Origin of the sequence: Luteimonas kalidii, assembly GCF_029887935.1 — a bacterium.
GTDB lineage: Bacteria > Pseudomonadota > Gammaproteobacteria > Xanthomonadales > Xanthomonadaceae > Luteimonas > Luteimonas kalidii.
The window spans coordinates 43,588-156,347 of the sequence record NZ_JARXRO010000020.1 but is presented as its reverse complement, the minus strand read 5'-3'; the positions used below and the strand labels follow the sequence as shown (position 1 = coordinate 156,347).

Annotated in this window: 100 protein-coding genes (1 of these 100 running past the window's edge); 58 read left to right on the top strand and 42 right to left on the bottom strand. The window is 71.9% G+C overall.

Annotation, left to right across the window (positions count from 1 at the left end; translation table 11 throughout):
* Together ppc and QFW81_RS14160 are read right to left on the bottom strand one after the other, a co-directional pair.
* Window positions 1–2,650: the 5' portion of a phosphoenolpyruvate carboxylase gene (gene ppc / locus QFW81_RS14165; RefSeq protein WP_280579668.1), read on the bottom strand. It extends 68 nt beyond the left edge of the window; the window shows 2,650 of its 2,718 coding nt (coding positions 1–2,650); its start codon is at window positions 2,648–2,650; its stop codon lies off the left edge, out of view.
* Window positions 2,651–2,839: 189 nt separating this feature from the next.
* A complete protein-coding gene (locus QFW81_RS14160; protein ID WP_280579667.1) occupies window positions 2,840–4,204 on the bottom strand; it encodes a glutamate--cysteine ligase in 1,365 nt (454 codons plus the stop codon).
* Between the two features lie 275 nt (window positions 4,205–4,479).
* On the opposite strand from QFW81_RS14160, the gene QFW81_RS14155 reads away from it, so the two are divergent.
* The gene (locus QFW81_RS14155) at window positions 4,480–5,175 is read left to right on the top strand and encodes a VIT1/CCC1 transporter family protein (protein WP_280579666.1); all 696 of its coding nucleotides are present in this window, start codon (window positions 4,480–4,482) and stop codon (window positions 5,173–5,175) included.
* A 171-nt stretch (window positions 5,176–5,346) separates the two neighbouring features.
* On the opposite strand, the gene yihA is transcribed toward QFW81_RS14155, so the two are convergent.
* Window positions 5,347–5,952: a ribosome biogenesis GTP-binding protein YihA/YsxC gene (yihA, locus tag QFW81_RS14150; protein ID WP_280579665.1), complete on the bottom strand. Its 606-nt coding sequence runs from the start codon at window positions 5,950–5,952 to the stop codon at window positions 5,347–5,349.
* A 147-nt stretch (window positions 5,953–6,099) separates the two neighbouring features.
* Here yihA and QFW81_RS14145 point away from each other — a divergent pair, with 147 nt between their 5' ends.
* The 4 genes from QFW81_RS14145 to QFW81_RS14130 all read left to right on the top strand — a co-directional run bounded on the left by QFW81_RS14145 (window position 6,100) and on the right by QFW81_RS14130 (window position 9,359).
* On the top strand, window positions 6,100–7,002 hold the full coding sequence (locus tag QFW81_RS14145) for a c-type cytochrome (RefSeq protein ID WP_280579664.1): 903 nt from the start codon (window positions 6,100–6,102) through the stop codon (window positions 7,000–7,002).
* 34 nt (window positions 7,003–7,036) lie between these two features.
* On the top strand, window positions 7,037–7,666 hold the full coding sequence (locus QFW81_RS14140; RefSeq protein ID WP_280579663.1) for a thiol:disulfide interchange protein DsbA/DsbL: 630 nt from the start codon (window positions 7,037–7,039) through the stop codon (window positions 7,664–7,666).
* A gap of 61 nt (window positions 7,667–7,727) precedes the next feature.
* The gene (locus QFW81_RS14135; RefSeq protein ID WP_280579662.1) at window positions 7,728–8,585 is read left to right on the top strand and encodes a thiol:disulfide interchange protein DsbA/DsbL; all 858 of its coding nucleotides are present in this window, start codon (window positions 7,728–7,730) and stop codon (window positions 8,583–8,585) included.
* Window positions 8,586–8,597: 12 nt separating this feature from the next.
* Window positions 8,598–9,359 carry an endonuclease/exonuclease/phosphatase family protein gene (locus tag QFW81_RS14130; protein ID WP_280579661.1) on the top strand — a complete coding sequence of 254 codons (762 nt, stop codon included), beginning with the start codon at window positions 8,598–8,600 and terminating at the stop codon, window positions 9,357–9,359.
* A gap of 197 nt (window positions 9,360–9,556) precedes the next feature.
* Here the strand turns inward: QFW81_RS14130 and QFW81_RS14125 are convergent, their stop codons facing one another.
* Window positions 9,557–12,484 carry a TonB-dependent receptor plug domain-containing protein gene (locus tag QFW81_RS14125; protein WP_280579660.1) on the bottom strand — a complete coding sequence of 976 codons (2,928 nt, stop codon included), beginning with the start codon at window positions 12,482–12,484 and terminating at the stop codon, window positions 9,557–9,559.
* A gap of 228 nt (window positions 12,485–12,712) precedes the next feature.
* Between QFW81_RS14125 and plsB the strand changes: the two genes are divergently transcribed.
* Both plsB and QFW81_RS14115 read left to right on the top strand, forming a co-directional pair.
* Window positions 12,713–15,334: a glycerol-3-phosphate 1-O-acyltransferase PlsB gene (plsB, locus tag QFW81_RS14120; protein WP_425604050.1), complete on the top strand. Its 2,622-nt coding sequence runs from the start codon at window positions 12,713–12,715 to the stop codon at window positions 15,332–15,334.
* A 55-nt stretch (window positions 15,335–15,389) separates the two neighbouring features.
* On the top strand, window positions 15,390–16,664 hold the full coding sequence (locus QFW81_RS14115) for a hypothetical protein (protein ID WP_280579659.1): 1,275 nt from the start codon (window positions 15,390–15,392) through the stop codon (window positions 16,662–16,664).
* On the opposite strand, the gene QFW81_RS14110 is transcribed toward QFW81_RS14115, so the two are convergent.
* The 4 genes from QFW81_RS14110 to QFW81_RS14095 are packed head-to-tail and all read right to left on the bottom strand — an operon-like array spanning window position 16,661 to window position 18,808.
* Complete coding sequence (locus QFW81_RS14110; protein ID WP_280579658.1) at window positions 16,661–17,317, bottom strand: hypothetical protein; 657 nt, start codon at window positions 17,315–17,317, stop codon at window positions 16,661–16,663. The two genes, QFW81_RS14115 and QFW81_RS14110, sit on opposite strands and share 4 nt — an antisense overlap.
* Window positions 17,318–17,320: 3 nt before the next feature.
* Complete coding sequence (locus QFW81_RS14105; RefSeq protein ID WP_280579657.1) at window positions 17,321–17,944, bottom strand: hypothetical protein; 624 nt, start codon at window positions 17,942–17,944, stop codon at window positions 17,321–17,323.
* Entirely contained in the window at window positions 17,945–18,601 is a 657-nt protein-coding gene (locus QFW81_RS14100) for a hypothetical protein (RefSeq protein ID WP_280579656.1), read from the bottom strand.
* On the bottom strand, window positions 18,602–18,808 hold the full coding sequence (locus QFW81_RS14095) for a YdcH family protein (protein ID WP_280579655.1): 207 nt from the start codon (window positions 18,806–18,808) through the stop codon (window positions 18,602–18,604).
* Window positions 18,809–18,956: 148 nt separating this feature from the next.
* Here QFW81_RS14095 and QFW81_RS14090 point away from each other — a divergent pair, with 148 nt between their 5' ends.
* Window positions 18,957–19,538: a hypothetical protein gene (locus QFW81_RS14090; protein ID WP_280579654.1), complete on the top strand. Its 582-nt coding sequence runs from the start codon at window positions 18,957–18,959 to the stop codon at window positions 19,536–19,538.
* Between the two features lie 64 nt (window positions 19,539–19,602).
* Here the strand turns inward: QFW81_RS14090 and adhP are convergent, their stop codons facing one another.
* Window positions 19,603–20,631, bottom strand: a complete 1,029-nt coding sequence (gene adhP, locus QFW81_RS14085) for an alcohol dehydrogenase AdhP (RefSeq protein WP_280579653.1) — start codon at window positions 20,629–20,631, stop codon at window positions 19,603–19,605.
* A gap of 141 nt (window positions 20,632–20,772) precedes the next feature.
* Here adhP and ttcA point away from each other — a divergent pair, with 141 nt between their 5' ends.
* From ttcA to QFW81_RS14065, 4 genes are all read left to right on the top strand, one after another.
* Window positions 20,773–21,678, top strand: coding sequence for a tRNA 2-thiocytidine(32) synthetase TtcA (gene ttcA / locus QFW81_RS14080; RefSeq protein WP_425604049.1), 906 nt, complete (start codon window positions 20,773–20,775; stop codon window positions 21,676–21,678).
* 153 nt (window positions 21,679–21,831) lie between these two features.
* A complete protein-coding gene (locus tag QFW81_RS14075; RefSeq protein ID WP_280579652.1) occupies window positions 21,832–22,737 on the top strand; it encodes a recombination-associated protein RdgC in 906 nt (301 codons plus the stop codon).
* Window positions 22,738–22,874: 137 nt separating this feature from the next.
* On the top strand, window positions 22,875–23,657 hold the full coding sequence (locus tag QFW81_RS14070) for a YgjP family zinc-dependent metalloprotease (RefSeq protein ID WP_280579651.1): 783 nt from the start codon (window positions 22,875–22,877) through the stop codon (window positions 23,655–23,657).
* Between the two features lie 122 nt (window positions 23,658–23,779).
* The gene (locus QFW81_RS14065) at window positions 23,780–24,295 is read left to right on the top strand and encodes a hypothetical protein (RefSeq protein ID WP_280579650.1); all 516 of its coding nucleotides are present in this window, start codon (window positions 23,780–23,782) and stop codon (window positions 24,293–24,295) included.
* Window positions 24,296–24,375: 80 nt separating this feature from the next.
* Here QFW81_RS14065 and QFW81_RS14060 read toward each other — a convergent pair whose 3' ends face one another.
* Window positions 24,376–25,245, bottom strand: coding sequence for an alpha/beta fold hydrolase (locus QFW81_RS14060; RefSeq protein WP_280579649.1), 870 nt, complete (start codon window positions 25,243–25,245; stop codon window positions 24,376–24,378).
* Window positions 25,245–26,294 carry a ferrochelatase gene (gene hemH / locus QFW81_RS14055; protein ID WP_280579648.1) on the bottom strand — a complete coding sequence of 350 codons (1,050 nt, stop codon included), beginning with the start codon at window positions 26,292–26,294 and terminating at the stop codon, window positions 25,245–25,247. Before hemH ends, QFW81_RS14060 begins: the two co-directional genes overlap by 1 nt.
* Before the next feature lie 152 nt (window positions 26,295–26,446).
* Between hemH and QFW81_RS14050 the strand changes: the two genes are divergently transcribed.
* The 5 genes from QFW81_RS14050 (at window position 26,447) to QFW81_RS14030 (ending at window position 29,806) form a co-directional block, all read left to right on the top strand.
* A complete protein-coding gene (locus tag QFW81_RS14050; RefSeq protein ID WP_280579646.1) occupies window positions 26,447–27,346 on the top strand; it encodes a YSC84-related protein in 900 nt (299 codons plus the stop codon).
* A gap of 114 nt (window positions 27,347–27,460) precedes the next feature.
* Window positions 27,461–27,703 (top strand): Sec-independent protein translocase subunit TatA, encoded by a 243-nt coding sequence (tatA, locus tag QFW81_RS14045; RefSeq protein ID WP_280579644.1) that lies wholly within the window; start codon window positions 27,461–27,463, stop codon window positions 27,701–27,703.
* 24 nt (window positions 27,704–27,727) lie between these two features.
* Window positions 27,728–28,333 (top strand): Sec-independent protein translocase protein TatB, encoded by a 606-nt coding sequence (tatB, locus tag QFW81_RS14040; RefSeq protein ID WP_280579643.1) that lies wholly within the window; start codon window positions 27,728–27,730, stop codon window positions 28,331–28,333.
* A complete protein-coding gene (tatC, locus tag QFW81_RS14035; protein ID WP_280579642.1) occupies window positions 28,317–29,090 on the top strand; it encodes a twin-arginine translocase subunit TatC in 774 nt (257 codons plus the stop codon). Before tatB ends, tatC begins: the two co-directional genes overlap by 17 nt.
* Window positions 29,087–29,806 (top strand): RDD family protein, encoded by a 720-nt coding sequence (locus tag QFW81_RS14030; protein WP_280579640.1) that lies wholly within the window; start codon window positions 29,087–29,089, stop codon window positions 29,804–29,806. Before tatC ends, QFW81_RS14030 begins: the two co-directional genes overlap by 4 nt.
* 331 nt (window positions 29,807–30,137) lie before the next feature.
* On the opposite strand, the gene QFW81_RS14025 is transcribed toward QFW81_RS14030, so the two are convergent.
* The 3 genes from QFW81_RS14025 to tfpB form a co-directional block, all read right to left on the bottom strand.
* The gene (locus QFW81_RS14025; protein ID WP_280579638.1) at window positions 30,138–31,055 is read right to left on the bottom strand and encodes a hypothetical protein; all 918 of its coding nucleotides are present in this window, start codon (window positions 31,053–31,055) and stop codon (window positions 30,138–30,140) included.
* 75 nt (window positions 31,056–31,130) lie between these two features.
* Window positions 31,131–31,751: a hypothetical protein gene (locus tag QFW81_RS14020; protein ID WP_280579637.1), complete on the bottom strand. Its 621-nt coding sequence runs from the start codon at window positions 31,749–31,751 to the stop codon at window positions 31,131–31,133.
* A gap of 43 nt (window positions 31,752–31,794) precedes the next feature.
* The gene (gene tfpB, locus QFW81_RS14015) at window positions 31,795–33,588 is read right to left on the bottom strand and encodes a type IV pilus assembly ATPase TfpB (protein WP_280580533.1); all 1,794 of its coding nucleotides are present in this window, start codon (window positions 33,586–33,588) and stop codon (window positions 31,795–31,797) included.
* A 109-nt stretch (window positions 33,589–33,697) separates the two neighbouring features.
* Here tfpB and glyQ point away from each other — a divergent pair, with 109 nt between their 5' ends.
* The 5 genes from glyQ to QFW81_RS13990 all read left to right on the top strand — a co-directional run bounded on the left by glyQ (window position 33,698) and on the right by QFW81_RS13990 (window position 43,374).
* Window positions 33,698–34,615, top strand: coding sequence for a glycine--tRNA ligase subunit alpha (glyQ, locus tag QFW81_RS14010; RefSeq protein WP_280579636.1), 918 nt, complete (start codon window positions 33,698–33,700; stop codon window positions 34,613–34,615).
* Entirely contained in the window at window positions 34,612–35,259 is a 648-nt protein-coding gene (locus QFW81_RS14005; protein ID WP_280579635.1) for a glutathione S-transferase family protein, read from the top strand. Before glyQ ends, QFW81_RS14005 begins: the two co-directional genes overlap by 4 nt.
* The gene (gene glyS / locus QFW81_RS14000; protein ID WP_280579634.1) at window positions 35,256–37,457 is read left to right on the top strand and encodes a glycine--tRNA ligase subunit beta; all 2,202 of its coding nucleotides are present in this window, start codon (window positions 35,256–35,258) and stop codon (window positions 37,455–37,457) included. The genes QFW81_RS14005 and glyS overlap by 4 nt, the downstream gene beginning before the upstream one ends.
* Window positions 37,458–37,655: 198 nt before the next feature.
* Window positions 37,656–39,440 carry an autotransporter assembly complex protein TamA gene (locus QFW81_RS13995; RefSeq protein ID WP_280579633.1) on the top strand — a complete coding sequence of 595 codons (1,785 nt, stop codon included), beginning with the start codon at window positions 37,656–37,658 and terminating at the stop codon, window positions 39,438–39,440.
* Between the two features lies 1 nt (window position 39,441).
* Window positions 39,442–43,374, top strand: a complete 3,933-nt coding sequence (locus QFW81_RS13990; protein WP_280579631.1) for a translocation/assembly module TamB domain-containing protein — start codon at window positions 39,442–39,444, stop codon at window positions 43,372–43,374.
* Window positions 43,375–43,478: 104 nt separating this feature from the next.
* Here the strand turns inward: QFW81_RS13990 and QFW81_RS13985 are convergent, their stop codons facing one another.
* On the bottom strand, window positions 43,479–44,048 hold the full coding sequence (locus tag QFW81_RS13985; RefSeq protein ID WP_280579630.1) for a type 1 glutamine amidotransferase domain-containing protein: 570 nt from the start codon (window positions 44,046–44,048) through the stop codon (window positions 43,479–43,481).
* A gap of 160 nt (window positions 44,049–44,208) precedes the next feature.
* Between QFW81_RS13985 and QFW81_RS13980 the strand changes: the two genes are divergently transcribed.
* On the top strand, window positions 44,209–44,637 hold the full coding sequence (locus tag QFW81_RS13980) for a hypothetical protein (protein ID WP_280579629.1): 429 nt from the start codon (window positions 44,209–44,211) through the stop codon (window positions 44,635–44,637).
* On the opposite strand, the gene QFW81_RS13975 is transcribed toward QFW81_RS13980, so the two are convergent.
* The 6 genes from QFW81_RS13975 to oleC form a co-directional block, all read right to left on the bottom strand.
* The gene (locus QFW81_RS13975) at window positions 44,634–47,246 is read right to left on the bottom strand and encodes a TonB-dependent receptor plug domain-containing protein (protein ID WP_280579628.1); all 2,613 of its coding nucleotides are present in this window, start codon (window positions 47,244–47,246) and stop codon (window positions 44,634–44,636) included. The genes QFW81_RS13980 and QFW81_RS13975 overlap by 4 nt on opposite strands.
* A 194-nt stretch (window positions 47,247–47,440) precedes the next feature.
* Complete coding sequence (ubiB, locus tag QFW81_RS13970) at window positions 47,441–49,111, bottom strand: ubiquinone biosynthesis regulatory protein kinase UbiB (protein WP_280579626.1); 1,671 nt, start codon at window positions 49,109–49,111, stop codon at window positions 47,441–47,443.
* Window positions 49,108–49,758 carry a ubiquinone biosynthesis accessory factor UbiJ gene (locus QFW81_RS13965; RefSeq protein WP_280579624.1) on the bottom strand — a complete coding sequence of 217 codons (651 nt, stop codon included), beginning with the start codon at window positions 49,756–49,758 and terminating at the stop codon, window positions 49,108–49,110. Before QFW81_RS13965 ends, ubiB begins: the two co-directional genes overlap by 4 nt.
* Window positions 49,759–49,861: 103 nt before the next feature.
* Window positions 49,862–50,020, bottom strand: coding sequence for a DUF1328 domain-containing protein (locus QFW81_RS13960; protein ID WP_149102795.1), 159 nt, complete (start codon window positions 50,018–50,020; stop codon window positions 49,862–49,864).
* Between the two features lie 137 nt (window positions 50,021–50,157).
* Window positions 50,158–51,174, bottom strand: coding sequence for a 2-alkyl-3-oxoalkanoate reductase (gene oleD, locus QFW81_RS13955; RefSeq protein WP_280579621.1), 1,017 nt, complete (start codon window positions 51,172–51,174; stop codon window positions 50,158–50,160).
* Window positions 51,171–52,808, bottom strand: a complete 1,638-nt coding sequence (gene oleC / locus QFW81_RS13950) for an olefin beta-lactone synthetase (protein WP_280579619.1) — start codon at window positions 52,806–52,808, stop codon at window positions 51,171–51,173. The genes oleD and oleC overlap by 4 nt, the downstream gene beginning before the upstream one ends.
* A 193-nt stretch (window positions 52,809–53,001) precedes the next feature.
* Here oleC and QFW81_RS13945 point away from each other — a divergent pair, with 193 nt between their 5' ends.
* The gene (locus QFW81_RS13945) at window positions 53,002–53,433 is read left to right on the top strand and encodes a YkgJ family cysteine cluster protein (RefSeq protein ID WP_280579617.1); all 432 of its coding nucleotides are present in this window, start codon (window positions 53,002–53,004) and stop codon (window positions 53,431–53,433) included.
* Window positions 53,434–53,542: 109 nt separating this feature from the next.
* On the opposite strand, the gene QFW81_RS13940 is transcribed toward QFW81_RS13945, so the two are convergent.
* On the bottom strand, window positions 53,543–54,445 hold the full coding sequence (locus tag QFW81_RS13940) for an alpha/beta fold hydrolase (RefSeq protein ID WP_425604048.1): 903 nt from the start codon (window positions 54,443–54,445) through the stop codon (window positions 53,543–53,545).
* Between the two features lie 280 nt (window positions 54,446–54,725).
* Here QFW81_RS13940 and QFW81_RS13935 point away from each other — a divergent pair, with 280 nt between their 5' ends.
* A complete protein-coding gene (locus tag QFW81_RS13935) occupies window positions 54,726–55,160 on the top strand; it encodes a biliverdin-producing heme oxygenase (protein WP_280579616.1) in 435 nt (144 codons plus the stop codon).
* 2 nt (window positions 55,161–55,162) lie between these two features.
* Window positions 55,163–56,881, top strand: a complete 1,719-nt coding sequence (locus tag QFW81_RS13930; protein WP_280579615.1) for a GAF domain-containing protein — start codon at window positions 55,163–55,165, stop codon at window positions 56,879–56,881.
* Between the two features lie 226 nt (window positions 56,882–57,107).
* Here QFW81_RS13930 and QFW81_RS13925 read toward each other — a convergent pair whose 3' ends face one another.
* Window positions 57,108–58,115, bottom strand: coding sequence for a precorrin-2 dehydrogenase/sirohydrochlorin ferrochelatase family protein (locus QFW81_RS13925; RefSeq protein WP_280579614.1), 1,008 nt, complete (start codon window positions 58,113–58,115; stop codon window positions 57,108–57,110).
* A gap of 95 nt (window positions 58,116–58,210) precedes the next feature.
* Here QFW81_RS13925 and QFW81_RS13920 point away from each other — a divergent pair, with 95 nt between their 5' ends.
* The 8 genes from QFW81_RS13920 to cobA all read left to right on the top strand — a co-directional run bounded on the left by QFW81_RS13920 (window position 58,211) and on the right by cobA (window position 68,756).
* The gene (locus tag QFW81_RS13920) at window positions 58,211–58,786 is read left to right on the top strand and encodes an ANTAR domain-containing response regulator (protein ID WP_280579613.1); all 576 of its coding nucleotides are present in this window, start codon (window positions 58,211–58,213) and stop codon (window positions 58,784–58,786) included.
* Window positions 58,783–59,859, top strand: a complete 1,077-nt coding sequence (locus QFW81_RS13915) for a CmpA/NrtA family ABC transporter substrate-binding protein (protein ID WP_280579612.1) — start codon at window positions 58,783–58,785, stop codon at window positions 59,857–59,859. Before QFW81_RS13920 ends, QFW81_RS13915 begins: the two co-directional genes overlap by 4 nt.
* Before the next feature lie 817 nt (window positions 59,860–60,676).
* On the top strand, window positions 60,677–61,846 hold the full coding sequence (locus QFW81_RS13910) for an MFS transporter (RefSeq protein WP_280580531.1): 1,170 nt from the start codon (window positions 60,677–60,679) through the stop codon (window positions 61,844–61,846).
* 2 nt (window positions 61,847–61,848) lie between these two features.
* Window positions 61,849–62,337 (top strand): GNAT family N-acetyltransferase, encoded by a 489-nt coding sequence (locus QFW81_RS13905; protein ID WP_280579611.1) that lies wholly within the window; start codon window positions 61,849–61,851, stop codon window positions 62,335–62,337.
* Window positions 62,334–64,790, top strand: coding sequence for a nitrite reductase large subunit NirB (gene nirB / locus QFW81_RS13900; RefSeq protein WP_280579610.1), 2,457 nt, complete (start codon window positions 62,334–62,336; stop codon window positions 64,788–64,790). Before QFW81_RS13905 ends, nirB begins: the two co-directional genes overlap by 4 nt.
* A gap of 2 nt (window positions 64,791–64,792) precedes the next feature.
* A complete protein-coding gene (gene nirD, locus QFW81_RS13895) occupies window positions 64,793–65,161 on the top strand; it encodes a nitrite reductase small subunit NirD (RefSeq protein WP_425604047.1) in 369 nt (122 codons plus the stop codon).
* Window positions 65,161–67,929, top strand: coding sequence for a nitrate reductase (locus QFW81_RS13890; RefSeq protein WP_280579609.1), 2,769 nt, complete (start codon window positions 65,161–65,163; stop codon window positions 67,927–67,929). Before nirD ends, QFW81_RS13890 begins: the two co-directional genes overlap by 1 nt.
* Window positions 67,930–68,009: 80 nt before the next feature.
* Complete coding sequence (gene cobA, locus QFW81_RS13885; protein ID WP_280580529.1) at window positions 68,010–68,756, top strand: uroporphyrinogen-III C-methyltransferase; 747 nt, start codon at window positions 68,010–68,012, stop codon at window positions 68,754–68,756.
* A gap of 29 nt (window positions 68,757–68,785) precedes the next feature.
* On the opposite strand, the gene QFW81_RS13880 is transcribed toward cobA, so the two are convergent.
* Window positions 68,786–69,031, bottom strand: coding sequence for a hypothetical protein (locus QFW81_RS13880; protein WP_280579608.1), 246 nt, complete (start codon window positions 69,029–69,031; stop codon window positions 68,786–68,788).
* Between the two features lie 221 nt (window positions 69,032–69,252).
* Here QFW81_RS13880 and QFW81_RS13875 point away from each other — a divergent pair, with 221 nt between their 5' ends.
* On the top strand, window positions 69,253–69,993 hold the full coding sequence (locus QFW81_RS13875) for a UPF0149 family protein (protein WP_280579607.1): 741 nt from the start codon (window positions 69,253–69,255) through the stop codon (window positions 69,991–69,993).
* Between the two features lie 281 nt (window positions 69,994–70,274).
* On the opposite strand, the gene QFW81_RS13870 is transcribed toward QFW81_RS13875, so the two are convergent.
* From QFW81_RS13870 to QFW81_RS13860, 3 genes are all read right to left on the bottom strand, one after another.
* Window positions 70,275–71,291, bottom strand: coding sequence for a 3-oxoacyl-ACP synthase III (locus QFW81_RS13870; RefSeq protein ID WP_280579605.1), 1,017 nt, complete (start codon window positions 71,289–71,291; stop codon window positions 70,275–70,277).
* A 90-nt stretch (window positions 71,292–71,381) separates the two neighbouring features.
* Window positions 71,382–71,690, bottom strand: coding sequence for a DUF4156 domain-containing protein (locus QFW81_RS13865; protein ID WP_280579604.1), 309 nt, complete (start codon window positions 71,688–71,690; stop codon window positions 71,382–71,384).
* A gap of 163 nt (window positions 71,691–71,853) precedes the next feature.
* Window positions 71,854–74,700: a M16 family metallopeptidase gene (locus tag QFW81_RS13860; protein WP_280579603.1), complete on the bottom strand. Its 2,847-nt coding sequence runs from the start codon at window positions 74,698–74,700 to the stop codon at window positions 71,854–71,856.
* A 118-nt stretch (window positions 74,701–74,818) separates the two neighbouring features.
* Between QFW81_RS13860 and QFW81_RS13855 the strand changes: the two genes are divergently transcribed.
* From QFW81_RS13855 to QFW81_RS13845, 3 genes are all read left to right on the top strand, one after another.
* Window positions 74,819–75,526: an SDR family oxidoreductase gene (locus QFW81_RS13855; RefSeq protein WP_280579602.1), complete on the top strand. Its 708-nt coding sequence runs from the start codon at window positions 74,819–74,821 to the stop codon at window positions 75,524–75,526.
* Window positions 75,527–75,539: 13 nt separating this feature from the next.
* Window positions 75,540–76,043 carry a tRNA (cytidine(34)-2'-O)-methyltransferase gene (locus QFW81_RS13850; protein WP_280579601.1) on the top strand — a complete coding sequence of 168 codons (504 nt, stop codon included), beginning with the start codon at window positions 75,540–75,542 and terminating at the stop codon, window positions 76,041–76,043.
* 225 nt (window positions 76,044–76,268) lie between these two features.
* Window positions 76,269–76,832, top strand: a complete 564-nt coding sequence (locus tag QFW81_RS13845) for an outer membrane beta-barrel protein (protein ID WP_280579598.1) — start codon at window positions 76,269–76,271, stop codon at window positions 76,830–76,832.
* Window positions 76,833–76,941: 109 nt separating this feature from the next.
* On the opposite strand, the gene QFW81_RS13840 is transcribed toward QFW81_RS13845, so the two are convergent.
* From QFW81_RS13840 to QFW81_RS13820, 5 genes are all read right to left on the bottom strand, one after another.
* Window positions 76,942–78,000 carry an NAD(P)H-dependent glycerol-3-phosphate dehydrogenase gene (locus QFW81_RS13840; RefSeq protein WP_280579595.1) on the bottom strand — a complete coding sequence of 353 codons (1,059 nt, stop codon included), beginning with the start codon at window positions 77,998–78,000 and terminating at the stop codon, window positions 76,942–76,944.
* A gap of 3 nt (window positions 78,001–78,003) precedes the next feature.
* A complete protein-coding gene (secB, locus tag QFW81_RS13835) occupies window positions 78,004–78,534 on the bottom strand; it encodes a protein-export chaperone SecB (RefSeq protein ID WP_280579593.1) in 531 nt (176 codons plus the stop codon).
* A gap of 55 nt (window positions 78,535–78,589) precedes the next feature.
* Entirely contained in the window at window positions 78,590–79,027 is a 438-nt protein-coding gene (locus QFW81_RS13830; protein ID WP_280579591.1) for a rhodanese-like domain-containing protein, read from the bottom strand.
* Window positions 79,028–79,212: 185 nt separating this feature from the next.
* A complete protein-coding gene (locus QFW81_RS13825) occupies window positions 79,213–79,629 on the bottom strand; it encodes a hypothetical protein (RefSeq protein ID WP_280579590.1) in 417 nt (138 codons plus the stop codon).
* A 63-nt stretch (window positions 79,630–79,692) separates the two neighbouring features.
* A complete protein-coding gene (locus QFW81_RS13820; RefSeq protein ID WP_280579588.1) occupies window positions 79,693–80,160 on the bottom strand; it encodes a YiiD C-terminal domain-containing protein in 468 nt (155 codons plus the stop codon).
* A gap of 62 nt (window positions 80,161–80,222) precedes the next feature.
* Here QFW81_RS13820 and QFW81_RS13815 point away from each other — a divergent pair, with 62 nt between their 5' ends.
* From QFW81_RS13815 to QFW81_RS13795, 5 genes are all read left to right on the top strand, one after another.
* Window positions 80,223–81,044 carry a uroporphyrinogen-III synthase gene (locus QFW81_RS13815; protein ID WP_280579586.1) on the top strand — a complete coding sequence of 274 codons (822 nt, stop codon included), beginning with the start codon at window positions 80,223–80,225 and terminating at the stop codon, window positions 81,042–81,044.
* Window positions 81,041–82,009: a hypothetical protein gene (locus QFW81_RS13810; RefSeq protein ID WP_280579584.1), complete on the top strand. Its 969-nt coding sequence runs from the start codon at window positions 81,041–81,043 to the stop codon at window positions 82,007–82,009. The genes QFW81_RS13815 and QFW81_RS13810 overlap by 4 nt, the downstream gene beginning before the upstream one ends.
* Before the next feature lie 91 nt (window positions 82,010–82,100).
* On the top strand, window positions 82,101–83,354 hold the full coding sequence (locus QFW81_RS13805) for a heme biosynthesis protein HemY (protein ID WP_280579582.1): 1,254 nt from the start codon (window positions 82,101–82,103) through the stop codon (window positions 83,352–83,354).
* Window positions 83,355–83,602: 248 nt separating this feature from the next.
* The gene (locus tag QFW81_RS13800; RefSeq protein WP_280579580.1) at window positions 83,603–83,947 is read left to right on the top strand and encodes an MgtC/SapB family protein; all 345 of its coding nucleotides are present in this window, start codon (window positions 83,603–83,605) and stop codon (window positions 83,945–83,947) included.
* Entirely contained in the window at window positions 83,908–84,852 is a 945-nt protein-coding gene (locus QFW81_RS13795; RefSeq protein ID WP_280579579.1) for an MgtC/SapB family protein, read from the top strand. Before QFW81_RS13800 ends, QFW81_RS13795 begins: the two co-directional genes overlap by 40 nt.
* Before the next feature lie 222 nt (window positions 84,853–85,074).
* Here the strand turns inward: QFW81_RS13795 and QFW81_RS13790 are convergent, their stop codons facing one another.
* Complete coding sequence (locus QFW81_RS13790; protein WP_280579576.1) at window positions 85,075–86,949, bottom strand: ATP-binding cassette domain-containing protein; 1,875 nt, start codon at window positions 86,947–86,949, stop codon at window positions 85,075–85,077.
* A 239-nt stretch (window positions 86,950–87,188) separates the two neighbouring features.
* Window positions 87,189–88,466, bottom strand: coding sequence for an acetyl-CoA C-acetyltransferase (locus QFW81_RS13785; protein WP_280579574.1), 1,278 nt, complete (start codon window positions 88,464–88,466; stop codon window positions 87,189–87,191).
* Between the two features lie 79 nt (window positions 88,467–88,545).
* Here QFW81_RS13785 and QFW81_RS13780 point away from each other — a divergent pair, with 79 nt between their 5' ends.
* Window positions 88,546–89,448 (top strand): hypothetical protein, encoded by a 903-nt coding sequence (locus QFW81_RS13780; protein ID WP_280579573.1) that lies wholly within the window; start codon window positions 88,546–88,548, stop codon window positions 89,446–89,448.
* A gap of 299 nt (window positions 89,449–89,747) precedes the next feature.
* Here the strand turns inward: QFW81_RS13780 and QFW81_RS13775 are convergent, their stop codons facing one another.
* From QFW81_RS13775 to QFW81_RS13760, 4 genes are all read right to left on the bottom strand, one after another.
* On the bottom strand, window positions 89,748–90,374 hold the full coding sequence (locus tag QFW81_RS13775) for a superoxide dismutase family protein (protein WP_280579572.1): 627 nt from the start codon (window positions 90,372–90,374) through the stop codon (window positions 89,748–89,750).
* Between the two features lie 48 nt (window positions 90,375–90,422).
* A complete protein-coding gene (locus tag QFW81_RS13770; protein ID WP_280579570.1) occupies window positions 90,423–91,004 on the bottom strand; it encodes a superoxide dismutase family protein in 582 nt (193 codons plus the stop codon).
* Window positions 91,005–91,552: 548 nt separating this feature from the next.
* Window positions 91,553–92,959, bottom strand: coding sequence for a nitrogen regulation protein NR(I) (ntrC, locus tag QFW81_RS13765; protein ID WP_280579569.1), 1,407 nt, complete (start codon window positions 92,957–92,959; stop codon window positions 91,553–91,555).
* Between the two features lie 9 nt (window positions 92,960–92,968).
* Window positions 92,969–94,045 (bottom strand): two-component system sensor histidine kinase NtrB, encoded by a 1,077-nt coding sequence (locus tag QFW81_RS13760; protein WP_280579567.1) that lies wholly within the window; start codon window positions 94,043–94,045, stop codon window positions 92,969–92,971.
* 156 nt (window positions 94,046–94,201) lie between these two features.
* Between QFW81_RS13760 and QFW81_RS13755 the strand changes: the two genes are divergently transcribed.
* On the top strand, window positions 94,202–95,941 hold the full coding sequence (locus QFW81_RS13755; RefSeq protein WP_280579566.1) for an EAL domain-containing protein: 1,740 nt from the start codon (window positions 94,202–94,204) through the stop codon (window positions 95,939–95,941).
* Here QFW81_RS13755 and QFW81_RS13750 read toward each other — a convergent pair.
* From QFW81_RS13750 to flgA, 4 genes are all read right to left on the bottom strand, one after another.
* The gene (locus QFW81_RS13750; RefSeq protein WP_280579565.1) at window positions 95,926–97,185 is read right to left on the bottom strand and encodes an ATP-binding protein; all 1,260 of its coding nucleotides are present in this window, start codon (window positions 97,183–97,185) and stop codon (window positions 95,926–95,928) included. The genes QFW81_RS13755 and QFW81_RS13750 overlap by 16 nt on opposite strands.
* Window positions 97,182–97,517, bottom strand: a complete 336-nt coding sequence (locus QFW81_RS13745) for a flagellar protein FlgN (RefSeq protein WP_425604068.1) — start codon at window positions 97,515–97,517, stop codon at window positions 97,182–97,184. Before QFW81_RS13745 ends, QFW81_RS13750 begins: the two co-directional genes overlap by 4 nt.
* A gap of 13 nt (window positions 97,518–97,530) precedes the next feature.
* Entirely contained in the window at window positions 97,531–97,836 is a 306-nt protein-coding gene (gene flgM, locus QFW81_RS13740) for a flagellar biosynthesis anti-sigma factor FlgM (RefSeq protein WP_280579563.1), read from the bottom strand.
* Between the two features lie 87 nt (window positions 97,837–97,923).
* On the bottom strand, window positions 97,924–98,631 hold the full coding sequence (flgA, locus tag QFW81_RS13735; RefSeq protein WP_280579562.1) for a flagellar basal body P-ring formation chaperone FlgA: 708 nt from the start codon (window positions 98,629–98,631) through the stop codon (window positions 97,924–97,926).
* Window positions 98,632–99,371: 740 nt separating this feature from the next.
* Between flgA and QFW81_RS13730 the strand changes: the two genes are divergently transcribed.
* From QFW81_RS13730 to QFW81_RS13670, 13 genes are all read left to right on the top strand, one after another.
* Window positions 99,372–100,292 (top strand): chemotaxis protein CheV, encoded by a 921-nt coding sequence (locus QFW81_RS13730; RefSeq protein ID WP_280579561.1) that lies wholly within the window; start codon window positions 99,372–99,374, stop codon window positions 100,290–100,292.
* 308 nt (window positions 100,293–100,600) lie between these two features.
* A complete protein-coding gene (gene flgB, locus QFW81_RS13725; protein ID WP_280579559.1) occupies window positions 100,601–100,963 on the top strand; it encodes a flagellar basal body rod protein FlgB in 363 nt (120 codons plus the stop codon).
* Between the two features lie 22 nt (window positions 100,964–100,985).
* Entirely contained in the window at window positions 100,986–101,393 is a 408-nt protein-coding gene (gene flgC / locus QFW81_RS13720; RefSeq protein ID WP_280579557.1) for a flagellar basal body rod protein FlgC, read from the top strand.
* A gap of 26 nt (window positions 101,394–101,419) precedes the next feature.
* Window positions 101,420–102,091 (top strand): flagellar hook assembly protein FlgD, encoded by a 672-nt coding sequence (locus QFW81_RS13715; RefSeq protein ID WP_280579555.1) that lies wholly within the window; start codon window positions 101,420–101,422, stop codon window positions 102,089–102,091.
* Window positions 102,092–102,138: 47 nt separating this feature from the next.
* Window positions 102,139–103,359 carry a flagellar hook protein FlgE gene (gene flgE, locus QFW81_RS13710; protein ID WP_280579553.1) on the top strand — a complete coding sequence of 407 codons (1,221 nt, stop codon included), beginning with the start codon at window positions 102,139–102,141 and terminating at the stop codon, window positions 103,357–103,359.
* Window positions 103,360–103,484: 125 nt separating this feature from the next.
* Window positions 103,485–104,231: a flagellar basal body rod protein FlgF gene (locus tag QFW81_RS13705; RefSeq protein WP_280579551.1), complete on the top strand. Its 747-nt coding sequence runs from the start codon at window positions 103,485–103,487 to the stop codon at window positions 104,229–104,231.
* Between the two features lie 25 nt (window positions 104,232–104,256).
* Complete coding sequence (gene flgG / locus QFW81_RS13700) at window positions 104,257–105,042, top strand: flagellar basal-body rod protein FlgG (protein WP_280579548.1); 786 nt, start codon at window positions 104,257–104,259, stop codon at window positions 105,040–105,042.
* An 8-nt stretch (window positions 105,043–105,050) separates the two neighbouring features.
* A complete protein-coding gene (locus tag QFW81_RS13695; RefSeq protein WP_280579547.1) occupies window positions 105,051–105,806 on the top strand; it encodes a flagellar basal body L-ring protein FlgH in 756 nt (251 codons plus the stop codon).
* A gap of 145 nt (window positions 105,807–105,951) precedes the next feature.
* The gene (locus tag QFW81_RS13690; protein ID WP_280580528.1) at window positions 105,952–107,013 is read left to right on the top strand and encodes a flagellar basal body P-ring protein FlgI; all 1,062 of its coding nucleotides are present in this window, start codon (window positions 105,952–105,954) and stop codon (window positions 107,011–107,013) included.
* A 205-nt stretch (window positions 107,014–107,218) separates the two neighbouring features.
* Complete coding sequence (gene flgJ / locus QFW81_RS13685; RefSeq protein WP_280579545.1) at window positions 107,219–108,319, top strand: flagellar assembly peptidoglycan hydrolase FlgJ; 1,101 nt, start codon at window positions 107,219–107,221, stop codon at window positions 108,317–108,319.
* Window positions 108,320–108,322: 3 nt separating this feature from the next.
* Window positions 108,323–110,206: a flagellar hook-associated protein FlgK gene (gene flgK / locus QFW81_RS13680; protein ID WP_280579543.1), complete on the top strand. Its 1,884-nt coding sequence runs from the start codon at window positions 108,323–108,325 to the stop codon at window positions 110,204–110,206.
* A gap of 9 nt (window positions 110,207–110,215) precedes the next feature.
* Window positions 110,216–111,418, top strand: a complete 1,203-nt coding sequence (gene flgL, locus QFW81_RS13675; protein ID WP_280579541.1) for a flagellar hook-associated protein FlgL — start codon at window positions 110,216–110,218, stop codon at window positions 111,416–111,418.
* Between the two features lie 156 nt (window positions 111,419–111,574).
* Window positions 111,575–112,741, top strand: coding sequence for a flagellin (locus QFW81_RS13670; protein ID WP_280579539.1), 1,167 nt, complete (start codon window positions 111,575–111,577; stop codon window positions 112,739–112,741).
* Window positions 112,742–112,760: the final 19 nt, after the last annotated feature.

Below are 112,760 nucleotides of genomic sequence, written 5' to 3'. Positions count from 1 at the left end.
CGTCCTCGCGGCCGCCGTCGCGCCAGCGCTGCAGCAGTTCGACCTGCAGCAGGCTGAGCGGATCGACGTAGGGATTGCGCAGGCGGATCGACAGCCGCAGGCGGTAGTCGTCGGCGAGGATGCGGTCGCGCTGCTTGAGCAGCAGGATCGCGTCGCAGGTGCGCAGGAACTCCTCGGCGATGCCGGGGTGGAAGGTCTCGTGCAGCGGTCCGGCGAGCTTCGAGTAGCGCTCGAAGATGGCGAGGTCGGACTTGGCCAGCAGCATCTCGACGTCGTCGAGCATGGCGGCGAAGAACGGCCAGTCGCGCGCCATCTCCGCCATCGCGTCCTGGCCGTAGCGCTGCACGCCCTGGCACAGCGCATGGCCGATGCCGTACCAGCCGGTCAGGCCGGAGCGGTTCTGCGACCAGGCGAACACCCACGGGATCGCGCGCAGGTTGTCGATGCCGCCGTCGCGCCGGCGCGAGGGACGCGAGCCGATCTGCAGGCGCTCGATCACGTCCACCGGGGTGGCGGCGCGGAAGTAGTCGGGGAAATCGGGATGCTCGTGCACCAGTGCGCGGTAGTGCGCGCGCGAGGCGTCGGCAAGCGTCCTGGCCATCTCGCGCCAGGCGGCCTCGCGCGGATCGCGCGGGCGCGGGCGCAGGGTGGCGCGCAGCACCGCGCCGGTGGTCTGCTCGAGGTTGCGCAGCGCCAGCGCGCGGATGCCGTACTTGCGGTGGATCACCTCGCCTTGTTCGGTGACGCGCATCGAGCCGTTCACCGAGCCGCGCGGCGCTGCGATGATCGCGCGCTCGGTCTTGCCGCCGCCGCGGCTGACCGAACCGCCGCGGCCGTGGAAGAACATGATCCGCACGCCGAATTCGTTGGCGAGCGCGGTCAGTTCCACCTGGGTGCGCTGCAGCGCCCAGCGCGAGGCGAACAGGCCGCCGTCCTTGGCGCTGTCCGAGTAGCCGAGCATCACCGTCTGCTCGTCGCCACGCGCGGACAGGTGGCGGCGGTAGGCGGGATCCTCGAACAGCGAGCGCATCACGCCCGGCGCGGCCTTGAGGTCGTCGACGGTTTCGAACAGCGGCGAGACGTCCAGCGGCGCGCCCCCGTCCTCGACGCAGCCGGCCACGCGCGCCAGCGCCAGCACCGCCAGCGCATCGGCCGCACTGCGGCTCATGCTGATGATGTACAGCCCGATCGCATCCACGCCGTGGCTGCGGCGCAGCTCCAGTACCGCGTGGAACACCGCCAGCGTGGAGGCCAGCACGTCGCCCGGCGCCGAGGGCGTGGCCGGCGGCGCGTCGAGCAGCGCCTGCAGGCGCGCGGTGCGCTCTCCGGCCTCGCGCGCGGCCCAGTCGGCGTCGCCCAGCAGGTCGGCCAGCGCGGCATCGTGCACCGCCGAATCCTGGCGCAGGTCGAGCGCGGCGAGGTGGAAACCGAACGTGCGCGCGCGCCACAGCACCCGCTGCAGGGCGAACCGGCCGGCGTGCTCGCCGCGATGGCGCGCGAGGCTGGCGTCGATCAGCTCCAGGTCGGCGATGAACTCGCGCGCGCCGGCGTAGCCCTGGGCATCGCCTTCCGCGGTCAGCGCAAGCCGCGCCTTCATCATGTCGATCAGGCGCCGGTAGGGCATGTCGGCCAGGCGCGGGCGCAGTTTGCGCGCCGCCTGCGGCAGCTGCGCGATGTAGGCGTCGGCGCGCGCGACCACCGCCGCGTCCACCTCCACCCTGCCCAGCGACTGGGTCAGCATGTTGCCCAGCGCGCGCAGGTCGGCGCGGTACTGGGCGATCGCCTGCGCCCGCTGCGCGTCGAGCGCGGCGCGGATGGTGTCGGCGTTGACGTTCGGGTTGCCGTCCATGTCGCCGCCGACCCATGTGCCGAAACGCAGCACCTGCGGCAGCGTGATGCGGCGCCCGTACACCGCCTCGACCGCCTCGGCGAAGGCCTCGTAGTACACCGGCACCACGCGGTAGAGCATGTTGGCCAGGTAGTAGCCGACGTGTTCGACCTCGTCGGCCACGGTGGGCTTCTGCGCCGGGGTGTCGCTGGTCTGCCAGCCGGCGGTGAGCGAGAGGCGGATGCGTTCCAGGTCCGCGCGGCGTTCGACCGGCGTGCGCGTGCGGTCGAGGTCGTCGACCAGCCGTTCGACGACGTCGCGCTCCTTTTCCAGCATCACCCGGCGCACGGCCTCGGTGGGGTGCGCGGTGAACACCGGCTCGACCCACAGCCGCGGCAACGTGGCCTGCAGTTCCTCGAAGCTGACGCCGTCCTCGCGCAACCCGCGCAGCACCGCCTCGAACCCGCCGGGCTGCGGCAGTTCGCTGCTGCGCTCGTAGTCGCGGCGGCGGCGGATGCGGTGCACGCGCTCGGCCAGGTTGATCGCACCGAAATAGGTGGAGAACGCGCGCACCACCACTTCGGCATCGGCCAGCGGCACGCGCGCCATCTCCTCGGCCAGCGCGTCGACCGGCAGGCCCTGCTCGCGGCGTGCGATCGCGGCGCGGCGGATGGCTTCGACCTCGTCCAGCAGCGCCGGCGAGCCCTGTTCGGCGAGCACCTCGCCGACCAGCGCGCCGAGGCGGCGCACATCGTCGCGCAGCAGGGTGTCGGTGTCGGCGAATTCGAGCTGGTCGCGCAGCGGGCCGTCGGGGATGTTCATCCGCCAGAGGCTAGCGTGTTTCGTGACGCAGCGCAGCATCCGTTGCCGGCGCAACCTTCGCGGCGGCTGTCGTCCGCGCGGGTCTCCACCCGGTCACAACGCTCCACGCACGCGGATCGGCGTGCGCATGGCGGGGTGCCGCGATGGCTCCGACACTGCGGCGGGGGCACACGGCACGCGCCCGTCGATTCAGTACGCGAACTCGCGGAACACCCGGTCGATGTCGCCGTTCCACGCGCCGTGGTACAGCGCCAGCTTGCGTTCGGCCGGCGTCTGCCCGGCGTCGACCACTTCCAGCAGCGGCGCGAGGAATTCGCGCTCGTCCTCGCCACCGGCGTTGCGGCGCGCGCGGCGCGCCAGCCCGGCTGCCGCGATCTCCAGCGCCTGGCGCGCCAGATCGCGCACCGTGCCGCCGCGGAACGGCAGCTTCAGCGCCTGCGCCGGCACGCCGTCGCGCAGCGCATGGCGCTCGGCCAGGGTGAAGTCCTTCACCAGGTCCCAGGCGGCGTCGAGCGCGGCATCGTCGTACAGCAGGCCGACCCAGAACGCCGGCAGCGCGCACAGCCGGTTCCAGGGCCCGCCGTCGGCGCCGCGCATCTCCAGGTACTTCTTCAGCCGCACTTCGGGAAACGCCGTGGTCATGTGGTCGTTCCAGTCTTGCAGCGTCGGCAGCGCGCCGGGCAGCACGTCCAGCCGCCCCGCCATGAAGTCGCGGAACGACTTGCCGGCCGCGTCGATGTAGGTGCCGTCGCGGTAGCTGAAGTACATCGGCACGTCGAGCAGGTAGTCGACGTAGCGCTCGAAGCCGAAGCCGTCCTCGAACACGAAGTCGAGCATGCCGGTGCGGTCGGGATCGGTGTCGGTCCAGATGTGCGAGCGGTAGCTCAGGTAGCCGTTGGGCCTGCCTTCGGTGAACGGCGAATCCGCGAACAGCGCCGTCGCCACCGGCTGCAGCGCGAGCGAGACGCGGAACTTCTTCACCATGTCCGCTTCGTCGGCGTAGTCGAGGTTGACCTGCACGGTGCAGGTGCGGGTCATCATGTCGAGACCCAGCCCGCCGACCTTCGGCATGTAGTCGCGCATGATCCGGTAGCGGCCCTTGGGCATCCACGGCATGTCCTGCCGCCGCCACTTGGGCTGGAAGCCCATGCCCAGGAACCCCAGGCGCAGTTCGTCGGCCACCGCCTTGACCTCGCGCAGGTGGCTGCCGACCTCGCGGCAGGTCTCGTGGATGTCGACCAGCGGCGCGCCGGACAGCTCCAGCTGGCCGGCCGGTTCGAGCGTCACCGAGGCGCCGTCCTTGAGCAGCGCGATCGTACGCCCGTGCTCCTCCACCGCCTCCCAGCCGAACCGCGTGAGCCCGGTGAGCAGGGCCTCGATCCCGCGCTCGCCGTCGAACGGCGGCGGGCGCAGGTCGTCGAGGCGGAAACCGAACTTCTCGTGCTCGGTGCCGATGCGCCAATCCGCGCGCGGCTTGTTGCCGGATGCCAGCACCGCTACCAGCTGGTCGCGGTGGGTGACGGGGGACTCGCCGGCGTGGCTGGGACTCGACATGGGACGCTCGATAGGGACGGGCGCGTCGCACGCAGGCACGGCGCTCGCGAGGCGGCACTATAGAACGTCGCCATGGCGCACGGCATTCCGGCGCTGGAACGCAGGCGCCGCACCGGTGCGGCGATCCGGCACCGGGCGATGCGTCGCCGCGCGGGCGGCGGCACCCCGCCGGCGCGCGCGGACGGCTGCGCATGCGCATGCATGCGCTTCGCATTCCGCGTCCGCGTCGCGATGCGCGCGACAATGGCGACGACCCGCGCGCAGGAGCGAGCCCGATGTCCAGTCGCCACCCCGAGCGCCACCGCAGCCATCGCGTCGGCTGGCTGCGCGCCTCGGTGCTCGGGGCCAACGACGGCATCGTCTCGGTGGCCGGCGTGGTGGTGGGCGTGGCCGCGGCGGGCGCGAGTCACGAGGCGGTCCTGGTCGCGGGCGTGGCCGCGACCGTCGCCGGCGCGATGTCGATGGCGGCCGGCGAGTACGTCTCGGTGCAGTCGCAGGCCGACACCGAGGCGGCGGATCTCGCCGTCGAGCGCCGCGAACTGCGCGACGAGCCGGACGCCGAACTCGAAGAACTCGCCGCGATCTACCGGCTGCGCGGGCTCGAACCGGCGCTGGCGCGCACCGTGGCCGAACAGCTCACCCGCCGCGATGCGCTGGCCGCGCATGCGCGCGATGAACTCGGCATCACCGACACCCTGCGCGCGCGCCCGCTGCAGGCGGCGCTGGCCTCGGCGGCCGCGTTCTGCCTCGGCGCCGCGCTGCCGGTGCTGGCCGCGGTGTTCGCGCCCGCGCCCCGGGTCCAGGCGGTGGTGTCGGCCGCGACCCTGGCCGGGCTCCTGCTGTCGGGCGCTGCGGCGGCGCACCTGGGCGGTGCCTCGGCGCTGCGCGGCGCCCTGCGGGTCGGCTTCTGGGGAGCGCTGGCGATGGTCGCGGCAGCGTTGATCGGACGCCTGTTCGACGTCCAGGCCTGAACGGCCGGGCCGCCGCGGCAGCCCTGTCGTCCCGCGCGCATGGGTCCACTTCATTGCCGACCGGCCCATCGCTCGCCAGCGTCCGCACGCGGGCGGCGCGCGAACGGGTGCCACGGGCCCGCAAGCTCCGCCGCAACGTCCATGCACGGCGGCGACGCCGCCCGAGCGGCGCTACATCTCCAGCCAGCCGGCCACCACGGCGCGCAGTTCGTCGACCCCGGCCCTGGTCTCGCCCGAGAACGCCTGCACCCCGATGCTGTCGCCCCAGGGGACGGACAGCTGCTTGCGCACCGCCTGCACGGTGTTGCCGGCCGCGCCGCGCGAGAGTTTGTCGGCCTTGGTCAGCAGCGCGTGGGCCGGCAGCCCGCGGCGCATGGCATAGCCGAGCATCTGCAGGTCGTAGTCCTTGAGCGGGTGGCGGATGTCCATCACCACCACCAGCCCGCGCAGCGCGAAACGGTCCTGGAACCACTGTTCGAGGAACGCCTGCCAGTGCTCGCGCAGCGCCAGCGGCACCTTGGCGTAGCCGTAGCCGGGCAGGTCGACCAGGTACTTGCCTTCGTGCGGCGGCAGCTCGAAGTACACCAGTTGCTGGGTGCGGCCGGGGGTCTTGGACACCCGTGCCAGCGCGTTCTGCTGGCACATCGCATTGAGCGCGCTGGACTTGCCGGCGTTGGAGCGGCCGGCGAAGGCGACCTCGGCGCCGCCGTCGGGCGGCAGCTGTTTCGGGGTATGGGCGGCCAGCAGGTAGCGGGCGCGCGCGAACGGGTTCGACATCGGGGTCCACGGGCTCGGGGCGGCGCCTAGCTTCGCACGGGTCCCGCGCCGATGCGGTTTGACCGTCCTAGTGGCCGGCCGTGATAATCCCGGGCCTTGCGGCCGCGTGGGAACCCGGCCGCGTTCCCGATTTCCGGAGCCCAGCCAATGCGCCACGCTCGCGCCTACGGTTTCGCCGGTCTCGTCGCCCTCGTGGCCGGCGCCGTCGCGTTTGCCCAGTCCACCGTCGAACCGCTGCCGGAGAACCCGCCGGTGGAGGTGGCGCCGCTGGACGCCAGCGCACTGGCCGCCTTGGCCAAGACCCAGGCCGGCGACGCCGAACGCGGCGCCACCCTGGCCGGCACCTGCGCCGCCTGCCACGGCCTGGACGGCAATCCGCCGGACGGCCTGGTGTATCCGCGCATCGCCGGCCAGAGCGAGCGCTACGTCGCCCACCAGCTGGCACTGTTCAAGAGCGGCGAGCGCAACACCGGCCAGGCCGCGGTGATGATCCCGTTCGCCAGCCCGCTGTCGGCGCAGGACATGCGCGACCTGGGCGCGTTCTTCGCCACCAAGACCGCCGCCGCCGGGATCGCCGACGACGCCGTGGTCGCGGAGGGCCCCTACCAGGGCCTGAAGTTCTACGAGATCGGGGAGACGCTCTACCGCTCGGGCGATGCCGAGCGCGGCATCCCGGCCTGCATGGCCTGCCACGGTCCCTCCGGCGCCGGCAACCCGGGCCCGGCCTATCCGTCCGTCGCCGGGCAGGAAGCGGGGTATGTCGACCGCCGCCTGCAGGAGTACCGTGCCGGCACCACCAGCCAGCAGGACCGCCACCTGTTCGACATCATGGCCGAGATCGCCGCGCCCCTGACCGACCAGGAGATCCAGGCCCTGGCCAGCTACCTGCAGGGTCTGCACCAGCGCCCCGACGCCGCCACCCTGGCCGCGATCGAGGCGGCCGGCCCCGTGGCCCCGGCGCCCGCACCGGCAACGGCTCCGGCCGCCCCCGCCGAACCGGCCGACGCGCCTGCCGAGGCCGAGCCGGAAACGGACGCGCAGGGCTCCTGAGCCCCGCGCACCCCGCCTTCCTGGCCGCGCCATCGTGCTGCGTCGCCTGAGCCTGCTGTGGGTGCTCGCCGCGCTGCTGCCGCTGGCCGCGGCCGCGCAGGCGCCGGCGGAAGGCACCGACTACGTCGTCATTGCCGACGGCCAGCGCTGGCAGCCGGAACCGGGCACGATCGAGGTGGTCGAGATCTTCGCCTACCCCTGCGGCCACTGCGACCGCTTCCAGCCGATGCTGGCCGCCTGGGCGCGCACCGCCGGCGATGACGTGCGCGTGCACTACCTGCCGGCCGCCTACGATCCGGGCAACGCCTACGCCCGCGCGTATTTCGCGCTGGAGGCGCTGGGGCGCGTGGTCGAACTGCACCCGCGGCTGTTCGACGCGATCCATCGCGAGGGCAGCCTGCCCGCGCGCGGGGCTTCGCGCGCCGAGGTGGCGAGCTTCCTCGCCGGCGAGGGCCTGGATGCGGCACGCGTGGCCGCGGCGATGGACGCCCCGGCGACTGACGAAAAAATGAACGCCGCCCGCGAGTTCGCCATGCGCAGCGGCCTGCAGGGCACGCCGACCCTCATCATCAACGGCAAGTACCGCGTGCAGGGCCGGTCGCTGGGCGACAGCCTGCGCATCGCCGAAGGCCTGATCGCGATGGAACGCGCAGTTCCGCGTTGAGCCCCGCGGCCCTCACGGCCGGCACGGTACGCTTGCCCTCCAACGCTCCAGGAACCTGCCGATGAACCTTCGTGCCGCCTCCCGCCTCGCCCTGATGCCCGCCGTCCTGGCGCTGCTGCTGGCCGCCTGCCAGCCGTCCACGCCGGAGGAAGCCGCGGCCGCACCGCCTGCGGCCGATGCCACCGCCGCCGCCGCGCCGGCCGAGGCGATCGCCGACGAGCCGGCACTGGATCCCGCCGCCGCAGCGGCCGCAGGCGACACCGAGGCCAGCGCCGATGCCGGGGCGCAGGCCACCCCGGCCGGCGAGACCCCGCCGCCCGCGCCGGCGCCCGGGCAGTCCGCGGTCACCTTCGCCACCGAAGGCGAGCACTACGACCTGATCCCCGGCGGCCAGCCGTTCGAGCCGCTGGACGGCAAGATCGAGGTGGTCGAGGTGTTCAACTACGTCTGCCCGGCCTGCGCCATGTTCCAGCCGCTGGTGAACACCTGGAAGGCGCGGCTGCCGGCCGACGTGCGCTTCACCTACGTGCCCGCGGCCTTCGGCGGCAACTGGGATCCCTACGTGCGCGCCTACTACGCGGCCGAGGCCATGGGCATCGCCGACAAGTCGCACGACGGCATCTTCCAGGCGATCCACGTCGACCGCAGCCTCAAGGGCGAGCGCGGCACCGATTCTGCGCAGGACATCGCGCAGGCCTACGCGAAGTTCGGCGCCGACCCGGCGCAGTTCGCCAGCACCATGGCCAGTTTCACCGTCAACGCGAAGTTCGGCCGCGCCAAGCAGTACATCGCCCAGCAGCGCGCGAACTCGACCCCGACGATGATCGTCAACGGCCGCTACCGCATCAAGGCGCGCAACTTCGAAACCATGCTGGAGAACACCGATCGCGTCATCGCGCAGGTGCGCGCCGGCGGCTGAGGCCCCTCCCGCATGTCGACGCAACACCTGCGGCTGCTGAGCGCGAACATCCAGGCCGGCTCCAGCACCCGCCGCTACAGCGACTACGCCACCCGCAGCTGGTCGCACGTGCTGCCCGCGGGCGGCAAGCGCACGTCGCTCGATGCGATCGCGCAGCTCGCCGGCCAGCACGACATCGTCGGCCTGCAGGAGAGCGACCCGGGCAGCTGGCGCTCGGGGTTCACCAACCAGACCCATTACCTCGCCGAGCGCGCCGGCTTCGACTACTGGAGCCACCAGCCCAACCGCCGCATGGGTGCGGTGGCCTCCAGTGCCAACGGGTTGCTGAGCCGGCTGGAACCGGTCGAAGTGGCCGACCACGCGCTGCCCGGGCGGATCTCCGGGCGCGGCGTGCTGCTCGGGCATTTCGGCAACGGCAGCGAAGGGCTCACGGTCGCAGTGGCGCACCTGTCGCTGGGCGCGCAGTCGCGGCGCATGCAGCTCGACTTCATCGCCGAACTGCTGCAGGACTTCCCCAACGCGGTGCTGATGGGCGACTTCAACTGCGTGGTCGACTGTCCCGAGATGGGCAACCTGTTCCGGCGCACGCGGCTGCAGCCGCCGGCGTGCGCGGTGCACACGTTCCCGGCCTGGAAACCGATGCGGGCGATCGACCACATCCTGGTCAGCGACAGCCTGCGCTGCGAAGGCCTGCGCGCGGTGCCCGCGGCGTTCTCCGACCACCTCGCGCTGTCGCTGAACCTGGAAGTGCCCGACGCGGCGCTGCAGCGCTAGGCCGGACCCGCGGACCCCAGATCGGAACCGGGTCGCAGTCGAATTTTCCCGGGGCCACAGTAGCGTCTGCAGGTTCCGGGAACATTCGATGCTGGCTCCCCGGATCGCGCGACTCCGACCCCGGTCACCCGCTCCTCGTTCCGCGTTCCTGGCGAGGCGGCCGGCTCCCGGCCGCCCCGTCCATCCTGTCCGCAGAGTCAGAACCCGAATCCCACCCGCGCATACCAGAAGCGCCCCGGCAGGTCGTAGGTCGAGGCGTCGTAGCCGTTGAGCGAGCAGCTCAGGCAGATCGGCGGATCCTTGCCGAAGACGTTGTTGACCCCGAGGGTGATGCGGAAGTCCTGCATCCACGCGTCGGTCGCCCACGCCAGCTGCGCGTCGTGGTAGGTGGTGGACCCGAGGTAATTGAGGTCGCTGGCGCTGTCGTCGCAGATGTCGAAGCCGTTGGCGCCACCGCAGGATTCGCGCAGGCGGTCGATGTAGCGTGCGCTCCACGCCGCCGACCAGCCGCCCTGGCTCCAGTTCGCCGACAGCGTGGAAGTACGTTCCGGGATCGCGCTGTTGCTGATCTCGATGCCCGGCGCGCGCGGCTCGGCCTGCCCGGCCTCGTTGACCAGTTCGTACTTCGTCACCCAGGTGGTCTTCCAGTCGAAGCCCAGGCGGCCCCAGGCCTGCTCCGGCAGTCGCCAGCCGACGTCGAAGTCCCAGCCGTCGGTGCGGATCGTGCCGACGTTGCCGAGGATGTTGTCGAAGCGCACGATCTGGCCGCGGTCGTTGCGCTCGTAGAGCCCGCAGGAGACCGGATCGCGGCCGAAGATGCAGCGCTCGAGCACGGTCTGCGCGTCCAGCGCCTGGATCGCGCCGTCGATGGTGTGACGGTAGAAGGTCACGCCCAGGTCGAGCCGGTCCGACCAGGACGCCGCATCGGCGAACGACGGGCTCCATACGCCGCCCAGCATCAGGCTGCGGCTGGTCTCCGGCTCCAGTTCGGCATTGCCCGAGGTGATCACCGAGATCTGCGGATTGGTCTGCTCGTAACCCGGCGGCACGCCGTCGGCCACGCATTCGGGCGTGGTCGAGGCGGCGTTGTTGCACGGATCCACCAGGGTCGCGTCGAAGCGGCTCAGGGTGCCGTACAGCTCGCCGATCGACGGCGCGCGGAAGCCTTCGGCGAACGAGCCGCGCAGCAGGAACTCGTCTGCCACCTGCCAGCGCAGGCCGAGCTTGCCGGTGTTGGTGCCGCCGAAGTTCGAGTAGTCCGACCAGCGGCTGGCGACGGTGAGGTCGAGGCTCTTGCCGAACCAGCCCTCGCGCATCAGCGGCACCAGGAACTCGACGTAGGCCTCGCGCACGTCGTACTCGCCGCGGGACGGGCCCGACGGCACGCCGTTGTATTCGCCGGCGACGGTCAGCGGGTCGGGCTGGTACTCGCCCTCATACTCGCGGTATTCGAGACCGGCCGCGAACGAGATCGCGCCGGCCCAGCCGTCGAACATCTCGCCGGTGAGGTTGGCCGAGACCAGGCTCAGCGCGTTGCTGCTGCGGTCGCGCACCACCGGCTGGATCCAGCCCAGCATGTCCGCCGTGATCGTGCCGGGACCGCCGAACAGGTTGAGCGGCACGCAGCCGCTGATCGCGGCGCAGTCGACCGGGTCGCCGAGCGCTTCATTGATGCGGCGGATGTTGTAGCTGCCGTAGTTCGTCTGCTCGGCCTTGCTCTCGCTGCGCATCACGTTGACGTCCCAGTTCCAGGACCGGGCGCCGACGTCGAACAGGCCGTTGAGGCCGGCCGAGGCGTACCAGGTCTCGACGTCCTGCTCGAAACGGCGCGGGCCGCCTTCGACCGGTCGGCGGCCGAGCAGGAACAGGTTCGGCGCATCGCCCATCGTGGTCAGGTCGAAGCCGAACGGGTTGTAGGGATTGGCCGCGGAAATGACCAGCGTGCGCTCGGCGTAGTCGTTGTAGACGCCGGCATCGGTGCCGAGGAAGAACGGCTCCGGCGCGGCCTGGTTGGCGGACTCGCGCTCGTTGTAGAGCACGCGCACGTAGCCGCCCAGGGTCGGGGTGAAGTCGAACTGCACCTGGCCGAACACCGACTTGCGCTCCGACGGCGTGAGCAGCAGGTTGTAGGGCGCGAAGTTGAAGCGGTTCGCAGTGCCGAAACCGATGAAATCGCCGGGGAAGCCCGGAGAGGGGGAATAGCTGTTGCCGTTGGGTGTGGTGATGTCGCAGGTCGCCGTACCGGCGACGGGAGCGCCCGTGTCGTCGGTCGCCAGCGGACACAATCCTCCATACGTGTTGTTCCCGTCCGGCGGAGCGAACACGAAGCGGCCGTTCGGCGTCGCCGAGCTGCCGTTCGCCAGCCCGGTGCCCGGCACCGGCACGCTGGCCGGGCCGTACTCCGTCGACGAGATCTCGTCCTGCCTGAAATACGAGGCGCCCACGAACCAGCGCGCGCGTTCGCTGCTGCCGCCCCAGCCCAGGTCCGCGCCCCAGGTGTCGCCGCCGGCGAGGTCGGAGTAATCGCCGTAGTGCAGCTGCACGCTGGGGCCGTCGACCTCCTTGCGGGTGATGATGTTGACCACGCCGGCGATCGCGTCGGAGCCGTAGATCGAGGAGGCGCCGTCCTCCAGCACCTCGATCCGCTCGATGATCGCCAGCGGGATGGTGTTGAGATCGACCGCCGAACCCACGCCCGAGGCCGAGGATTCGTTGACCCAGCGGATGCCGTCCACCAGCACCAGCACGCGCTTGGCGCCGAGGTGGCGCAGGTCGACCGTCGCCGCGCCGGCGCCGACGCCGCCGCCGTCGGGCGGGAAGCCGAAATTGCCGGAGGAGTTGAACTTGGTGTTGAGCGCCGCGCCGCTGGCGGTGAGGTTCTGCACCACTTCGGCCACCGAACTGAAGCCGCTGCGGTCGATGTCCTCGCGGGTCAGGACCTGCACCGGCACCTGGCCCTCCATCTCGGCGCGGCGGATGCGCGAGCCGGTGACCTGGACCGTGTCCAGGGTCCGGGCTTCGGGGTCGGCGGGCGGGGCCTCCTGGGCCAGGACCGCGACCGGCAGGACGAGCAGCGGGAGGGCACGGCGCACGGCGCCGGCCAGACGGTGGGTACGGGGCGACATCGATCTCTCCTTGAATGGCGTCAGCGGCCAGGCCGCGGGACCGTACGCCCCCTCGTACGACGCTTTCGGTTGTAAGCATCCTGTCAACGGGCGCAAGCGCGCGATCTCGCGTTGCTGACCTGGGTCACGGTTTCGGGCCGCTCGGACCCGTCCATTGCGCCCGGCTCGACCCGCCCCACCGCGTCCAGCCGCCACGGAGGTGCGATTGCGCTTGGGCATAATGAAGCGATGCCCACGCAACCGAACCTGTTCGAAGCCCCGCCTCCCGGTGGCGACGGCCCCTCCCCCGGCGATCCGGCCGGCGCACCGAACGTGGCGCCGGCTCGCGTGGCGGCCCTGCGCAGCGGGCGGCCGTGGTGGGCGAAGCTGGCCGGCTGGGTGCTCAGGCCCTGGATCGGGCTGAAGATCGAACCGCAGTCGCCGCCCGACCTGGTCGATCCGCGCCCGGTCTGCTACGTGCTCGAGGACTACGGCCTGTCGAACGCGCTGATCCTCGACCGCGCCTGCCGCGAGACCGGCATGCCCGGGCCGCTGCGGCCGCTGCCGGGCGACCCGCTCGGGCGCAAGCGCGCCTACGTGGCGCTGTCGCGGCGCAATGCGGGCGGCGCGCTGGCGCTGGCGACGGGCCAGGCGCCGCCGAAGAAGACCCATTCCGAATCGCTGGCGCGCCTGCTGGAGGCGCACCGCCTCGATCCGGCGCTGGACGTGCAACTGGTACCGGTGTCGATCTTCGTCGGCCGTTCGCCGGACAAGGCCAGCGGCTGGTTCTCGGTACTGTTCTCGGAGAACTGGGCGATCGTCGGCCGCTTCAGGCGGCTGCTGTCGATCCTGCTCAACGGGCGCGACACCCTGGTGCAGTTCGCCGCGCCGGTGAGCATCCGCAGCCTGCTGGCCGAGGACCTGCCGCCCGAGCGCACGGTGCGCAAGCTCTCGCGCGTGCTGCGCACCCACTTCAACCGCCTGCGCGAGGCGGTCATCGGCCCCGACCTGTCGACCCGGCGCCTGCTGATCGACAAGGTGCTGGCCTCGCAGCCGGTCAAGGAGGCGATCGCGGACAAGGCCCGCCGCGACGGCAGTTCGCCCGAAGAGGCGTGGAAGGCCGCGCATGCGATGGCCTACGAGATCGCGGCCGACTATTCGCACCCGGTGGTGCGCTCGGCCTCGTTCCTGCTCACCGCGGTGTGGAACCGGATCTATCGGGGCGTGCTGGTGCACCACCTCGACCAGCTCAAGGCGGTCGCGCCGGGCAACGAGGTGGTCTATGTGCCCAGCCACCGCAGCCACATGGACTACCTGCTGCTGAGCTACCTGCTCTACACCAAGGGCATCGTGCCGCCGCACATCGTCGCCGGGATCAACCTCAACCTGCCGGTGATCGGGCCGCTGCTGCGGCGTGGCGGCGCGTTCTTCATCCGCCGCTCGATCCGCGGCTCGGCGCTGTACTCGGCGGTGCTGGCCGAATACGTGGCGCAGCTGATCGCCGGCGGCTATTCGATCGAGTACTTCGTCGAGGGCGGGCGCTCGCGCACCGGCCGGCTGCTGCAGCCCAAGGGCGGCATGATCGCGATGACCCTGCGCGCCTACCTGCGCCAGCCCGCGCGCCCGGTGCTGTTCCAGCCGGTCTACATCGGCTACGAGAAGCTGATGGAAGGCAACAGCTACCTCGACGAGCTCAGCGGCAAGCCCAAGGAGAAGGAATCGATCTGGGCGCTGCTGTGGGGCATCCCGAAGGTGCTGCGGCAGAACTACGGCCAGGTGGTGGTGAACTTCGGCGAGCCGATCCCGCTCGGCGAACTGCTGGCCGAACACGCCACCGCCTGGAACGGCCAGCCGCTGGACGACGAGGAGAAGCCCGAGTGGCTGTCGCGCACCGTCGACGTGGCCGCCGAGCGCATCCAGGTCAACATCAACCGCGCCGCGGACGTGAACCCGATCAACCTGCTGGCGCTGGCGCTGCTGTCCACGCCCAAGCACGCGATGGGCGAAGGCGACCTGCTGGCGCAGATCGAACTGTCGAAGACGCTGCTGGCCGAGGTGCCCTACTCCGGCCGGGTCACGGTGACCCCGCACAGCCCGCGCGAGATCGTCGCCCATGGCGAGGAGATCGGCGTGCTGCGGCGGGTGGCGCATCCGCTGGGCGACGTGTTCAGCGTCGGCGACGACGACGCGGTGCTGCTGAGCTACTTCCGCAACAACGTACTGCACCTGTTCACCGCCTCGGCCTGGATCGCGTGCTGCTTCCAGCACAACCGGCGCATGTCGCGCGAGACCCTGCTGCGCATCGGTCGCGCGGTCTACCCCTTCCTGCAGGGCGAGCTGTTCCTGCCTTGGGACGGCGATGGCTTCGCCGCGCGCATCGACCGCACCATCGACGTGTTCGTGCGCGAAGGCCTGCTCGAGCGCGCCGGCGACGACGACGGTGGCGTGCTCGCGCGCAACGCCGGCCAGTCCGACGAGGTGTTCCGCCTGCGCGCGCTCGGGCATCCGCTGCAGCAGGCGTTCGAGCGCTACTACATCGCCATTTCGGTGCTGGCCAAGAACGGTCCCGGCACGCTCGGCGCCGGCGAACTGGAAAGCCTGTGCCAGCTCGCCGCGCAGCGCCTGAGCCTGCTGTACGCACCGGCCGCGCCGGAATTCTTCGACAAGAGCCTGTTCCGCGGCTTCATCCAGAAGCTGCGCGAACTGGAACTGGTGAAGCTCGACCAGAACAGCAAGCTGGTGTTCGACCAGCGCCTGGAATCGTGGGCCAAGGACGCGAAGGTGATCCTCGGCCGCGAGCTGCGGCACACGATCGAGAAGGTGAGCCCGGAGGCGGTGCGCCCGGAAGAGGTCGCGCCGCCGGCGGCATGAGCGCGACGCCGGTGGCGCGCGCTACGCTGTCGGGCCCGCAAGCCAGGGACGGATGATGTCGGCGACGATCGTGGATCCGGCATCGCCCGGCCGGGTGGACGCGAACGCCTGGTGGGCGATCCCGCACCTGGCGGCCCGCCTGCTGTGGCGCCACTGGCCGGCGCTGCTGTGCCTGTTCTTCGCCCAGCGCGTTGCGTACGACCTGCTGCAGCAGGCCTCCATCCGCCTGGCCGAAACCTCGCTGCTGCTCTCGTACGCGGCGATCGCGGTGCTGATCGTCACCCAGCTGGTGGGCGTGATCGGGATGTTCCTGGTGCTGCGGCCCTCGCTGCCCACCCAGGCCGCGGGCATCGGCGTGCCGGAGGTGCGCCTGCAGCATCCCTGGCTGGGCGCGCTCGCGGTCGCGCTGCTGCCGTTCTTCGCCTACTACGCCAGCTGGGGGCTGCTGGACGGGATCAAGCGCGACTTCATCCTCAGCTACCTGAGCGGGGTGTCGTTCGAGAATCGCGAGAGCCTGTCGTCGATCCTGAAGGTCGAGGGCATCTGGATCGCGCTGGCGGTCGCCTGGGCGGTGCGCGCCTTCGCCAGGCGTCGCGCCGAGGCCACCGGCCACGGCGCCTGGGCGATGCTGGCCACGGTGTGCGAGGCGTACTGGGTGTTCGTCGGCGTGTCGGCGATCGCCGGCTGGATGTCGCAGGCGCGGACCTGGTGGCACGCGCGCGCGGTCTACGTCGCGGTCGCCGAGTGGTGGGATAACCCGTTCATCGGGCTGGTGTCGCTCGACCAGGTCAAGCGCGTGGCCACGCCGGCGTGGGATCTGGTCGCCACGCTGGCCGGCGCGGCCGCGATGCCGCTGGTGTGGCTGGCGATCACCGCGATCGTCTACGGCCTGGACCTGCGCCGGCGCCACCGGATGGGCGATGCCGATGCGCACGCGGACACGCTCGCCACGCGCTTCCAGAACCTGCACGTGGCCTGGCGCAGGCTCGCGACGAAGGCCAGTTCCGGGTGGACCAGCAAGGGCGTGCCGGTGGTGAACAGCCTGCGCCTGGTGTTGCGCGCGGGGCTGCCGGCGCTGCTGACGCTGGTGCTGGGCTGGCAGTTGCTCGCCTCGTTCGACGCGTGGGCGTGGCGCTGGGCGACGCGCGCTTTGGGCGCACGCGAATGGCAGGAATGGCAGGTCATCGCCCAGCCGCTGCTGGTGCTGGTGAACGGGCCGCTGTCGCTGCGTCCGGCGCTGCTCACCGAGCTGCTGCGGATCGTGCTGTTGGCGGCGACCTTCGACCGGGCCGTGGCCCGGCTGCCGCGTGCGGAGCTCGGCGCCGGCTAGTCGCGCGCGGCGGCGCTCCCCAGTTCGAAGCGCACGTAGGTGCCAGGCGGCGTGGTGGTGAACGGCGGGAAGGCGATCTCGCCACGCAGGGCCGCGGTCGGGACGTCGCGCGGCACCTGGTAGAGGTGGTGGAAGCGGAAGGGCTCGCCGGCGCGTGCGGCTTCGCGCTCGAAGTCGGCATTGGTGCGCGAGCCGCAGCGCGTGCCGAGCCGCTGCTGGGCGCGGTCGAGGCTCGCATGGGGGATCGCGTCCGCGTCCCAGGTGCGGCCCTGCGCATCGCTCAGCCGGCCCTTGCAGCGGTCGAGCAGGTCGGGCGTGGCCTCGCGGCCGGGAATGACGTCGTAACTCACGATCAGCAACGACGAGGGCCCATGCGGATAGCCGGCGAACGCAGCGGGCAGGCCGTCCACCCGACGCACGCCGGCCAGCCGCCAGCGCGATCCCTCGTACTCGCCCCACTGCCCGGCCGCGACATCGCGCGCATGCCGCGGCTCGCGCCGGTCCTGGAACTCGTGCACCGCATCGCGATACGGCAGCCAGAACGCGAGCACGCCCAGCACCAGCGCACCGAGCAGCCAGAAGCGGTTGCGGTCCCACCAGCCGCCCGCATCGGCACGGGCATCAGCTGCGATCACGGGGCGTGGTGGCGGCATGGCTCAGGGCACCAGGTCGATCACCGGCTGCGCACCCTCGCGCAGGGCACGCACCGCGGCAACGTCCAGCCCCGGATCGATCTCGACCAGGTGGTCCATGTCGCCGGGCTTGGACAGGCCCCAGAAGAACAGCAGGCGCGCATCCGCCAGCGCATCCTCCGGCAGGTCGAAGAAGTACGCGCCCTGGCCCACCAGCCCGGTGGCCAGCTGCACGTTGGCGAAATTGAGGTTGCCCACGCGCGGGCGGTCGCCGCTGGCGGCCACGAAGGTGCGGCCGTCGGCGGCGCGCAGCCAGGCGCTGACATAGCCCGGCTCGCGCGTGGGCTCGACATCCACCAGCACCGACAGCCACACGCCGTCCGCGCGCGCCTGCACCGGCCCGCTGTCGAACCCGGGCCCCGGCGTGCGGTAGGCGCGGGCGAGCTTGAGCCGCTTCACCCGCACGGCGAAGTTGCGTGCCTCCACGCGTTGGTCGACTCCGCCGGACAGCACGAACGGGGCGAGCTTGTCGTCGAACGAGGGCGCGTGCCCGCGCAGCCAGACGATCGCCGCGATCACCGCCACGCTCGCCGCCAGCAGCCCCCAGCGGACCGGCAGGTGGCGCACCCGGGCATGCGTCGCATCCATCTATCCCGCCTCCGGCGGCGCGCCCGCCTCGAGCACGATTTTCGCCAGCGGTGCGTCCTGCTTCCAGCCCGCGTCGCCCTCGCCCTGCAGGTAGCCGCGCTCGACGAAACGCCGCGCGTACACGCCCCAGGTGGGCGGCGTCCGAAGGGCCTCGCTGGCATCGAACTCCCAGGCCATGTCGACCACGACCGGGACGCCCGGCTGCAGCTGTACGGTCAGCGTGTGGTCGTCGGCCCGCCGCAGCGGCTGCGCCTTGCGTTCGTTCGAACGCCCGTCGGGCAGCCACACCACGTCCTGCGCGAACAGCGCGGACGCCGCGAACGCCGCCCCGGTGCGGTTCTCCACCCGCAGCCGCAGCATCAGCACCCGCTGCCCCTCCTTCGGGTACGCGCCGGGCGGCGCATCGGCCACCCACGCGCGCAGCGGGGTGACGGCGAAGGCGCCGGTGTCGACCGTCTGCCCCGCGACCAGTACCGGATGGCGCGCGCCAGGCAAGCTGGACGCAGGCTCGAAACCACCGGATGCGGCGATCCCGGCCACCACCAGCGACGCCACCAGCAGCAGCACCCGGCCCCGGCGATGACGCAGGATCGCGATCCACTGCTGCCGGTCGGTCGGGCGCGCGGGCGCTGCGCTCCGCGGCGCGGGCCGTTCCACTCAGGCGTCCAGGTCGGGGATCAACGCACTTTCGAGCCGCGCGATCGCATCCTTGAGCTGGAGCTTGCGCTTCTTCAGCCGCTTGATGGTCAGTTCGTCGCTGACGATGGTCGCCTGGAGCGTGGCGATGGCGGTGTCGAGGTCGCGATGCTGCAGCCGCAGGTCGGCCAGCTGGCGGGTGAGTTCGGCGGGATCGGCGGGCTGCATCGCCCCGCCAGCTTACACGCCCGCCGTGGCGCGCACGCACGCGCGCCGGCACAATGCCCGGGCGCGAAGGGGGCAACGCGCACAGGGACGCAGGACACCCTGGCCACGCATCGCGGCGGGCCCGGCCGCCATGGATGGAGCACAGCAGATGGGACACACGCAACGACGCCACGCGGCGCGCGCGCTGGCACTGGCGGCGCTGGCCGCCGCGGGCGCGGCCACGGCACAGGACCGCTTCGACGGCTACCTGTGCTGCAACATGCGCAGCGACGGCAGCTGGATCAGCGACAGCAACTACGCCGAGAACGGCAAGCGGGTGATTCCGGCCGGCACGCCGGTGTCGGTCACCGGCTACGGCCGCTACCGGACGAAGGTGGAGATCGACGGCAAGCGCCAGGCGATCGGCAACGACTACAGCCGCGACCTCGACGACGCCACCTTCGCGCGCCGCTACGTGGTGACCGAGGATCCGGCGGCGAAGATCGCCAGCTGGCCGGACAAGGTGCAAACCGCGGTGAAGCAGTCCAGGGTCACCCCGGGCATGACCCGCGAACAGGTGCTCGCCTCGCTGGGCTATCCGATCAGCAGCGAGAACCCGGACCTGGAATCGCCGCTGTGGCGCTACTGGCTCGACAGCTTCAGCGAGTTCCAGCTGCACTTCGACGCGCAGGGCCGGCTGGCCTCGATCACCACCGACCCGACGGTGCAGAACCGCGTCTGGACGCCCTGAGCGGCGGGCGGCGCATCCGCTCCGCATGGCGCCGGCACTTGCCCGGCGCCATGCCGGCGGCGGCTCAGGCGGCCATGTCGAGCACGATGCGGCCCTCGATCTCGCCGTTGCGCATGCGCGCGAAGATGTCGTTGATGTTCTCCAGCCGGTCCGGCGCTACCGTCGCGGCCACCTTGCCGGCGGCCGCGAAGGCCAGCGACTCCTGCAGGTCCAGCCGGGTGCCGACGATCGAGCCGCGCACGGTGATGCCGTTCAGCACCATGCCGAAGATGTCCAGCGGGAAATCGCCCGGCGGCAGCCCGACCAGCGACATCGTCCCGCCCCGGCGCAGCATGCCCACGCCCTGCGCGAAGGCCTGGCGCGACACCGCCGTGACCAGCACGCCGTGGGCACCGCCGATCTCGCGCCTCACGAACTCAGCCGGATCGCGCGTGCGCGCGTTGACGGTGAGCGTGGCGCCCAGACGCTCGGCCAGCCGCAGCTTGGCGTCGTCCACGTCGACCGCGACGACGTTCAGGCCCATCGCACGCGCGTACTGCACGGCCATGTGCCCGAGCCCGCCGATCCCGGAGATCACCACCCAGTTGCCGGGCCGCGCTTCGGTGACCTTCAGGCCCTTGTAGACGGTGACGCCTGCGCACAGCACCGGCGCGATCTCGACGAAGCCGACACCGTCGGGCAGGTGGCCGACGTAGCCGGCGTCGGCCAGCACGTACTGCGCGAAGCTGCCGTCGACCGAGTAGCCGGTGTTCTGCTGCGACTCGCACAGGGTTTCCCAGCCGCCCAGGCAATGGCTGCAGTAGCCGCAGGCCGAATGCAGCCAGGGCACGCCGATGCGGTCGCCTTCCTTCACGTACGCCACGCCGGCGCCGACGGCGACCACATGGCCGACGCCTTCGTGGCCGGGGATGAACGGCGGACTCGGCTTCACCGGCCAGTCGCCCTGCGCGGCGTGCAGGTCGGTATGGCAGACGCCGCACGCGGCGACCTTCATCAGCACCTGGCCCGCGCCCGGGCGCGGCACCTCGACCTCCTCGATCGCCAGCGGCTGGTCGAAGGCGCGTACCACGGCGGCTCTCATGGTCCGGTCCATACGTGCTCCAGGGCTGGGGTGAGCCGCCAGTGTGGGCCGGGCCCCGCGGGAACGCGTTGATCCGGATCAAGAAATGCGGGCGAATGCGGCGTTGTGGCCTGCGGGCGACCGTGGCGATGCGCGCACCGGTAAAATCGCGTCATGAGCACCGTCTTCCCGCTGCCGATGCCGACCCTGCGCCACGCCGACCGCCGCGGCGCGCACGAGGCCACCCGGCTGGCCAAGCGCCTGCGCCACCAGGTCGGCAAGGCCATCGCCGAGTTCGGCATGATCGAGGACGGCGACCGGGTGATGGTGTGCCTGTCCGGCGGCAAGGACAGCTACACCATGCTCGACATCCTGCTGCAGCTGCAGCGCAAGGCGCCGGTGTCGTTCTCGCTGATCGCGGTCAACCTCGACCAGAAGCAGCCGGAGTTCCCCGAACACGTGCTGCCGGACTATTTGCGGTCGATCGGCGTGGACTTCCACATCATCGAGCAGGACACCTACTCGGTGGTCAGCCGGGTGGTGCCGGAAGGCAAGACCATGTGCTCGCTGTGCTCACGCCTGCGGCGCGGCGCGCTGTACAGCTGGGCGGCGGAGAACGGCATCACCAAGATCGCCCTCGGCCACCACCGCGACGACCTGGTCGCCACCTTCTTCCTCAACCTGTTCTTCCACGCCAAGCTCAGCGGCATGCCGCCCAAGCTGCTGTCCGACGACGGCCGCCACGTGGTGATCCGGCCACTGGCCTTCGTGCGCGAGGACGACATCTCCGCGTACGCGCAGGCGAAGGCCTTCCCGATCATCCCCTGCAACCTGTGCGGCTCGCAGGAGAACCTGCAGCGCAAGCAGGTGCAGAAGATGATGGCGCAGTGGGAGCACGACACGCCCGGGCGGATCGAGACCATCGCCCGCGCCCTGGGCGACATCCGTCCTTCGCAGCTGAGCGATCCGGCCCTGTTCGACTTCCTCTCCCTGGGCCGTCGCGACGCCGCCGCGCAGGCCGACGCGCACGCCTGGCTCGCCGGCGAACCGCACGCCGCCGCCCGCGGCGGCGACGACTGATCGTGCCGCTGCTCCCTCCCTGTTGCAGGCGCAGGCCGGCGGCCGGCGCTCCGGCCCAGCAGCGGCTGCGACGGCGCTGACGACACTTGTCTCCGCGCGCGTCTCGCGCCGACCCGCCGAGACGCTTCCCCATTCCCCCGATCCCGGATCTCCATGTTCTTCAGAAACCTCACCCTGTTCCGCTTCCCCACCACGCTCGACCTGTCCACCCTGGAAAGCCTGCTGGGCGAACACCCGCTCAAGCCGGTGGGTGCGCTCGAACTGTCCTCGCGCGGCTTCGTCTCGCCCTTCGGACGCGAAGGCGAGGCCTATTCGCACCGCATCGGCGAGGCGGTGTGGCTGACCGTCGGTGGCGAGGACCGGCTGCTGCCGTCCTCGGTGGTCAACGACATGCTGGCCAAGCGCCTGGCCGACGTGGAGGAGAAGCAGGGCCGCCGCCCCGGCAGCCGGATGCGCAAGCAGATGAAGGACGATCTGGTGCACGAACTGCTGCCGCGCGCCTTCGTGCGGCCCTCGCGCACCGACGCCCTGCTCGACCTCGCCCACGGCGTGTGTGCGGTCGACACCTCCAGCCGCAAGGCCGGCGAGGCGGTGGTCTCGGAGATCCGCAACGCGCTGGGCAGCTTCCCTGCGCTGCCGCTGAACGCGGAAGTCGCGCCGCGCAACGTGCTGACCGGCTGGATCGCCGGCGATCCGCTGCCCGAGGGCCTGTCCCTGGGCGAGGAGTGCGAGCTCAAGGATCCGGCCGAGCACGGCGCCGTGGTCAAGTGCCAGCGCCAGGAACTGCAGAGCGACGAGATCACCAAGCACCTGGAATCGGGCAAGCAGGTCACGCGGCTGGCGCTGACCCTGGACGACCACGTCTCGTTCGTGCTCGGCGAGGACCTGGTGGTGCGCAAGTTCAAGCTGCTCGACGGCGCCGTGGACCAGCTCGAATCGACCGACCGCGAGGACCTGCGGGCCGAACTCGACGCGCGCTTCGCGTTGATGGCGGCGGAGTTCTCGCGCCTGTTCACGGTGCTCGAGGGCGCGCTGAAACTGTCCAGGGCCGACGCGTAGACATGCGCCGGACGTGGGCCGCGCCGCGTCGCCGCCGGCGCGGGATGGTCGCCACGTGCGCGACGGGTCGGCGCGCGTCGATGCGTGAACGCGTGCCAGGTGCGCGCATGCTGCACGAACGCGGGTAGCATTCGCACATGCGTTCGCTGTTCCGTCTCTCTCCGCCCCCGACCCGCGCCCCCGCGCGCCTGCAGCGCGACAGCATCGCCTTCGTGCTGTCCGACGGCCGCCGCATCGACGTGCTGCGCGTGCGCGATCCGCGCGCCAAGCGGCTGCGGCTGAGCGTGGGCGAGCGCGGCGCGCGCCTGACCCTGCCGCCGCGTGCCAGCCTGGTGGCGGGCGAACGCTTCCTGCTCGAACACCGCGACTGGCTGACCGCGCAGCTCGCGCCGCACGTCGACGACGTGCTCGCGCCCGTCCCCGGGCAGCCCGGCACGCTGCCGCTGCGCGGCGAGCGACTCGCGCTGCAATGGACCGCCGGACGCATGGCGCGCGCGAGCCGCGACGCGGACGCGGTGGTGATCGAATTGCCGGCGCGCGCCGGCAGCGCCGCGGCCGGACGCGCCCTGCGCGACTTCCTCGAAGCCGAAGCACGCGCCGACATCGGACGCTGGCTGCCGGCCTACCTGCCGGGGCTGCCGCGTCCGCCGGCGCGGATCCGGCTGCGTGTGCTGTCCTCGCAGTGGGGATCGCTCGCGCCCGACGGCACCCTGACCCTGGACCTGGCGCTGGTGCTCGGGCGTCCGTCCGCGTTCCGCTACGTGCTGGTGCACGAACTCTGTCACCTGCTGCATGCCGACCATTCGCGCGCGTTCTGGCGCGAGGTGGAGGCACGCTGTCCGGCCTGGCGCGAGGAACGCGACTACTTCCGGCTCGAGGGCCGCCGTCTGAAGGCGGCGCTGCACGTCCTGCTGGGGTGAATCCCCATGCTCCGCGGCTGCCATCGCTGCCGCCCGTGCGAGCCAACCTGTCCGCCCGCGCACGTCCTCCGCGTTAACCCTCTGAACCCATGACGCCTGCCCCAGGGCGTCGGAGGGGTGAGATGACGCCTGTTCCCCACCGTGGTGTGCGCCTGTGCGCGGCCGTCCTGGCGACCGCCGTGCTGATGGCCGGCTGCCAGCGCGCCGGCAATCCGATCGCCGAGGCGGCGATCGAGCGCGCCGCGCGTGGCTCGGTGGATGCCGGCAGCGTCGCCGGTGGCGACGCGCCCGGCACGCGGCCGGCGCCCGACGCCCTGCCGCTGCCGGCTCAGTTCCCGGGCGATGTCTACCTGCCGCGCGGCTACCGCGTGAACAGCGTGATGGACCTGCCCGATGCGAGCGTGCTGAGCCTGAGCGCGCCGGGCCACCTCGATGCGCTGTTCGCCGACGCACGCGAGTCGATGCGGGCCCAGGGCTGGACCCAGACCCTGTCGGCCCGGCACTCGGCCGACGCCGCCATGCTCGCCTTCGAGAAGCGCGCCGGCGGGCCCGCGCGCAGTGCGACGCTCTCGTTCAACCGCAACCACGGCGACGCGCGCGTGATCGTCGGCGTGCAGCTGCGCCGGCAGGTGCAGTAGACGCGGCCGTCGCGGGGCCCGGGCGCTCGTCGCGCGGAGCCTGCCCGCGCCGGAGGATCGACGACCGGGTGCGCCGCGAGTCAGTCGCGCCGGGCCAGGAAGCCGCCGATCGCCGCGGCCACCGCCGCAGGCTGTTCCATGTGCAGGTGATGCCCGCCCGGCAGCACGACCATGTGGCCCTCGGGCAACAGCGCGGCGTGCTCGCTGCGGCGCGGTTCGGGCAGGTAGGGTTGTGGCGGGTCGGCGTAGATCACGCGCGTCGGGCACGCGATGCCGGCGATCAGCGCGCGCACCTGGTCTTCGGACGGACGCAGCATGGTCGGCAGGGTCAGGCGTGGATCGCTGCTCCATTCCCAGCCCACGCGTGCGTCGTCCACGAGCACCTCGCGCACGCCGCGTTCGACCAGCAACCGCGCCGACGCCTCGTCCACCGCACCGGTGCGCGCCAGCGTGCGTGCGCGCACCGGCGTGTCGAGGTCGGTGAACACGCGCAGGCGCTTGCCCGACAGCGCGCGGCCGGCCGCCACCGCATCGCGCAGCCTTGGCACGGTATTGCCGGCCGTATCGGGCAGGGCGCCGAGCGCCTCGATCGCGACCAGCCGCACGACACGCTCCGGACAGGCCGCCGCGACCAGGCTGGCGATGCCGGCGCCCATCGAATGGCCGAGCAGGGCGAAACGCTCCCAGCCCAGGGCATCGGCGGCATCGAGCACGCTGTGCACCGCGCCGGCGAAGGAATAGTCCGCACCCGGCGGGAGGTGGACGCTGCGACCGTGGCCGGGAAGGTCGATCGCGACCAGTTCGATGCCATCCAGATGCGCGGCCAGCGGCACGAAGCTGGCGGCGTTGTCGAGCCAGCCATGCAGCGCGAGCACGCGCGGGTGGCCCGCCTCGCCCCGGTGCAGGCCGTGCAGGCGCCCGATCGCGATGTCGAGGGTGATCTCGCGCATCAGGAACTCGCGGCGTCCACGTGGTCCCACGCCGCTAGTTCGCGCCGCACCAGGGCGGCGAGCGCATCGGCATGGGCCGGCGCGTCGTTCAGGCACGGGATGTAGCGCAACGCCTGACCGCCGGCGGCGTGGAACAGCTCCGCGTTCTCGATCGCGATCTCCTCCAGCGTCTCCAGGCAATCGGCCGCGAAGCCCGGGCACACCACGTCGACGGTGCGCACGCCGGATCCGGCGAGTCCGCGCAGGGTGTCGTCGGTCGCGGGCCCGAGCCAGCGTTCGCGGCCGAAGCGCGACTGGTAGGCCAGCAGATAGTCGTCCGGACCCAGCGACAGCGCGCGCGCCAGCGCGGCGACGCTGGCCTCGCACTGCGTCTCGTAGGGATCGCCAGCGTCGACCAGCCGCTGCGGCAGGCCGTGGAAGGAAAACAGCAGCCGCTCGGCGCGGCCGTTGGCCTGCCAGTGGGCGCGGATCGAGCCGGCGACCGCCTCCACCCAGCCCGGGTCGGTGGCGTAGTCCTCGATCACGCGCAGGTCCAGGCTGCCGCGGGTGCAGCGCGCCAGTGCGGCGACGGTGCCGGTGGTGGTGGACGAATACTGCGGGTACAACGGCAGTACCAGCACGCGACGCACGCCCGCGGCTTCCAGTTCGCGCAGCCGCGCGGTCTGCGCCGGCTCGCCGTAGCGCATCGCGTGCAGCACCGCCACCTCCGGCAGGCGCGGCTGCAGGGCCGCGGCCAGGCGCCGGGTGTGCACCGCCAGCGGCGAGCCGCCCTCCATCCAGATCCCGGCGTACTTCTTCGCCACGCGCGGCGACCGCAGCGGCAGGATCACGCCGTACAGCAGCGGCCACCAGAACAGCTTCGGGATCTGCACCACGAACGGATCGGACAGGAACTCGCCGAGATAGCGCCGCACCGCGGCGGGCGTCGGCGCCTCCGGGGTGCCGAGGTTGACCACCAGCACGGCGGTGTCGGGGGCGGTCTCGGGGGCGGTCTCGGGGGCGGTCTCGGGGGCGGTCGCGGGGGCGGTCGCGGGGGCGGTGGTCGTCATCGGCATAGGATGGCAGGGCGCGCGCCGGGGCGCACGGCGGCGACGGCGACGCTGCGATCCGCCCCGGACAACTCATCCGCGATTCATTGCCCCGTCACTAGCCTGAGCCGTCGCCGCGACGCGCGGTGCCCGCCCCTCTGCTGGAGTCCCCGATGCCCCGTTTCCGTCCGGCCCTCGCGCCGCGCAAGTCGCTGATCGCCGTGCTGCTCGCCCTGTCGCTCGCCGCCGGCGGCGCGGTCGCCGGCCCGGAAGAGGACGCGCGCGCGGGCAATGCGCTGCGGGTCCTCAACGAAGTCCAGGCGATTCCCGAGTCGGCGATCCCGGACAAGCTGCTGGACGAGGCGCGCGCGATCGTGGTCATCCCCGATACGCTCAAGGTCGGGCTGGTGCTCGGCGGCCGCCGCGGCCACGGGCTGCTCTCGGTGAAATCGCCCGACGGCACCTGGTCCAGCCCCAGCTTCGTCAAGCTCACCGGCGGCAGCATCGGGTTCCAGGCCGGGGTGCAGTCGGCCGACGTGGTGCTGGTGTTCCGCAACGACCGCAGCCTGGAGTCGATCGTCAACGGCAAGGTCACGCTGGGCGCCGATGCCGGCGTGGCCGCAGGTCCGGTGGGCCGCAACGCCGCGGCCGCCACCGACGGCCAGCTCAAGGCCGAGATCTGGTCGTGGTCGCGCGCGCGCGGCCTGTTCGCCGGTGTCGCGCTCGATGGTGCGGTGCTGCAGATCGACGACGATGCCAACCAGGCGGTCTACGGCACCAACACCACGGCGCGCATGGTGTTCGAGGGCCGCGCCCCCCAGGCGCCCTCGAACGCCGTGGTCGCCTTCCGCGACCAGCTGGAGGAAGCCACCGCGGCCGCGCGCGTGGCGCGCGGAACCGGCGGCGCGCCCGCCCCGGCGCCGGTCGCCACGTCCGTCGCGAATGGGCCGGCGCCAGCCACCACCTCCACCGCGCCGCTGTCCCCGCCTCCGGCCACCGATCCGGTGCCGCAGCCGTTCGAACCGGTTCAGGACAATCCCGCCACCGTCGAACCATTGCCGGAAACGCCCTGACCGCGCCCGACCGCCGCCCGGCCGGGTGCCGTCCGGCCCCGGACCTGTGGCACGTTCGCACCGGACCGGGTGGAGTATCCTGAGTCCTTCCTCACGGTTTCGCGGGAACATGCAATGGGTAGTTTCAGCATCTGGCATTGGCTGATCGTGCTGGTCGTGGTGCTGCTGGTGTTCGGCACCAAGCGCCTGCGCGGCGCCGGCCGCGACCTGGGCGAGGCGGTGAAGGGCTTCAAGAAGGGCGTGGCCGACGACGACAAGCCGGCCGGCGAACTCGACCACCAGTCGACGTCCAGGCCGCAGGAACGCGAAGACACCGTGTCGGGCAAGCCCCGGCAGGACGACACCGTCTCGCGCTGACGCCGCGCAACCGCGGCCGCCGCCATGTTCGACATCGGCTTCACCGAACTGCTGCTGATCGCGGTGGTCGCACTGGTCGTGCTCGGTCCCGAGCGCCTGCCCAAGGCGGCGCGCTTCGCCGGGCTGTGGGTGCGGCGCGCGCGCGCGCAATGGTTCTCGGTGAAGTCCGAACTCGAGCGCGAGCTGGCAGCCGAGGAACTCAAGCGCAGCCTGCACGATGCGAAGCAGGCCGCTTCGCGGCTGCAGGACACGATGCGCGAGACCGAGGACGAAGTGCAGGCGAAGGTGCGCGCGGCCGAGGCGGAGGCGCGGCGCGAGATCGAGAGCATGCGCCGCCAGGCGAGCGGCGCACCCGGCGCTACAGCGGCTGCCCCATCGTTGCCCGCTGCCGCGCAGGAAGAAGCCGCGACGCGCGCGCGGCGCTTCGACGCCCCGCCCGCCACGGATCCGCCGCCGCTGGCGCACGAGGACGCGACCGACGCCGGGGAGGCGCCGGCGCCCGCAGATGCGTCGACCGGCGCAGAAGACGCACCGCTGCGCGAGACACCCGCCCCCGCCGAACCACCGCGCCAGGCCGGATTGCCCGGTTTCGCTCACGACACGGATCCGGACGATGGCCGTGGACGCTGAACACGACGACGGCGCCAGCAGCCTGATCGAGCACCTGGTCGAGCTGCGCAGCCGCCTGCTGCGCGCGATCGTGGGCTTGGCGATCGCGCTGTTCGCGCTGCTGCCGTTCGCCAACCGGCTCTACGGCTGGTTCGCGCAGCCGCTGCTGGACAAGCTGCCCGAGGGCGCGCAGCTGATCGCGGTGGAAGTCGCCTCGCCGTTCTTCGCCCCGCTCAAGCTGGCCCTGTTCGCGGCGGTGCTGGTGACCATGCCGTGGCTGCTCTACCAGGCCTGGGCATTCGTCGCGCCCGGCCTGTACAAGCGCGAGAAGCGGCTGGCGCTGCCGCTGCTGGTCTCGGCGGTGGCGCTGTTCTACGCCGGCTGCGCGTTCGCGTTCTTCCTCGTGCTGCCGGCGGTGTTCGGTTTCCTCACCGCGGTCACGCCCGACGGCGTCGCGATGATGACCGACATCAACGCCTACCTGAACTTCGTGCTGGTGATCTTCCTCGCCTTCGGCATCAGCTTCGAGCTGCCGGTCGCGCTGGTGATCCTGGTGCTGCTGGGCTGGGTGACGCCCGCCCAGCTGCGCGAATGGCGCGGCTACGCGGTGGTCGGCATGTTCGTGCTGTCGGCGATCATCACGCCGCCCGACGTGGTGTCGCAGCTGATGCTGGCGATCCCGATGTGCCTGCTGTACGAGGCCGGGATCCTCGCCGCGCGCATGGTCGCGCCGAGGTCCGGGGCCGACGCCGACGCGGAAGCCAGCGACGGCCCATGAGCGCGCCGCCGCGGCCCGCTGCGGGACCGGCGGTACCGGCCGCGTTCCTGCGCCGCTGCGCCGCCTGGACCATGGACATGATGGTGCCGCTGCTGGCCGCGCTCGGGCTGTGCGCCGGCCGGATCGCCGACGGCGCGGCACGCGCCGCGGCGGCGTTCGATGCGCTGGCGCACGCGATGGCGCGCGCGATGGTCGACCTGCTGATGGCGGACGCCACGCCGTTCGACCTCGCGCGGCGCTGGCTGGACGATCCGGTGCAGCGGACGGCCATCACCGCCCTGTCCGACGCCATCGCCGCCACCGTGTGGCCGCCGCTGGCGCTGGCCGCACTGCTGGCGCTGGCCTGGTTCGCGGCATTCGAAGCCTCGGCGTGGCAGGCCACGCCGGGCAAGCGCGCGCTCGGCCTGCGCGTGGCGGATACCCGCGGCAAGCGCATCGGCATCGCGCGAGCGGCCCTGCGCCATCTCGCCGGCGCGCTGTCGTGGGTCACGCTCAACATTGGCCACCTGCTGGCGCTGGTGCCGCCGCGACGCCAGGCCCTGCACGACCGCGTCGCAGGGACGCAGGTGACGCAGGCACCGGGCACCGGCGGACGCCTGCCGGCATGGGCGATCGCGTGGTTATGCCTGCAGGTCGCACTGGCCATCGTCATCACCGCGTGGCTGTTCCTCGCCGCGCACGCCGCGATGCAGCAGGCCTTCGACGCATTGCTGTAGGCGCGTCGTCATCGGCGCCCGTGACGCCATGCGCGCGGAGTCGTCTCCCGTCATGCGGCTCCTGCCCTCCCCCTGGCCTGCAGCGGGAGTGGTCACGAGAGTCGCAAGCGCGCGGCGCGCTTCCTTCCCCGTCTGGCGGGGCATTGCGCCCTTCACGGGTGGAAGAGGCCGAAGGCGGATGGGGCATGCCGACGTGCGCAGGCCCTGGCCCGCGCGACGCCCCTCCCCCTCAACGGCATCGCAAGCTGGAGCGGGGCGAACGCAGATGCCGGATCGTCAGGTCACCCGTCGCGCCTGCAGCGGCCCGAACGCGCATCGCGCCGATCCCGGCTCAGAGTTCGACCTGGTTGTCCGGCAGCGGCGGCGGCGACACAGGCTCGGCGCACACGTCGCGCCACATGTGGTACATCACGCCGAACATCACCACGTACATCAGCAGGATCATGCCCAGGTACACGGGCGCGACCAGCAGGATCGCCAGCGCCGGATGCACCAGGCCGCCGATCAGCGCCAGCAGGCCGCCGACGAGCAGCACCAGCAGCATCAGCGCGAACAGCGCCACGATCGACAGGATCGCCAGCACCACGATCGGCAGCAGGTTCTTCAGCGAGCCGGTGAGCCCGTCGCCGATCGCCGGCAGCACGCCGCGTCCGCCCAGCGCCACCTGTCCGAAGCCGATCGCGTAGGCCCCACCCAGGAACAGGCCGAACAGCAGGCCCAGTGCCACCACCATGCCGAGGCCATCCGGGGGCGCGGGGATGTCGTCGGGTTGCACCGGCTTCCCGCCTGACTCCATGCTCAGCTGCATCAGCTGCATGTACCACTCCGGCAGGCCCTGGCCGAAGGTGCCGATCAGGGTGCCGAACACGGCCAGGTACAGCGCCGTCATCAGCAGCCCGAAACCGATCAGGCGACCGCCGCCCTGGCCGGAACGGAACGCGTCGAACACCGCGGTCGGCGCCGCGGGCCGGCCACGCTCGGCCGCGTCGATCACCCGCAGCGCTCCGCCGATCAGCAGCGGGAACACCACCAGCGACACCAGCGTGCTCAGGCCGATCACCGTCAGCAGGGCATCCGGGCTCGCGCCCAGGCCCGACTGCGCGGCCATCTGCACGATGCTCGGCACCAGCGCCACCGCCGCGACCAGCGCGATCGCGCCGATCACCGCCTTGGGGTTGTGGCGCCCGAGGTTGACCGCCCGTGCCAGCCAGGACCAGCCTGCGCCCGGCCCCATCGTCCGCGTCGACATGACGTACTTACCGATCTGCTGAAGTGGCCCGCGCCACGATGGCGACATGCTACTGCATCGCCCACAGCCGCATGGTCAGCGAGCGACCGGAACGAAGATGACCAGATGCTTGATTCCGCGGTCGTAGCCGCCACCGATCCTCGCCAGATCGGTGCCGGGGGCAATGGTGTAGGCGAGCTGCGCCGCCTGCAGTGCCGGATATTCCGCCCTGAGCAACGGCAGGTCGCGTTCGGACCTGTCGCGAAGCCGCACATTTTCCCAGTCCGCATCGAAATGCAGATTCCCGAGGTAGGACGCCTTGCCGCGTTCGACCAGGAATTCGATCCCGACCGGCTCCTCCGAATTCGACCCGATGCTTCCCTGATCGACCCGCCATCCGGTGATGCGGTAGGTGCCTGCGGGCAGAGCGACCACATAGCCGCCCCCGCGCTGCGCTGGCATTTGCCCGGTCGAGAACGCCTTGTCGTCCGCCGGTTGCATGCACGGAAACATCGAGCACCCGAACCCCACCGCGTGCTTGCGCCCGGTGGCCGACGACTCGATCGTCAGCAGATGCCGGCCGGTACCGCTTTCGTAGGACACGCTGCCGACCACCAGACCCTCCTGTCCGTCGGGGTCGAAACGGTAGTTGCGACTGACGCTGCCGCAGCCCGCGAGCAACGCCGCGACCGCCGCCAGCCACACGATCCTGATCATCGTCGAGCCCCTTGGATGCGCCGGGCAGCGGCGCCCCGGGATCCTACTCCGCCGGCGGCAGCACCGTCAGCACTTCCTCCACCGTGGTCACGCCCTGGGCGACCTTCTCGGCGCCGGCCATGCGCAGGGTGCGCAGGCCTTCGCCGACCGCAGCGCGGGTGAACGTGGCCAGCTCCATGTCCGGGCGGACCAGCGCGCGCAGCAGCGGGGTGACCGGCATCAGTTCGTAGATGCCGACGCGGCCGAGGTAGCCGGTGTTGCGGCATTCCAGGCACCCGACCGGGCCGTTGGCGGTGGTCGGCACCGGCGGCGCGTGAGGGCCCGGCAGCAGCGCGTGCCAGGCTTCGGCGGTGAGTTTCTTCGGCGCCTTGCAGTGCGGGCACAGGGTGCGGACCAGGCGCTGGGCGAGGATGCCGTTGAGCGTGCTGGCGATCAGGTAGTGCGGCAGGCCGAGGTCGAGCAGGCGGGTGATCGCCGAGGGCGCGTCGTTGGTGTGCAGCGTGGACAGCACCAGGTGGCCGGTGAGCGAGGCCTGCACCGCCATCTGCGCGGTGTCGAGGTCGCGGATCTCGCCGATCATGATGATGTCGGGGTCCTGGCGCAGCAGGGTGCGCACGCCCTGGGCGAAGGTCAGGTCGATCTGATGGTGCACCTGCATCTGGTTGAGCTCGACCGCGATCATCTCGATCGGGTCCTCGACCGTGCACACGTTGACGTCGCTGGTGGCCAGGCGCTTGAGCGTCGAATAGAGCGTGGTGGTCTTGCCCGAACCGGTGGGGCCGGTGACCAGCACGATGCCGTGCGGACGGTTGGTCAGCTCGTGCCAGGTCTCGGCCTCGTCCTGGTCGAAGCCAAGCTGCTCGATCGACTTGAACGCGGTATCCGGGTCGAAGATGCGCATCACGCACTTCTCGCCGAACGCGGTGGGCATGGTCGACAGGCGCATCTCCACCTCGCGCCCGCCGGGCGAGCGGGTCTTGATGCGGCCGTCCTGCGGGCGCCGGCGCTCGGCCAGGTCCATGCGACCGAGCACCTTGATGCGCGAGACCACCGCGGTCATCACCGGCGGCGGCATCTCGAACACCTTGTGCAGCACGCCGTCGATGCGGAAGCGCACCCGGCCGACGTCGCGGCGCGGCTCGAGGTGGATATCGGAGGCGCGCTGCTCGTAGGCGTACTGCAGCAGCCAGTCGACGATGTTGACGATGTGATGGTCGTCGGCATTGACGTCGCCGGCGCGGCCGAGTTCGACCAGTTGCTCGAAGCTCGGCGCATGCGAGGTCTTCTCGCCGCCGCCGTCGGCCTGGGCGCCGCGCACCGAGCGGGTAACCCCGAAGAACTCCATCGTGTAGCGATGCAGGTCGAGCGGGTTGGCGACCACCAGCTCGATCTCGCGCCGCAGCAGGCGCTGGATGTCCGGCAGCCAGTCCAGCGCCATCGGCTCGCTGGTGGCGATGCGGGCGCGGTCGGCGGTGACCTCCACCGGCAGGATGCGGTGGCGGCGCGCATAGGCGTGCGAGACCAGTTCGGTGACCTCGGCCACGATGATCTTCGTGGGGTCGATGCGCAGGTATGGCCTGCCGCTGGCATTGGCCAGCCACTCGGTCAGCGCTTCGAGCCCCAGCTCGCTGCCCGGGCGCTGGGCCGACGGCAGCTTGAGGTTGGCCAGCAGCACCAGCGGATGCACCGCATCGAGTCCGCGCACGTGGCGTGCGCTGGCGCGCGCATGTTCGGCGTCCTTCGGCGTGAGCACGCCGTCGGCCAGAAGCGCGGCGATCACCGGCTCCAGCGCCAGCCTGCCCGGCGGCAGGCGCGCGGGAGCAGGCACGGTGCGCATGGCGAACGGTTCGTTCAAGGGCTGGCTCCGGTGCCGGAATGCCGGCCGCTGCGAGGTCCGCCGCTATACTAGCGCGCCCGCGAAAACCGCCGATCCAGACGCGCCGCCGATGACCGGACCCACGTTCCAGGAACTGATCACCCGCCTCAACACGTATTGGGCGGCGCAGGGCTGCGTGCTGATCCAGCCGCTGGACCTGGAGGTCGGTGCCGGCACCTTCCATCCGGCGACCTTCCTGCGCGCGCTGGGGCCCGAGCCGTGGAACGCGGCCTACGTGCAGCCCTCGCGCCGCCCCACCGACGGCCGCTACGGCGAGAACCCGAACCGCCTGCAGCATTACTACCAATACCAGGTGGTGATGAAGCCCAACCCGGACAACATCGTCGAGCTGTACTTCGGCTCGCTGAAGGAACTGGGCATCGATCCGCAGCGGCACGACCTGCGCCTGGTCGAGGACAACTGGGAATCTCCCACGCTCGGCGCCTGGGGCCTGGGCTGGGAGGTGTGGCTCAACGGCATGGAAGTCACCCAGTTCACCTACTTCCAGCAGGCCGGCGGCCTGGAATGCCGCCCGGTGCTGGGCGAGATCACCTACGGCCTCGAGCGGCTGTGCATGTACCTGCAGGCCTGCGACAACGTCTACGACCTGGTCTGGACGCGCGGACCGCAGGGCGTGGTGACCTATGGCGACGTGTTCCTGCAGAACGAACGCGAGCAGAGCGCGTACAACTTCGAGCATGCGGACGTGGCCGAACTGTTCCACCGCTTCGATGCGTGCGAGGCCGAGGCACTGACATTGGTCGAGGCCGGCCTGCCGCTGCCCGCCTACGACCAGGTGTGCAAGGCCAGCCACAGCTTCAACCTGCTCGACGCGCGCCGTGCGATCTCCGTCACCGAGCGCCAGCGCTACATTCTGCGCGTGCGCAGGCTGGCCCAGGCCGTGGCGCAGGCGTACTACGCCCAGCGCGAGAAGCTCGGCTTCCCGGGCCTGAAGCAGGCGCCCGCCACGCAGCAGGACGCGTCGTGATCCTGATCGGCATGTACGACTCGTCCTACACGCGCCGGGTGGCGATCGCCATGGCGCTGTACGGCATCGGGTTCGAGCACCGCGCCTGGTCGGTGGGACGCGACTTCGACCGCATCCGCGAATACAACCCGCTCGGACGCGCGCCGACGCTGGTGCTCGACGACGGCGAGGTGCTGACCGAATCGGCCATGATGCTCGACTACCTCGACGACCTGGTCGGCCCCGACCGCGCGCTGATGCCCGCCACCGGCCGCGACCGGCGCGACGCCCAGCGCCTGATCGCACTGGCCACCGGCGCGATCGACAAGGCGATCCTGATCGCGCTCGAACGCATCTTCCGCCCGGTGGAGCAGCACAGCCAGGCCTGGCTCACGCGCTGCCGGGTGCAGGTGGAGGGCGCGCTCGGCGAGCTGGAGAAGGCCTGCGTCGCGCGCGGCGAGGCGCCCTGGCTGGTCGGCGATGCGATGACCCACGCCGACATCGCCGTCGCCTGCTACACCACCCACCTGCGCGAGGCGATCCCGCTCGACCTCGCGCCGTGGCCGGCGCTGCGCGCGCACGTGGACCGCTGCGAGGCGCTGGAGGTGTTCCGCCGCCACTACAGCCCGTTCTCCGCCCCGACCCCGCAGGCCACTCCCGCATGAGCACCGCTCCGATGCCGCCGCTGCTGATCGAACTGGGCACCGAGGAACTGCCCGTGCAGGCGCTGCCGGGCCTGGCGCAGGCGCTGTTCGATGGCGTGCTGGCGGCGCTGGAACGGCGCGGGATCGCGGTCGAGCGCGGCGAAGCGAAGCCGCTGTACACGCCGCGACGGCTCGCGGTGCTGCTGCCGGGCGTGGCGGCCGAACAGACGCAGCAGGCCTCCGAAGTATTCGGCCCGTACGTCAACATCGCGCTCGACGCCGATGGCCAGCCGACCAAGGCGCTGCAGGGCTTCGCGGCCAAGGCCGGCGTCGAGTGGACCGCGCTCGAACGCACGAGCGACGCCAAGGGCGAGCGCTTCGTGCACCGGTCGGTGCGCGCCGGTGCGAAGACCGCCGCGCTGCTGCCCGAAGTCCTGCACGAGGCGATCGCTGCCATGCCGATCCCCAGGCCCATGCGCTGGGGCGACCACGACTACGCGTTCGCGCGCCCGGTGCAGTGGCTGGTCATGCTGCTGGGCGGCGACGTGGTGGACGGCGGCGTGTTCGGCGTGCGCGCCGACCGCATGAGCCGCGGCCACCGCTTCCTGCACGACAAGCAGGTGTGGATCGCGACGCCGCAGGACTACGTCGACGCGCTGCGCGGGGCCAAGGTGCTGGTGGACCCGGACGAGCGCCGCGCGCGCATCGTCGCGCAGGTGGAGGCGGCCGCCGCGGCGGCCGGTGGGTCCGCGCGCATCGGGGACGACAACCTGCGTCAGGTGGTGTGCCTGGTCGAATGGCCGAAGGCGGTGTCGTGCACGTTCGAGGACGACTACCTCGCCGTGCCGCAGGAAGCGCTGGTGGCGACGATGGAGGCCAACCAGAAATTCTTCCCGGTGCTCGACGGCGCGGGGCGGCTGACCGCGCGCTTCATCGGCGTCGCCAACGTCGACCCGGCCGACGACAGCGAGATCCGCACCGGCTACGAGCGCGTGATCCGCCCGCGCTTCGCCGACGCGCAGTTCTTCTTCGTCGAGGACATGAAGCAGGGCCTGGCGTCGATGAACGCCGGGCTGGCGAACGTGACCTACCAGGCGAAGCTGGGCACGGTCGCGGACAAGGTGCAGCGGGTGGCCGCGCTGGCCGAGGCGATCGCGCCGCAGGTCGGCGTGGACGCCGCGCTGGCCGGACGCGCCGCCTCGCTGTCGAAGGCCGACCTGCAGTCGCGGCTGGTGAACGAGTTACCCGAGTTGCAGGGGATCGCCGGCCGCCACTACGCGATGCAGGACGCGGCGCTGTCGGACCTGTCGCACGCCGACCGCGAGGCGGTGGCGAACGCGATCGACGAGGCCTGGCAGCCGCGCTTCGCTGCCGACGACATCGCGCTGTCCCCGCTGGGCAAGGTCCTGGCGATCGCCGAACGTCTGGACACGCTGGCCGGCGGCTTCGCCGCGGGCCTGAAGCCGACCGGCAACAAGGATCCGTTCGCGCTGCGGCGCAATGCGCTGGGGCTGGCGCGGACGGTGATCGAGAGTGGGTTGGATCTGGACCTGAAGGATTTTCTCTATAAGGCGGGCGAACTGGCGATGTTCGCGATGTCGGATGTCGTGCTTCGCACAAAGGCCGATGCCGCAAGCGCAGCCGCCGCTGCAGGAGTGGATACGTCTAAGTCGCACTCCAACCTCAGATCTTTACGGTCTGCGCAACTGGACGAGCTCTACGACTTCATCCTCGACCGCCTCCGCGGCTACTACGCCGACAAGGGCGTTCCCGCATCGCACTTCAACGCCGTCGCGCAGCTGCGGCCCGCGTCGCTCTACGACCTCGACCGCCGCATCGCTGCCATCGGCACCTTCGCCCAGCTCCCCGAGGCCGAGGCCCTGGCGGCGGCGAACAAGCGCATCCTCAACCTGCTGAAGAAGGCCGAGGGCGAGCTGCCCACGAACGTCGATCGCACGCTGCTGCGCGAACCGGCCGAGCGCGCGCTGGCCGAAGCGGTGGAAGCGGTGTATGCCGAGACGGGCGCGTCGCTCGCCCGCGGCGACTACGTCGACGTGCTCTCGCACCTGGCGCGGCTGCGGCCGCAGGTGGACGCCTTCTTCGACGCGGTGATGGTCAACGTCGAGGACGCCGACCTGCGCCGCAACCGCCTGGCGCTGCTCAGGCGCCTGGCCGACCGCCTGGGCAGCGTCGCCGCGATCGAGCACCTGTCGGCCTGATCGCCCGCATCGCGGTGGCGCGGAGACCGCGTGTCCCGTCTCCGCCGGGGCGCGGCGACTGCTTCGTCCGGCTTGCGCCCAGGGCAGCGGACGACGGGCCGTCGCCCTTCCGAAAACGCAAGATGCCCCCGCGCCGCGCACCCCTCGCGCGACCCTTGCGTTAATCGCGTCTTGATCCGCCTCCGGTATCCTGCGCCGATGCGCCTCCCCCACCGCATCTTCCTCGCCGCGCTGTGCCTGTTCGCGTCCGGCACTGCGCATGCGGTCGAGGTCGGCCAGGTCACGATCCTGGGCCTGGACGAGGAGATGACGGAGAACGTGCGCGTCTCGCTCTCGCTCGTGGATTCGGTGGGGCAGGACGTGAGCGGCCGGCGCATGGCCTACCTGGTGCGCACGGCAGAGGAGGAGGCGCGCGAGGCGCTGGAACCGTTCGGCTTCTATTCGCCCGGCATCGAGGTCGAGCGCAACCGCGTCAACGGCAGCGTCTCGGTGACCATCCGGGTCGACCCTGGCGAGCCGGTGCGGGTGCGCAACAACGACATCGCGATCATCGGCGAGGGTGGGCAGGACCGTTACCTGCAGGACGACATCGACGCCTTCATCCCCTCGGACGGCGCCGTCTTCAACCATGCCGACTACGAGGCGAGCAAGATCCGCATCAGTCGCCGCCTGACGGAGCGCGGCTACTTCGACGCCGACTTCTCGTCGCGGCGGGTGGAGGTGACGCGCGCCGAGCAGGCAGCCGACGTCGAACTGGTCTGGACCAGCGGCGACCGCTACGACATGGGCCCCACGACCTTCGAGCAGGAGCGCACCATCGTGCGCGACGACCTGCTGCGCAACCTCGTGTACTGGGAAGAAGGCGATTACTACCACCAGGGCCGCCTGGACCGGCTGCGCACCTCGCTCACGCGCCTGGACTACTTCGGCGACATCGAGATCACGCCCGAACCGGAGAACGCGGTCGACAAACGCGTGCCGGTGACCGTGCGGCTGACGCCCGCCAAGCGCAGCATCTACACCGCCGGCCTGAGTTACGGCACCGACAGCGGCGCCGGCGTGCGTCTGGGCGTGGAACGCCGCTACGTCAACACCCGCGGCCACAAGGCGCTGGCGCAGCTGGACTACGCGCAGAAGCGCAAGACGCTGACCCTGCAGTACCGCATCCCCGCCTTCGCCTGGCGCGACGGCTGGTACACCATCAGCGCCCAGGCCTACGACGAGCAGACCGACTACATCGACACCCGCAAACTCGAGCTGGTCGGCAGCCGCAGCGGCGAGTTCAACCGCCACCTCACCCTGACCGCGTCGATCCACGCATTGCGCGAACGCTGGCTCTACTACGTCGCCGACGACGGCGAGGGCGCGCTGTCGGAACCGGACTACCGCTACGCCACGTTCACCTATCCCTCGGTGCGCGCCGACTACGTCAACGTCGACGACCGGGTGTTCCCGCGCGGCGGCATCGGCGGGTCGCTGACCCTGCGCGGCGGCCTCGACGGCGCCGGCTCCGACGCGAGCTTCGTGCAGGTGCACGCGCGGGCGAGCACGTTCAAGGGGATCGGCGAGAACAGCCGCCTGATCATCCGCGGCGAGGCCGGCTACACCTCCACCAGCGCGCTTGTGGACCTGCCGCCGAGCCTGCGCTTCTACGCCGGCGGCGACCGCAGCATCCGCGGCTACGAGTGGCGCGAGGTGGGCCCGCGCATCGAGACCGACGAAGGCCTGTATTCCACCGGCGCCAGGAACGTCTTGACCGCGAGCGTCGAGTTCGAGCACTACTTCCTCGGCCCCTGGGGCGCGGCGGTGTTCGTCGATAGCGGCAGCGCGTTCGACGGCACCTCGCCCGACTGGCGCACCGGCGTGGGCGTCGGCGCGCGCTGGCGTTCCCCGGTGGGCCCGGTGAAGATCGACATCGCACGCGGGCTGGACGATCCGGATTCGCCGTTCACCCTCGGCCTGAGCATCGGCGCGGAGTTCTGACATGGCCTTCCGCCGACGCCCGCGCCTGCCCGACGACCTGACGCCCGAGGAACGCGAACGCCGCATCGCCGAACTGCGCGAGCGCCGCCGCCGGCGGCTGCGGGTGCTGGCGATCCGCAGTGCGATCGGCACCGCCGCGCTGGTGGTGCTGGGCGCTGCACTGGTGTACTGGCTGCTGGCGACCTTCGGCGGCCGCGACTTCCTGCTGGCGCGCATCGCCGGGGCGCTGCCCGAGGGCACCCGGCTCACCTGGGCGCGCGCGGAGGGCCCGGCCGCCGGCCCGCTGGTGCTGCACGACGTGCGCTACGTGCAGCGGGGCTGCCCGGATGTCGATGGCGAACCGGTGGCCTACGGCCAGTGCGAGACCCCGACCGTACTCACCTTCACCGCGCGCCGGGTGATGATCGACCCGGAGATCACGCCGCTGGTCGGCCGGCGCCTGCGACTGGACGCGATGGACGTGGACGGCGCGACGCTCGACCTGCCGGCCAGCGCCGACGAGCCGTTCGAGATGCCGACCTGGCCCGAGGTCCTGCCGCGGATCAACCTGCCCCTGTCGCTCGAGTCCGACACCATCCGCGTCGACGGCCTGCGCGTGAGCCGCGCCGGCGCGGCGCTGATCGACATCGCGACGATCCGCGGCGGTATCGATGCGCGCCAGGGCGAACTGCACGTGGCGTCGCTGGTGGTCGACAGCGACCGCGGCCGCTTCACCGTCGATGGCGTGTACGCCCCCGACGACCACTACCGCACCGACCTCACCGCCAGCGCACTGCTGCCCGCGCCCTTCCCGCGCCCGCGCCCGCGCATCGGCGTGGTCGCGCGTGGCGACCTGGACGCAATGGACGTCGCCATCGTCGGACACGTGCCCGATCCGCTGCGCGCGCAGCTCACGCTGCGCGGCAAGCGCTGGACACTGCGCGCCGGCTCGGACGCACTCGACCCCGGACTGCTGGCCGGCAGCGGCGAACCCGGCACGCCGATCGCGTTCTCGCTGTCCGCCGACGGCATAGGCGGCGCCGCGGACCTGCGCGGCACCTTCCGCCAGGGCACGCTGGAGGCGGTGCTGCAGCCCTCGAAGATCAGGCTTGAGGACCAGGTGCTGTCGCTGCAGCCGCTGGTGTTTGACGTCTTCGACGGACGCATCCGCGCCAGCGGACAAGGCGATTTCCGCGAGCCGCGCGACGCGCGCTTCCAGTTCGCGATCAACGCGCGCGGACTGCGGTTCGGCGGCACGACGGAGACGGCCGATCCCGAGCCGGCCGATCCCGCGCCCGCGATCGGCGTCGACGCCGACTTCGGCATCGCCGGCCGCAGCCGCGACTGGACCGCCACCGGCAAGGCCACGCTCGAACGCGATGCGCTGCAGGCCGCGGTCGATTTCACCGGTCGCGGCAACCTGGAACGCCTGCGGCTGCAGACGCTGCGCGCGACCATGCCCTCGGGCACGCTCGACGCGACCGGCGAGGCCGCCTGGGCGCCGGTCCTGGGCTGGCGCATCGACGCGGCACTGGCCGGCTTCGACCCCGGGTACTTCGCGCCCGGCTGGGATGGCGCGGTCGATGGCCAGCTGGCCAGCACCGGCGCGACGCGCGCCGACGGTGGCCTGGACATCACGGTCGACGCCGACTCGCTCGGCGGCACCCTGCGTGGGCGCCGCCTCGGTGGCCAGGCGCGCGTGGCGATCCTTGGCCCGGCCACCGGCAGCACCCGCACCGACTACGAGGGCGAGGTCGCGCTCAGCCTCGGCGACAGCCGGCTGGAGGCGGACGGCTTCGTGCGCGAGACGCTCGAACTCGACGCGCGCTTCGCGCCGCTCGACCTCGCCGACCTGCTGCCCGACGCGTCCGGCATGCTGCGCGGCACGCTGCAGGCGCGCGGCACGCGCAGCGCGCCGGACCTCGAGGCCGACCTCACCGGCAGCGGCCTGCGCTGGGGCGACTACGCCGCGCAGTCGCTGCGCGCACAGGGGCGGATGCCGTGGTCGCGCGCCAATGGCGCCCTGGTGCTGGAAGGCAGCGGCGTGCAGGCAGGCGTGGCGCTCGACAGCGTGCGGATCGACGCGCGCGGGGCGGTCGAGGATCTCCAGCTGGACGCACAGGCGCGCAGCGAAGCGCTGGGCACCCTCGCGCTGCAGGGCACGGCACGACGGCGCGGCACGCGCTGGAGCGGCGCGCTGGGTGCGTTCGAGTTGCAGCCCACGCGGGGCGCGACCTGGCGCCTGCAGGCGCCGGCGCAGTACACCGTCGACGGCGCGGACTGGACGCTCACGCGCAGCTGCTTCGCCGCGTCCGACGGCGGTTCGCTCTGCGCCGACGCGCAGTGGCCGCGGCGCGGGCTGCGGGTCGAGGGCACGGGACTGCCGCTGGCGCTGGCCACGCCCTACCTGCCCGAGCGCGAGGGCGGGCGGCCATGGCTGTTGCGCGGCGAGATCGACCTGGATGGCGAACTGCGGCCCGCCGGGCGCGCGTGGCAGGGCAGCGTGTCGGTGCGCTCGGCCGAGGGCGGCCTGCGCAACAGCGAACGCTCGCGCCGGGACCTGCTGCAGTACCGCGACCTGCGGCTCGACGCAGAATTCGACCCGGCACGGATCGAAGCGACGATGGCCACCGTGTTCAACGAGGACGGCCACGTGCGCGCGCGCATCGCCACCGGCTGGGACGCGACCTCGCCGCTGGACGGCGAGATCGTCGCCGATACCGATGAGCTGACCTGGGTGGAGCTGCTGTCGCCCGACATCGTCGAGCCCACCGGACGGCTGAGCGCCAACATCGACCTGGGCGGCACCCGCGGGCAGCCTGCGCTCGGCGGGCAGGCGCGCCTGACGGACTTCAGCACCGAGGTGCCGTCGCTGGGCATCGTGCTCGAACAGGGCGACGTCAGCCTGCTCGCGCAGCCCGACGGCGCCGCGCGCATCACCGGCAGCGTGCGCTCGGGCGAGGGCGTGCTGGCGCTCGACGGCAGCCTGGACTGGCGCGACACCAATGCGCCGCTGCTGCTGCGCGTGCGCGGTGACGACGTGCTGCTGTCGGATACGCGCGACCTGCGCATCGTGGCCGATCCCGAGATCGAGGTGCGCTACGCGGCCGGCCAGCCGCTGTCGGTGTCGGGCACTGTCACCGTGCCCAGCGCGATGCTCGACCTCGAGCGGCTCGAGCGGGGTGTGTCGGTGTCGCCGGATGTGGTGGTGCTCGACCCGGTCGATCCCGACGCAGGCGCCGCATCGCCCCTGCAGCTGGACCTGACCCTGGCGATGGGCGAGGACGTGCGTCTGCGCGGCTTCGGGCTCGACGGAACATTGGGCGGCCGCATGCACGTGCGCGCCCAGCCCGGGCGCGAGATGACCGGCAGCGGGATGCTGGAGGTCGGCGGGCAATACAGTGCCTATGGCCAGAAGCTCCAGGTCACGCGCGGGCGCCTGACGTTCAACGGTCCGGTGTCCGATCCGCTGCTCGACATCCGCGCCGAACGCGAGATCGAGGCGCACGACGTCACCGCCGGCATCAGCGTCACCGGTCGCGCCTCGGCGCCGCAGGCCCAGGTCTGGACCGACCCGGCCACCGACGATTCACAGGCGCTGTCCTATCTCGCGCTCGGTCGTCCGCTGTCGAACCTGTCGAGCACCGAGGGCCGGCAGCTCGACGCGGCGTCGGCGGCGCTCACCGCCGGCGGCAGCATGCTCGCCGGCCAGCTGGGCGCACGGATCGGGCTGGACAACGCGGGCGTGTCGGAATCGCGTGCGCTCGGCGGCAGCGTGCTCGGCTTCGGCAAGCAGCTCTCGCCGCGGCTGTACGTCGGCTTCGGGGTGTCGCTGCTGGGGACCGGCCAGGTACTCACGCTGAAGTACCTGCTGCGCAAGGGCTTCGACGTCGAGATCGAATCGAGCACGCTGGAAAGCCGCGGCTCGATCAACTATCGCCACGAGCGCGACTAGCGCCCGCTGGCGCATCTCCGCATTTCCGGGCGCATGCACGGCGACCGGACACGCGTGCGGCGCCGCCCGGCCGGACGGCGCCGCATCGTCGCAACGCGATCGGATCAGGCGACCGAGCGCTTCTGGCCGCCGTGCTTGCCCTCGTCGATCTCCTCGACCAGCTTGGCGCAGAACGCCGGCAGGTCGTCGGGGGTGCGGCTGGTGATCAGGCCCTGGTCGACGACGACTTCCTCGTCGACCCATTTCGCGCCCGCGTTCTCGAGGTCCTTGCGGATGTTGGGCACCGAGGTCACCGTCCGGCCCTTGAGCACGTCGGCATTGGCCAGGACCCAGGGACCGTGGCAGATCGCCGCCACCGGCTTGCCGGCCTTGAAGAATTCGCGGGTGAAGGCCAGCGCCTGATCGTCCACGCGCAGCGCATCGGGGTTGAACAGGCCGCCGGGGATCACCAGGGCATCGTACTTGCCGGCGTCGGCCTCGGACAGCTTGATGTCGACCGCCACCTGCTCGCCCTTTTCGAAATGCTTGAAGCCCTGGATCTGCCCGGATCCGGGCGAGACCACGTCGACCGTCGCCTCGTGCTGCTTGAGCGCCTTGAGCGGTTCGAGCAGTTCGGACTGTTCGAAGCCGTCGGCGGCGAGGATGGCGACGCGCTTGCCTGCGAGATGACTCATGGTCTTACTCCGTTGGGGGGATGGAGCACGACATGCTGGACCTCGCCCTGCTCACAACGCGCGAAGGCGGCGTGCATGCGGAGTCAACAACACCATGCGTCGCAGGCGTTGCAGCCGCCTGCGCCGTTCATCATCCTGTCCGCTCCGAGGAACCCGCTGCATGCCTGCCCCGTCGCGCTGGACCATCGCCGCCCGCAGCCTCGCCGCCATCGCGCTCGCGGTCGTCTCGATTCCGACCGTGAACCTGGTCGGCGGCTGGCTGTCGGAGGCGGTCGGCCTGCCGCGGGGCGGCACGTTGCGGCTGGCGGTCGACCTGGCCTGGGTGTTCGCGGCGGGCACCACGGGCGCCTTCGTCGGCGTGGCAGCCGCAGCGGTTGCGCGGCGGGCGCACGCGTGGGCGTTCTTCGCGACCTACCTGACCGCCGCCTTGTACGCCGCCATCACCATGGGGGCGGACTTCCCCTCCTGGTTCACGCTCGGGCTGCTCGCGTCGCTGCCGCTGCAGGTGTGGCTGGGCTGGCGGCTGGCCGCAGGCTTTGACCGCAGGCGGCCCGCACGACGCGGACCGCCCGGGGACGCGGCCCGCTAGAACTTCCAGCCCACCCGCGCGTAGTAGAAGCCGCCGTTGAACCCGTAGGGCGAATGCACGGGATAGGCCGCGCCGGCGATCCCGCCCCAGGGATTGTCGTCGGGCGTTTCGTCGAACAGGTTCTGCGCGCCGACGTTGACGTACACACCGTTGGCGAACCTCCAGCCCACCTCGGCGTCGACGATCACCGCGCTGTCCCCGTAGATCGGCAGCCCGCCGTCCTCGGCGCTGATCACGCCGCTGTCGAGGTGGTCCTCGAACCACGATCCGTAGTAGCTCAGCCGCAGGTTGGCGTGGAACACCTCGCGCTGGTGCAGCACGCTGAAGTAACCCTTGGTGGTGGGCAGCGATTCCTCGATCTTGTACACCCGCGCCTCGTCGATGAAGTCGGCGTCGTAGCGGTCGACCTCGGTGCGGTTCCAGTTCGCAGCGAGCGAGAACGTGGTGCTGGCGCCGAACAGTTCGCTCTGGTAGCTGGTGACCACGTCCAGCCCGGTGGTGGTGGTGTCGAAGGCGTTGCCGAAGTAGGTCACCTCGCTCAGCGAAGCGGCCTCGGTCGCGCCCGACTCCACCAGCTGCTCGCGTTCCTCGTCGGTGAGCGCGAAGTAGCGCGAGAGCGCGATCCGGTCCTCGGTCCGGATCCGGTAGGCGTCGGCGGTGAACAGCCAGGGACCGCTGTCGAACACCAGGCCCAGCGAGAGGTTGGTCGATTCCTCGGGCGCCAGCGGTTGCGCACCCTTGAGCTCGGCGATGATGTTGGTCGGCGGCAGGGTGGCGACGTCGCGCAGTTCGGTGCCGACGAAGGCGGTGGTGATCTGGCTGACGTTCGCCTGCCCCGGCGTCGGCGCGCGGAAGCCGGTGCTGGCGGCGGCGCGCACGGCGAACGCGTCGGTGAAGTCGTAGCGCGCGGTGAGCTTGCCGTTGGTGGTGGTGCCGAAATCGTCGAAATCCTCGTAGCGCAGCGCCGCCGCGAGCAGGAAGCGATCGGTGAACATCGCCTCGACGTCGACATAGGCGGCCCAGTTGCTGCGGCTCCAGGTGCCGGCCGTGCGCGGACTGAAGCCGTTGAAGCCGTTGGAGCCGATGGCGAAGCCCTGCTCGGTCAGCGGCCCGATCCCGGTCGAGGGCGCATCGCCCTGGCGCGTCTGGAATTCCTCATCGCGCCATTCCAGGCCCGCCGCCAGTCGCAGCGGCTCGCTGGTGAAACCGGTGGCGATGTCCTTGCCGATGTCGAAGTTGACGCCGGTCTCGGTCTGCACGTTGCCGCCCGGCCGGAAGAAATAGCCCGATGGCTGGGCCGGGCCGAGCGAGGCGTTGACCGTGTTGTAGATGTAGAAGTCGATCTCGTTCCTGCCGTAGCTGACGCTCGCGTCCCACGACCATCCGTCGCCCCACATGCCGCGCAGGCCGCCCGTCACCGACATGTCCTCCAGCTCGCCGCCGAAGCGCGGGGTGAAGCCGCCCGGGAACAGCGACAGGAACGAGAAGCAGTCGCCCGGCAGCGCCGCCACCGCACCGCTCACCGTCGCGTAAGGCAACAGGTTGCCGTCGGCATCGCGCAGCGCGATCGTCGGACAGGCCGCGCCGCTGGGCGAACCCACCAGCAGCGTCTGCCCGCCGTCGTTGGTGTAGACGCCCGAACGTCCGGTCGGACTGCGGTAGTAGAACCCGCCGTCGATCTCGCGCTGCGCGTAGTTGCCGAACAGGTAGGCCTCGACGCTTTCCCCCGTGATCCCGAGGTTGGCGACGAACTTCGCGTCCTCCTTCACCTCGGGCGAGCCCCAGACCTGCGCCGGTACCGGCACCGCCGGATAGCCGGCGGCGATCGCCTCGGCGGCATCGTCGCGCTGCACGCTGCGCGACGTCGGATCGGCCTGGCGCCATTCCGCGGTGAAGGTGGCGAAGCCGCTGGCGGTGAGCGGCATACCGATCTGCGCGCTGTAGACCTGCGAGAATCCGTCGCCCTCGTAATACTCGCCGGCGAAAGCTTCCACGGCGCCGCCCGTGTCGAGCCGCTTGAGGCTGAAGTTGAGCACGCCGGCGATCGCATCGGAGCCGTACTGCGCCGCGGCGCCGTCGCGCAGCACTTCCACCTGCTCCAGCGCCAGCGACGGGAACACCGAGATGTCCGGACCCTGCGACCCGTCCGACAGGCCATGGCCCAGGAAGGTGATCACCGCCGAGCGGTGGAAGCGCTTGCCGTTGACCAGCACCAGGGTATTGTCCGGCGGCAGCCCGCGCAGGTTGGCCGGGCGTACCAGGCTGGCCGCGTCGTCGATCGGGATGGTGCTGACGTTGAACGAGGGCACCACCACGCGCAGCTGGTCGAGCGCATCGGTGGCGCCCTGGTTGCGGAACTCATCGCCGCCGATGATGTCGATCGGCACCGCCGACGAGGACACCGAACGCGGCTTGTTGCGCGAGCCGAGTACGGACACCGTGTCCAGGGTGGCGGCGTCCGAACCGGCGGTTCCGTCGGTGGGCGGCGGGGTCTGCGCCATGGCGGTGGCGCCTGCGGCCAGGGTGGCGAGAACCAGGGCCGAGCGGATCGCGATGGCCAGCGGGGTGCTGGAAATTCGAAGCGTCGTGCACGCGCGTGCATTGATCATGGGCGGAGTCCTTGCGAGTGGGAGGTCGCCCGGCTCCCCCCACAGGACCGGCGCGGGGACCTGCGGTCCCCACGCAAGAATTAACAGGTTTGAAACATCCCGACGCGACGGGGATCACAGTTCCACCGGACGAAACACGCGGAAAACGACCGGAATGGCGACCGCCGCCCGGCGGTTCCGCGAACGTGCCGCGACTAGCCGCGCCGCGGCAGCGCCGCGAGGATCGCCCACAGGCCGCCGACGCCGGCGACCCAGGAGGACAGCGGCACGCCGAGGAAGGCAGGGCCGCCGGCCTCGAGCGCGTACAGCACCGCGGCGGCGATCAGCAGGCCGACGCCGAGGATCGCGGCGACGATCCGCCGCTGCATGGTCTTGAGCGTCTGCGTGATCTCGACGATGTCGCGCGAACGCATGCGCAGTTCGTGCCGCCCTTCGACCTGCTGCTGCAGCCACGCGTGCAGCAGGCGCGGCACCTCCGGCGCGCGGGTGACCATCTCGGGCATGCGCTTGCGGAACTCGGCCGCCAGGCGCTGGGGACTGTAGCGCTCGACCAGGATGCGCTCGAGCACCGGTCGCGCCACCGCCCAGATGTCGATCTTCGGGTCCAGCAGGCGGCCGATGCCCTCGATCGTCAGCAGGGTCTTCTGCATCAGGATCAGCTGCGGCTGCAGGGTCAGCTCGTAGCGCTGCGCGGTGCGGAACAGCTTGCCCAGCACCTCGCCGAGCGAGATCTCCGACAGCGGCCGGGTGAAGTACGGCTCGCACACGGCGCGCGCGGCGGCCTCGAGTTCGTCGATGCGGATATGCGCGGGCATCCAGCCGGCCTGCACGTGCAGCTCGGCCACGCGCCGGTAGTCCTTGTTGAAGATCGCCATGAAGTTCTCGGCGAGGTAGTACTGGTCCTCGCTGGAGAGCTGGCCCATGATCCCGAAATCCAGCGCGATGAAGCGCGGGTTGTCGCGACGTTCCGGGTCGACCCAGATGTTGCCGGCGTGCGCGTCGGCATGGAAGAAGTTGTCGCGGAACACCTGGGTGTAGAACACGCGCACGCCCTTGGCGGCCAGCGCGCGGCGGTCGATGCCGGCGGCATCCAGCGCGGCGATGTCGTCGCTGTTGATGCCGCGCACGCGCTCGAGCGTGAGCACGCGCTGCGCGGTGTGGGTCCAGATCGGCTCGGGCACGTACAGGTCGGCCGAATCGAGCCAGTGGCGGCGCAGCACCGAGGCGTTGGCGCCTTCGCGCTGCAGGTCGAGCTCGGCCGCCAGCGTGTTCTCGATCTCGGCCACGATCTCGCGCGGGCGGATCTTGTCGGCATTGGGATGGGTGCGGTCGACCAGTGCGGCGAGGCTGCCGAGCAGGGCGACGTCGCCCGCGATCTGCTTCTCGATCCCGGGCCGCAGCACCTTCACCACCACCTCGCGCGGCGGCGCGTCGCCCACCGGGTGCAGGGTGGCGGCGTGCACCTGCGCGATCGAGGCCGAAGCCAGCGGCGCGGTCTCGAACGCGGCGTACAGCGTGGCCACCGGCGCACCGAGTTCGGACTCGACGATCGCGCGCGCGGCGTCGCCATCGAATGGAGCGACCTGATCCTGCAGCAGCGAAAGCTCGTCCACCAGGTCCGGCGGCAGCAGGTCGCGTCGGGTGGAGAGGATCTGCCCGAACTTGACGAAGATCGGCCCCAGTTCCTGCAGCGCCAGCCGCAGGCGCGCACCGCGCGACTGGGCCGCGATCGCGGCCTGCGCGCGCGGCACGAACGGCCGCATCAGCTTCAGCCAGCGCTCGGCGGGGGTCTGGTCGAGCAGGTCGTCCAGCCGGTAGCGCAGCAGCACGCGGCCGATGCGTGCGGCGCGCAGGACGGTGTTCACGCCCCGGTCCCGACCCGCGCGCCCATCCGCGCGACGCGCGCGGCGAGGCGATCGACGTCCTCGCGCAGCACGTCGACGTCGTCGAGGAACGCGTCGAGTTCGGCGCGCGCGACCACGTCGCGCGATTCCTCGGTCACGTACTCGGCCGCGCTCTGCGCCAGGTTGCGCCCGACGATGCGCGCCTGTCCCAGCGCACCGGCGAAGGCGTTGGCCAGCTGCACGCCGACCACCTCGCCGAACACGGACACGAACGGCTGCTGCCAGTCCGGGTCGAAGCGTTCGGCCAGGCGCTGCAACTGGCGCGCGAGTTCGGCATCGCCCGAGACCCGCACCCGGCCGACCGGCGCGGCATCATCGCGGCGCAGGAACGGCAACTGCCCGAGCATGCCGGCTAGCGTGGCGCTGACCGCCAGGTCGGGTTCGGACCCGGCGTCCGCGGGGCCGACCACGAGCCGGTCACCCGACACCTGCAGCGACAGGGCGATGGGGGGCGACTGCACCGCCAGCGTGATGCGCCGTCCGTCGAGCCGGCCCAGCGCGTCGCGTGTGTCGGGGTCGAGTGCGATCGCGCGGTTGAGCGCCGCCTCCAGCGCGCGGCCGGCGATCGGCTTGATCGCGTCGAATGGGGAGGGCGGGAAGAGGGCCATGTCGCATTGTAGCGGCTGCCCCGCGTGCCGCGAGGACGTGGATCGGCCATGAAAAAGGGCCCGCCGGTCGGCGGGCCCTTCGCGTTTCGCAATCGCGATGGCGCTAGACGCGCTTGCCGCGCAGCAGCGACACGATCGCCAGGATCACGAACACCACGAACAGGATCCAGGCGATATTGGTGGCCGCGCCGGCGACGCCACTGAAGCCGAGCACGGCGGCAATGAGCGCGATGACGAAGAAGATGACGGCGTATCTGAGCATGGAGCGTCTCCTGGGCGGCGGCCATTGGCCGCGAGGGATTGGGGGGTGCAGGCGAACGCTACGCGGGCCCGGGTCGCGGCCGGGTGAGCACCGGGTGATCCCGTCGTGAAAGCAGGACGATGCGACGGTGGGCCGGTTCACTCCTGCTGCAGGGAAGCCTGCAGGCGCTGCAGCCCTTCGGCGATGGTCACCCGTGGCACGTAGCCGAAATCCCGCGTCGCGGGCGCCATCGAATACCAGTGCGTCGTGCTCAGCTGCTCGGCCAGGAAACGCGTCATCGGCGGCTCGCCCTGCAGCCGCAGCAACGGCCACAGCGTCTCGCACGCCGCGCCGATCGCATACGCCAGCCCGAACGGGATCAAGCCCTGCACCTGGGGCGCGCCTGCCGCGGCGAGCAGCGCGTTGACGATCTCGCGCGTCGGCCTGGGCTCGCCGTTGCTGATGAAATACGCGCGACCGGCGCAGGCGGCGTCCGGGGCGAGGTGCTCGAACGCGTCGAAATGGGCCTGGGCCGCGTTGTCGATGTAGGTGGTGTCGATCAGGTTGTCGCCGCCACCGACGAAACGCAGCCGTCCGGCCTGCGCGCGTTCGACCAGGCGCGGCAGGATCTGCTGGTCGCCCGGCCCCCAGATCAGCCGCGGGCGCAGCGCGACGGTGGCCAGCTGCGCGCCGTCGGCCACGACGGTGCCGTTGGCGGCCAGCACCTCCTGCTCCGCGATCAGCTTGGTGGTCGCGTACGGCGCCTTGAAGCCCTCGCCATAGGGCACGGTGTCCGCGGTGCCGCCTTCGACCGGATGCGTCTTGCGGTGGGTCACGCTGGGCGTCGAGGTGTACACCAGCCGGCCGATGCCGTGGGCCCGGCAGGCTGCCAGCACGTGGCGCGTGCCCAGCACGTTGGCCCGGTGGTAGCTGTCGTAGCTGCCCCAGGCGCCGGCCTTGGCGGCATTGTGGAAGATCGCCTCCATCCCCCCGCCGGCAGCGGCGCGCACGGCATCGGCGTCGGCCAGGTCGCCGCGCAGCTGGCGCACGCCGATCGCGTCGAGTTCCGGGTAGTGGCCCCGATTGAAGCTGGAGACGTCGTGACCGCGTTCGACCAGGCCGCGGCACAGCGCCTGTCCGAGAAAGCCGCCCCCACCGGTGACGAGGATCTTCATGCGCGGCTCCTGCCTGCGGCCCAGCGCGCCAGCGCTTCGCGGCCGATCTTGGCGTTGTGGCGGATGTCGACCGGGAAGCGCGGATGGAACGCGATGCGTTCGATGCGCGCGGTGTGCGGCAGGCGTGCCCCGATCGCGCGCAGTTCGTGCGCGATGCGCGACCGTTCGCGGCGTGCGATCCGCGGCATGGTCTCGACGCACAGTACGGGTTGCCGTGCGCCCGGTGCGCCGACGCCCACCAGCGCGGTCCGGCGCACGTCCGGATGCACGTTGAACACCGGCTCGACCTGCTCGGTGTAGAGCGGTCCATCGGCAGTCTCCACCCGGTGCGACTTGCGTCCGCAGAACCACAGTCGCCCTTCGTCGTCGAACCAGCCGAGATCGCCCATGCGATGGACCACGCGCCCGGCCTCGCCTCGAGGCTCGCGGATCTTCGCCAGCCGCGTCTGCGCCTCGCGGTTGAAATACGCATCGGTGGCGGTGGGACCGGCGACGGTGATCTCGCCCACCTCGCCGGGCGCGACCAGCAGGTCGTCCGACCACGCCTCGATGGCCGCGTCGGTGATGCGGATGATGCGGACATCGTTCGGCGGCACCGGACGGCCGACGCAGGTGCCTGCGCCCTGCTCGGTGCGTTCGCGCAGCGCCAGCAGTTCGCGGCCTTCGATCACCGCCACCGGCAGGCATTCGGTGGCGCCGTACGGCGTCCAGAATCGTGCGTCGCCGGGCAGCAGCTCCAGCATCCGCGCCACGACTTCGGGCGGCACGGGTGCACCCGCCGAGGTCACCCTGCGGAGCGTCGGCAGTGGCGCGCCGTGCTCGGCCAGCACGCGCATCAGCGCCGGCGACCCGAACAGCTGGTCGACGCCGTAGCGCGCGATCGCGGCATGCAGCCGGTGCGGGTCGGCTCGCGCCGGCCGGGTGGGATCCATGTCGGGAATGATCGAGGTCAGCCCCAGCGCGGGATCGAACAGGGCGAACGGCGGGAACGTCGGGAAGTCGATCCCGCCCGCCTCGATCCCGAACGCCGCCCGCAGCAGTTCGACCTGGGCGACGAAGTGGCGGTGGCGGTACACCACGCCCTTGGGCACGCCGGTCGAGCCGCTGGTGAACAGGATCGCCGCGACGTCGTCGGGCGAGGTGTCGGTCAGCTGCGGGCCGGCGCCGCTGCCGTCGCGTTCGACCCGGTCGAGCGTGGCATCGGCCAGCCACGCACGGCGGCCGGTGGTGATGCGCACCCGCACGCCCTTCGCCCAGCCCAGCAGCACGCGCGCCAGATGCGCCAGCGGGATGCCGATGAAGGCCTCCGGCTGCGCTTCGTCGAGGCACTGCCGCAGCGCCCGCCGGTCGATGCCGGGGTCCACCAGCACCGGCACCGCGCCGGCCTTGAACAGCGCGAACATCAGCAGGAAGAACTCGGGCGTCGGCCGCACCATCAGCACCGTGCGCGTGCCGCGCCCGATGCCGTGGCGGGCGAGTCCTGCGGCGATCGCGTCGCTGCGCGCATCCAGCTCGCCGTAGGTCAATGCGTGCGCGTACCGGCCGTCACGCCCCGGGCTGCGCATGGCGACGCGCCCGGGCGCCTCGGCCGCCAGCCGCGGCAGCGCGGCGGCGATGTTGCACGGTGGGTTCATGCCGGGATTATCGCCCGCGGGGCGGTACCGCTCGGGCACACGCGCTGCGGTCATGCCGATCGGGCGGCAATGGCATGAGTCGCGCGGGCCCCGGGTGCGCTTTGCTGACCCGGGCTACGGGGACGGCGCGCCTCTTGCGCGGGGCGCCGGCTGGGCGAAGAATCCGCATCCCCCTGCTGCCGCTGCCGCCGCCATGCCGCATCCCTGCCTCACCTGCGGCGCCTGCTGCACGCGGTACCGGGTGGCGTTCCACTGGATGGAAGCCGACGATGCCGTCGCCGGCGGCGTCCCCGCCGGGCTCACCGAGCGCCTCGACGCCCACCGCCTGTGCATGCGCGGCACCTATTCCGAACCGGTGCGCTGCATCGCCCTGGATGCCGAGATCGGGGTGTATTCGCGCTGCACGATCCACCCGCAGCGGCCCTCGGTGTGCCGTGAGGTCGACGCCTCGTGGGAACACGGGCGGGCCAGCCCGCAGTGCGACAAGGCCCGGCTCGCGCATGGCCTCCCGCTACTCGGCCCCGCCGACTGGCGCTGGCGCGACCCCGCCGGCAACGATGGCGACCGTCCCGACGACAACGGCAACACGCCGCCCGCGCCCAGGCTGCCTCCGCTCGCGGCGTGAGCGCCGAACACCGCGTGCCTGCGCGTGGCGCGATCCGGTCGAACTTCCCCGGCGCACGCATGGCACCCCGGCCCCACCGCGCGCCCTTCCCCGCCCCGCGCGATGGCCGTCAGAGCGGGTGGCGATCGAGAAAGGCGCGGATGGCGGGGACCAGCACCGCGTGCCGGTCCTCCAGCACGTAGTGGCCGGCGTCCTCGAACGCATGCACCTCGGCCTGCGGCCACGCGGCACGGAAGCGGTCGAGGAAGTCTTCGTCGAAGACGAAGTCCTTCAGCCCCCACCCCAGGAAGGCAGGGCGGTCGGCATAGCCGGCCAGGCGCTCGGCCGACGCCGCCACCAGCGGCCACGCGCGGTCGCCTTCGGCCAGCGGAATGTCCTGCATGAAGCGCACGGTCGCGATGCGGTTGTGCCAGCTGTCGTAGGGCGCCACGTAGGCGCGACGCACCGCGCGCGGCATGCGCCGCTCGACGCCGAGGTGCGAGGCACCGGCGGAGAACGCATTGAATCCCCGGATCACCAGTTCGCCGATGTGGTAATCGCGGCCCAGCGCGATCTGCCACGGCATCGGCTTGCCCGCCGGCATCGGGAAGGCGGCGGTGTTGAGCACCACCAGCCGCCGCACGCGCTCGGGAGCCGCCAGCGCCCATCCGAATCCGATCATCCCGCCCCAGTCGTGCACCGCCAGGGTCAGCGGGCCGTCGATGCCCAGGTGCGCGAGCAGCACGCCGATGTCGTCGACCCGCGACTGCAGGGTGTAGTCGTAGCGCGGCACGGCGCCGGCATCGTCGTCGGGCTTGTCCGAAAGCCCCATGCCGACATGATCGGGCACGACGACGCGATAGCGGTCGCGCAGCCCATGGACGAGATGGCGCCAGTAGTAGCTCCACGACGGATTGCCGTGCAGGGCCAGCACCACCTCACCGTCGCGCGGGCCTTCGTCCAGGTAGTGCATCCTGATCCCGGGACGGACCTCGAATCGATGGCTGGCGAAGTCGTAATCGGGGTAGGGCACGGGAACGGGACAGGTTCGTGAAGACCGACATTGTAGCGATGGCGCGGGGTGTGGACGGTTTGCTCATCTTCCTGAATCGACTGCGGCGGCAGCCAGCGTACGGGCCGGTATCCTTCCCGCCATCGACGCCGCCATCACCCCGGGCACTCCCTCCATCCCCGCCATCGGCGGAGCACGGGAGCGCCTGCGCGCGGCCACCGCGCAGCTGCATGGACAGGTCGACGGGCTGTTTCCGCACGGGCTGGATTCGGTCGCCACCTATCGCCGCTACATCCTGGGCATGCACCGGTTCGCCGCCGACTTCGAACGCACGATCGATGCCGTGCCGCGCCACTCGGCGTGGCTGGCGCGCGACCTCACCGCGCTCTCGCTGCTCCCGCTGACCGCCGAAGGCACGCATCGCGCAGTGGCCGGACAGGCCGCGCGCCTGGGCTGGGAATACGTGATGGCCGGCAGCAGCATGGGTGCGCGCGTGCTGCTGCGTGATGCGCGTGCGCTGGGTTTCGATCCCGACCGCGGCGCACGCTTCCTCGATCGCCACGCGACGTCCGACGAATGGGGCGCGCTGCAGGCGCGGCTGCAGGCCCTGGACGTCGACGACGCCGTGCGCATGGCCCAGGCCGAGGAAGGCGCACGCGCCGCCTTCGCACTGGTGCGCTCGTGTTTCGAGCGCGGTTTCGAGCGCATTCCCGTGATCCACGGCAAGGAGTCGTGACGATGACCCCCGAACTCGAACGCGCGCTCCAGGTCTGCGCCAACGAGCCGATCCACCTGTCGGGTGCGATCCAGCCGCATGGATACCTGATCAGCTGCCGGCTGCCGGACTGGTCGATCCACCATGTCTCGGCCAACATCGAGGCGCTCGCCGCGGTGGCGCCGGAGGACATGCTGCGCCATTCGCTGCGCGAGTTCATCACCGACGACGTGATCCAGACCATCGCCGAGGCGGTCGACTTCAGCGAGCCCGGCGCGCCCGCGCAGCGCGCCGCGGTGGCCAACATCGGTCCGCTGGCCATGCTGTGCGAAGTGGGGGTGCATGTCGCCGACGGGCTGGTGCACATCGAGATCGAGCCGCAGGCGCGCACCGCGGGCGAGCGCTCGCCGACGGTGGTGGCGCAGGCGATGATCGCGCGCGTCGCCCAGGGCGGCGCCGACGACAGCTTCCACCAGCGGGTCGCCGAACAGGTACGCCTGCTCACCGGCTACGACCGGGTGATGGTGTACCGCTTCCTGCACGACGACTCGGGCGAGGTGGTGGCCGAATCTCGCGACTCGGCGATGCCGCCCTACCTCGGCCTGCGCTATCCGGCCTCCGACATCCCGCCCCAGGCCAGGCGCCTGTACCTGCACAACCGCATCCGCGTGATTCCGGACGCGCGCTATGCGCCGGTGCCGATCCTGCCCGACCGCGACGTGCGCGGCGAACCGCTCGACCTCGGCCAGCTGTCACTGCGCAGCGTCTCGCCGGTGCACCTGGAGTACCTGGCGAACATGGGCGTGGCCGCGTCCATGTCGATCTCGATCGTCGCCGGCGGCCGCCTGTGGGGCCTGATCGCCTGCCACCACCGCGCCGTGCGTCATCTGTCGCCCGGCGTACGCGCGGCGGCCGACCTGTTCGGCCTGTTCGTGTCGATGCGCGTGGCCGCGCGCGAACAGCAGGAGGCCGCGCGTACCGAGGAGGAAACGAGAGGCGTGCGCGACACGCTGGCGGTGCGCCTGGCCCATGCCAGCGACGCACGCCTGGCGCTGGCCAGCGAACTGGACCTGCTGCTGCGCGCATTGCGCGCGGACGGGGTGGCGTTGCTGCGGTCCGGGCACTGGCACAGTGCCGGGCGCACGCCGCCGGCCGAACGCATCCCCGACCTGCTGGCCTGGCTGGCGCGGGTTTCGGGACCGGGCGCGCCCGCATACACGGCGCGCGTCGACGACTGGAGCCCGAGCCCGCAGGCTGCCGACGGCATCGCCGGCGTGCTGGCGCTGGCGCTCGATCCGGCCCGCGAGGAGTGGCTGCTGTACTTCCGCTGCGAGCAGGTCGAGGACGTGCGCTGGGCCGGCCGCCCGGACGAGCCGTTCGTGGTCGACGGCGACGGCACCCGGATCGGCCCGCGCGAGAGTTTCGGCGCCTGGCACGAGACCGTGCGCGGCAGCAGCGAACCCTGGAGCGATGCCGACCTGCGCGCCGCGTCGCGCATGGGCCTGGTGCTGCGCGAGTACTGCCGGCGCGTCGGCGCGCCGACCGAGGTCGGCGACCTGCGCGGCCGCCGCAGCCGCCTCGACGTGCGCCAGCACCGCGACCGGCTGGTGCAACTGTCGGAACTGCTGGACGGCCTGGTGCACGTGAGCCCGACGGAAACCGCGCTGCTGGCCGAACGCATCTCCCGGCTCGAAGACGACCTGCAGTCGCTGATCACCTCGGCCAGCGTCGCCGCGGAGTAGATCCCGCCACGCCTGGCGCTGCGTCGGATCGGCAGCAGGCACCGATTGGCAGCCCCGCCGACGGGGCTTCGTTCCTCACCGTGCATCCGGATGCGCCGGACCGCGCCGGGTTTCCGCTACCGCGTGCGAGGCTTCGCCATGCGAAGACGCCGGAGGACGGCGGCGCGGTACGCCTGGTGCGCCCGTTGCCTGCACGGCCGCGCGGAGGTCCGGTTCCATGTCGACGTCACGCGCCCGCCCTCTTCCACGCGGCGGGGTCGCCGACGCCCGCATGCACTTCGCATGGCCACGCCGCCTCGCGCAGTGCGGTCGCGATCGCATCGAAGGGCGCCTCGCGGAAGCCATCGCCCGGCCGCAGCCAGACCACATGGCGACCGGCGCCGGCGTGGTCGCGTACGCGCCCGGAACAAGCGTCCGGATCGCCCGGCGCCAGCTCCCGCGTGGCGTCCTTGCGCGCCAGCGCCAGCACCGGCGCGGCCACCGCGGCGTCCACCAGCAGCACGTCGGCCAGGGCCATCGCCCGCAGCGCGGCGAGCGTGAGCTGGCCGGGGTCGCCGGGACCGGTGCCGACCAGGCTGGCGCGGCCACCGGCCGGAACCATGCCCGCATCGTCCAGCATCGCCAGGAACGCCTGCGCGGCGTCCGCATCGCGCCCCTCGCGCAGCAGTGCCGGCACGGGGCCATCGATGACCGCATCGAACCAGCGCCGCCGGTGTCCGAGTTCCGGCAGCCGCGCGCGGATCGCCGTGCGGTGGCGGGCGAACAGGCCGGCGAGCGCGCCCAGCGCGGGATCGAGTTCGGCCTCCAGGCGTTCGCGCAGTCGGCGGGCCAGCATCGGCGCGGCGCCGCCTGAGGAGATCGCGAGTTGCAGGGGCGCACGATCGATCACCGCCGGCACCTGGAAGGTGGAGAGCGCGGCATCGTCGACCACGTTGGCGAACCGGCGCCGCGCGCCCGCCTGCGCCGCGAGCGTGGCGTTGAACGCGCCGTCGTCGGTCGCCACCACCATCAGCCAGGCGGCGTCGATCCACGCCGGGTCGAAGTCGCCGCGCAGGCGGTCGATCCGCCCGGCGTCGATCCAGCCGGCGAGCACCGGATGCAGTTCGTGCGCGTGCAGCCGGACCCGGGCGCCGGCCTGCAGCAGCGCCTCGACCTTGCGCAGCGCGACCTCGCCGCCGCCGACGACCAGCACCTCGCGACCGGCCAGGTCGGCGAACAGGGGATACAGCGGCATCGGGGCTCCTTGGCAAACCGCGTCGCGAGCGACTATGTTGCAAGGCAACATAGCGCCAACCCCCCGCTCCCGCCAGCCAGCCGGCCGCCACAGGCATGCCCCGCATCCTCCTCATCAGCGACACGGCCAAGCCGATCGGCGACCTGCGGGCCGCGCTGGTCGCGGCCGGGCACGAGGTGCTGGACGTGGTGGACGGCGTGGCCACGCTGCTCAAGGTGGTGGAGGCGCACCGGCCGGACGTGGTGATCCTCGACGTCGATTCGCCCTCGCGCGACGCGCTGGAACAGCTGGCGATGCTGCACCGGCACGCACCGCGCCCGGTGGTGATGTTCTCGGCCAACGGCGACGAACAGCTGATCCGCGCCGCGGTCGGCGCGGGCGTGGCGGCCTACGTGGTCGACGGGCTGGCGCCGTCGCGGCTGCGGCCGATCATCCAGGTGGCGCTGGCGCGCTTCGAACAGGAATCGCAGCTGCGCCAGCAGCTCGAAGGCGTGCAGCAGCAGCTGCAGGACCGCAAGCAGATCGAACAGGCCAAGGGCCTGCTGATGGAGAAACGCGGCATGAGCGAACGCGACGCCTACGCGGCGCTGCGCCAGCAGGCGATGCGACAGAACCTCAAACTGGCCGACGTGGCGCGCCGGATCCTGTCGATGGCGGACCTGCTGGGATGACGCGCATCGCCGGAACGCTCCGCCCCCTGCGCCTGGGCTACATGCCGCTGGTGGACTGCGCGCCGCTGGTGGTGGCGGTGCGGATGGGATTCGACCGTACGCATGGCCTGCAGCTGGAGCTGCGACGGCAGGGTTCGTGGGCGGCGGTGCGCGACAAGCTGCTGTCGGGCGAACTCGATGCCGCGCATGCGCTCGCCGGCATGGTCTACGGCGTCGACGCCGGCATCGGCGGACCGCAGGCGCCGATGGCGGTGCTGATGGTGCTCAACCAGAACGGCCAGGCGATCGTGCTTGCGCCGGAGGCGGCGCAGCGCCTGCGCGCAGGGGCGACCCTGCGCGAGGCCCTGGACGTGCCGGCTCGGCGGCCGCAGCTGGCGCAGACCTTCCCCACCGGCACCCACGCGATGTGGCTGTACTACTGGCTGGCGGCGCAAGGGATCGACCCGCTGCACGAGGTGCAGGCGCTGACGCTGCCGCCGCCGGAGATGCCGACGGCGCTGGCGCGCGGCGAGATACAGGGCTACTGCGCCGGGGAGCCGTGGGCGGCCCAGGCAGAGGCACTGGGCGCCGGCGCGCGGGTGATCCGCAGCGGCGAGATCTGGCCCGGGCATCCGGAAAAGGTGCTGGCCTGCCGACGCGCGTTCGCGGCACTGGAGCCGGAGGCGGCGACTGCACTCACGGCCGCGGTGCTCGAGGCCTGCCGCTGGCTGGACGAGGATCCAGACCATCGCGCGCAGGCGGCGCAGTGGCTGGCGGACGACGGCGCGATCGACCTGCCCGTGGCCAGTCTGGTCGACTGCCTGCTGCCGCCAGACACCACGCCGCGTGTCGCCCGGTTGCGCTTCCACGGCGATGGCGAGGTGAACTTCCCGTGGCTGTCGGACGGGCGCTGGTTCCTGCACCAGTTCCGCCGCTGGGGTTGGCTGGGCGCGGACGCGACCGGCGACGACGCGCGCCTGGAGGAGATCCATCGCCTCGACAGCTATCGGCTGGCCGCGCTCCAGGTCGGGGTGCCGCTCCCGCGCGGCGAGACGCGCACCAGCGTGCTGTTCGATGGGATGCGCTGGGATTAGCGGCTCGCGGTCGGAGGCATGCGAGCGCGCGAGCACATGCTTGCGACTGTTCCCACGCTCTTCCTGGCGGGGACGAGCGGCGACTGCGATCGCGACATCCAGAGTCTCGAATGGAGCGCAAGACGCGCCTTCGGAGGGGCCGGAGGGGTCCGGACGGGGGTCGCGCACCGCTCGGGCAGACATCCCTGTCCGCACTCGCGGCCGCGGCACATCCGTGTGCCGCTTGCGCAACCCCCGCCCGGACCCCTCCGGCTGCGCGATCGGAATTTGCCTGTCTCCGGTGAGCAAAAACCGAGAGAGGCCCCCGGCAGCCGGCAATCGCTAGGCACTGCACGACCACAGACGCCCTGCCTGCTCGAAAGCACCGTACAGGTGCATCGCTTGCACCTTGTTGGGGATAACAGGCCCGGGTCGCCTTCCATCGCTGGTCAGCACACTGACGGCGACACAGGGCGTCGAGTGCGCCGCGTGACGGCGATGTGACGCCCAAGCATTTGATCCGGCAGAGGATCCGGGACGGCACCGTAAGGTCTGGACACGTTGGGCACCTCGGGGCCGCGGCTGGCGCATGCGCTTGGCACGCGTGTTGCGATGCAATAACTGTCGGGCGCAACGACGCGCCCGCACAACCAGATTCCGACCCGAGGCCAACGGCGGCCCTGGGTCGCCGACAACGGCGTCTCTCCGGCCACCCCGGAGGGCGCCGTTTTTCGTTTCCACCGGCCGAAGTCGTGGTGTCCCCCGGCGCCCGACGGCGGCCTCTCCTCGGAGCACGCCGATGAACCGATCCTTCTGGCAGGCCGGGCACACGCCCACGCTGTTGGCCGCCTTCCTCTACTTCGACCTGAGCTTCATGGTCTGGTACCTGCTGGGTCCGATGCAGGTGCAGATCGCCGAGGTGCTGGCGCTCGACACCCAGCAGCGGGCGCTGATGGTGGCCGTGCCGATCCTGTGCGGTGCGGTGCTGCGGCTGTTCCTGGGCATGCTGGCCGACCGCATCGGCGCCCGGCGCACCGGCCTGCTGGCGCAGGTGCTGGTGATCGGCGCGCTGCTGGTGGCGTGGCGGCTGGGCGTGCACAGCTTCGGCCAGGTCCTGCTGCTGGGCCTGATGCTGGGCGTGGCCGGTGCGTCGTTCGCGGTCGCCCTGCCGCTGGCCTCGCGCTGGTATCCGCCCGAGCACCAGGGCACGGCGCTGGGCATCGCCGGTGCCGGCAACTCGGGCACCGTGCTCGCCGCGCTGTTCGCCCCCGCGCTGGCGGCGGCGTTCGGCTTCCGCAATGTCTTCGGCCTGGCCTGCCTGCCACTGCTGGTGGTGCTGGTGGTGTTCGCGCTGTGCGCGAAGGACGCGCCGGTGCCGGTGGCGCGCAAGCAGTTGCGCGACTACGCCACGGTGCTGGTCGGCAACCGCGACTCGTGGTGGTTCATGCTGTTCTACGCGATCACCTTCGGCGGTTTCGCCGGCTTCGCCAGCGCGCTGCCGGGCTATTTCCACGACCAGTTCGGGTTCGAACCGAAACTCGCCGGCTGGGCCACGGCGGCCTGCGTCCTGGCCGGCTCGGTGATGCGCCCGATCGGCGGCGTGATCGCCGACCGCATCGGTGGCACGCGCACCCTGCAGATGGTGTACGTCGCGGTCACCGCGCTGGTGGCGGCGGCGGCGCTCGGCGTGGGCGGGGCGGTGGCGACGGTGGCGCTGTTCGTGCTCACGCTGCTGTGCCTGGGTGCGGGCAACGGGGCGGTGTTCCAACTGGTACCGCAGCGTTTCGGCGCCGAGATCGGGCTGATGACCGGGCTGATCGGCATGGCCGGCGGCGTGGGCGGATTCCTGCTCGCGGCCGGCCTCGGCGTGGTCAAGCAGCAGCTGGGCTCGTATGCGCTGGGCCTGTGGCTGTTCTCGGCGATCGCGCTGTCGGCATCGCTGTGCCTGGTCGGGGTGAAGCAGCGCTGGCGCCTGCACTGGGCCGCCGCCGGCGCGGCGAGGGTCTGAGCATGCCGCTGCACATCGCCGTCGACCCGCTGCACGGACCGCAGATCGCGGCCCTGCTGCAGGCGCACCTGGACGAGATGCACCGCATCTCGCCGCCCGAGAGCGTGCACGCGCTCGACCTCGCGCGCCTGCGCGCGCCCGACATCACCTTCTGGAGCGCGTGGGAGGGCGACGCGCTGCTCGGCTGCGCCGCGCTGCGCGAACTCGACTCCACGCACGGCGAGGTGAAGTCGATGCGCACCGAACCCGCGGCGCGGCGTCGCGGCGTGGCGGCGGCGCTGCTCACGCAGGTGATGGACGAAGCGTCCAGGCGCGGTTACCGCCGCCTGAGCCTGGAGACGGGCACCCAGCCGAAGTTCGCGCCGGCGCGCGCGCTGTACGCGCGTTTTGGTTTCGAGACCTGCGGCCCGTTCGCCGGTTACGTCGAAGACCCCTGCAGCACCTTCATGACCCGCGCCCTGTCCGGCGCGCAAGACGGGACCCGGCAATGAAGAAACCAAGACTGGTGGTGGTCGGCAACGGCATGGCCGGTATCCGTACGCTCGAGGAACTGCTCAAGCTGCAGCCGGACATGTACGAGATCACGGTGTTCGGCGCCGAGCCGCACCCGAACTACAACCGCATCCTGCTTTCGCCGGTGCTGGCCGGCGAGCAGGACTTCGACGAGATCGTGCTCAATCCGCTGTCGTGGTACGTCGAGCACGGCATCACCCTGCACCTGGGCAAGGAAGTCACGAAGATCGATCGCGTTCGCCGCAAGGTCGTCGCCAGCGACGGCACGCAGGCCGAGTACGACCGCCTGCTGCTCGCCACCGGCTCGGTGCCTTTCATCCTGCCGGTGCCGGGCAAGGACCTGAAGGGCGTGATCGGCTACCGCGACATCCACGACACGCGCACGATGATCGACACCGCGAAGGTGAAGACGCACGCGGTGGTGATCGGCGGCGGCCTGCTGGGTCTGGAAGCGGCCAACGGACTGAAGCTGCGCGGCATGGACGTGACCGTGGTCCACCTGGCCGGCTGGCTGCTGGAGCGCCAGCTCGACCCGGTCGCCGGCGCGCTGCTGGAGAAGTCGCTCGCGCAGCGCGGGCTGGCGTTCCGGCTCAACACCTCGACCACTGAAATCCTGGGCAACGAGGCCGGTGAAGTCGTCGGTGTCCGCTTCTCCGATGGCGAAGAGGTGCCGGCCGACCTGGTGGTGATGGCCGCCGGCATCCGCCCCAACACCACGCTCGCACAGGCGGCCGGCATCCACTGCAACCGCGGCATCGTGGTCGACGACAGCCTGCAGACCTTCGACCCGCGCGTGTATGCGGTCGGCGAATGCGCCGCGCATCGCGGCATCGCCTACGGCCTGGTCGCGCCGCTGTTCGAGCAGGCGAAGATCTGCGCCAACCACCTGGCCACCTACGGCATCGGCATCTACAAGGGCTCGTCGGTGTCGACCAAGCTGAAGGTGACCGGCATCGACCTGTTCTCGGCCGGCGAGTTCATGGGCGGCGAAGGCACCGAGGAGATCGTGCTCTCCGATCCGGCCGGCGGCCTGTACAAGAAGCTCGTCATCCGCGACGACAGACTCATCGGTGCCTGCCTGTACGGCGACACCGGCGACGGCGCCTGGTACTTCCGCCAGATCAGGGACGGCAGCCCGATCGGCGACCGTCGCGACACGCTCGCCTTCGGCGAGACCGCGCTCGGCGACAGCGGTACCGGCGGCCAGGACCGGGCCGCGAGCATGGCCGATGCGGACGAAGTCTGCGGCTGCAACGGCGTGTGCAAGGGCACCATCGTCAATGCGGTGCGCGGGCAGGGACTGTTCACCGTCGACGAGGTCAAGAAGCACACGAAGGCAGCGAGTTCCTGCGGTTCGTGTACCGGCCTGGTCGAGCAGATCCTGATGAACTGCCTGGGCTCGAACTTCCAGGAAACGCCCAAGACCAAGGCGGTGTGCGGTTGCACCGACCGTACCCACGCCGAAGTGCGCCAGGCGGTCCGCGACCACCACCTGGTCAGCCACGCGCAGGCCTACGCCTTTATGGAATGGCGTACCCCCAACGGCTGCGCCACCTGCCGGCCGGCGATCAACTACTACATGCTCTCGACCTGGCCGCGCGAGGCGGTGGACGATCCGCAGAGCCGCTTCATCAACGAGCGCGCGCACGCCAACATCCAGAAGGACGGCACGTTCTCGGTGATCCCGCAGATGAAGGGCGGCGTGACCAACGCGAGCGAACTGCGCCGCATCGCCGATGTCGCCGACAAGTACGCGGTGCCGATGGTCAAGGTGACGGGCGGCCAGCGCATCGACCTGCTCGGGGTGAAGAAGGAAGACCTGGTGGGCGTGTGGAAGGACCTCGGGATGAAGTCCGGCCACGCCTACGGCAAGTCGATCCGCACCGTGAAGACCTGCGTGGGCAGCGAGTTCTGCCGCTTCGGTACCCAGAACAGCACCCAGATGGGCATCGACCTGGAAACGATGCTGGCCAATATGTGGAGCCCGCACAAGGTCAAGCTGGCGGTCTCCGGCTGCCCGCGCAACTGCGCCGAATCCGGCATCAAGGACGTGGGCATCATCGCGGTGGATTCGGGCTGGGAACTCCACGTCGGCGGCAACGGAGGCATCAAGACCGAGGTCGCGCGCTTCCTGTGCAAGGTCAAGACCGCCGAGGAGGTGAAGGAGTACACCGGCGCCTTCCTGCAGCTCTACCGCGAGGAGGCCTACTACCTGGACCGCACCGTGCACTACATCGAGCGCGTCGGCCTGGAGTACGTGAAGCAGAAGGTGGTGGAGGACGCGGCCAACCGCCGCGCGCTGTTCGAGCGCCTGCTGTTCGCGCTCGAGGGCCTGCCCGACCCCTGGGCCGCGCGCATCGCCGGCAGCACGCCGCGCGAGTACACGCCGCTCAAGCTCGCGCGGCCGATCGCCGTCGCACTGGAGGACTGAACATGGCCGGCATCGACGCCTGGGTGCGCGTGTGCGCGATCGACGAGATCCCCGTGCTCGGCGCGCGCGTCCTGCAGTGCGGCGAAGGCGACGACATCGCCCTGTTCCGTCCCGCGGCCGACCGCGTGTTCGCGCTGGCCGACCGTTGCCCGCACAAGGGCGGGCCGCTGTCGCAGGGAATCGTGTCCGGCGACAGCGTGACCTGCCCGCTGCACGGCTGGAACATCGCACTCGACAGCGGCCAGGCCTGCGCGCCGGACGTGGGCTGTGCGCGCCGCTACACGGTGGAGCTGCGCAACGGCTTCGTGTGGCTGTCGCTAGTGTCGATGGCGCAGGTCGACACCAGTGCGGCCGAGGCGGCCGTCGCCTGATGGACGGCACCGGCGCCACGGGCCTGCCGGTCGAACGTCGCAGCACGCGCTCGACCTGCTGCTACTGCGGCGTCGGCTGCGGCGTGATCGTCCACAGCGAACACGACGCGGCGGGCGGCGAACGCATCGTCGCGGTGGAAGGCGATCCAAGGCACCCGGCGAACTACGGCCGCCTGTGCAGCAAGGGCCTGGCGCTGGCCGACAGCGCGCGCAGCCTGCAGGGGCGCCTGCTGCAGCCGCAGTTGCGCGCCACGCGGCAGGAGGCAAGGCGTACAGTCGACTGGGGCCTGGCGCTGGACACCGTGGCCGAGCGCCTGTCGCGGATCGTCGAACGCCATGGGCCCGATTCCATCGCCTTCTATCTCTCCGGTCAGCTGCTGACCGAGGACTACTACGTCTTCAACAAGCTGGCCAAGGGTCTGCTGCGCACCAACAACATCGACACCAACTCGCGCCTGTGCATGTCCAGCGCAGTGGCCGGCTACAAGCTCGCATTCGGCGCCGACGGCCCGCCGACCTGCTACGACGACCTCGAACACGCGAAGACGGTGCTGTTTGCCGGCAGCAACGCCGCTTACGCGCACCCGGTGCTGTTCCGGCGTCTGGAAGACGCGAAGGTGCGCGATCCCGGCGTGCGCTGGATCGTGGTCGACCCGCGCCGCACCGACACCGCGGCGATGGCCGACCTGCACCTGGCGATCCAGCCGGGCACCGACGTGGCGCTGTTCAACGGCATGCTCCACCACCTGGTGTGGGAAGGGCTGCTCGACCAGGGCTTCATCGACGCGCACACCACCGGCTTCGGCGAACTCAAGGCTCTGCTGCGCGACTACACGCCGCGCATGTCGGCCGAGATCTGTGGCGTGCCCGCGCAGGACCTGGTGACGGCCGCGGAATGGTTCGGTCGCAGCCCGGCGGCGCTGTCGCTGTACTGCATGGGCCTGAACCAGTCCGCGCACGGCACCGACAAGAACCTGGCGCTGATCCACCTGCACCTGGCCACGCGCCAGCTCGGCAGGCCGGGCGCGGGCCCGTTCTCGTTGACCGGACAGCCGAACGCGATGGGCGGACGCGAGGTCGGCGGCATGGCGACGATGCTGGCAGCGCATCGCGAGATCGACAACGACGCGCATCGAGTGGAGCTCGAAACGCTGTGGACACTGGCGCCCGGCAGCCTCTCGCCACGACCGGGACTGGCGGCGGTGGAGCTGTTCGACGCGCTGCACAGCGGCAAGGTCAAGGCGGTGTGGATCGCCTGCACCAATCCCGCCCATTCGATGCCCGACATCGGCCGCGTGCGCGAGGCGCTGCAGCGCGCCGAGTACGTGATCGTGCAGGAGGCGTTCGCCGACACCGACACCGTGCCGTTCGCCGACGCGCTGCTGCCGGCCGCCACCTGGGGCGAGAAGGACGGCACGGTGACCAATTCCGAACGCCGCATCTCGCGCGTGCGCGCCGCGGTGGCGCCGCCCGGCCAGGCGAAGCCGGACTGGTGGATCGCGCGCGAGGTCGCTCGGCGGATGGAGGCGCGGTTGGCCGCGCCCGGCGCGGCGCCGCTGTTCGAGGCCGACGCGCCGGAACAGCTCTTCGACGAGCATCGCGCACTGACCGTCGGCCGCGACCTCGACATCGGCGGGCTCGACTACGCGCGGCTCGAGCGCGACGGCCCGCAGCAATGGCCGTTCCGTGCGGGGCATGCGACCGGCGAGGCGCGCCGCTACGCGGACGGCGTGTTCGCCACCGCCGACGGACGCGCCCGCTTCCACGTAACGCCCTACAAGCCGGTGGCCGAACAGACCTCGGCGCGCTTCCCGCTGCGCCTGCTCACCGGTCGCCTGCGCGACCAGTGGCACGGCATGTCGCGCACCGGGCGCGTGCCGCAGCTGTACGCGCACAGCCCGGAACCCGGCCTGCGCATGCATCCGGACGACGCGGCGCGGCGCGGCCTGAAGGCCGGCGAGCTGGTACGCATCGCCAGCAAGCGCGGCGACCTGGTACTGCCGCTGGAGCTGTCGGACGAGGTCGGCTCCGGCACCGTGTTCGCGGCGATGCACTGGAGCGGGCAGCACCTGTCCAGCGGCGGCATCAACGAGGTCAGCCAACCCGCGGTGGACGCGCGCTCGCGCCAGCCCGAGCTCAAGCATGCGGCGGTCCGGGTGGAGAGAGCGGACTTCGGCTGGCACCTGCTGGCCGCGCGCCGTGGCGATACGCTGGCGCTGCGCGCGGCGCTGCAGCCGTTGCTGAAGGACTGCGGCTACGCCGGCGTGGCGCTGCATGCGGATCCGTCTACGCAGGACGGCAGCGCGTGGCTGGTCATGCGCGCCGCGGCGACGGAGGCGATGCCGTCCGCATGGATGGAATCGCTCGAAGCCGCGCTCTCGCTCATGCCGGGTCCAGACACGCTGGAATACCGCGACGCGCGCCGCGGCCTGCTCAAACGCGTGGCCTGGCGCAGCGCGCACGAGGCGAACCTGATCGACGGCCTGCTCTGGGCCGATGCGCAATCAGGTGGCGATGCACTGCTGCGCGTCGCGCTTGCCGGCGGCCCTTGGCAGGGTCCACGCCTGGCCGCGTTCTCGGCGTCCGCGGTCCTCGCGCGCGACCCGGTGGTCTGCGTCTGCCGCCAGGTCACCGAGTCGGCGATCCGCGCCGCCGTGCAGGGCGGCGCGGACGTCCCCGCGCTCAAGGCGCAGCTGGGCTGCGGCACGGTCTGCGGTTCCTGTCTGCCGCAACTCGCGCGCATGGCGCGCGACCCGACCCACGCGTGACGTCCCCATCCACCCCGGAGTCCCCGATGACCACGCCCGCCAGCAACGATCCGCACGCGCCGCGGCGCATGCCCGCCGACGTGGTGCTGCTGTCCGCAGGGCCCGGCGATCTCGAACTGCTCACCCTCAAGGCGGTGCGCGCACTGGCTGCGGCGGAAGTCCTGCTGCTCGACGAACTGGTCGATCCGGGCATCGTCGAACTGGCACCAAACGCGCGCGTGGTGCGCGTGGGCAAGCGCGGCGGCTGCCGCTCCACGCCGCAGGCCTTCATCTGCCGGCTGATGCGCCGCTACGCGCTGCAGGGCCTGCGCGTGGTCCGGGTGAAGGGCGGCGACGCGCTGCTGTTCGGCCGCGCCGGCGAGGAGATCGCGTTCCTGCGCGCCGCCGGCGTGCCGGTGACGATCATCAACGGGGTCAGCGCCGCGTTCGCCGCCGCCGCCGCGCTGGGCGTCTCGCTCACCCATCGCGAACACTGCCACGGCATCAGCTTCGTCACCGCCCACACCGCCGACCACGGCGAACCCGACTGGGCCGCGCTGTGCGCCACCGGCACCACGCTCGCGATCTACATGGGCATGCGTCGCATCGGATCGCTTGCGCAGTCGCTGCTGCGCCACCTGCCGGCGCACACGCCCGCGGCCGTGGTCCTGGCCGCGAGCCAGCCGGGCGAGCAGTGCCTGCTCACCACATTGCAGGCCCTGGCCCGCGACGCCGCGGAGCTGGCCGGCGGTTCACCCGGCGTGATCCTCGTGGGCGGGGCGCTGGGCGAAGCGATTCCTGCTGCTTTGCCCGTCCATCCGACAGGCAACGCGGCCTGCCTGGCGTGATCAGGCGCGCCGCGGTCCGATGGTGCAGGTCAGGCCGCGAGATGCTCGCGGCGGATCTCGGCAATCCGCATGCCCACTTCGCTGTCCACCCCGTCGGCCTCTGCCCGGTCGAGCACATTGGCCAACACCCGCTTCTCGTCTTCGTCGAGCTGGTGGTCGGCCAGCGCCTTGGCCAGCAGCGACTCGAGCTCAGCCAGATCCAGACGTCCGTCATCGCTGAACACCGGCATGGTAGCCAGCGCGAGTTGCAGATGTGGGGGAAGGCGTTCGGGCATTGCGGGCATCCTTGTGCGCGGGTTGGACGGGGGCGAACTTAACACGCGACGACACGGCAGGGCACTGGTCTCGCGGGACGAAGCCCCGCTGGAGTCGCCCTTCACCGATGCAGCTGCCAGCACGCCTTCGGAACGTGTGACCGGCGGCTCGGGCACGCCGGCGACGCAAGCCGACGACCGCAGGGACTACCATGCTCGCCTGTCCGCCCTCGCCTGCCGCCATGTCCCTGCCTTCCACGCCCCCTTCCTTCCTCGACGACGCACAGATCGAGCGCCTGTCCGAACTGCTGGAGCAGCGCGCGGTGCCGTTCAAGGGCTTCAACCTGGAGGCGCTGGACGGCTTCCTGTCCGCGCTCGTGGTCTCGCCGTCGACGGTCGAGCAGCGCGAGTGGGAGCCGGTGGTCTGGGGCGGCAAGCCGCCGCGCTGGGACAGCGAGGACGAAGTCGCGCAGGTGCAGCAGCTGCTCGCCGCGCACTGGAACATGTGCGCCGCGCGCGTGCGCCATGACGAAGACACCCTGCCCGACCACCTGGCGCCACTGATGTGGCTGCCCGAGGACCCGGAACTCACCGGCGAGGACGCCCTGCACGAGGACGAACTCGACGTCGGCCACGACTGGGCGCTGGGCTTCTTCGAAGGCGTGGCGCTGCGCGAGGCCGAGTGGGAGCGCTGGCTGGACGAGAACGACTGGATGGACGAGCTGTTCGACCAGCTCGATCGTCTCGCCAGCGGCGAGGCGCTGGACCAGGACGATCCCACCGCGCCGGCGACCCCGGTCGGCTACCGCGAACGCCTGGCGATCGTGGCCGGCGTGCCGGGCATGCTGTCCGACCTCAACCACCATCGGGTCGACGCCCTGACCCCGCGCACCCCGATCCAGCGCGACGCCGCGCCCGGCCGCAACGACCCCTGCCCCTGCGGCAGCGGCAAGAAGCACAAGAAGTGCTGCGGGGCGCATTGACGCCACCCGGTCGGCCGGGTGCGCCGATCTGCGTCGCGGCTCGACTGACGCCCTGACCTGCGGGCAGAGCGTCCACCCGCGCGAACGGGGGGCGACGGCCCGCGCCGGGCGCGGCCCGCTCCGGCTCCGCGCCCGCAGCGCCATCGCCGGTCATCGCGCCGGAACGATGCGCTCAGGCGCGTTCGCCAAGGCCGCGCACGACAGCGGTCGGACGCACCGCCCACACACACGACAAGGGCCGGACAGGCCGGCCCTTGCGATGCATCAGCGGCGCGGCGTGGCTACCAGACCACCTCGGCCATCGAGCAGTTCAGCCCCGAGCCGATGCCCAGCAGGGCCACGCGGTCGCCCTTCTTCAGCCGGCCCATCTCGCGCAGCTTGCTGAGCACGATCGGCACCGAGGCCGGGCCGATGTTGCCGTGCTCGCCGAAGATGGTCATGACCTTCTTCGGGTCGATGCCGATGGCCTTGGTGAAGGCGGCGGTGTGGACCTTGCTGACCTGGTGGATCACGAACTGGTCGAGTTCCTCCACCACCCAGCCCAGCGCCAGCTTGGCGGCGCCGAAGGTCTTCTGCGACAGCTTGATGCCCTCGATCAGCAGCATCCGGGTATCGGTGACCATGCCGTCGAGGTTGCCGCGGCACAGCTTGTTCCACTCGGTCGCGGCGCGGGTCACGCCGCCGCGGTAGCGCGGCGCGCCAGGCGCGAGTTCGGCGCGGGCCAGCACCATCGCCGCCGCGCCCGAGCCCAGCGTGAGCGTGGCCAGCTCGTTGCGGAACTGCTCTTCGGTGGCGTCGGCGCTGGTGAGGCGCTCGAGGGTCTTCTCGTAGGCCAGGTCGGCAGTCTCGCCGTCGACGATCAGCGCGTAGTCGATCTCGCCGCGCTCGATCATGCGACTGGCGATGTCCATGCCGTTGATGAAGGCCAGGCAGGCGTTGGCGACGTCGAAGTTCTGGCAGGTGTCGGGCAGGCCGAGGTTGCCGGACACGATGCTGGCGGTGGACGGCTCGAGGTAGTCGCGGCTGACCGAGGTGTTGACCAGCAGGCCGACCTTGTCCGGATCGATGCCGGCATCGGCCAGCGCCTTGACGCCGGCAAGGGTAGCGACCTCGGAGGCCTGCACGCCTTCTTCCCACAGGTAGCGCGAATGGATGCCGGCGATGTCGCCGAGTACGTCGGTCTTGATCCCGAGGCGGTCGAGCGTCGGCTTCAGGCGGGCATTGATCTCCGCGGAGGACAGCCGCCGGGGTGCATCGATGTGGGCCAGGCCGGCAATGGCGACGTGTTGGAAGAGCATGGGCGTGGCGCCGGTATCGGATACGGAGCCGTATAGGGTACCGCCTCCGGGACCGGGCCGCATGACCGCCTGAACGGGGAACCCGCGCGGTCAGCCCCCGCAGCGCCAGGCGGCGAAGCGCTGGCTGCCGGCCGCTGGCTCCGCCACGGGCGAGATGGTGTCGGCCTGCAGGCCGGGGGCCTCGTTGCGGGCCAGGGTCTCGAGTTCGTCGCGGACCTTGATCGGGTTGCGCTCGATGAAGGCGATCGAATGCTTCACCGAGACCTCCACCTCGCCCTGCTTCTGGCAGCCGGCGGGCGGCGTGGCCACCACGCGCACGGCGCTGGCGCCCGGGGCCATGTGCACCCAGGTGCAGGCCGACAGGGCGGCCAGCAGGGGAAGGATCAGGAGTCTGCGCATCGGGAGGTCCTCTTGAGTGGAGCGGAACGCGACGGCCGGCATTGTGGCGGGCATCGGCGGTGCGCGGGGTTGCGGGCAGCCCGGCGGATACCGGCGGCGTTCAGCCTGCCGGCAGCGCGCACGCTGACATGCGCGCGCTGCCCGCGGGCTTCCGCGTCCCGTGCTATTTGCTGACGGGCCGACCGTCGGCGTCGATCACCTGCACCTCGCCCAGGTTCAGCGCGCGCACCGGGGCCTCGGTCTGCGCGAGGTCGCCGACCACCACCCAGGTCAGCGCGTCCGGCTGCAGGGTGCGGGCCGCCTCGGCCACCTGGGCCGGAGTCATCGCCTCGACCAGCGCCTTGCGCCGGAACACGTAGTCGTCCGGCCGCCCGTAGCGGACGATGCCGCCGATCGTGCCCATCACCGACCACGCCGTCTCGTAGGCGCCGGGCAGGCTCAGGGTCTGGATCGCCTTGACCCGCTCCACCTCGGCCGGCGTCGGCGGCCGCTCGCCGCTGGCGAACTCGGCCAGTTCGCGCTGGATCTCGGCAATCGATTCGCCGGTCTTGTCGATCTGCACCGGCGCGGAGACGGTCCAGCGGCGCTGGCCCAGCGCGCCGCCGAGCGAACTGCGGGCGCCGTAGGACCAGTGCTTGTCCTCGCGCAGGTTCATGTTCAGGCGCGCGGTGAAGTCGCCGCCGACCACGCCATTGGCCATCTCCAGCGCCACCGCGCCCGGGTCGGTGGTCGGGGGCGCCACCTGGGCGACGAAGATGTTGGCCTGGACCGCGCCCGGCTGGTCGATCAGGAACACGCGCGGCGAGGCCGGCAGCGGCACCTGCGGCACGTCGACCGCGGCCGGGGCCTCGCCCTCGCCCGTCCAGTCGCCGAAATGGCGGTCGAGTGCGGGCACGATCTCTTCCAGCGTGGTGTCGCCCACCACGATCACGGTCGCGTTCTCCGGGCGCACCCAGCGGCGGTGGTAGGCCAGCAGGTCGTCGCGCTCCAGCGCGGCGATCGAGTCCTCGGTGCCGCTGCCCGGGGCGCCGTAGGGATGGGCGTCCCCGTACAGCAGCGCCGGGAGCACGCGCATCGCCATGCCGGACGGCTGCGCCTTCTGCTGGCGGATGCCGGCGATCCAGGTGGCCTGGATGCGGTCGATCTCGGCCGGATCGAAATTCGGTCGCCGCACCATGTCGGCGAACAGCGCCAGCGACGGATCGAGGTGCTCCTTCAATGCGGACAGGTAGGCGTTGCCGCCGTCCTGCGCGGCGCCGGCGCCGAGGCTGGCACCCAGGGCTTCTGCGCGGTTGGCGAACTCCAGCGGTCCGAGTCCGGCCGCCCCCTCGTCGAGCAGATCCAGGGTGAAGTCGGCCGTGCCGGCGCCGTCCCCGGGATCGCTGCTGTGGCCGCCATGGAATTCATAGCTCAGCTGCACCACCGGAATATCGTGCCGTTCGGCCAGGATCACCGTGCTGCCGTTGCGCAGCGTCGCGCGCTGCAGCTGCGGGAACTTCAGTTCCGGGAATTCGGTGGTCTTCGGCACGCCCAGGCTGCGGTCGACCGCGGGCGGCGTGGTGGCGTACATCGGGTCGGGATCGGGCAGGTCGAACGGCTCCGGCGTGACCGCCGGGTCCTCGGCCAACGGCGTGCGGGCGCCGGGTTCGACCACGATCGTGTGGCTGCCCTCGCCCAGCCAGCGCGCACCGGCCTGCATCAGGTCGCGCGCGGTGGCCGATTCGACGTTGGCCAGCTGGCCCCGGAAGCAACCCGGATCGCCGGTGTACACCGCGCACTCGGCCAGCACGTCGGCCTTGCCGCCGAAGCCGCCGATGCGCTCGATGCCGCGGACGAAGCCGGCGCGGATCATGGTGCGGGCGCGCTCGAGTTCGTCCGCGGTGGGGCCGTCGGCCACCAGGCGCGCGATCTCCTCGTCGATGATCGCCTCGACCTTCGCCGGATCGACGCCCTCCTTCACCGTGGCCACGAGGTAGAAGTTCGATCCCAGCTGCGAGGCGCCGGCCATCGTGCTGATGTTGTCGACCAGCTGGTCGCCGTGCAGCAGGCGCGTGTCCAGGCGCGAGGATTTCGCGCCGCCGAGCACGTAGCCCAGCATCTGCAGGTGGTCGAGTTCGTCGCTGCCGGTCTCGGGCACGTTCCATACCCGGTAGATGCGCGGCTGCGGCACCTTGTCCTGCATCACCTCGCGGGTCGTGGCCGCGCGCTTGCCGACGTCGACCTCCGGCTGCGCCATCGTCGGGCCGGCGGGAATGTGGCCGAAGTACTTCGCGACCTTCTCCTTCGCGGTCGCCAGGTCGATGTCGCCGGCGAGCACCAGCACCGCGTTGTTGGGGCCGTACCAGGCGTTGAACCACTGCTTCACGTCGTCAAGCGAAGCCGCGTTGAGATCGTTCATCGAGCCGATGACGCTGTGGCCGTACGGATGCGCGACCGGATACAGCGCGCGGGTGAGCTTCTCCCAGACCTGGCCGTAGGGCTGGTTCTCGCGCTGGCGCTTTTCGTTCTGGACCACGCCACGCTGTTCGTCGAGCGCGGCCTGGTCGATCGCGCCGAGCAGGTGGCCCATGCGGTCGGACTCCATCCACAGCGCCATGTCCAGCGCGGTGGTGGGCACGTTCTGGAAGTAGTTGGTGCGGTCGGTGTTGGTGGTGCCGTTCTGGTCGGTGGCGCCGACGGCGCGGAACGGATCGAAGAACTCGCCGTCGTGGTGTTCGCTGCGCTGGAACATCAGGTGCTCGAACAGGTGCGCGAAGCCGCTGCGCCCGGCCGGTTCGTCCTTGCTGCCCACGTGGTACCAGACGTTGACCGCCACGATCGGCGCCTTGCGGTCGGTGTGCACCACCACGCGCAGGCCGTTGGGCAGGGTGAAACTGTCGTAGGCGATGTCGACCGCCGGGGCGTCCGCCGCCAGCAGGGGCGCCGCCATCCCGCCCGCGAACGACAGGCCCAGGGCGAGGGAGAGCAGCGCGCGGCGCGCGGGACGGAGCGGAAGTCGGGCGATCGGCATGGATGGTCCTGCGTTCGGATATGCCGGGCATGGTAGCGGAGGGGTCGCGCGCGCCCCCGGGCCGGAAGTCCCGCCCGCCTCGACATCACCTGCACCGCCGGCGGCGGAGACTGCGGCCATGCCCGCCCGCCATGTCCTCGTCACCGGCGCCAGCCGCGGCCTCGGCCTGGAATTCGTCCGCCAGTTGCTGGCGGCCGGCGACCACGTGGTCGCCACCTGCCGCCGCCCCGGCAAGGCCACCGCGCTCAACACGCTCGCCGGCGAGCATCCCGGTCGCCTGCACGTGCTGCCGCTGGACGTGACCGATCCGAAATCCCACGCCGAACTGGCGCGTGAACTCCCGCTCGTGCTCGGCGACGACGGCCGTCTCGACCTGCTGGTCAACAACGCCGGCGTGCTCCACTCCGGTGAACGCTTCGGGAGCCTGACCGCGGCGAACTTCGAGGACAGCTTCCGCACCAACGCGTCCGGCCCGCTGCTGCTGACCCAGGCCCTGGCGCCGCTGCTGGCCGACCGCGCGCGCGTGCTCAACCTGTCCTCGCAGCTGGGCTCGATCGCCGGCACCCGACGTTTCGGCACCCCCAGCTACAACCTCAGCAAGGCCGCGCAGAACATGGCCACGGTGCTGCTGGCGCACGCGCTGGCCGGGCGCGGGATCGTGGTCGTCGCCCTGCATCCGGGCTGGGTGCAGACCGACATGGGCGGCGCCGGCGCCGACCTCCCCGCGACCGAGGCGGTGGCCGGCCTGCTGCGGGTGGCGGCGGGCCTGTCGCCGGACGACAGCGGCCGCTTCCTCGACTGGCAGGGGCGAGCGGTCGCCTGGTAGCCCGCCTCCCGGCGTGGGCGACAATGCCCGGTCCGCCGCCGCCGCCGCTCCCGTGTTCGACCTGCTGCTCTACCAGCCCGAGATTCCGCCCAACACCGGCAACGTGATCCGCCTGTGCGCCAACACCGGCGCGCGGCTGCACCTGGTGCGTCCGCTGGGCTTCGACCTCGACGACCGCCAGCTCCGGCGCGCCGGGCTCGACTACCACGAGTACGCGACGCTGCAGGTGCACGACTCGCTCGACGAGGCGCTACAGGCGATCGCCCCGCCGCGCCTGTTCGCGCTCAGCACCCGCAACGCCGTGCGCTACGACCAGCCGCGCTATGCCCCGGGCGACGCCTTCCTGTTCGGTCCGGAGACGCGCGGGCTGCCGGACGAGGTGCTCGCGCGCATCGACGACGACCGTCGCCTGCGGCTGCCGATGCGTCCCGGCAACCGCAGCCTGAACCTGTCGAACGCGGTGGCGGTGGTGGCGTTCGAGGCGTGGCGCCAGCTGGGGTTCGACGGCGGGGCCTGAGCGCCCCGGCCAGATCCCCGGGCGTCGTGGGAGCGTGGCCCCTCCGGACCAGACCGATCCGGAAAAGTTCCTGAACCCGACAGTTCATTATTCAGGCCCGGTTGCACGCGGGTGTCGAGAATGCGCGTGCCGCCCCGGGTGGAACCGTTTTCCCCGACGGTGACTCCCCTCCCTCTCCACCCGGGCGGCTCCTCACCTACAAGAAACCAAAGAGGCTTTCCCCCGATGAAGCGCGTGTCACTTCTTGGCCTGGCCGTTGCCGCCGCCCTACCGTTCGCCGCCTCCGCCGCCGATGGCGTGTCCTACAACTATGTCGAGGCCGGCTACGCCGCGACCAACCTCAGCGACGGCCTGCCCGATGCCGACGGCTTCGGCGCCCGCGCCTCGATCGCGTTCCACCCCAATTTCCACGTGTTCGGCGACTACGCCAACCAGGAGTTCGACAACACCGGCTTCGACGCCGACCAGTGGCGCGTCGGCCTGGGCTACAACCACGAGATCTCGCCGCGCGCCGACCTGCTCACGCGCGTGGCCTACGAGAAGGTCGACTTCGGCAATGCCGGCGACGCCGACGGCTGGAGCGTCGAGGCCGGCGCCCGCGGCGCGTTCACGAGCAACTTCGAGGGCTATGCGCTGGCCGGCTACCAGGATGGCGACCAGGTCGACGGCGACTTCTACGGGCGCCTCGGCGCCACGGTGAAGTTCAACCCGAACTGGGGCCTCAACGGCGACGTGAAGGTCAGCGACGGCGACACCGCCTGGTTCGTCGGTCCGCGGTTCACTTGGTAAGGCTGGAAACCGGGGCGATCGACCCAATCTGATTCGAGCAAGACGCGACGTCGCCCTCCCCTCTCTCCCGACGTCGCGACATGGCCCGGCCGGCAACGGCCGGGTTTTTTTATGGGCCCGGATCCGCGTCCGCGGCCGGGCCGGCCTCGAACAGCGCCTGCGGGTATTCGGCCTTGCGCTCGCGCGCCATCAGCCGGGCCAGCCCTTCGGCCGGGGTGATGTCGCCGTGCAGCACGGCGCGCACGTTGCTGGAGATCGGCAGTTCCAGGCCGTGCCGTTCGGCCAGACGCATGACTTCGTCGGCGGTCTGCACCGATTCGACCACCTGGCCGATCTCGCGCACCGCCTCGTCGACGCTCTTGCCGCGGCCCAGGGCCAGGCCCAGGCGGCGGTTGCGCGAGAGGTCGCCGGTGCAGGTGAGCACCAGGTCGCCCAACCCCGCCAGGCCCATCAGCGTTTCGGGACGGCCGCCGATCGCGGCATTGAGCCGCAGCATCTCGTTGAGGCCGCGGGTGATCAGGCCGGTGCGGGCGTTGAGCCCGAGTTCCATGCCGTCGGCGACGCCGGTGGCGACCGCCAGCACGTTCTTCATCGCGCCGCCGAGTTCGGCGCCGCGCATGTCGCTGCCGGTGTAGGCGCGAAACCCCGGCCCGTGCAGCACGTCGGCCACCTGCTGCACGAACGCGGCGTCCTCCCCCTGCACGGTGACGGCGGTCGGCAGGCCCAGGGTGACCTCCTTCGCGAACGAGGGACCGGTGACCACGGCCAGCGGCACGTCCGCGCCCAGCACCTCGGCAGCGACCTCGTGCAGGAAGCGTCCGGAGCCGGGTTCGAAGCCCTTGGCCGCCCAGGCGACGCCGGCATGGGGCGGACGCAGCGGCGCCAGCGCGCGCAGCGTGTCGCCGAAGGCGTGCGAGGGCACCACCACCAGCACCAGGCCCGCGCCGGTGACGGCGGTGGCCAGGTCGGTGGTGGCGCGCAGCGACGCCGGCAGCGGGATGCCGGGCAGGTAGCGCGGATTTTCGTGGCGCTGGTCGATCGCCTCGACGACCGCGGCGTCACGGCCCCACAGCGTGGTGGGGAATCCGTGACGCGCGATCAGCGACGCAAGCGCGGTGCCCCAGGAACCGGCACCGAGGACCGCGACCGTGACGGCCGGGGTCGTCATGGCTCAGGCGTTGCCGGCCGTCTCGCTGTTGGCGAGGTCGCCGTTGCCGGCGCCCTGCCCCTGGCGCTGGCGCAGCCCTTCGGCGTACAGCGCGTCGAAGTTGATCGGCTGCAGCAGGAACGGGGCGAAGCCGCCGGCCTGGATCAGGTCGCCGATCAGCTGGCGGGCATAGGGATACAGCACGTTCGGGCACTGGGTGCCGAGCAGCGCGTCGGTGACGTTGGGCTCGAAGCCGGCCAGGCCGAACACGCCCGCCTGCTGCACCTCGACCATGTAGATCGAGTTGCCTTCGCCCTCGCCCGCGGTGCAGGTCAGGGTGACGCCCAGCACCACTTCGTACACGCTCTCGCCCAGGCGCTGGACGCGCTGGTTGAGGTTCATGTTGATCTGCGGCGCGTTCTGCTCGTTGAAGACGTGCGGCGCCTTGGGCGACTCGAACGAGACGTCCTTGACGTAGATCTTCTCGACGCTGAACTGCGGGCCGCTGGGCTGCTGCGCGGGAACGGCGCCGCCGTTGGGGGCTTGCTCGGACATCCTGGGACTGCTCCGGTATCGGGGTTCGGAAAGGCGCGATTATCGCACTTCGGGCTCAGCCACGTCCCTTGGCCAGCGGCAGGTCGGCCTGCTGCCAGCCGCCGATGCCGCCGTCGAGCACGAACACGCGCTCGAAACCGGCCTTCTTCAGCCGCTTGGCGGCATCGCCCGCGGTAAAGCCGGTCTTGCACACCAGCACTACCGGCAGCGCCTTCGCCGCGGCGAGCTTCTTGTTCTCGGGATCGAACTGGCTCATCTGCACGTTCTTCGAGCCGGGGATATGGCCCTTGTCGAAGTCGGCGATCGGGCGCAGGTCGACCACCAGCGCGTTGTCGCGGTTGACCAGCGCGGTGACCTCGGCCGGGCGCACGGTCTTGAACGGTCGGAACAGTCCGGCGATCTCGTTCAGGATGATGCCGCCCGTGAGGCCGACGAAGACCAGCGACAGCATCTGGTGGCGGCCTGCGAAGGCCAGCAGTTCCTGGAAGTCCACGGCGGATCGGGATCGGAAGGGGACGGGATTGTCGCACAGGGTCCGGCGCAGGCGCGCCGCTTCGGGGCGCTCGCGCCCGGATCGCACGCGGGACCTGCCGGACGGGCGCGCCAGGCGCCGTCAGGGCCGATCCGGCGCGCACGGCCGGGGCGGCCGTTCGCGCGGCGATCAGCCCGCAGGCAGGGTCATTCCCCCGCCCAGAAATCCGGCAGGCCGCCCGTGATCCACCAGGACTTGGCTTCGGCGTCGTAGCGCCACTGCTCGGTGTAGCGCAGGGTGCGCTCGGCCATCGTGTGGCGGTTGATCACGCCGATCTCGATCTCGCGCGCGGCCTCGGTCTCGCCGGGACGCGAGGCGAGGTCGCGGTAATGGGACACCTGCACCTGCTTGTAGCGCTCGAACTCGAGTTCGCTCATCGGGTGCGCTTCGCGGTAGTCCGGATCCACCAGCGCCCAGGCACCCTCGAATTCGCCCCAGCGGATGGCGGCCGACCAGCTGTACTGCGCGCGTTCGAGCGCCGACATCTGCCTGCCGCTGCTGGCGCAGCCCGCGAACAGGCACGCCACCACGCACGCCAGCCAGACCGCCCGCCACTGCCGCATCGCACCGCTCCCCGGAACCGGACACGCCATGCTAGCAGCCGTGCCGGCCGTCGCGATGCGACCTCAGTCCGGCTTGAGGATCGCGGCGTAGCGCGAACGCGACTCGGTAGCGACGCCGCCATCGGGCAGTAGCACGTGGGCGGCCAGGGTGGCGCGGGCGCGGCCGCGCGCGCGCAGCGTGGCGAGGAAGGTGTCCCAGCTGCCGCCCTCGTCCAGCCAGGCCTCGGCGGTCAGGTCGTCGCGCAGGGGCGCGCGGTAGCGCACTTCCGAATCGGCGACGTAGACCTCCGCGCGCAGGCCAGCCTGTTCGATCTTGAGCGCGGTCAGGCCCCAGGCCGCGAGCGTCATCAGCGACACTAGGCTGCCCCCGAACGCGGTGCCCTTGTCGTTGACGTTCGCGGCCAGCGGCGCCTGCAGCCGCAGCCGGTCGTGGCTGCCGTCAGTGATGCGCAGCTGCAGCGCGCGCGCCGGCGGCATCGCCAGCACTTGCGCTTCCAGTGCGCGCAGGGCGGCGTCGGACAGATCGGTCATGCAACTGGGCCTCTTGCGGGGAATGCTTGCGGCGCGCGGGGCGGTGGGACCAAGCTGGCGCCATGTCGACACGCACCGCCACGCCGAAGCTGCGCGCATGCTACGTGATCTCGCTGCGGCCGGTCGGCGGACACGCATCGATGCGCCGCGCCGCCGCCGCGCACGGAGCGAAGGTGCTGGCGCTCTCGCCGTGGCGGATCGAACCGCGCCGCGATGCCGGCACCCGCGCGGCGCTGCGCGCGGCGCTGGCGGCGGATGTCGTGCTGTTCACCAGCCCCGCGGCGGTGCGCGCCGCGGCCGGCCTGCGCCGGCTGCGACCGCGCCGCGGCCAGGCCTGGCTGGCCACGGGCGCCGGCACCGCCGCCGCATTGCGGCGGGTGGGCGTCGCCGACGTCGCCGCGCCGGCGCGCATGGACAGCGAGGGCGTGCTGGCGCTGCCCGCCCTCGCCGCGATCCGCGGCCGCAGCGTCGCGCTGGTCACCGCGCCCGGCGGACGCAACCTGATCGCACCGACGCTGGTCGCCCGCGGCGCGCGCCTGCTGCGCGCCGATGTATACGCACGCGTCCCGGTGGCGCCGTCGCCACGGTCGCTCGCGCGCCTGCGGGCGCTGCGCGCGCCGGCCTTTCTCGCACTGGGCAGCGGCGAAGCGCTGCGCCGCGTGTTCGACGCGCTCCCCGGCCCGCTGCAGGCACGGCTGCGCTGCGCGCGCGTGCTCGCCGCCAGCGAGCGGCTCGAGCAGCAGGCGCGCGCCTCGGGTTTCGACGACGTGGTGGTGGCGGCCGACGCGCGGCCACGCTCGTTGCTCGACGCGGCCGTCCGCGGGCCCGCTCCGCGTTCACCTTCGGATAGCATGCGCAGCCCCCCACGCCCGCCCCGTCGATGAGCAGCCCCGCCCCGCCTCCTGCCACGCGCCGCGCCCGCGGCGTGATGTGGTTCGCCGCGCTGGTGTTGCTGGGACTCGCCGTGGCCGCGGTCACGTGGCAGCGCCTCGACGCGACCCGCACCGCGCACGCGCAGGCCGCCGCCGCGGACCGGCAGCGGATCGAGGCGCTGGAACAGCGGCTCATCGCATTGCGGCGCGACCAGCGCGCGCAGACCGCCCGCATGCAGCAGGCCGAAGCCACCAACCGCCTGCTGCGCGAGGAGCTGATCGGCCTCGGCCAGCGCGCGGCGCTGGTGGAGGAGACCGTGCAGCGATTGTCGGATCCCGAACGCGACGCCGCGCGCGCGCTGCGCCTGGACGAGGTGGAGCTGCTGCTCGCGCAGGGCCAGCAGCGCCTGTTGCTGGCCGGCGACGCAGACGGCACCCGCCGCGCCTACGCGCTGGCGGCGCAACTGCTGGACGGCGTGACCGATCCGGCCTGGCTCGACCTGCGCCAGGCGCTGGCGCAGGAACGTGCCGCGCTCGATGCGCTGGGCGCCGATCCACGCGTCGTCGCCGCCGGCCGGCTCGAAGCCTTCGTCGCGACGCTGCCGGCATTGCCCGCCCATGCTCCAGCCCAGGCCGTGCCCGTGCCTTGGTGGGAGCGCGTGCTGACGACGGTGGTCCGGGTGCGCCCCAGCGCCGACGCGGTGGCCGTTGACCCCGCCGACCGCGCCGCGGGCCTGGCCGGGCTGCAGCTGGACCTCGGCCTGGCGCGGGTGGCGATCGAGCGCCGCGACGCGGCGGGCTATCGCGCCGCGCTGGTCCGCGCCGGTGCCTGGCTGCCGCGGCTGTGGCCTGAGTCGCCCGCCCGCGCGCGCCAGCAGCAGGCGTTGCGCAGCCTGCACGCGCTGCCGCTGGCGGTGGACCTGCCGGCGCTCGGATCGACCCTGGCCCAGTTGCGCCGCCAGCGGAGCGCCGGCTGAGCGGCCGTTCAGGCCATCCACGCCACCGCAACGCCCGACGCGCGAGGCTGGGGGCCACGCCGCGCTGCCCATCCGCACGAGGAGTTCCGCGATGACCCTGTTCCGCAACCTGCTGCTGTGGCTGGTGCTGGCACTGGCCGGCGCGCTCGCCGCGCAATTGCTGCTGTCCCAGGATCCGGGCTACGTCCTCGTGCGCTGGCGCGGCTACGACTACACCACGACGGTGCTGGTCGCGGTTGCGCTGGCGTTCGCGGCGGCGTTCGCGCTGTGGCTGCTGTGGGCGCTGCTGTCGCTGCCGTTCCGCGCCTGGGGCCGCCACCGCGACACCCAGGCGCGCGCTCGCCTGGGCGAGGGCTACGATGCCCTGCACCAGGGGCATTGGACCCGCGCCGAGAAGCTGCTGTCGCAGGCGACGGAAGACGAGCGGGTGGAAGCGGCCGCCCGCATCGGCGCAGCCCAGGCCGCGCTGGCGCGTGGCGATGCGCCGGCGGCGCGCGCGTACCTGGATGGCTTCGGCGAGCGCCACCCGGCCTCGCGCGCGATCGCATCGGCCGAGCTCGCGCTGCGCGAACAGCGCCCGACCGACGCCCTGGTCGCACTCGATGCCCCCGCCGCGCAGCCGCTTCCGCCGCGCGGCCTGGCGCTGCGCGCGGAGGCGCTGGGCGGCAGCGGCCAGGCGGCGCAGGCCTGGGGCCTGCTCGGCCCGCTGCGCCAGCAGCACGCGTGGCCGGAGGCGGAGCTGGCCGAACGGGAACTGGCGTGGGCGGAAGCGTCCCTGCGCGAGGCCCCGGACGCCAACGCGCTCGCCGAGCGCTGGGATGCGCTGCCGCGCGCGCTGAAGAGCGAGCCCGGCGTGGTATCGACCTACGCCTCGCGCGCGGCCGGATTCGGCTGGGAAGACGCCGCCACCGGCAGCGTCGAGCACGCGCTCGACGCCCGCTGGGACGAGGCGCTGGCCACCCGCTACGGGCAGTTGCCCGTGGGCCGTATCGAACACCGGCGCGCGCGCGCCGGGACGTGGCTGAAGGCGCACCCCGCCAGCCCGGCGCTGCTGCTGACGCTGGCCCGACTGGCGCACGCCAGCGGCGACTGGCCGCGCGCCGAGGATTACCTGCACCGCGCGCTCGCCCAGGGCGGCGGCGCGGATGCGTGGGAGGCGCTGGGCGATGGCTACGCAGCCGCGGGCGACGAGCCCGGCGCACGGCTGTGCTACGCGAATGCGCTCGCCGCCGCGCGTGGCGAGGCGGTCACGCCCCTACCGACGCGCGCCGTGCACCCGGCGATCGCGGACGAGGCGGCGTTCGAGGAACGCGACGCGCACGGGATGCCGCGCCTGCGCGAGTGACGGGCGGCCGGCGGGCGCGTCCCGCGTTCTGACACCGCAGTTGCATACATCCGCCTGCCGGATGACCGTGCAGGCAGCCCGCGCTGCCCGCACGGATCGGGAGTCGGCGCGCGCCCGCCATCCGGGGAACTGACGGCACGGCACCGACATCGCACTCGCCGCCGCGGGTGGTACAGGGCCGCGCCGGGCCGAAGCTTCCTGCGCACAGGTCCGGGCGGCCACGGGCCCGACGGTGCGATAGTGCCGCGATGTCCGATGCCGCCGACCTGCCGCTGCTGTCCCTGACCACCGCGCTCGGCGCGGGCCTGCTGATCGGCCTGCTGTACGAGCGCCGCAAGGAGGACGATCCGGCGATCGCGGCGGGCCTGCGCACGCATACCCTGGTCGCGCTCGCAGGCGCCATCGCGGCCTGGATCGGCCTGCCCGTGTTCATCGTCGTGCTGCTGCTCACCGGCACCTTCGCCGCGCTGAGCTACCTGCGCACCAGCCAGACCGATACCGGCGTCACCGCCGAGGTCGCCCTCATCTGCAGCGCGCTCTGGGCGGACTGGCGATGCGCGAGCCGGGCGCGGCCGGCATGCTCGCCGTGCTGATCGCGATCCTGATCCAGGCCAAGGCGCGGCTCCACCACTTCAGCCGCGAGGTGATCAGCAACCGCGAGATCGCCGACGGCCTGGTGCTGCTCGCGTTCGCGCTGATCGTGCTGCCGCTGCTGCCGGACGAGCCGATCGGGCCTTACGGCGCGCTCAACCTGGCCACGGTCTGGAAACTGGTGGTGCTGGTGATGGCGGTGGGCGCGCTCGGCCACGTCGCGCTGCGCCTGATCGGCAGCCGCTGGGGCCTGCTGCTGTCGGGATTCTTCTCCGGCTACGTGTCCTCGACCGCGGCCACCGCCGGCTTCGGCCAGCGCGCGAAGGCCGAGCCGTCCCAACTGCACGCCGCCACCGGGGCGACGATGCTGGCCAACCTCGCATCGCTCAGCCTGTTCGTGCCGATCCTGCTCGCGGTCGCGCCCGCGCTGCTGCCGGCCGTCGCCCTGCCCCTGCTGGCGGCGGGCGCGGTGCTGGTCGCCGGTGCGCTGCTGGGCGTCCGCCGCAACGGCCGCAGCGAAGCGCCGCCACCCTCCGCCGAGACGCGCATGTTCCGCATCGGCCAGGCGATCGGACTGGCGGCACTCATCGCCGGCGTGCTGGTGGTCTCGCACGTCGCCGCGCACTGGCTGGGCCCGAACGCGGCGCTGGCCACTGCGTTCCTCACCGCGCTCGCGGAACTGCAGGCGGCCACCGCGACCGTGGCCACGCTGTTTCGCGACGGTACCATCGACACGCGCCAGGCGCAGTGGGCGGTGGTCGGCCTGGTCGCCGCCAGCTCGCTCGCCAAGTCGGTGGTCGCCTTCGTCAGCGGCGGCCGCGCGTTCGGCCTGCGCATCACGACCGGACTGATGGCGGCCACGGCGGCGGCGGCCGCGGTGGCGCTGCTCAACGCGTTCCCGTCGTAGGCGGTGTGTCAAAGCAGCCCGAGAGCGTCGCCCGGATAAGCGCAACGCATCCGGGACTTCGTTCCGCACATGCCCCCATTCGCAATCGCGCGCGCCGCGGGCGGCCCGGGACCGGCGGCCCGCGTCGTAGCCCGGATAAGCGCAGCGCATCCGGGTAGGCCGCGCGAGTCCCGGATGCGCTTCGCTTATCCGGGCTACACGTTCAGGGCGGCGGGTGCCGCCTCAACCCGACTCGAGCTCCGCCCATCGCGCGTAGGCGGCGTCGAGCTCGGCCTGCAGTTGCGCAAGCGCGAGATTGGCGGCAGTGATCGCGCCGCCCTCCTGCTGGAAGAACGCAGGCTGCGTCATCGCCTCGCTGCGCGAGGCGATCTCGCCTTCGAGCTGCTCGATGCGCGCCGGCAGTTGTTCGAGTTCGCGCGCCTGCTTGAACCCGAGCTTGCGCCGGGCCGGCGCCGGCGCGGCGGAAGATGCGGCGGCGAGCGGCGCCGCTTCGGCATCCGGCACGCCGGACCGCGCGCCGGCGGACGCGCGCTGCCGCAGCCAGTCGGCATAGCCGCCCACGTATTCGCCCAGCCGGCCGTCGCCTTCCAGCACCATCGTGCTGGTCACCACGTTGTCGAGGAAGTCGCGATCGTGGCTGACCAGCAGCAGCGTGCCGCGGTAGTCGGCCAGCAGTTCCTCGAGCAGTTCCAGCGTCTCCACGTCGAGGTCGTTGGTCGGTTCGTCCATCACCAGCAGGTTGGACGGCTGCGCGAACAGCTTGGCGAGCAGCAGGCGGTTGCGTTCGCCGCCCGACAGGCGCGTGATCGGCGCGCGCGCGCGCTCGGGCGTGAACAGGAAATCCTGCAGGTAGCCGACCACGTGCTTGCGGCTGCCGTTGATCTCGATGAAGTCCTGGCCTTCGGCCACGTTCTCCAGCGCGTTGCGGCTGTCGTCTAGCTGGCTGCGGTGCTGGTCGAAATACGCGATCTGCAGGCCGGTGCCCAGCTTCACCTCGCCGTGCTGCGGCACCAGTTCGCCGAGCAGGATCTTGAGCAGGGTGGACTTGCCCGAGCCATTGGGGCCGATGATGCCGATGCGGTCGCCGCGCAGGATCGTGGTGGACACGTCGTCCAGCAGCACGCGCCCGTCGTAGGACTGGGTCACATGGCTGGCCTCGATCACCTTCTTGCCGGAGTTGCGGGTGCTGGCGACTTCCATCTTCACGTTGCCGGCCAGCTCGCGCCGCTGCGCGCGTTCGCGACGCATCGCCTTGAGCGCGGTCACGCGGCCTTCGTTGCGGGTGCGGCGCGCCTTGATGCCCTGGCGGATCCACACTTCCTCCTGCGCCAGCAGCTTGTCGAAGCGCGCATTCTCCTGCGCTTCGGCATGCAGGCGCTCTTCGCGCCGGCGCAGGTAGTTGTCGTAGTCGCCGGGCCAGCTGGTGACGCGGCCGCGGTCGATCTCGACGATCCGCGTGGCCAGCGCGCGCAGGAAGCTGCGGTCGTGGGTGACGAACACGATGCTGCCGCCGAACGACTTGAGGAAGCCTTCCAGCCACGCGATGGCCTCGATGTCGAGGTGGTTGGTGGGTTCGTCCAGCAGCAGGATGTCGGGGTTGCGTACCAGCGCCTGCGCCAGCAGCACGCGCCGCTTCATCCCGCCCGACAGCGCGCCGAAGTCGAGGTCCTCCGGCAATTCCAGCCGTGCCAGCACCTGCTGCACGCGGCTGTCGAGGTCCCAGCCGCGCTGCGCCTCGATCTGCGCCTGGGCCTCGCCCATCGCCTCCATGTCGCCGTCGTGCAGCGCATGGTGGTAGCGCGCGAGCAGGCGGCCGAGGTCGCCCAGGCCCAGTGCGACCACGTCGAACACCGTGCCCTGCGTGTCCTGCGGCACTTCCTGCGCCATGCGCGCGACCACCACCCCGCCCTGCACCCGGATCTCGCCGTCGTCGGGCCGCAGTTCGCCGGCCATCAGCCGCATCAGCGTGGACTTGCCGGCACCGTTGCGACCGACGATGCACACCCGTTCGCCGGGTTGGATGGCCAGGTCGACGTGTTCGAGGAGGAGCGGCCCGCCGACGCTGAAGTCGACCCGCTGGATCTGGAGGAGAGGCATGGCGACATTCTACCGGCGCGGCAGACCTGCCTCGCCCACCGCAGGTTGCCTGTCGCGCGGCGGGGGCCCGCCCGTCGTTCGTCCAATGCGTGGTGCAGGCAGTTGCGCTGCCGGGTCGACCTCGCGCCAGCCGCGCGACAGTGGGCGAAGCGACTCCGCGCAGCCGGTCATGTCCTGTCGATTCCGGGTCGTTCGCGACTCAGGCGCAAGGTGTCCGGCGCCATGCGCAGACGCCGCGCTCAGCGCTCCAGGATCGCCACCACGCCCATGCCGCCCGCGGTGCAGATCGACACCAGGCAGCGGCCGCCGTCGCGTTCCTTCAACTGCTTGGCCGCGGTGGCGACGATGCGCGCGCCGGTGGCGGCGAACGGGTGGCCGGTGGCGAGCGAGGAGCCGAGCGGGTTGATCTTCGCCGGATCGATGCGGCCGAGCGGCGCCTCCAGGTGCAGGCGGCTGCGGCAGTAGTCCTCGCTCTCCCAGGCGCGCAGCGTGCACAGCACCTGCGCGGCGAAGGCCTCGTGGATCTCGTAGAAATCGAAATCCTGCAGCGCCAGGCCGTTGCGCGCCAGCATCTCGGCCACCGCCACGGTCGGCGCCATCAGCAGGCCTTCGCCGTGCACGAAGTCGACCGCGGCCACCTGCACGTCGCGGATGCGGCACAGCACCTCGTGCCCGTGCGCGGCGGCCCAGTCCTCGCTCGCCAGCAGGCAGGCAGCGGCGCCGTCGGTGAGCGGGGTGGAGTTCGCCGCGGTCAGCGTGCCGCGGCCGGAGGCCTTGTCGAACGCGGGCTTGAGCGTGGCCAGCTTTTCCAGCGAGGTGTCCGGGCGCAGGATGTTGTCGCGCGAGACGCCGCGGAAGCTCACCACCAGGTCGTCGAAGAAGCCGCGCTCGTAGGCGGCGGCGAGCTTGTGGTGCGAGGCCACCGCGAGTTCGTCCTGCGAGTCGCGCGAGATGGCCCACTCCTTGGCCATGTCCTCGCAGTGCTCGCCCATCGACTTGCCGGTGCGCGGCTCGGCCACGCCGGGGAAGTCGGGCTTGAGCTCACGCAGGCGGAAACCCTTGAACGCGGCCAGCTTGTCCTTCGTGGTCTTCGCCGCGTTCGCGGCCAGCAGGCGCCGGCGCAGCGACTTGCCGTAGACGATCGGCACGTCGGAGGTGGTATCCGAACCGCCGCCGATGCCGGAGTCGATCTGGCCGGTGGCGATCCTGGTGGCGATCAGGTTGATGCTGTCGAGCGACGTGCCGCAGGCGCGCTGCAGGGTGATGCCGGGGGTCAGCGCGGACAGCCCCGACGAGAGCGCGGCCTCGCGGCCCAGGTTCCAGTCGCTGCTGTGCTTGATCACCGCGCCCATCGCCACTTCGCCCAGCTGCTGTCCGTGCAGGCCGAACTTCTCGACCAGGGCGCCGAGGGTACGCACCGACATGCCGAGGTTGCCCACGTCCGAATAGGCGGTGTTCTGGCGGCAGAACGGAATGCGGACGCCACCCAGCACGGCGACGGGACGACCTTGCAGCATCGTGGGCCTCTTTCGGTGCGGGCCCGTCACGCGCGACGGGCATAATGGGCGAGTCTAACGTACCGTGCCGAATGGCCCGATGAACGCATCGCACTCCGCCGCCACACGCGAGTCCGGCCTGCCGGACGGCACCGTCGCGGGCGTGCTGGCGATCGAACTCGCGCACGGCAGCGTGCCGGCGCGCGATGCACTGCCGCAGGCCGAGGCCGCACGCGTGGCCGCCTGCGTGGGGCGGGACCTCGCGGCGCTGGTGCCGGCCGTGCGCCGGCTCGACCTGTGCCTGGCCGCCGCACATTTCGATCCGGCCGAGGTGCTGCGCCCGGGCTGGCCGCTGCACCGCCGCCTGGCCGACCTGCTGGCGCGCGCGCCGGGCGGCGACGGCACGCCGCGGCTGGTCGCGCTCGGTGCCGACGCCGCGGGCCACGTGCCGCAGCCACTGATGGCCGATCCCGCGCTGCGCGGCGGCAGCCTGCGCCTGCTGCCGTTCCTGCTGCAGGGCGATCCGGCGATCGCCGCCGGGGTGGACGAGGCGTTCGAAGCGCAGCTGCTCGACGCCGGCATGGCGGCCGCCGATACCGCGCTGCTGCTGCGCGACGCGTTCGGTGCCCCGATCGAGCATGCGCGCTGCATGACGCTGCACGACCTGGCGGCGATGGTCGCGCTGCAGTACGAGCACCTCGGCCTCGAGCCGCTGTGGCCGCTGATCGAGACCGCACTGCTCGCGCCGCGGCGCGAGGCGGTGCTCGATGCCGGCGCCGAGCCGGCCGCGCGCTATGTCGACGGCGGCGTGCGCATGGCGCTGTACTCGCCGGCAGCGTGGAAAGTGCGCTACCGGCCGGATACCAACGACGACGCGCGCCTGCGCCAGCTGTTCACGCGCTTCGAAATGCGCCAGCGTCAGCTGGCCGCGGTGCTCTCCGCGCACGGGCTGGACGTGACGTGGGTCGATGCGGCGCCGGATCTGGAGGCAGGCGCGCTGTAGCGACGCGGTACCGGTTGCGTGCGTTGTCCCCGCATGCGGGCGTCGGCTGGATGCGACCGTCGGCCTGATCGGGGTGACGCGACTGGACCGGGTCCGGTCCACGCGCGTTGCGGACGTCATCGGCGCAGCACGGCGCTGTCACGACGCGGCACCGGTTCGGCCCGGGCATCGCACCCGGATGCGGCCGTTGGCCTTAGCCGGGCTACGAGAATCGCGGGTTGGGCGGCGGTGCGTGTTCACCCGGATCGGAACCGTCGCTGCCGATTGCGCCGCGACGGTCCGTCAACCGCAGCGTCGCGTCACTGCGCCTCGATCACGCCGCACGCCAGGCGGGCGCCGGCATTGCCCGTGGGCTGGGTGGTGTAGTCGTCGGGGTCGGCGTGCACGATCACGCCACGACCGATGATGCCGGTCTCGCCCTGGTCCAGGGTGGCGCCGCGCAGGAGGGTGTCGACCATCGCCGTACCCGCGTCGTTGGCGACGATGTTGTCGCTGTCGCCGGCATGGTGTTCGCCCTGGCCGACGCGGCCATGGTCCGTGGTGGCGGGATTGAAGTGGCCGCCCGCGCTGGTGGCGTCCGGGGCGCTGCAGTCGCCGGTCTCGTGCACGTGGAAGCCGTGCTCGCTGCCCGGGGACAGGCCGGTGACCTCGCCGGTGATGCGGATGCCGCCGTCGACGCTGCCGAACTCGAGTCGACCGGCGACCTCGTTGCCTTCGGTGGGCGCCAGCGTGGCGTTGGCCGACGCCATCGCCGCCTGGTCCGCTTCCGGCATCGCGGCGGGCGTCGCGCCGGTGGCGGCGGTGCCGCTGGCGGCCGGCGCGGCCGGATCCACCGGTGGAGTGGCGGCATCGTCGGTGGGCGATTGCGGCTGGCAGGCGGCGAGCAGCAGCGCGGCGGGCAGGATCAGCAGCGTGGCGTGGCGCATCGTGGGATCTCCTCGTGGGACTCGAGCCTGCGCAGGCTAACGGCGGCGTCATTCACCCGCGGTGATGACGCCGCAGGCCACGCGCGCACTGATCGCGCCCGGCGTCGCTCCCAGTACCAGCAGCGAGCGGCCCAGGATGTCGTTGTCCGCGCCACCGCCGAGCACCGCGCCGCGCAGCGTCAGGTCGACCGTCGCCACGCCCTCGGAATCGGCGACGATGCGCCCGGGCGTCTCGCCGACGGCGCCGTCCTGGCGCGTGCCTGCAAGCGGATCGTAGTAGCGGCCGGCGCTGCGGGCATCGACCGCGCTGCAGTCGCCGCGCTCGTGCACCTGCAGGCCGTGCGCCCCGTTGCGGACGAGGCCGCCGACCTGTCCGCGCACGCGCACGCCGTCGCCGGCCACGGTCAGCAGCATGCGTCCGCTGACCAGGCTGCCGGACGCCGAGGCCAGGTTGGCCACCGCGCGCGACAGGGTGCCGGTGCGCGCGATCTCCGGCGGCGGCGCGGCGGCCGGCGCCGGCGCGTCGACGGTACGCGGTGCGGACGCGCACGCCGACAGCAGCAGCGCGGCGGCGATCGCGAGCGCGGTGGCCGGGCCGCGAAGGGGGACGGCGGGGGTGTAATCGGACATGTGGGAGTTCGGTCGTGACGTGGGCGCAGGCATGCGCCGCGCGCCCGTGGCGGGGGCGTTCGAGCGTAGCCGGGAATGGGGGTGCGTCCAAGGCGGAATGGTGACGCGACGCGATGTCGGTACGCTTCGATGCAGTTTCGGATGCGCGCCCGGCGCGCTTGCGCGACGCTCGGGCGTACACACGCCGCTGTCCGGAACAGGCGCCTGGCTGCGAGCGGCCGCCACTGCCGCCACGCGGTGACGCACGGGGATCGTAGCCCGGGTAAGCGCCGGCGCACCCGGGGATTCGCGCCCTCCCGGATGCGCTTCGCTTATCCGGGCTACGCAAGCCGCTTTTTTCGCCGGGACGAGCGCAGCCGGTTCCTCGATCGCAGATCGCAAAGCCACCGCCGCGCGTGTTCGGGCGGTGGAAGCCGGCGACATGGCGGACGCCTGCGACGCTAGCCCGGGTAAGCGCCAGCGCACCCGGGGATTCACGCGCCGTCCCGGATGCGCTTCGCTTATCCGGGCGACGGGGGCGGGGCGACGCGGGCGGCGGGAGCGATGGCTCAGGTGCGGCGCGGGCGGCGGCTGGTGCCGAGTTTGCGGGTGACGGTATTGCGGCCCAGCCCCAGGCGGGTGGCGGCCTCGGTCCGGCGGCCGCCGGTGTGTTCGAGCGCAGCTTCGAGCAAGGCATGGTCGAAGCGCTCGCGCGCCTTCGCGTGCAGGTCGGCGGTGCCGGCGGCGAGCTGGTCGCGCGCCCAGGCCTTGAGCACCGCATCCCAGTCGGCGCTCGCCGGTCCGGTGGACTGCAGCATTCCGTCGAGGTCGGACCCGGTGATGGTGTCGGCCGGCGCCAGCGCGGCCAGGCGCCAGCACAGGTTCTCCAGTTCGCGCACGTTGCCGGGCCAGTCGTGGGCCAGCAGGCGATCGGTCGCGGGCCTGGAGAACCGCTTCGGCGGCGCCGCGAACCTGTCCGCGGCCTCGTGCAGGAAGCGCTCGGCCAGCGCCGGCACATCGCCGCGACGCTCGCGCAGCGGCGGCAGGCGCAGGCGCACCACGTCGAGCCGGTGCAGCAGGTCGGCGCGGAAGCGGCCTTCCTGGACCAGGGTCTCGAGGTCCTGGTGGGTGGCGGCGATCACGCGCACGTCGACCCGGATCAGTTCGCGCCCGCCGACGCGGAAGAACTCGCCCTCCGCCAGCACCCGCAGCAGCCGGGTCTGCAGCGAGGCCGGCATGTCGCCGATCTCGTCCAGGAACAGGGTGCCGCCGTGGGCCTGTTCGAAGCGGCCGATGTGGCGCCGCGCGGCGCCGGTGAACGCGCCGGCCTCGTGTCCGAACAGCTCGCTTTCCAGCAGCTCGGCCGGGATCGCGGCGGTGTTGAGCGCGACGAACGGCTGCCGCGATCGCGGCGACTCGCGATGCAGCGCGCGCGCCACCAGTTCCTTGCCGGTGCCGGTCTCGCCGGTGATCAGCACCGTCAGCGGCGCCTGCGCCAGGCGCCCGATGGCGCGGAACAGCTGCCGCATCGCCGGTGAGTCGCCCACCAGCACGTCGCCCGCCGGCTCGACCTCCGGCGGCAGGTCGGCGGCCGCTTCCGCGCGCTCGCCGAGCACCCGGGCGGCCAGTTCCACCGCCTCGTCGAGGTCGAAGGGCTTGGACAGGAACTCGTGCGCGCCGCCGCGAAACGCGCCCGCCGTGCTGGCCACGTCCGTGTAGGCCGACATCACCACCACCGGCAGTTGCGGATGCGCCTGCTTGATCTTCTCCAGCAGCACCAGGCCGTCGTCGCCGGGCATGCGCACGTCGGTGAACAGCAGCTGCGGCACCGGCCGCGACCCGAGCGCGGACAGGGCCGCGTCGGCCGAGTCGAACCCGGACACGTCGTAGCCGGCGTCGCTGAGCGCGGTGGCCAGCACGAAGCGCACCGAGCGGTCGTCGTCGACCACCCACACGCTGGCACCTTCATTCGACATCGCGCGGCCTCATGGCTGGGCCACCCGGTCGGTGGCGGGGAGTGGATCGTCGCCGTCGCCATCGGGCAGCGGCAGCAGCAGGGTGAACACGGTATGCCCGGGGCGCGAGCGGTAGCCGAGCGAGCCGCCGTGCTCGCGCGCCACCTGCTGCGCCATCGCCAGCCCCAGGCCGCTGCCGTCGGCGCGTCCGGACACCAGCGGCAGGAAGATCTGTTCGGCCAGCGCCTCGGGCACGCCGCGGCCGTCGTCCACGATCTCCATGCGCAGCGCCAGCGCGTGCACCTGCTCGCCGATGCGCACGCCGAACTCGGCGCGGGTGCGCAGGCTGACGTTGGCCGCGCCGGCCTGGATGGCGTTGCGCACCAGGTTCCACACCGCCTGGGTGAGACGGTCGGGATCGCCGCGCAGCGGCGGCAGGCTGGGGTCGTAGTCGCGCACCAGGCGCACCGCCCAGCCGGCCTCCTGCTCGGCCAGGCGCACCACCTGCTCCAGCGCGCCGTGGATGTTGAGCGGCTGGTGCGGGCGCGGCGGCGCCGGCGACATCAGCTGCTCGACCAGCTGGGTCAGGCGCTGCACTTCGCGCGAGATCAGGTCGACCAGTTCGCGCGAATCGGCGTCGGTGGCGCGCCGGCCCAGCAGCTGTGCCGCGCCCTTGAGCCCGGCCAGCGGATTGCGCAGCTCGTGCGCCAGGCCTTTGAGCGCGGCCGACAGCGCCAGCGGCAGCGCGCGGGTGGGATCCTCGCCGGGGAATTCGTCGACCGGGTGCGCCTCGAGCAGGGTGCCGCCGTCGGCCTCGCGGGTCAGCCAGACATCGGCGAAGCGCGGCTCGCCGCCGAGGAAGGCCAGCGCCACCCGGCGCAGGCGGCGCGATCCGTCGGCGTCGTCCAGTGCCTGCAATGCGCGTCGCAGGCCGTCGCCCTCGGCCTCCAGCGCCACCAGCGGCTGGTCCGGCAGCCGCTTCTGGCTGACCCCGAGCCAGCGTGCGAAAGCCTGGTTGCAGGCCGTCACCCGGCCATGCCGGTCGGCCCGCAGCACGGGCGTAACCAGGGCATCGAGCGCGGGATCGAAGACGGACGCAGGCGACATTGCACCAATATAGGGCACCGTCGCGGCACAGCGTGTCGCGCGTGCGCCGGGTCCGCCTCCAGCGCGACCATCGGCTGCGGTCCCCGCAGGCCACCGCCCGGGCCGGTCAAGCGCCCGCCATCAACCCGGCGCAGCGACCGGCTACCCTTCCGCCCTATGACTCTCGGCTATCAGGAACCCAGCGGCGTCCCGGTCGACCCGGTGACCTCGGTGTACCGGCTAGGCGCGGGCGGGCCGAGCCTCACCGCGACGCTGGCCGCCGCGCGCGCCAGCCGGCGCAGCGTGGCGCTGCTGCATGTCGACATCGACATGCTGCAGCTGGTCAACGTGAACATGGGCGAGGAGGTCGGCGACCAGGTGCTGGCCGCGGTCGCGCAGCGGCTGCGCGCCACGATGCCCGAGGACGCGTCGCTGTGGCGCCTGTCGAGCGACGAGTTCATCGCCTGCGTCGCCTACCGCGATGGCGAGCCCAGCGGCGAGGCGCTGGCCGAGCAGTTCCGCGACGCGCTCGAGGATCCGCTCTCGATCCCGCCCTACACGCTGCCGGTGACGGTCTCGATCGGGATCGCGGTCTTCCCCGAACACGGCGCCGACGCCGCCGCGCTGCTGGCCAGCGCCGAGCGCGCGCTGCGCGAGAGCAAGCGCGCCGGGCACAACAACGTCGGCCTGTATTCCGGCGGGCCGCCCAAGTCCGCGTCCGAGGCGGGCTTCGCCGACCGTTTCGTCGAGGCGCTCGACCGCGACGAGATGCGGCTGTACTTCCAGCCCCAGGTGGCGGCCCAGGACGGCAGCATCGTCGGGGTCAGCGCCCTGCTGCGCTGGGATTCGCCCGCCCATGGCCTGCTGCGCCCCAACCGCTTCCTGGCCCGGGTCGAGCGCGCGGGCCTGTCGAGCCGGCTGGGGCTGTGGGTGATCGACGCGGCGATGCGGCAGCTGGTGGCCTGGCGCGAGCGCGGGCTCGACTACCTGATGCTCTCGGTGCACATCGACAGCGTGCTGCTGGCGCGACCCGACTGCCTGGACGCCATCGGCGAACGCCTGCACGAGCACCAGCTGCGCGCGGACGCGTTCGAGTTCGAACTGCCCGAGAGTGCGCTGGCGCTCGACGCGCACCGCATCCACGAGACCCTGACCGGGTTGCGCGCACTCGGCGCCACCCTGACGGTGCAGGACTTCGGCAAGGGCGGGCTGAGCTTCGCCGCGCTCGGGCAGTACCCGCTGGACCGGCTGCAGATCGGGCGCGGCTTCATCCGCAACGTCGCCAGCGACCCGCGCAGCGCCGCGATCGTGCGCGGCATCATCGCGATGGGCCATCGGCTGAACATGAAGCTCACCGCCAAGGGCGTGGAGGCGGAGGCCGAGCTCGGCTTCCTGCGCCGCAACCACTGCGATTTCTTCCTCGGCCACCTGTTCAGCCCGCCGCTTCCGGCCGACCTGCTCGACCCGCTGGTGCAGCGCCGGTTCCTGCTGCCGTCGGCGTTCGCCGCCACCCGTCCCGAACGCACCCTGCTGCTGCTCGACGACGAGGAGAACGTGCTGCGCTCGCTGGTGCGCCTGTTCCGCCGCGACGGCTACAAGGTGCTCACCGCCAGCAGCGTGCGCGAGGCCTTCGACCTGCTGGGCAGCAACACGGTGCAGGTGATCGTCTCCGACCAGCGCATGCCCGACATGAGCGGCACCGAGTTCCTGGCCAAGGTGCGCGACCTGTACCCGGACACGGTGCGCATGGTGCTGTCGGGCTACACCGACCTGGCCACGATCACCGAGGCGATCAACCGCGGCTCGATCTACCGGTTCCTGACCAAGCCCTGGAACGACGACGAACTGCGCGGCCACATCGAGGCCGCGTTCCGCTCGCACGAGCGGCTGCGCGGCGACGACTACTCCGACTTCTGAGCCTGCGCGGCATCGGCGGCCGGCTGGGCCACCGGCAGCACGATCCGGAACGTGCTGCCCACGCCGGGTTCGCTGGACACTTCGATCCGGCCGTGGTGCTTGGACACGATGCTGTAGGCGATCGCCAGCCCCAGCCCGGTGCCGCGGCCGATCGGCTTGCTGGTGTAGAACGGGTCGAAGATGCGCGGCAGCACGTCGGGCGCGATGCCGCAGCCGCTGTCGGCGATGCTGATCCACGCCTCGCCGTCCTCGGCACCGGTGGCGAGCGTGATCGTGCCGCGGTTGTCGATCGCCTGGCCAGCGTTGATCAGCAGGTTCACCAGCACCTGGTTGATCTCCGACATGTGGCATTCCACCAGCGGCAGCTGGCCGTAATGCTTCTCCACCCGGACCTTGTACTTGAGGTCGTTCCAGACGATGTTGAGGGTGGATTCCAGGCCCTTGTGCAGGTCGGACGGACGCATGGCGTCGCCGCGGCCGACGTAGGAGAACTCCTTGAGGTCCTGCACGATCTTGGTCACGCGCTCGATCCCCTCGCGCGACTCGGCCATCAGCTTGGGCAGGTCGCCGAGGATGAAGTCGATGTCCAGGCGCTCGCGCTGGGCGCGGATGCCCTCGCGCGCGGAGGGGTCGGCCGTCTGCAGCGCGGCGTCCTGGTGCTCGATCAGCGCGAACAGGGCGCCGATGTATTCGTGCAGCGTGCCCAGGTTGGAGTGCACGTAGCCGATCGGGTTGTTGATCTCGTGCGCGACGCCGGCGGCGAGCAGGCCGATCGAGGCCATCTTCTCCGACTGCAGCAGCTGTTCCTGGGCACCGGCCAGGCGCCGGTGCGCGGCCTGCAGCTCGTCGTGCCGCTGCTGCAGTTCGGCCTGGCGCGCCGTGCGCTGGCTCACGTCTTCGAGGATCACCAGGATCTGGTCGACGCCGTCGCCGGTGCCGTGGCCGTCGCGCACGACGATCTCGAGCACCATGTCGGAGGGCAGGGCGACCTCGCCCGCCCAGCGCCCGGCGGCGCGCGCCTGCTGCCAGGCCTCCCTCGGCAGCAGCGCGAGCAGGTCGGCCGCCTCCTGGCCGGGCAGCGCACGGCCGGCCAGCGCCTGCGCGGCCGGATTGACCTGCAGCGGACGGCGGGCGCCGTCGAGCAGGATCACCGCGTTCTCGGTGGTGCGGAACGCCCACCCGATGTCGCCATCGCGGACGGCGGTGGCGTGTGTGTCGTGGCTGTCGTCGCCGTGATTGCTCATCCCACTCCCAGACAGCGGGCCTGGGGTCGGGCGCCCGGCTGTCCACGCGAATCGTACACGCCGGTGGATTCGATCCGGCCGAGATGGCGCAGGGCCCAGCCGACCTCACGCCGTCGGCGCGAGAGCAGCACGCCGTTGGCCTGGTTCTGCAGCCGCAGCGCCTCGAGGCGTTCGGCGGCGATCACGCCCGGCTGCGCGGACTCGGCCCGACGCAGCGCGGCGAGCTTGTCGGCGGTCGACGCGAGCAGCGCGTCGACGTCGTTGTCCAGCAGCGCCCGGCGTTCGGCGTCGAGCGCGCGCTCGAGCGCCTCGAGCGGATGCTCGATGGCCAGCGCCGCGTTCATGTCAGCTCCCCAGCTGGCGCTCGAGTTCCAGCATGCGCGAGGCCACGGCCTGGGCGTCGACGCGATAGCTGCCGTCGGCGATCGCCGCGCGCAGTGCGTTGACGCGGGCCAGGTCGATCCCGGCCGGGCCGGTGCCGAGCTCGCGCTCCAGCGCCTGCAGGCCTTCGGCCTCTCCGGTGAGGCGGATGCTCTCCGCGGCGCCCACCGGGGCGCTGCGTTCGGCGCCCGCGCGCGCCACGGGAAGCGGCCGGCTGGCCGTCTCGGGGGGTCGCGTGATCGGGCCGGTGCCGTCGATCTTGTGGGTCATGGCGTGCTCCTGGGGGTGCCTGTTCGAGCACTGTAACGGCACCCCCCGGAGGAACTTGAACCCCGTCGCACATTGGCGCGTCCAGGCTCATGGCAGCAGCTCGACGATGCCCTCGGCCACCAGCCGCCCGCGCAGGACCCGGCGCGAGGACACGTTCTCGACCCCGATGCGGCCGCCGGCCTGGGCCGGGCCCAGGGCGCGGCCAGGCATCCGCACCTCGACCCCGCCGGTGCGCGAGACCAGCACCACCGGGTCGCCGCGGCGCAGTGGGGCACCGAGCGAGAGATCGTCCTCGGTCGGCACCATGCCCGGCCCCATCGCGCGGCTGGGCACGCGGCCCACCAGTGCCGCCGGATCCTCGAAGGTGACGCCGCCCTCGGCGCCGATGTCGCGCCGCTGCACCACCAGCTGGTCGGCGGTGATCGGCACGCCGGCGGCCGCCGGGCTGCGCAGCACCACCACCTCGGCCTCGCGGCGTACCCGCACCGGCACGTACAGCCGCCAGCCGGGCTGGTCCTCGCAGCGCACCTGGGCGGTGGTGGGGCCCGTGGCCACGGCCTGCAGCGGCTGCTGGCAGCGCCGCAGCCGCAACGAATGCGCCAGCACCGCCTCGGCCGATTGCGCATCGCCGGCCCCCAGGGCATTGATCGCCGCTTCGGAAATCGACTCCAGCGGCTGCAGGTCCTGCGCCCACGCCGGCCTGACCGCAGCCACCAGGGCCAACGCCAACACGATCGCGATCCAGGCCGCGGCGCGCCTGGCGTGGATCGAGGTGCGGAAACCTCCGGTGGGCATGGGTCACTCCTGTGGATCGGCCTTCGTCGGCGAAGCTGCAAATGCCGTGCCGCGATGAGCGCCCGAAACCAGACGCGTGCTTCGGCAGGACGCCGTGCCCTCCCGCCCGGGGGTCGCTCTTCCCTCGGTCGGGACATCCTGTCCCGACTCGGGCGCGCGCCATCCATGGCGCGCTCGCCGCGACCCCGGCCGGAAGGACACGGCTATCGAGGCCTCAGGATCGGGTCGTTGGAAAGCAGTGCTCGACAGCGCTCCGCGCCATCAACATCCGTGGCTCTGTCAGTAAGTAGTCACAGCCTTCCCTCTGAGAACGCACGAGCAGCATCAGCGTCGAGGCGCCGGCCCACACTTTTCCGCTGGCGTTTTGGCGCGAGGACCCAGCCAACTGTCGGGTCGCTTTCGGTCTTCCGGCTCCCTCTCGCGAGAGAGAGGCCAGCACAGGTCCCGATGTGCCGACTCTGTACCGGGGCAAGTCGCCGCAAGCGACGGCGGCGACTGCCGACTAGGCGCGCACCGCTGGCCGGGTGCCGCGCCAAGCGCGCCATGGATGGCGCGCGCCCGAGTCAGGGCAGGAGCCCTGACCGAGGGAAAAGCGGCACCCGGCCAGCGGGGCGCGGCGTCCATCCGGAGCCCGGAACCGCGGTTCGCGAATGAGAGGAGCGTCTTGGACCGTCTCAAGCGAAGGAAGCAGCGAGTACGGCACCCTCAAGATCCGCCGATCGCGGCCGACACCCTGCTCCATGAGCCAGGACCTGCTTGACCGCATCGACCAGCGCACCCGCCTGGCCGGCCACAACCGGCTGGCGCTGCTGCTGTTTCGGCTGGGCAGCCGTCAGCTTTTTGGCGTCAATGTGTTCAAGGTCAAGGAAGTGCTGCAGCGGCCGCCGCTGTTCACCCTGCCGCAGCTGCCCCATGCGTTCGCCGGCGCGGCCGACGTGCGCGGGCGCAGCGTGCCCGTGCTGGACCTGGCGCGCGCGATCGGGCACGACGGCGAAGACGCCGGCGAGCCGCACTACCTGGTGGTCACCGAGTTCAACCGCTCGGTACAGGGCTTCCTGGTGGCCGGGGTGGACCGGATCGTCAACATCGCGGTCGAACACATCCAGCCGCCGCCCGACCTGGGCGGCGACAGCCACTACCTCACCGGCGTGGCCCGCCACCAGGGCGAACTGATCCAGCTGATCGACGTGGAGAGCGTGCTGGCCGAATCGGCCCCGCGCGGCAGCGACCTGGGCGCCATCGTCCCACTGCCCGCAAGCGGCGGCCCGCGCGAAGTGCTGGTGGTCGACGACTCGCGCGTGGCCCGCAACCAGATCCGCACCGTGCTCGAGCAGCTCGGGCTGGAAGCGGTGCTGCTGTCGGATGGCCGCCAGGCGCTGGACCACCTGCAGGCGCTGGTGCGCAACGGCGAACCACCCACCAGCCGCTACGCGATGGTCATTTCCGACATCGAGATGCCGGCGATGGACGGTTACACCCTGACGACGGAAATCCGTCGCGACCCGGCCCTGCGCGGCCTGTTCGTGCTGCTGCACACCTCGCTGTCTGGCGTGTTCAACCAGGCCATGGTCGAACGCGTGGGCGCGGACGACTTCGTGCCCAAGTACTCCGAGAACGAGCTAGCGCAGCGGGTGTCCGCACGCGTCAGCGCCCTGGCGTAAGGCGGCGCGCGGCGCCGGCGTCACGTTCGCGGATCGGGCACGAAACCCTGCCGGATCAATCGCCTGCGGGGCCCTGGCCGGCGGGTCGCGGCCATCCACGCACGCGCGGAAGACCCTGAGGACATCGGCTCGGGCGCCCGACTGCCGGCCGTGCCGCGGCCAATGCCGGCCGAGGTCCGCCGGGCTGCGCGCCCGCGTCCCGGCGCGGACATGGCGGAGTCGGCACGCGCGTCGGGTAGCCGCCACCGCGCCGCGCTGGCACGCCGCTTGCCTGCCTTCCCGGGCGTATCCCGCCCCACGGAGGGCCCATGTCCGATTTCCTTGGCATCCACGGCACCGCGCTCGCCCTGCGCGAGCAGCGCCTGCAGCTGCTCAGCGCCAACATCGCCAACGCAGACACGCCCGGCTACAAGGCCGTGGACCTGGACTTCAACAGCGCCCTGTCCGCGGCGCTGCACCCGGCGTCCGCAGCCGCGGGCGACGCCATCACCGGGGCCGCCGAGGGCGCGCGCTACGCACGCGTGTCGACCCAGCCCAGCCTCGACGGCAACACCGTCGACGGCGACCGCGAGAACGCGGTCTACGCCCAGGCCACGCTGGAATACCGGGCCTCGATGTCGTTCGTCGAATCCAAGGTGCGCGGCATGCTGACCGCGATCACCGGCCAGTGAACGCCGTGAACGGAGCCCGCCCATGAGCAACCTCCCGATCTTCGACGTCGCCGGTTCGGCGATGAACGCGCAGTCCGTGCGCCTGAGCACCATCGCCTCCAACCTGGCCAACGCCAACTCGGTGAGCGGCAACCCCGACGAGGTGTTCCGCGCCAAGCAGCCGGTGTTCTCGGCCACCCCGATCGACGGCAACCCGGCGCTGGCCGGGGTGCGCGTGGACGCGGTCAACGACAGCACGGCGCAGCCGCTCAAGCGCTTCGAGCCCGGCCACCCGCTGGCCGACGCCGAGGGCTACGTGTACGCGCCCGACATCGATCCTGTGGCGCAGATGGTGGATCTGATCTCCGCCTCGCGCAGCTACCAGGCCAACGTCGAGGTCTTCAACAGCGCCAAGGAACTCGCCATGGCCACCCTGAACATGGGCCGCTGAGCGCGCGCCCGCCACGAGGACACCCGATGACCACGATCGCCAACGGCACCGACTACGCCTCGCTCGGCCTCGGCCAGCAGCAGGCGCCGCGCAGCACCGCGCTGGGCCAGGCCGACTTCCTGCACCTGATGACCGAACAGCTCAAGAATCAGGATCCGCTCAAGCCGCTCGACAACAACCAGTTCCTCGGCCAGCTGGCGCAGTTCTCCACCGTCCAGGGCATCGAGGGGATGCAGGGCGCGATGGCGGCGATGGCCAGCGTCATGGAATCCGACCAGACCCTGCGCGCGGCCTCGCTGGTAGGCCGTGAGGCACTGGTCGGCATCGAGTCCGTCGACCTGGCCGCCGGCGCCGGCTTGCGCGGCGAGATTTCGGCCCGCTCCGCGGGCCCGGTGACGCTCGACGTGGTCGACGCCAACGGCACCCGCGTGCGCCGCATGACCGTCGAAGCCGGCGCCGCCGGCGCTACGCCCTTCGAATGGGACGGGCGCGACGAGGCTGGCAATGTGCTCGCCGCCGGCACCTACAGCTTCCGCGCCGTCACCGGCGGCAGCGATCCCGCCGCGGCAGACGCCGACCTGCTCGACGTGCGCGCCAGCGCGCGCGTGGACAGCGTCTCGATTGAACCCACCGGCCTGTCCCTCAACCTCGCGGGCCTGGGCGCAGTGCCGCTCTCCGCGATCCATCGCATCGGCTGACCCCGGCCCGCCCGTCCGCGCGCGCCGGACCTTCCCAGGAGCACACCATGAGTTTCCTCATCTCGCTGAGCGGCATGAACGCGGCTTCGGCCGACCTCAACATCACCTCCAACAATATCGCCAACGCCAACAGCGCCGGCTTCAAGCAGTCGCGCGGCGAGTTCGGCGACGTGTTCGCGGTGTCCGGCTACGGCCTGTCGAACAACGCCATCGGCGCCGGCACCCGGCTGCAGCGCGTGGCGCAGCAGTTCGCCCAGGGCAATGTCGACTACACCGGCAAGTCGCTGGACATGGCGCTGAGCGGCGAGGGCTTCTTCACCCTGTCCGGCGGCGGTGGCCTGTCGTACACCCGCGCCGGCAACTTCGGCGCCGACCGCGAGGGCTACGTGGTCAATCCCACCGGCCAGCGGCTGCAGGTGTTCCTGCCCAACGCCAGCGGCCAGGGCTTCGACACCGGCCGCATGTCCGACCTGCGCCTGGCCACCGGCGACGCCCCGCCGCGCGCCACCGGGCAGGTCGACGTCGGGCTCAACCTGCCCGGCAACGCCACCGCGCCGGCGGCGACCCCGTTCGACCCGAACGATCCGGAAAGCTACAACCACACCACCTCGGTGACGGTGTACGACTCGCTGGGCGCCTCGCATTCCCAGTCGATGTACTTCGTGCGCACCGCCAATCCGAACGAGTGGACCGTGCACACCCAGATCGACGGCGTCGATGTCGGCGGTCCGCAGACCCTGCAGTACTCCGCGACCGGCGAACTGCTGGTGCCGGCCAACGGCGAGATCGCGCTGCCCGCGTTCACGCCGCCCGGTGGCGCGGCGGCGATGGACATCACCCTGGAATTCGACGGCTCCACCCAGTACGGCGACCGCTTCGGCGTGTCCGCGCTGGTGCAGGACGGCCACGCCACCGGCCGCCTGAGCGCGATCGAGATCTCCGAGGAAGGCGTGGTGAGCGCGCGCTACAGCAACGGCGAGTCGAATCCGCTGGGCCAGGTCGCGCTGACCAACTTCGCCAACCCGCAGGGTCTGCAGCCGATCGGCGACAACGCCTGGGCCGAGACCTTCGGCTCCGGCCAGGCCCTGCGCGGCGCCGCCGGTACCGCCGAGTTCGGCCAGATCCAGGGCGGCGCGCTGGAAGCATCGAACGTGAACCTGACCGAGCAGCTGGTGAACATGATCACGGCGCAGCGCAACTTCCAGGCCAACGCGCAGATGATCCAGGCCCAGGACCAGCTGACCCAGACGGTCATCAACATCCGCTGATCCGGCCCGCGCCGCCGGTTCCGGCCGGCGGCGTCCGAGGCTGGCGGCGTCGCCGCGGCACGGATGTTGCAGCGACACCGGACACGGGCGCCACGCGCCCGACCGACCGCCGCACCGAGGCCCGCATGGACAAGTCCCTCTACATCGCGATGACCGGCGCCAGCGCCACCCTGCGCGGCCAGGCCGCGGTCGCGCACAACCTCGCCAACGTCGACACCACCGGCTTCCAGGCCACGCTCAGCGGCACCGTCGCCGCTCCGGTCGAAGGCCCCGGATTCGCTTCCCGGGTGGCGACCGTGCAGCGCACGCTCGGGGTGAGCGATGCCCCGGGCTCGCTCACCACCACCGGCAATCCGCTCGACGTCGCGCTCCAGGCCGGCCACTGGCTGGCGGTGCAGGACCGCAACGGCGGCGTCGCCTACACCCGCGCCGGCGACCTGAAACTCAACCAGAACGGCCTGCTGACCACCGCCAGCGGGCTGCAGGTGCTCGACGCCGGCGGCGCGCCGATGGCGATTCCGCCGAGCGACGCGATCGAGATCGGTGGCGACGGCACCGTGTCGGTGGTGCCGCAGGGGCAGCCGATGGCGACCATGGCCGAATCCGGCCGCCTGCAGGTGGTCGCGGCCGCGACCCGGGACATGGTCCGCGGCGACGACGGCCTGATGCGCCCCGCACCGGGCGCCCAGCCGCCCGCACCCGCCGCCGGCAACGTGCTCACCGCCGGCGTGCGCGAGGGCAGCAACGTCGATGCGGCCGGAAGCCTGGTGTCGATGATCGAACTCGCGCGCCAGTTCGAGATGCAGGTACGCGTCTTGCACAGCGGAGACGAGACCGCCCGTGCGGCCAACACCCTGCTGTCCTCGCGCTGACGCGCGTCCACCGGAGTAACCCGCCATGACCCAGGCTCTATGGATCGCCAAGACCGGCCTCGACGCGCAGCAGACGCGCATGGCGGTCATTTCCAACAACCTCGCCAATACCAACACCACCGGCTTCAAGCGCGACCGCGCCAGCTTCGAGGACCTGCTGTACCAGACCACCCGCCAGCCGGGCGGTGCGACCTCGGAACAGACCACCCTGCCCACAGGGCTGTCGGTGGGCACCGGCGTGCGCGTGGCCGCGACCTCGAAGGAGTTCGCCCAGGGCAGCCTCGGCCAGACCGGCGGCGCGCTCGACGTGGCGATCAACGGCCGCGGCTTCTTCGAGGTGCTGATGCCCGACGGCAGCACCGCCTACACCCGCGACGGCAGCTTCCAGATCAATGCCCAGGGTGAGCTGGTCAACAACTCCGGCTTCCCGGTGCAGCCCGGCCTGCAGCTGCCCGAAGGCGCGCAGGCGGTGACCATCGGCGCCGACGGCACCGTGAGCGTGCAGCTCGCCGGCCAGGCCGAGGGGGTGCAGGTCGGCGCGCTGACCATCGCCGACTTCGTCAATCCCGCCGGCCTCCAGGCCAAGGGCGAGAACCTCTACATCGAGACCGGCGCCAGCGGGCCGGCGCAGAGCGGCGCGCCCGGCGAGAACGGCATGGGCCTGCTGGTGCAGGGTTCGCTGGAAGGCTCGAACGTCAACGTCGTCCAGGAACTGGTGTCGATGATCGAGACCCAGCGCGCGTACGAGACCAACGCCAAGGCGATCACGACCATCGATTCGATGCTCGCCTACCTCAACAACAAACTGTGAGCACGCCGATGAAAGCGTTCCTGTCCATTGGCCTCGCGCTCGCGCTGACCGGCTGCGCCACCGTGGTGGGCGATGCGCGTCCGTTCGCGCCGCCCGCCGGCGCGCCCGGTTACGCGGTGCCCGCGCATGCTGCGACGGGCTACGCGGGTTACCCCGCGGCCGCGCCGATGGCGGTTGCGGCCAGCGGCGACGGCGGCGGCTCGATCTACGCCAGCGCCGGCGCCAGTGCCGGTGGCAGCCAGCGCGGCCTGCGCCTGTTCCAGGACAGCAAGGCGCGCGGCGTCGGCGACCTGCTGACCATCGTGCTGGTGGAAAACACCCGCGCCAAGACCAACGCCCGCACCTCCGTCACCAAGGACAGCGGGGTCGGCATGGCCGCGCCGACGCTGTTCGGCCAGAGCGTGACCTACAACGGCCGGCCGCTGCTGCAGGCCGAGATCGAAGGCTCGCGCGACTTCGCCGGCGCCGGCGACAGCGCCCAGAGCAACCAGCTGGTGGGCGACATCACCGTCAGCGTGGTCGAGGACCTGGGCAACGGCAACCTGCGGGTGGCCGGGCAGAAGCAGATGCGCCTGAACCAGGGCGACGAGCTGGTCCAGATTCAAGGCCTGGTGCGCACCGCCGATATCGGTCCCGACAACCGCGTCACGTCCGACCGCGTCGGCGAAGCCCAGATCCTCTACGGAGGCCGGGGCACGCTGGCACGCTCGAACGCGATGGGCTGGCTGGCCCGGTTCTTCAATTCCGCTGCATTCCCGTACTGAGGGCCACGCCATGTTCCGGTTGGATTCGATGAAAGCGTGGTTGGGGCAGGTGAAGACCCCGGATGCGGCCTTTGGCCTGATCCGGGCCACGGGCCTTGTCCGGGCGACGGTCGCGGTGGTTCTGGTCGCGTCGCTCGCGTTCGCGATGCCGGCGCAGGCCGAGCGGATCAAGGACCTGGCCCAGGTGGCCGGCGTGCGCGGCAATCCGCTGGTGGGTTACGGGCTGGTGGTGGGCCTGGACGGCAGCGGCGACCGCACCAGCCAGACCCAGTTCACCGTGCAGAGCCTGAAGACCATGCTCGACCAGCTCGGCGTGACCCTGCCGCCGGGCGTGAACCCGCAGCTGAAGAACGTGGCCGCGGTGGCGATCCATGCCGAACTGCCCGCCTTCGCCAAGCCCGGGCAGACCATCGACATCACCGTGTCCTCGATCGGCAACGCCGGTTCGCTGCGCGGCGGCAGCCTGCTGATGGCGCCGCTCAAGGGCGCCGACGGCCAGGTCTACGCGATCGCGCAGGGCACCCTGGTGGTCAGCGGCTTCGGCGCCTCCGGGCGCGACGGCTCGCGCATCTCCACCAATGCGCCCAACGGCGGCAGCATTCCCAACGGCGCCATCGTCGAGCGCGCGGCGCCCGGCGGTGCGACCCATGGCGGCGGATCCGCGCTGCCGGTGACGCTGAACCTGCGCGAGTCCGACTTCACCACCGCCGCGCGCATCGTCACGGCCATCGACTCCGCCTTCGGCCCGGGCCGCGCGCGTGCGCTGGACGGCGTCACCATCGAGGTCACGCCGCCGCCCGGCGACCGCATCGGTTTCCTGGCGCAGCTGGAGGCGCTCGACGTCACGCCCGGCGCGGCCGCGGCCAAGGTGATCGTCAACGCCCGCACCGGCACGGTGGTGATGGGCGGCCAGGTCTCGGTGCTGCCGGCCGCGGTCTCGCACGGTTCGCTGACGGTGTCGGTGACCGAGGGCGTGCAGATCAGCCAGCCGGGCGCGTTCGGCCGCGGCGGCACCGTGGTCGCGCCGCAGTCCTCGCTGGAAGTCACCCAGGACGGCGGACGCATGTTCCTGTTCGAGGGCGGCTCGTCGCTGGAGTCGATCGTGCGCGCGGTGAACGCCGTGGGCGCGGCCCCGGGCGACATCGTCGCCATTCTCGAGGCGCTCAAGCGCGCCGGCGCGCTGCGCGCCGAGCTCGAGGTCATATGACCGCGGGCGGCGCGCGGACGACCACGCGAACCGGCCCCGCGCCGGTTCGCGTCGTGGTTCCCGCCGCGTCCCGGCATGCGGCTTGCATCCTGGCCCACATGCACTGGACCGCCGCCATCGCCACCGCCTTCGCCCACGCTCCGGGCACGCCCGCCGCGTCGCAGGCGCACCGGGGCGTTGCGCATTCCCGCGTGGCTGCCTGCTGATGCGCCTGCCCGCCGCCACCGCGATCGAACTCTCGCCCACGCAGGCCACGCCGCGCGCGGATATCGAGAAGGCCGCGCGCGAGCTGGAAACCCAGTTCGCGCACATGCTGCTCAAGTCCATGCGCAGCGCCTCGCCCGACGGCGGCCTGGGCGGCGATACCCGCTATCGCGACATGTACGACCAGCAGCTCTCGCGCGAACTGTCGAAGGGCCGCGGCCTGGGGCTGGCGCCGATGATCATGCGCCAGCTCGAACGCAGCGCCGGCGGCGCCGACCCGACCGCGCCCGCGGCGGCCGCGCCCGCGGCGATCCCGCTGCGCACGCACGGGCAGCCGCCCGGCATGCTGCCGCTTTCACCTGCGGGACCGTCCGGCATGCTGCCGCTGGCGCCCACGCGCAGCGGCGTGTCGATGCCGGGCCTGGACCTGCAGGCGCACGCGCCGCCGCGCCCGGCGCTGTCCGATCCCGGCTTCGACCTGTCGACACCGGCCTTTGCCGCCGACACCCCGCTCGACGCGAGTTCGCCCGAGGCCTTCGTGCAGTCGATCTGGCCGCAGGCACAGCGGGCCGCGGCCGAACTCGGCGTGCCGGCCAAGGCGCTGGTGGCGCAGGCGGCACTGGAGACCGGCTGGGGCCGGCGCTTCGCCGGCCGCGAGGGCAGCTCGTCGCTGAACCTGTTCGGGATCAAGGCCACCGGCGGCTGGAAGGGCGACCGCATGAACGCCGGCACCCACGAATTCGTCAACGGGCGCCGGGTCGACGAGCGCGCGGACTTCCGCGCCTACGGTTCGGTCGCCGAAAGCTTCGCCGACTACACCCGCCTGATCGGCAAGGACCGCTACGCCGCCGCGCGCGGCACCGGCGACGACGTGCACCGCTTCGCCAGCGCGCTGCAGAAGGCCGGCTACGCCACCGACCCGTCGTACGCGGCGAAGATCACCGCGATCGCCAACGGCGCCACGCTCAACCGCGCGCTGGCCTCGATGCCGGCGCGCACCGACGCGGCCGTGCAGTACGCCAGCGCCGCGCCCGCTGCACCCATCGACGCCGCGGGCGCCGCCACCATCGCCCGGGCGACCGTCCCGGGCACGAGGGGATAAGCCATGACCGGCATGCTCGGCACCGGGACTTCCGCGCTGCTCGCCTTCCAGCGCGCGCTCGGTACGATCAGCCACAACGTGGCCAACGCCTCGACCCCCGGCTACAGCCGCCAGCGCGTCGACCTCGCCGCGCGCGCCGGCCAGGCCCAGGGCAACAGCTACATCGGCCAGGGCGTGGACGTGGCCAGCCTGCAGCGCCTGGCCGACGGCCTGGTGTTCGCGCGCCAGGTCGACAGCAGCGGCGAACTCGGCCGCCTCGGCCAGCTGTCGGCGATGGCCGGCCGGGTCGATGCGCTGGTGTCGGATCCGGCCACCGGGCTGGCGTCGCAGTGGTCGGCCTTCTTCACCGCCGCCGACGCGCTCACCGCCGAACCCGGCTCGGCCACCGCCCGCAGCCAGTTGCTGGCCGCGGGCGAACAGCTCGCCGGACGCTGGCGTTCGCTCGACGGGCAACTGTCCTCGCTCGAGCAGGAGACCGGCCAGCGCCTGCAGGCCGTGGTCTCCGACGCCAACCAGCTGGCGACCGAGATCGCCGGCCTGAACCGCGCGATCCTCGATGGTGGCCGCAATGTCGCGCCCGACCTGCTCGACGCCCGCGCGCTGCGCATCGAGCGCCTCGCCGGACTGGTCGGTGCGGAGACGGTCGTCCAGGCGGACGGTTCGATGAGCGTGTTCACCGCCGGCGGCCAGCCGCTGGTGCTGGGCGCGCAGGCGATGCAGCTGAGCACCGTGCCCGATCCGATGCGGCCCGACCGCCAGCAGCTCGCGCTCGACGGCCCCAGCGGCAAGGTGCGCCTGCCCTCGGCCAGCGTCTCGGGCGAGCTCGGCGGGCTGTTCGAATTCCGCGAGCGCGTGCTCGATCCCGCGCGCGCCGAACTCGGCCGGCTGGCGACCGTGTTCGCCACCGGGTTCAACGAGGCCCACCGCGCCGGCGTGGACTTCACCGGCGCGCCCGGCGCGGACTTCTTCGCGCTCTCGCCGCCACGCGTCGACGCGCACACCGGCAACACCGGCAGCGCCACGATCGCCGCGCGGGTGGACGATGCGTCCGCGCTCAAGGCGCAGGACCTGGTGCTGCGCTTCGACGGCAGCTGGACCGCCACCCGCGCCGAGACCGGCGAGGCGGTACCGATGACCGGCAGCGGCACCGCGGCCGATCCGTTCCGCGTGGCCGGAGTCGCGTTCGAGATCGCCGGCACCCCGGCGCCGGGCGACCGCTACGCGCTGCGCCCCACCGCCGATGCGGCCGCCAGCCTGCGGGTGGCGCTCACCGACGGCGCGCAGATCGCCGCGGCCTCGCCGCTGCAGGCCTCGGCCGATCCGGGCAACCTGGGCAACGCCCGCGCCGCCTCGGCGCAGGTCACCGATGCCGCGGCCTTCGCCGGATTCGCCGGCGCCACGGTCGAGTTCATCGACGCCAACCAGTACACCATCGACGGCGCCGGCCCCTATCCCTACACCGCCGGCAGCCCGATCGCCGGCCCCGGCGGCGGCTGGTCGCTCTCGCTCGAGGGCACGCCGTCGGCCGGCGACGCCTTCACCCTGGCGCGCACGCCGCCGCGTTCGAGCGACAACGGCAACGCCCTGGCCCTGGGCGCATTCGACCAGCGCGCGATCCTGGACGGCGGCAGCCACTCGATCACCGCGGGACTGTCGCAGTTCACCGCGCGCGTGGGCACCGATGCCCGCCACGCCAACCTTGGCCTGGAGGCGCAGACCGCGATCCACGCCCAGGTCACGGCCGAACGCGAGTCGGTAAGCGGCGTGAACCTGGACGAGGAGGCGGCCGACCTGATGCGCTTCCAGCAGGCCTACCAGGCCGCTGCCCAGGTCATCAGCACCGCCGATTCGATGTTCCAGACACTGCTGTCGGCCGTGCGCCGCTAAGGGGTTTCGATGAGCACCATGCGCATCTCCACCGCCGCGCTGTACGCCCAGGGCCTGCAGGGCATGCTGCAGCAGCAGGCACGCGTGGCCCGCACCCAGCAGGAGCTGGTGAGCCAGAACAAGCTGCAGCGCGCCGCCGACGACCCGGCCGCGATGGCCCGCGCGCAGCGCATGGACCACGCGTTGTCGCAGCTGCAGCAGCAGGACCGCAACGCCACCCTGGTCGAGCACCGCCTGCGCTCGCAGGAATCGGCGCTGGCCGACGTCGGCAGCCAGCTCGACCGCGCGCGCGAACTCGCGATCCAGGCCAACAGCGGCGGCATGTCGGCGGAGGACCGCAAGTCGGTCGCGGCCGAACTGCGCGCGGTGCGCAGCGAGCTGCTGGCGATCGCCAATCGCGACGACGGCAACGGCCGACGCCTGTTCGGCGGTTCGCGCGACGGCGTGATTCCCTTCGCCGACAACGCCGGCACGGTCTCCTATGCCGGCGACGACGGCCGCAACCGGGTCGAGGTGGCGCCCGACCAGTGGGTCGCCGACGGCGACCCGGGCAGCGAGGTGTTCCTGCGCGTGCGCACCGGCGACGGCCTGGTGCGCGGCAGCGCCGCGGCCGGCAACACCGGCAGCGGCGTGCTGCAGTCCAGCGCGATCGCCAACCACTCGGCCTGGGGCGGCGAGCCGCTGCGGGTGGAGTTCGCCGACGCCACGACCTGGCGCGTGCTCGACGGGTCCGGCACCGAGCTCGCGACCGGCAGCTACACCGATGGCGCCACCATTTCCGCCGCGGGCATGCAGCTCACGCTCACCGGCGCGCCCGCGGCGGGCGACACGTTCACCGTCGAACCCGCGCCCACGCGCGACATCTTCGCCACGCTCGACGGCCTGGCCGCCGCACTCGAGATGCCCGTCGCCGATGCCGCCGAGCGCGCGCGACGCGACAACCTGGTCGGTTCCGCGATCGGCGACATCTCGACCGCGCAGAGCCACATGCTGGCGCTGCGTTCGGGCACCGGCTCGCGACTGGCCGCGCTGGACACCGCGCTGGACGCGCGCAGCGCCGGAGACCTCACCCTCACGCAGTCGCTGTCGGAACTGCGCGACGTCGATTTCGCGGAAGCCGCCAGCCGGCTCTCGCTGCAGCTCACCGCGCTGGAAGCGGCGCAGAAGACGATGCTCAGCGTGCAGCGGCTGTCGCTGTTCGACCGCATGTAACGGATTTTCGTTTGGGTCGCGCCCGGCCCTAAAGCTTGACAGGCCGGCGCCGTTACCCATCACAGCAGCGGCGAGGACCAATCCCGGTCAGCACCCTGCGAACGCCGGCTAAGCCTTCTCGTCGCCGCCGGACCCAACCTTCCAGGAGATACCCAGATGTCGTCTGTCATCAACACCAACGTGATGTCGCTCAATGCGCAGCGCAACCTGACCTCGTCCGGCGCCGACCTCGCCACCAGCCTGCAGCGCCTGTCGTCCGGCATGCGCATCAACAGCGCGAAGGACGACGCCGCCGGCCTCGCCATCTCGCAGCGCTTCACCACCCAGATCCGCGGCATGGACCAGGCTGCCCGCAACGCCAACGACGGCATCTCGCTGTCGCAGACGGCGGAAGGCGCGATGGCCGAGATCGGCAACAACCTGCAGCGCATCCGCGAGCTGGCCGTGCAGTCGCGCAACGCCACCAACTCCGCCTCCGACCGCGCCGCGCTGAACGCCGAAGCCCAGGCGCTGAAGGCCGAAGTCGACCGCGTCGCCGGCACCACCAACTTCAACAACGTCAAGCTGCTCGACGGCTCGTTCCAGAACCAGAGCTTCCAGGTCGGCGCCAACCAGGGCGAGACGATCGACATCGCCAACATCGTCGACGCGCGTTCGAGCGCGCTCGGCACCTGGACCTCGGCCAGCACCACCACCTACACGCAGACCACGGCCGCCGCGACCGCCACGGCGTTCGCGACCGGCGTGTCGCTCGACATCAACGGCGTGACGGTCACCACCGCCGACGGCGCGGCCGACGCTGCTGCCGCCACCGCCGCGCTCGTCGCCGCGTTCGACGCCGCCAAGGCGCTGCCCGCCAACACCGCGCTGGCCAACGTGACGATGGACGCGACCGGTGCGATCACCTCGACGGACGAGACCCTGACCCTGGCCAACCTGACCAACGTCAGCGGCGTGACCGCGGGTGCGACGGACGGCACCGCGACGGTCGTCGCCGGTACGGCCCAGACCGGTTTCGCCTCGCTGGACATCTCCACGGCCGAAGGCGCCGACGCCGCGATGCTGGCGATGGACGGTGCACTGACCGCCATCAACACCGCGCGCGCCGACATGGGTGCGGTGCAGAACCGCTTCACCTCGGTCGTGGCCAACCTGTCGACCACCTCCGAGAACCTGTCGGCTGCCCGCAGCCGGATCCAGGACGCGGACTTCGCCAAGGAATCGGCGGCGCTCTCGCGCAACCAGATCCTGCAGCAGGCCGGCACGGCGATGCTGGCCCAGGCCAACCAGTCCACGCAGGGCGTGCTGAGCCTGCTGCGCTGATGGCTGGCGCGGACGCGGC

Excerpts from the sequence above, each read along its gene's own strand:
- flgM (WP_280579563.1), bottom strand. The coding sequence starts at position 97,836 with ATGACCCACAAGATCGACGGCACCGGCCCGATCACGCGACCCCCCGAG.
- QFW81_RS13785 (WP_280579574.1), bottom strand. The coding sequence starts at position 88,466 with ATGCTGCAAGGTCGTCCCGTCGCCGTGCTGGGTGGCGTCCGCATTCCG.
- QFW81_RS14160 (WP_280579667.1), bottom strand. The coding sequence starts at position 4,204 with ATGTCGAGTCCCAGCCACGCCGGCGAGTCCCCCGTCACCCACCGCGAC.
- QFW81_RS13825 (WP_280579590.1), bottom strand. The coding sequence starts at position 79,629 with ATGCGGCAGTGGCGGGCGGTCTGGCTGGCGTGCGTGGTGGCGTGCCTG.
- QFW81_RS14125 (WP_280579660.1), bottom strand. The coding sequence starts at position 12,484 with ATGTCGCCCCGTACCCACCGTCTGGCCGGCGCCGTGCGCCGTGCCCTC.
- flgB (WP_280579559.1), top strand. The coding sequence starts at position 100,601 with ATGTCCGATTTCCTTGGCATCCACGGCACCGCGCTCGCCCTGCGCGAG.
- QFW81_RS13690 (WP_280580528.1), top strand. The coding sequence starts at position 105,952 with ATGCCGGCGCAGGCCGAGCGGATCAAGGACCTGGCCCAGGTGGCCGGC.
- QFW81_RS13880 (WP_280579608.1), bottom strand. The coding sequence starts at position 69,031 with ATGCCCGAACGCCTTCCCCCACATCTGCAACTCGCGCTGGCTACCATG.
- QFW81_RS14065 (WP_280579650.1), top strand. The coding sequence starts at position 23,780 with ATGACGCCTGTTCCCCACCGTGGTGTGCGCCTGTGCGCGGCCGTCCTG.
- QFW81_RS13985 (WP_280579630.1), bottom strand. The coding sequence starts at position 44,048 with ATGAGTCATCTCGCAGGCAAGCGCGTCGCCATCCTCGCCGCCGACGGC.
- QFW81_RS13935 (WP_280579616.1), top strand. The coding sequence starts at position 54,726 with ATGCACCGGTTCGCCGCCGACTTCGAACGCACGATCGATGCCGTGCCG.
- QFW81_RS13965 (WP_280579624.1), bottom strand. The coding sequence starts at position 49,758 with ATGGCCCTCTTCCCGCCCTCCCCATTCGACGCGATCAAGCCGATCGCC.
- yihA (WP_280579665.1), bottom strand. The coding sequence starts at position 5,952 with ATGTCGAACCCGTTCGCGCGCGCCCGCTACCTGCTGGCCGCCCATACC.
- tatA (WP_280579644.1), top strand. The coding sequence starts at position 27,461 with ATGGGTAGTTTCAGCATCTGGCATTGGCTGATCGTGCTGGTCGTGGTG.
- QFW81_RS13925 (WP_280579614.1), bottom strand. The coding sequence starts at position 58,115 with ATGCCGCTGTATCCCCTGTTCGCCGACCTGGCCGGTCGCGAGGTGCTG.
- adhP (WP_280579653.1), bottom strand. The coding sequence starts at position 20,631 with ATGGACCGGACCATGAGAGCCGCCGTGGTACGCGCCTTCGACCAGCCG.
- QFW81_RS13695 (WP_280579547.1), top strand. The coding sequence starts at position 105,051 with ATGAAAGCGTTCCTGTCCATTGGCCTCGCGCTCGCGCTGACCGGCTGC.
- QFW81_RS13730 (WP_280579561.1), top strand. The coding sequence starts at position 99,372 with ATGAGCCAGGACCTGCTTGACCGCATCGACCAGCGCACCCGCCTGGCC.
- QFW81_RS14075 (WP_280579652.1), top strand. The coding sequence starts at position 21,832 with ATGTTCTTCAGAAACCTCACCCTGTTCCGCTTCCCCACCACGCTCGAC.
- QFW81_RS13920 (WP_280579613.1), top strand. The coding sequence starts at position 58,211 with ATGCCCCGCATCCTCCTCATCAGCGACACGGCCAAGCCGATCGGCGAC.
- QFW81_RS13820 (WP_280579588.1), bottom strand. The coding sequence starts at position 80,160 with ATGACCGATCTGTCCGACGCCGCCCTGCGCGCACTGGAAGCGCAAGTG.
- glyQ (WP_280579636.1), top strand. The coding sequence starts at position 33,698 with ATGACCGGACCCACGTTCCAGGAACTGATCACCCGCCTCAACACGTAT.
- QFW81_RS13865 (WP_280579604.1), bottom strand. The coding sequence starts at position 71,690 with ATGCGCAGACTCCTGATCCTTCCCCTGCTGGCCGCCCTGTCGGCCTGC.
- QFW81_RS13770 (WP_280579570.1), bottom strand. The coding sequence starts at position 91,004 with ATGTCCGATTACACCCCCGCCGTCCCCCTTCGCGGCCCGGCCACCGCG.
- QFW81_RS13815 (WP_280579586.1), top strand. The coding sequence starts at position 80,223 with ATGTCGACACGCACCGCCACGCCGAAGCTGCGCGCATGCTACGTGATC.
- QFW81_RS14105 (WP_280579657.1), bottom strand. The coding sequence starts at position 17,944 with ATGGATGCGACGCATGCCCGGGTGCGCCACCTGCCGGTCCGCTGGGGG.
- QFW81_RS13890 (WP_280579609.1), top strand. The coding sequence starts at position 65,161 with ATGGACGGCACCGGCGCCACGGGCCTGCCGGTCGAACGTCGCAGCACG.
- QFW81_RS13780 (WP_280579573.1), top strand. The coding sequence starts at position 88,546 with ATGAACGCATCGCACTCCGCCGCCACACGCGAGTCCGGCCTGCCGGAC.
- QFW81_RS13670 (WP_280579539.1), top strand. The coding sequence starts at position 111,575 with ATGTCGTCTGTCATCAACACCAACGTGATGTCGCTCAATGCGCAGCGC.
- QFW81_RS14095 (WP_280579655.1), bottom strand. The coding sequence starts at position 18,808 with ATGCAGCCCGCCGATCCCGCCGAACTCACCCGCCAGCTGGCCGACCTG.
- QFW81_RS14155 (WP_280579666.1), top strand. The coding sequence starts at position 4,480 with ATGTCCAGTCGCCACCCCGAGCGCCACCGCAGCCATCGCGTCGGCTGG.
- secB (WP_280579593.1), bottom strand. The coding sequence starts at position 78,534 with ATGTCCGAGCAAGCCCCCAACGGCGGCGCCGTTCCCGCGCAGCAGCCC.
- flgA (WP_280579562.1), bottom strand. The coding sequence starts at position 98,631 with ATGCCCACCGGAGGTTTCCGCACCTCGATCCACGCCAGGCGCGCCGCG.
- QFW81_RS13755 (WP_280579566.1), top strand. The coding sequence starts at position 94,202 with ATGACTCTCGGCTATCAGGAACCCAGCGGCGTCCCGGTCGACCCGGTG.
- QFW81_RS13805 (WP_280579582.1), top strand. The coding sequence starts at position 82,101 with ATGACCCTGTTCCGCAACCTGCTGCTGTGGCTGGTGCTGGCACTGGCC.
- QFW81_RS14130 (WP_280579661.1), top strand. The coding sequence starts at position 8,598 with ATGTCGACGCAACACCTGCGGCTGCTGAGCGCGAACATCCAGGCCGGC.
- flgL (WP_280579541.1), top strand. The coding sequence starts at position 110,216 with ATGAGCACCATGCGCATCTCCACCGCCGCGCTGTACGCCCAGGGCCTG.
- QFW81_RS13845 (WP_280579598.1), top strand. The coding sequence starts at position 76,269 with ATGAAGCGCGTGTCACTTCTTGGCCTGGCCGTTGCCGCCGCCCTACCG.
- QFW81_RS13905 (WP_280579611.1), top strand. The coding sequence starts at position 61,849 with ATGCCGCTGCACATCGCCGTCGACCCGCTGCACGGACCGCAGATCGCG.
- QFW81_RS14090 (WP_280579654.1), top strand. The coding sequence starts at position 18,957 with ATGGGACACACGCAACGACGCCACGCGGCGCGCGCGCTGGCACTGGCG.
- flgJ (WP_280579545.1), top strand. The coding sequence starts at position 107,219 with ATGCGCCTGCCCGCCGCCACCGCGATCGAACTCTCGCCCACGCAGGCC.
- QFW81_RS13990 (WP_280579631.1), top strand. The coding sequence starts at position 39,442 with ATGGCCTTCCGCCGACGCCCGCGCCTGCCCGACGACCTGACGCCCGAG.
- QFW81_RS14060 (WP_280579649.1), bottom strand. The coding sequence starts at position 25,245 with ATGCGCGAGATCACCCTCGACATCGCGATCGGGCGCCTGCACGGCCTG.
- QFW81_RS13750 (WP_280579565.1), bottom strand. The coding sequence starts at position 97,185 with ATGAGCAATCACGGCGACGACAGCCACGACACACACGCCACCGCCGTC.
- oleD (WP_280579621.1), bottom strand. The coding sequence starts at position 51,174 with ATGAAGATCCTCGTCACCGGTGGGGGCGGCTTTCTCGGACAGGCGCTG.
- QFW81_RS13810 (WP_280579584.1), top strand. The coding sequence starts at position 81,041 with ATGAGCAGCCCCGCCCCGCCTCCTGCCACGCGCCGCGCCCGCGGCGTG.
- QFW81_RS13980 (WP_280579629.1), top strand. The coding sequence starts at position 44,209 with ATGCCTGCCCCGTCGCGCTGGACCATCGCCGCCCGCAGCCTCGCCGCC.
- QFW81_RS13705 (WP_280579551.1), top strand. The coding sequence starts at position 103,485 with ATGGACAAGTCCCTCTACATCGCGATGACCGGCGCCAGCGCCACCCTG.
- QFW81_RS14135 (WP_280579662.1), top strand. The coding sequence starts at position 7,728 with ATGAACCTTCGTGCCGCCTCCCGCCTCGCCCTGATGCCCGCCGTCCTG.
- QFW81_RS13875 (WP_280579607.1), top strand. The coding sequence starts at position 69,253 with ATGTCCCTGCCTTCCACGCCCCCTTCCTTCCTCGACGACGCACAGATC.
- tfpB (WP_280580533.1), bottom strand. The coding sequence starts at position 33,588 with ATGCGCACCGTGCCTGCTCCCGCGCGCCTGCCGCCGGGCAGGCTGGCG.
- QFW81_RS13760 (WP_280579567.1), bottom strand. The coding sequence starts at position 94,045 with ATGTCGCCTGCGTCCGTCTTCGATCCCGCGCTCGATGCCCTGGTTACG.
- tatB (WP_280579643.1), top strand. The coding sequence starts at position 27,728 with ATGTTCGACATCGGCTTCACCGAACTGCTGCTGATCGCGGTGGTCGCA.
- QFW81_RS13800 (WP_280579580.1), top strand. The coding sequence starts at position 83,603 with ATGTCCGATGCCGCCGACCTGCCGCTGCTGTCCCTGACCACCGCGCTC.
- QFW81_RS13795 (WP_280579579.1), top strand. The coding sequence starts at position 83,908 with ATGCGCGAGCCGGGCGCGGCCGGCATGCTCGCCGTGCTGATCGCGATC.
- plsB (WP_425604050.1), top strand. The coding sequence starts at position 12,713 with ATGCCCACGCAACCGAACCTGTTCGAAGCCCCGCCTCCCGGTGGCGAC.
- tatC (WP_280579642.1), top strand. The coding sequence starts at position 28,317 with ATGGCCGTGGACGCTGAACACGACGACGGCGCCAGCAGCCTGATCGAG.
- QFW81_RS14050 (WP_280579646.1), top strand. The coding sequence starts at position 26,447 with ATGCCCCGTTTCCGTCCGGCCCTCGCGCCGCGCAAGTCGCTGATCGCC.
- QFW81_RS13945 (WP_280579617.1), top strand. The coding sequence starts at position 53,002 with ATGCCGCATCCCTGCCTCACCTGCGGCGCCTGCTGCACGCGGTACCGG.
- QFW81_RS13840 (WP_280579595.1), bottom strand. The coding sequence starts at position 78,000 with ATGACGACCCCGGCCGTCACGGTCGCGGTCCTCGGTGCCGGTTCCTGG.
- QFW81_RS13860 (WP_280579603.1), bottom strand. The coding sequence starts at position 74,700 with ATGCCGATCGCCCGACTTCCGCTCCGTCCCGCGCGCCGCGCGCTGCTC.
- QFW81_RS13975 (WP_280579628.1), bottom strand. The coding sequence starts at position 47,246 with ATGATCAATGCACGCGCGTGCACGACGCTTCGAATTTCCAGCACCCCG.
- QFW81_RS13790 (WP_280579576.1), bottom strand. The coding sequence starts at position 86,949 with ATGCCTCTCCTCCAGATCCAGCGGGTCGACTTCAGCGTCGGCGGGCCG.
- QFW81_RS13930 (WP_280579615.1), top strand. The coding sequence starts at position 55,163 with ATGACCCCCGAACTCGAACGCGCGCTCCAGGTCTGCGCCAACGAGCCG.
- QFW81_RS13775 (WP_280579572.1), bottom strand. The coding sequence starts at position 90,374 with ATGCGCCACGCCACGCTGCTGATCCTGCCCGCCGCGCTGCTGCTCGCC.
- flgC (WP_280579557.1), top strand. The coding sequence starts at position 100,986 with ATGAGCAACCTCCCGATCTTCGACGTCGCCGGTTCGGCGATGAACGCG.
- QFW81_RS13870 (WP_280579605.1), bottom strand. The coding sequence starts at position 71,291 with ATGCTCTTCCAACACGTCGCCATTGCCGGCCTGGCCCACATCGATGCA.
- flgE (WP_280579553.1), top strand. The coding sequence starts at position 102,139 with ATGAGTTTCCTCATCTCGCTGAGCGGCATGAACGCGGCTTCGGCCGAC.
- QFW81_RS13995 (WP_280579633.1), top strand. The coding sequence starts at position 37,656 with ATGCGCCTCCCCCACCGCATCTTCCTCGCCGCGCTGTGCCTGTTCGCG.
- oleC (WP_280579619.1), bottom strand. The coding sequence starts at position 52,808 with ATGAACCCACCGTGCAACATCGCCGCCGCGCTGCCGCGGCTGGCGGCC.
- QFW81_RS14145 (WP_280579664.1), top strand. The coding sequence starts at position 6,100 with ATGCGCCACGCTCGCGCCTACGGTTTCGCCGGTCTCGTCGCCCTCGTG.
- nirB (WP_280579610.1), top strand. The coding sequence starts at position 62,334 with ATGAAGAAACCAAGACTGGTGGTGGTCGGCAACGGCATGGCCGGTATC.
- QFW81_RS14110 (WP_280579658.1), bottom strand. The coding sequence starts at position 17,317 with ATGCCGCCACCACGCCCCGTGATCGCAGCTGATGCCCGTGCCGATGCG.
- glyS (WP_280579634.1), top strand. The coding sequence starts at position 35,256 with ATGAGCACCGCTCCGATGCCGCCGCTGCTGATCGAACTGGGCACCGAG.
- QFW81_RS14020 (WP_280579637.1), bottom strand. The coding sequence starts at position 31,751 with ATGATCAGGATCGTGTGGCTGGCGGCGGTCGCGGCGTTGCTCGCGGGC.
- QFW81_RS13960 (WP_149102795.1), bottom strand. The coding sequence starts at position 50,020 with ATGCTCAGATACGCCGTCATCTTCTTCGTCATCGCGCTCATTGCCGCC.
- QFW81_RS14030 (WP_280579640.1), top strand. The coding sequence starts at position 29,087 with ATGAGCGCGCCGCCGCGGCCCGCTGCGGGACCGGCGGTACCGGCCGCG.
- hemH (WP_280579648.1), bottom strand. The coding sequence starts at position 26,294 with ATGACGACCACCGCCCCCGCGACCGCCCCCGCGACCGCCCCCGAGACC.
- nirD (WP_425604047.1), top strand. The coding sequence starts at position 64,793 with ATGGCCGGCATCGACGCCTGGGTGCGCGTGTGCGCGATCGACGAGATC.
- QFW81_RS14070 (WP_280579651.1), top strand. The coding sequence starts at position 22,875 with ATGCGTTCGCTGTTCCGTCTCTCTCCGCCCCCGACCCGCGCCCCCGCG.
- flgK (WP_280579543.1), top strand. The coding sequence starts at position 108,323 with ATGACCGGCATGCTCGGCACCGGGACTTCCGCGCTGCTCGCCTTCCAG.
- flgG (WP_280579548.1), top strand. The coding sequence starts at position 104,257 with ATGACCCAGGCTCTATGGATCGCCAAGACCGGCCTCGACGCGCAGCAG.
- ttcA (WP_425604049.1), top strand. The coding sequence starts at position 20,773 with ATGAGCACCGTCTTCCCGCTGCCGATGCCGACCCTGCGCCACGCCGAC.
- ntrC (WP_280579569.1), bottom strand. The coding sequence starts at position 92,959 with ATGTCGAATGAAGGTGCCAGCGTGTGGGTGGTCGACGACGACCGCTCG.
- QFW81_RS13855 (WP_280579602.1), top strand. The coding sequence starts at position 74,819 with ATGCCCGCCCGCCATGTCCTCGTCACCGGCGCCAGCCGCGGCCTCGGC.
- QFW81_RS13715 (WP_280579555.1), top strand. The coding sequence starts at position 101,420 with ATGACCACGATCGCCAACGGCACCGACTACGCCTCGCTCGGCCTCGGC.
- QFW81_RS14115 (WP_280579659.1), top strand. The coding sequence starts at position 15,390 with ATGTCGGCGACGATCGTGGATCCGGCATCGCCCGGCCGGGTGGACGCG.
- QFW81_RS14025 (WP_280579638.1), bottom strand. The coding sequence starts at position 31,055 with ATGTCGACGCGGACGATGGGGCCGGGCGCAGGCTGGTCCTGGCTGGCA.
- QFW81_RS13915 (WP_280579612.1), top strand. The coding sequence starts at position 58,783 with ATGACGCGCATCGCCGGAACGCTCCGCCCCCTGCGCCTGGGCTACATG.